The organism is Corynebacterium sp. HMSC064H12 (assembly GCF_001809925.1).
Taxonomy (GTDB): Bacteria; Actinomycetota; Actinomycetes; order Mycobacteriales; family Mycobacteriaceae; genus Corynebacterium; species Corynebacterium jeikeium_D.
On the sequence record NZ_KV799352.1, the window covers coordinates 80,556 to 195,898 of the forward strand.

Here is a 115,343-nt window from a genome sequence, read left to right on the forward strand (position 1 = left end):
GTCCTAGGCCGCTAGACGAACGGGGCTTAGAACTTTTCATCCGCGCGCTGCGGACTTGTTAAACAATACACTAGACGTGGATAGTAACTGCAAATCCGCAGGTTAAGGCATTAAATCCCTAGCGTTTTCGCATTGTTGGCCAGCTCGTTTGCAAGCTCCGCTTCATCCATTTTTCGCAAGGCCGCAACCTCGGCGACAGTTTCCCGCAACGCAGCGACTACCTCTGCAGCGACCGCTTCCACCGCGTCACCGCTTCCAGGCTCGCGCGGAAGGTCTGTCTCCAGCAAGAGCCTATCGACGGGCACCTGCGACACATAGGCCCGTCCGCGCTTTGTCCGCAACATGAGCGGGTTGACGGAGATATAACCACCGGCGCGGATCAGCCGCGTCAGTTCATCGCTAGTGCCACCGAAGCGGTGAAAGATGGGCACGAAGGTCTCGCCTGGTGCGACGCTGGAGCTGGTGTCCAAACGTGGTTCGATTAGGCCAAGCACCACACCAGCACTCCGAACCGTGTGAATGGACAGGATAGGTGACAGGCTCGAGGCTTGGACAGCATCCAGGATGCTGGTAAAGACATGGATTTGAGTCTCGGCAGAAACGTCGTCAAGCCTGCGGGGCGCGAAGTCCAAGCCAATCTCGCCGATGAAGCGAGTGCGAGGGAGGGCCGCGCGAAAAACCTCGAGCTCTCGCTCATAGTTGCCATCGATGTACCACGGGTGATAGCCCACGGCGGCCATGGGCAAGCTTTCACTCTCTAGCTCGACAAAGCCGGAGGGCCGGACCGTCTGCGCGATAATCTCTACACCCTCCCGTGCAAGATCAGCCTTAAAACGCTCGCGCGAATCCTGTGGCAGGAAGTCGTAGTGAAAGTGGGTATCGATGAACCGCATTACTTTTCCGTCGGTGGCTGGCTATCGTCGGCTGGACCGCCGATTCGCGGGGCCAGCGGGGTTTCCTCGAACCCGAGCAGACGGCGAATGACCTTTCCGGCCAGCATCTGCCCCATGATTGGCGGTATGTAGCTCATGGTACCGAGGGTTTCCGCTTTGGTGCCGCTGCCCTTGTCCGCAATGCGCACAGGCTCTTCGGATGAGTACAGCACTTCAAGACCGCGAATGCGTCGGCGGATACACACCTGACGGACGACCTTCGCCAGCGGACAGACCTTTGTCTTATTGATTTTTGAGAAGGTCAGCCGAGATGGGTCGAGCTTATTTCCGCCGCCCATAGCGGAAATGAGGTGGATGCGATTTTCCGCGCACCACTGCGCGATCTCAATTTTCCCGGTGACATCGTCGATAGCGTCGATGATGTAATCCGGACGCGGGAACTTCTCGAAGGTCTCTGACAGGTTTTCGCGTGTGAGAAAAATCTGGCGGGCATAGGTCGTACAATCCGGGTTGATATCGGCAACCATCGCCTCCATAACCTCGGCTTTGACCCGACCAATCGTGGAGACAAATGCCAGCGCCTGACGGTTGAGATTGCTCGGCTCCACGACATCGCCGTCAATCAAGATGAGGTTGCCCACGCCACCTCTCGCGAGAGCTTCGGCACAACTCGACCCCACGCCTCCGAGTCCGACAACCATGACGGTAGATTCAGCCAACGTTTCCAGCCCCTCCTCCCCTAGGAGAAGCTTCAGTCGTGCGAAACGTTCACTGGTCATAGTCACCTCTGGTCATAGCGGCCTCGATTCTTAAAAAACAAAAACTCCCCAGCCAACTGACTGGGGAGTAACTTTGTACCCCGTACGGGATTTGAACCCGTGTTACCGCCGTGAGAGGGCGGCGTCCTAGGCCGCTAGACGAACGGGGCTTAGAACTGAATTCAACTCAACTAATCAAGTTAGTTAAGCAAGCGAATTCCGCTGGCCTACCAGGACTCGAACCTAGAATGACGGTACCAGAAACCGTTGTGTTGCCAATTACACCATAGGCCAATAAAGACTGGCGCTTTCGCGCTGTCTTTGTACCCCGTACGGGATTTGAACCCGTGTTACCGCCGTGAGAGGGCGGCGTCCTAGGCCGCTAGACGAACGGGGCTTAGAACCTTGCAGTTAGTGAATACATTCAACAATGAACTTCTTCACTGCTGGCCTACCAGGACTCGAACCTAGAATGACGGTACCAGAAACCGTTGTGTTGCCAATTACACCATAGGCCATCGCTGCTGAACGCAACGAGGAATAATATAGCCAATTGGCGTGAACAAGAGCAAATCACCTGGTCAAAGGTTCGTTGTCAAAGGTTCGTTTAAATTCGCGAGTTCCCCACAGCCCACCTCAGCAGAGCGCATAACTAATGCATAACCAATGCAGTGCATCTAACTAACGCAATCCCAGATCGAAAGCCCATTCGATCGCAGCTCAAAGTCGATCCGCCCTTCAGGAGACACTTCGTGGTGAAGCGGCTGGCAAACAGCCGCCACACACCACAAACCATCCCTGAAAGGCAAGCATCATGACTTCCCCCACAACAACGGCAACAGCAACCGCCCCCATCACACTCGAGCTGGAGTTCTCCGACATCACGGAGCAAATGAACGGCACCATCGGCCGCGTCATCGGCACTGTCACTATCCGTCAGTTCGCGAAAATCATCTCGGGCCTCAACCTCGATGCCAACCCACGCGTGTCCCGCACCGGCCGCATCACCGATGCCATCATGGAAACCATCGACACCACGCCGGAGCTCTTCGCCTACAAGTCCAAGGGTGTGCTCCTGGCCTCCACTCAGTTCACCAGTGAAGACAATCTCTACCGCTTCACCTTCAGCAACCGTCGCATCGAAGGCATCCTCGACGGCGGCCACAACTCGCTGGCTATTGCGCTGTTCGTCCTGGGCAAGCTCACTCCACCGCCTAGCCGCAAAATCAAGACGTGGTCCGAAATGAAGGAGGTCTGGATGGAGCGCTCCGAGGAAATCGAGGAATTGCTTGCCGACGAAAGCCTCACCGAGCTCGATGCCAAGGTTCCGGTAGAGGTACTCGTTCCCGGTGCTCGGGACGAGGACACTGTGCAGGACTTCTCCGATGCTCTGCTCGATATCTGTGCCGCCCGCAACAACAATGCGGAGCTCAAGGCGGAAGCAAAGCTCAATCGCGCCGGCTACTTTGACGATCTGAAGCATGCTCTGCCGCAGGGAATTAGCGACAACGTGCAGTGGCGCACCAACGATACTGGTCGACTAAAGGTGGGCGATGTCATCGCTATGGCGTGGATTCCACTGTCCTGTATTGACCTGCCGAAGGATGCCGACGGCAAGCAGATTGAAGCACCGACCCCTACCAGCCTCTACTCCGGAAAGGCCAAGCTGCTTGACCGCTTCGAGGATGTCATGAGTTCCCCAGAGGTCACTAAGCCCAGCACTGAAAGTATCAATGAGCGCACCGAAGAGGTCGTTCTCTACAACGAGAAGGTCCGCAGTGCCTTGAACCTCACGCGTGACTTCATCGATATTTTCGAGCGCATCAACGCGGAGCTACCCGATCTCTACAACAAGAGTGGCGGCAAATTCGGCGGCATTGATGCTGTTGACAAGGCCAACAAGAAGAATCCGCGGACTGGCAAAACTCCACAGAAGTACTCGAAGTTCTACCGCCAGCCCATCTGCTACGCGATTCCGGACGGGTTCATCTACCCACTCGTGTACGCCTTTGCCGCACTGCTCAAGCAAAACGAAGACGGCACGGTCTACTGGGGAACCGACTGGCACGAGTTCTTCAATAACCACATGGGGTCGCTGGTCAAGGACTACCGCGAAACCTCCATGAACATGCTGAACCGCGACCCGCAGAAGGTGGGCAAGGAAGCGGGCTCTTACACGAACCTGCTTCGCTCAGCCCAGCTCGCACTCTTTACTGAGCAGCAGTAAAAGGAGTGACCTCGAGAGCCTTGCGCAGTCGGCTCAGGCTGCGGCTGCGGCCAAGCAGCTCCATGGACTCGAACAGCGGCGGCGATACCTGAGCACCAGTTACAGCCACGCGCACCGGGCCGAAGGCCTTGCGTGGCTTCAGCTCCAGGTCCTCGATGAGGGCCTTCTGAAGTGCAGCTTCGAGCTTCTCGGTGATGAAGTCCTCTTCGCTGAGCGGCTCCACAGCTGCAATGGTGGCCTCCAGGACAGCAACAGCGTCTTCCTTGAAGTTACGGCGTGCCGAGCGCTCATCGAAGGTGAACTCGTCCTCTTCCACAACCAGGAACTTCGAGAGGTCCCAGGCGTCGGAAAGCGTCTTCACACGAGTCTGCAGCAGCGTTGCCAGGAAAGCGAACTTATCCGCCGGGTAGTCGGACGGGAAGTCAAAGTGGCTTTCCAAATACGTGCGCAGACGCTGTTCGAAGTCCTTCGGATCGAGCATGCGGATGTGGTCGGCGTTGATAGCGTCGGCCTTCTTCTGGTCGAAGCGGGCCGGGTTGGACAGCACATCGTGGATATCGAAGGCCTTAACCATCTCGTCCATGGTGAAGATGTCCTGATCGCCGTCCATAGACCAACCCAGCAGAGCCAGGTAGTTCAGCAGACCCTCGCGGATGAAACCGTTATCGCGGTGGATGAAGAGGTTGGACTGTGGGTCGCGCTTGGACAGCTTCTTATTGCCCTCGCCCATAACGAACGGCAGGTGACCGAACTCCGGGGTGAACTTGGCGACACCGATACGCTTCAGCGACTCGTAGAGAGCAATCTGGCGCGGGGTCGATGGCAGCAAATCCTCACCACGCAGGACGTGAGTAATCTCCATCAGAGCGTCATCGACCGGGTTAACCAGGGTGTAGAGCGGTTCACCGTTGGAGCGGGCGATGACAAAGTCCGGAACCAGGCCGGCCTTGAACTCAATGCGACCGCGAACGAGGTCCTCGAAGACAATGTCCTCGTCCGGCATGCGCAGGCGGATCACCGGCTTGCGACCCTCTGCACGGAAGGCTTCCTTCTGCTCCTCGGTCAGGTTGCGGTCGTAGTTGTCGTAGCCCAGCTTCGGGTCACGGCCGGCGGCCTTGTGGCGCTCCTCAACCTCTTCAGCGGTGGAAAAGGCCTCGTAAGCTTCACCAGCGTCAATGAGGCGCTGCAACACATCGGCGTAGATGTCCTTGCGCTGCGACTGGCGGTACGGGCCGTGCGGACCACCGACATCGATGCCCTCGTCCCAGTCAATACCGAGCCAATTCAGGGCCTCGATGATTGCCTGATAGGACTCTTCGGAGTCGCGAGCGGCATCGGTATCTTCGATGCGGAAGACCAGCTTGCCACCAGTGTGACGGGCATATGCCCAGTTGAACAGGGCGGTGCGGATGAGGCCAACGTGCGGGGTGCCGGTTGGCGACGGGCAAAAGCGTACGCGAACATCTGACATGCTTTCCCACGATACCCGCCCTCCCACCTGCAGGCATGCATAGGGTTTTACATAGGGTTACAGAGTCCATTCCCCAGTCACTTCACCGGCGTATCCAGCGGCGCGCAGCCGCTCAACCCAGCTGCGCAGTGGCGCCTCACCGGTGCCCGGCACGCCGCGGCCTGGGAAATCGGCAATCTGGACGTGCGCCGGCAGGCTCACTCTTCCGGCCTCCACATCGGTGAGCCAGGCATCCACGTCCACGCCATTGGCCGCAAAGTGGTAGAAGTCGGCGAGCACGCCAGCACCAGTCTGTTGCGCTAACTCCTCGGCCTGCCAAGGATCGGTAATGGGGTAATCGTCCATCCCGGACAGCGGCTCAATCAACGCGCGGACACCGCTGAGCTCCAGCTGGGCAGTGATCTCAGTCAGTCGGTGCACTTGCAGGTCCGCCAGTTCCCCAGACCGCCCCAGCAGCACGTTAGAGCATTTCAGCCCCGTGGCTCGCGCGATCTGGCTCACTGCTTCCAGGTGCCCCGTGGGCAGCCCGTCTGTATCGAGCACTCCTCGCTGCCCCGCTGTCATGTCCCCTCCCCACAGGTTCATGGCATAAAGACCAAGGCTGTCGTCAAAGAGGTCACAAAAGGCGGAAACCTCATCGGGTGCGGGCACTGCGAGGTCAAATGGCCACCAGAATTCCACGGCCGCGTAGCCGTCGTCACGCGCGGCGTTGACAGCATCGTGCGGGGACATGTGTGCGTAGACCGTAGAACAGTTAATAATGGTGCTCATGACCAAAACGGTAGTAGTAACTGGTGGCGGCGCGGGCATTGGTCGCGAAATTGCTCTGGCTTTCGCCGCCGATGGCTGGCACGTGCATATCTGCGGCAGGCGTATCGACGCGCTCGAGACTGTTGCCGCCGAAGCGGACAACATCACCTACTCCAGGTGTGACATCACCGACCCCGAACAGGTCCGTGCGATGTTTGAGAACGCGCAGGTGGCTACGGGAACCATCGATGTTGCAGTGCTCAATGCGGGGCTGCCCGGCACGCCCGCGGAGTTCGGAGAGACCGGCATTGAAGACTTCCGGGCGGTCATCGATACGAATGTGGTCGGCTCGTACCTGTGTGCACGCGAGGCTTTTTCGCGGATGAAGGCGGGGTGCGAGGGGAAGACAGAGCAAGCGGGCGGCCGAATCCTGGTCAATTGTTCTATCGCGGCGCAGGTACCTCGAGCCCATACGGCGGCGTACGCGACGTCGAAAAGCGCGCTTGCCGGAATGACCCATGTGCTTGCCCTCGACGGACGCGAGTATGGCATTACAGCAACGCGCATTGATATTGGCAATGCGCAGACTGACCTGTTGGGGACGTTCACAGGCAGCGAGCCAGTGTTCGATGCCAAGCAGGCTGCGGATACCTTCCTCTACGCCGCGAATCTGCCGGCGAGCGCAGTCATCGATCAGCTGACGATTACCGCTGCGGGTATGCCCTTTTTGGGTAGGGGTTAGCCTGCCCCTTAAACTGAAGCACAACTGGGTTTAGATTGAGGAGGCGGGTTAGGGCTATGTCCATGGAAAACCACCCCTCTCTGGGCGGCGGAAACGAAGAAGAGAAGCAGGAGAATTCTCACCCGTCGAACGAGCCTGCAGCGACTCCGAAGCGTTCGACGCGCTGGGATACGTCCCGCCCGACCACCGCCCCGGACTTTTTGCTCTCCCGGGCACACGGCTCCATCCGCACGCAAGGTATTGAAGAGCAGCTTTCCGACCCCTGGCTCGCGGCCGAGGGACTGCACTCGGGCATTCACAAGATGGTAGTCGGCGCATTGCCCTTCGACTTGGACAAGCCCGCCGCCCTGACCGTTCCCCGGGAAGTCATCCGCTCCTCGCAGCCGCTGGAGCCACCCGCGCACTACCGTTGGAACGCACCGAAGCCCCACGCCAACATCGTCGCTTACGATCCCCCGCTCGACGAGCACGCTGAGCGCATCGCCGCAGCCATCCGCACAATCGAGTACTCGGCGCTGGAAAAGGTCGTGCTCGCGCGCGCCGTGGAACTCGAAATCGATCCCCCGATTGACCCGCTCCTACTCGCATCGCGGCTTATCGACGGATCCCCCAACCGCGATGGCTTTGTCGTGGATCTCTCTCCCGCCGGTTCCGATTATGAGGGCAAGTTGCTCATCGGTTCCTCCCCGGAGATGCTGGTCCGCCGTACGGGTGACATCGTTGAGGCATTTCCCTTGGCCGGGTCGCTGCCGAGATCCCGGAATGAAGAGGTGGACCGGGCGTCGGCTCGTCGTTTAGCGGACTCGCGCAAGAACCTGGATGAACACGCCTTCGTTGTCGATGACATCGCCGACAACCTGGCGCCGCTGTGCAGTTCGCTGGATGTTCCGGACAGCCCCGAGCTGATGAGCACTGCCGAGATGTGGCACTTGGCCACGCATATCCGCGGTCGATTGAAGGATCCGTCGCTGTCCGCGCTGGATTTGGCACTGGTGGTGCACCCAACACCAGCCATTTGTGGCACGCCGACGGAATCCGCCTTCGGCGTCATTCAGGCCGTAGAGACTGACCGCGGCTTCTACTCCGGCGCTGTCGGCTGGTGCGATGAGAATGGCGATGGTGAGTTCGTGGTCTCCATTCGCTGTGCCGAAATCGACACTGAGGGGTCCGTGGCACGACTATGGGCCGGAGGCGGCATTGTGTCGCACTCCGCCCCAGAAGAAGAAGTCACGGAAACCAGCGCCAAAATGGGCACTGTGCTCCGCGCTTTTGGAGTTAAGGGCGCTTAAGCCCCTAGCGGCTTAAGCCCGCTCCACCGGGTTGGCCAGCTTGCCAATACCCGGAATCTCGATTTCGATGCGGTCGCCCGGGAACATCGCAGCGGTACCGGCCGGGGAGCCGGTGCAGATGACGTCACCCGGCAGCAGCGTAATCGAGGCGGTGATGAACTCGATGACCTCCGGGATGGACATAATCATCTGGTTGGAGTTGGAGTCCTGCTTAGTCTCGGTAACACCCTCGTGAGTCAGGTGCGCCTTGATTGGAAGCTCGTTGTAGTCCAGCTCCGTCTGGATCCACGGGCCCAGCGGGCAGAAGGTATCGATGCCCTTTGCGCGCGCCCACTGACCGTCGGCGAACTGCAGGTCACGGGAAGAAACATCATTGACGATGGTGTATCCGAAGATCACATCGTGAGCGTTTTCCTTCTTGACGTTCTTGCACGGCTTACCAATAACCAGTGCCAGCTCGCCCTCAAACTCGACGTTAGTGGCGAAATCCGGAATGCGAATCGGCGCTTCCGGACCAATAACGGCCGTCGGCGGCTTAATGAACATCGTCGGCGGCAGCGATTCTGCCGACTTCTTGAACACCTCGGCGACGTGGTCAGCGTAGTTACGACCAATAGCGATGACCTTCGACGGCAGCATCGGGGCAAGCAGACGTACGTCGGCAAGCGGCCAGGAACGACCAGTCTTATTCAGCTGACCGAAAGGGTGCCCTTCGATCTCGTGCAAAGTAACTTCATTGCCTTCGCCCTCGACGAGCGCGAAGCACATGCCCTCTGGGTGGGCGATTCGAGCAATACGCATAAAAATAGGGTACACGTCACATTGCAATAACTATGCAATGACCCCCACTCTCAAACATGTACGATTTAAACTCCGCGCGATTCCTGCGCAAGCCACACCAACGCACAAGCCAGCGCATCGTTGAACGCATGATGGGCCTTAAAACGGGGAATGCCGTACTTGTCGCACAGTGACCACAACCGCAGCTCATCACGGACCGGCTCGCGGTTGGCTCGCAGAATTGCGTCGTACTCGCGTGTCATCGTGTCCGCCACCGGCACATCAAAGCGCGCATCAAAGTACTTCCGGCACAACGGATCCAGGAAACCAACTTCCATCCGCGCGTAGTGCGCCAGCAGCTTCCGTCCCCGTAGAGCTTCTAACAGCTTGCCGACGGCCACCTCTGCCTCTACCCCGGTTGCGACCATGTCGTCGGTAAGCCCATGCACCGTCGCCGACTCGCCGACGCTCACCTCCTCGCGCTCTGGGCGAATGAGAAGGTGACCCGACTCTTCCAGCACGATGTCGCGGCCTTCGACGGCAACCCAACCGATGGAAAGCAACTGATCTTTGGAGGGATCCAGACCGGTGGTTTCCACATCGACCGCGAGCCAAGCATTGTCGCGGATAGGTGCGTCCAAGAGTTTCTTGCGGGGTTTGAAAAACTTCAACATTGTGCGCTCACACAGCTAACTCACACAGCTAAACTACGACATCGCCCGGATGGGATACTTCGCCCCGAGGCTCTGCTGCAACTTGCGGATAACACCAAACGCATCGCGCAGGTGCTCGCGTTCCAGGCTGGAGAGACGCTTCGGGTAGATGTGGTTATTCGGCTGCTCGCCAGCGTTGAACTGGGCCTGCTGGTGATGAAGCTGCACCGTGCACAGGAACTCGAACGCATCCGCCAGATCCTGCGCACCCTGACGGCTCACGCTTCCGGCACCCGCACTCGCCGCCAAGCGTTCACGCGTGGACAGCTGCGGCAGCCCGGCCGCCACAGTAAATAGGCGCGCCATCTGCACCACAGCAGCAGTTCCCCCCTTCTTGATGTCCAGGGTCTCTGCGTGCTCGCCGCCCTTCTCCAGCACCAGGCCACGGAAGAAGCCGAGCGGCGGCTCCCGCCAGGCCGAGAGCTTGGCCAAGTGCGCGTGCAGGCGCTGCGACCCCTGGGCCAGCGGTAGGTAGGCCGCGCGCAATTCCTCTACCAGTTGCACATCGCCCGCTACCGCTCGCATGTCGAAGAAGGTCTGTGCATGTAACAGCGCCTCCGCCTCCGGTGCGGTAATCCACCCGTGGAACGTGCGCAGCCACTGCGACTTGGTCATCCTCCACGCAGGATTGCTGGCCATCATGTCCCCTGGACAGAGCGAATAACCGACTCGGTCGAGGTTGGTGCAAATCTCGTCGCTAAGCGCGGCGAAATAGTCAGCATGAGCGTCGGCGTCGTAGTCGTCGGCGAGAACAAGCGCATTGTCCTGATCGGACGCGAGCCCCATCTCCCCGCGCCCATGCGAACCCAGTACCGCAAAGGCGTAGCTGACTGGTGGCGGCCCAAGCTTTTCCTCCGCCAGCGCAACCAGGCGTCGGGTGACAGCATCGGCCACGGCAGTCAGCAGCTTGGCGACCTCCTCCCCCGAATCACCTCGGTCAATAAACCGGCCGACAATCCGCCGCGCGTTCTGAGCAATCTCCGCAATCTCCGAGATATCGCTCTTCCGCGCCAGCGTCGCCGTCGCGTACACGGGATCGGTGTGCAGACTGCGCAGCAGGTCACCAATGACAATCATGCCGACCACTCTCGTCCCGTCGTGCACCGGCAGATGATGGTAACCGCGCTCAGCCATCAGCAGCATGGCCTCAAAAACCAGCAGGTCGGGACTGATGGTTTCCGGGTTCCCGGTCATCACTTCGCTTACAAGCGTCGCCGCGGGCTTCGCCTCTGCCAGCACTCGACGACGGAGGTCACGGTCAGTGATGATGCCGACGAGCGGGCTCTGGTTGGCGCCTGCAGACTCCATTACGAGCAAACTGGAGACATTCCGCTCCGTCATAATCTGCGCCGCCTCTTGTACTGTCGCATCAGCACTGCAGGTCACCAGCGATGTTTCCATCAGATCCGCAACCCGTGTGCGCAATGACTCCGATGCCGCAGTACTCCGCAGCTTCGATGCCACTGCGCGAATGCGCGCGTTCTCACCGCCGTAATAGCGCCGGACCTCTACGAACTGCTCATTGAGCTGGTCAAAAACCTCCTTGGAGATCACTAGGAATACGCAGTCCTCCACTGCCGTCATCGTGTATAGCGAAGGGTCACTGCTCAGCAGCGTCGAATAGCCGAAATGATCTCCCACATCTCGCCTGTCCAACAGCGTGCCAGCTGGGTCAAAGAGATCCACCATGCCGGAGCGAATAATGAAACAGCTGTTGTTATCCGCACCCGCCCGGATAATCTCCGTTCCACGACGGGCATAGCGCATGGTCAAAAGCGGTGGGATAGTCGCGCGCTCTTCATCGTTGAGGTCCGAAAAGGGGCGAGTATGGCTGAGGAAGTCTGCGATTTCCGCAAGCTCGACGGTCATGGGGTCAATTATCCCCTATTTTTGCTCCCAATAGGACTGATTTGCGGGAATACTCGACCTTATGACCAATTCCACACACAGCGCTTCAATAAATCCCGAATGGCCGCTCGACGCCCACATCCTCGGCAGGATGGACAAGCTCGCGGCACTCGTCGCCACGCTTGACGACGACACCTTCAACGCAACCCTCCCCATCCCAGCCATTAACTCCCTGGCCGTGCTGTTACGACATGTGACCGGATCCGCGAGGTACTGGCTCGAGCGCGTCTGCCTTGGGCGTGATTATGTCCGTGATCGCGATGGGGAGTTTTCTGCTCATTGCAGTGTTTCGGAAGGGCTGGAGATTTACCACCGTGACCGCGCGGCCATTGAATCCGCGCTGGTGGAGTTGCAAGGCGTGGACCGCGCTGGTGCTCCTGCTGTTATTCCTACCGATAAGGACCGTTGGTGGTGCGGCAGCATCGAAGGCGTGATTGTGCATGTCTTCCACGAGGCGGCTCAGCACCTGGGACATGCGGAGATTACGAGGGATGCGCTAGTGGCAGGACTGGGAGGGGATGATTCCGATAACGGCGCAGGAAGCTCATCCCCATACCCCCTTGACACCATCATCGATGTACTTCGCCAGGTCGGACATGCGTCGGACTTCATCGAGCACACCGCCGACGGTAAGACTCACATCACTACCGTCGATGGCAAAACTGTGATTGCCTAGCCCTCTCCCCCCCCCTATTTTTTACTGCGCTACTTCAAAGCAGCAGCAATGCGGTCGCCAACCTCAGCGGTCTTGATCGGGCCACTACCGCGAGTAGCCATGTCAGCTTCCACAGCAGCCTCGATGCGCTGGGCGTCTTCCTCACGACCCAGGTGGCGCAGCATCATGGCACCCGACAGAATGGCTGCCGTCGGGTCCGCGATCCCCTTGCCAGCAATGTCTGGCGCGGAGCCGTGAACGGGCTCGAACATGGACGGGTTGGCATTGGAGGCGTCAATGTTGCCGGACGCCGCCAGGCCGATACCGCCCGACACTGCACCAGCCTCATCAGTAATGATGTCGCCAAAGAGGTTGTCGGTGACGATGACGTCGAAACGCGAAGGATTAGTGACGAGGTAGATCGTCGCAGCGTCGATATGCGAGTAATCGACATCTACCTCTGGGTATTCCTTAGCGACCTCATCGACCGTGCGCTGCCACATACCGCCACCGTGCACCAACACATTGGTCTTGTGGACAAGGGTCAGCTTCTTACGACGGGTCATAGCCAGCTCGAAGGCATAGCGGACGACGCGCTCAGCACCGAAGCGGGTATTGACGGAGGTCTCGTTGGCAACCTCGTGTGGCGTGCCAACGCGAATTGCACCGCCGTTACCTGTGTAGGCACCTTCGGTTCCCTCGCGGACGACCACGAAATCAATTTCGCCCGGGTTCTTCAGCGGTGACTCGACACCCGGGAAGAGCTTGGAAGGACGCAGGTTGACATGGTGATCCAGCGCGAAGCGCATTTTCAGCAGCAGGCCGCGCTCGAGAACACCCGGAGGTACGTTCGCCGGGTCACCGATGGCACCGAGCAGGATTGCGTCGTGCTCACGCAGGGAGTCAAGGTCAGCGTCGGTAAGCAGTTCGCCATTGCGCAAGTAGCGACGCGAGCCGAGGTCGTACTCGGTAGTGTCGAACTCGCCGATAGCAGCCTTGAGCACCTTCAGCGCCTCTGCCGTAACTTCCGTGCCGATGCCATCACCCGGGATGACGGCGATCTTCAGCTTTCCTACCTCAGTCATTTTTGAGATACCCTTCTCACTATATGGACACAAATGAGTGTAGCAGAACCTAGCGCTCACTCCCCGTCACTGTCTGCGCGATTTTTAACATCTCCATCGTTTTCACAATCCACCCCGCCTACTGCTCTCTCCTTTTCCAAATCCCGCCGCACCTTATCCACTAGGCCGCGGAGACTGTCATGCAATTTGCGACGTTTCTCATTGTGCTCAGCCAGCGCAGCGGTCTTCTTTTCAGTCTGCGAGGCAAAGGTGTAACGACCATGCCCAGTGTGCTCTTTCTCCGACTGCGCAAACGGCCCTTCATCACAAGAGAGGAACGTCCAAGCTTCGATCCCATCATCACCTCGAACAACTCGCCACATACCGGCAGTTTTGAGGTTGTGGTGCCTTCGACAGAGACAATGGAGATTATCTGTGTGCGTGACCCCTTCCTTTTGCCGCTCACCACCGGAAAGGCTGTGATCAAATTCCACAATATGGTCGATATCGCACTTTTCCGCGGGGACATCGCATCCAGGAAAACTACACACACCGTCACGGGCACGCACGAATGCACGCTGAGACTCGGAGGGCCGATACCCCTCAACCGCACTATCCCCCAGCACCCGCAATGTCGATACCCGCTTCAGCCAAGACTCGGCCACCAGCGAAGAAAGCCAACCTGCGCCAGCGAGCCACACTGGAGTGTTTTCCGGTTCGCCATCCTCCCCGGGAGAGAGCACTCGGAAGAGTTCCAGATTCACCTCCACCTCACAAGTACCGCGTAACGCATGCATGAAAGCTGCCGCGCGACTCACTTTCATCTTCTTAGCCACTGCGTCGATAATTGCAAGGGCTTCCACTGCATGATGCCGCTCGAGGACAGTAGTCAGTGTCGTAACTCCAGCGTCACCATGTTCATCAACTGCGATAAACTCCTTAGCCGTCATACGATCGCCGAAGTAGTCGAGAGCCGCAGCTTGAACCTCCCGTACCTCCTCCGACTCCACGGGATTATCCGCCGACTCTCCATCCGCCTCGACCTGGTATGCCGCCGCATCAATTGCAGCATCTACGGTCGCCTCCACATTCCGGGCCAGGACCCTATCAGCCTGCAACCCAGCGACATCCACATCACGTGGCCGCACTTCCGGAGCACACTCACCAATCACTCGCTGCACCCGCGTTGCCATCGCACGCACGCCACGGAGTGCCTCCCCGTCGCGCCTAGGCTTAACGACGTCCACGAGACCCGACTCCACTGCGTCAACCTTGTCATCGGCTACAGGTCGGGTATGTTTACCAAGCATTGCTAAATGCCTCATCGACAAATGCCCGCGCTCCTGACACATTTCCGCTAGTTGCGGCATACGTCCAAGCATGTAGCCAATTTCCATATATTTGTTCACTTCGGCGCGTGAGATTCCAAGCACCACCGACCAATAAGCCAAATGAGCTTCGACATCGCCATCATCTGGTGGTGCGACCCGCTGAGCGATAACCATCTGCAGACGATTAATCTCGCGCATCACTTCAGCGAGCGAATGAGCCCTCACCTCATGGCTGAACCGAAATTCCCCACACGATTCCAACTCTGACATTGCACTGTCCCCTCCCTAACGAGGTCCCCTAACGAACAGTTCTTTATCAATTCGCCCACACCATATCCCCCACCCCGGATTCAAACCGCTGCGCACCCCAAAAATCTCCACATTATTCGAACACTATTTCGAACTAAAGCCGAAAGAAAATCCCGCCCTACGACGCAAACTTCGTCGTAAAGCGGGAACCGCACTAGAAACCTAGTCGACCGGCTTCATGGAACCGTTTTCGAGGAAACGACGGTGGAAGTCATAAGAAGTACCCAGGTCATGCGGAGTATGCAGGTACGGGGTGGCCCTCTCAGCACGCTCAACGTATTCGAGCAGCGCCTCCTTGTACATCGGGTGCGCACACTTCTCAATGACAACACGGGAACGCTGACGCGGCGCCAGCCCACGGAGGTCAGCCAGACCCTGCTCAGTGATGATGACCATCACGTCATGCTCAGTGTGGTCAACGTGAGAGACCATCGGCACGATTGCGGAAATGTCGCCATTCTTAGCCAGCGACGGGGACACGAACGTAGAGATGTAGGCGTTTCGGGTGAAGTCACCGGAACCGCCAATGCCGTTCATCATGCGGGAGCCAGCCACGTGAGTGGAGTTGACGTTGCCGTAGATGTCAGCCTCAATCATGCCGTTGGTGGTAATCAGCCCCATGCGGCGGACCAGACCCGGGTTATTGGAGATGTCCTGCGGCCGCAGAACGATCTTCTCGCGGTAGTCAGCAGCATTCTCGTTCATACGAGCTGCATATTCAGGAGACAGCGAGAATGCAGTACCGGAAGCCACGGTCAGCTTGCCAGCATCCATCAGGTCGACCATGCCGTCCTGGATAACCTCAGTGAAGGAGGTCAGGTTCTCATACTTGGAGTCGAGCAGACCTGCGAGAACGGCGTTCGGAATGTTACCGACACCCGACTGCATCGGCAGCAGGTTCTCCGGCAGACGACCGGCCTTGACCTCGCCATCGAGGAAGTCGAGCAGGTAGCCAGCAATAGCCTTGGAGTCATCGTCCAGCGGCTTGAACGGCGAGTTACGGTCCTCGGCGTTCGTCTCGACGACAGCGACAACCTTATCGACATCGATCTGAACATCCGGAGTGCCGATGCGGTCCCCCGGGTTCACAATCGGAATCTCCTTACGGTTCGGAGGCAGGCCGACACTGTAGATGTCGTGCATACCCTCGAGGTCCTCGGACTGCCAGGAGTTGACCTCAATAATGATCTTCTCTGCAGCATTGAGGTAAGAAATGCTGTTACCAACCGAAGAGGAAAGAATCAGGGAGCCATCGGCCTTAATGCGAACAGCTTCGACCACGGCAACATTGACCGGACCAAAGAAGCCCTGCTCAGTCATCGGGCCAGAGTGCGACAGGTGAATATCACTATAGAAGGCATCGCCTGCATTGATACGGTTACGCATTCCCGGGTCGGACTGGTACGGCATACGCCACTCAACACCATTGGCCTTCGCCAGCGCACCATCAAGTTCCGGAGCGGTAGACGCGCCGGTCAAGACCTTAATCTTGAACTCGTCGCCACGCTCGTGAGCGGCCTCCATGCGCTCAGCGAGAGCCGGCGGGACAACCTTCGGGTAGCCAGCACCGGTAAATCCGGCAAAGCCCACCATGTCTCCGTGGTTGATGAACTGCGCCGCCTCCTGCGCGGTCATCACCTTGGATTTGAGACCAGCATGGGCAATACGATCTGACATGAATTCACCTTTCTATATCCCCCAACGCGACTATCGGGGGTAGCACTTCGAACACCAAAGCACACCCCCAACCCTATCAACGAAGCGGTTAGCGCCTTTCATTCAGATGCCCGAAAGCGCCCCCATTTTAGGCACATTCCATACGCCACTAAAGCCGACTACAACACCGTTTTATGCCCTACGTCACAACCAGTCGACAATCAGCCATGCGACACATTTACAACCCCTCACATAGCCCAATTCATGCACTAGTTATTGATAATCATTTTCAGTACGCTAATCTTGTCGGGTGACTTCTACCGAATTTTCTGATAGCACCACCCAGACCACTCCCGTCACCGTCCTGTCCGGATTCCTGGGCGCCGGCAAGACCACCCTCCTCAACAACCTCCTGGCAAACTCACAGGGGCGCAAAATCGCGGTCATCGTCAACGACTTCTCGGAAGTCAACGTCGATGCCGCCCTCATCGAGCAGGGCACATATCTCGAGCGCGGCGAGGACCGTTTCATCGAAATGTCTAACGGCTGCATCTGCTGCACGCTGCGAGATGACCTCGTGGAAAACGTCGGCAAGCTCGCGCGCAGCGGCAAATTCGAACACATCGTCATCGAATCCACCGGCATCTCCGAGCCCATGCCAGTCGCCGCTACCTTCGAGTGGGAATTCGACGACGGCCGTCGCCTCGCCGACATCGCCCCCATCGACACGATGGTCACGCTCGTCGACGCCTCTACATTCCTCGACAGTCTCCGCCAGGGACGCGCACTGCCTGACGACGAACGCACGGTCGCCGACCTCCTCGTCGACCAGGTGGAATTCGCCGATCTCATCCTCATCACCAAATCCGACCTCGCCGGCGAAAAGCTCACCGGCGGTACCGAGGAAACGATCCGCGCAATGAACCCCCGCGCACGCATCGTCCGCGTGACTAACGGCGAAATCGCCACCTCTGCCATTCTCGACGCATCGCTTTACGACGAAGGTACCGCGGCCACTTTCCACGGATATGCAGAAGAACTTGCGAATCCCCACACGCCGGAGACTGAAGAATACGGCATTTCTTCGGTTGTTTTCCGAGGCAATCGACCCTTCGACCGCGAACGACTAATCAAGGCTCTCCGCGGCACAAAGGGGCTCGTACGATCCAAGGGGCACTGCTGGATTTCCGACCGCCTCGAAGTCGCCCACGTGTGGAGTCAGGCGGGGCCGAACCTGAAAATCACCCCTGCCGTCATGTGGGCGCAGACCGATGTCCCACCATCCAATGAGGTCGTACTCATCGGTGTGAAATTTAACCCAGAGGCCACACTGCAAGCGTTCGAGGATGCCATGCTGACCGACGAAGAAGTGCGGGAATTGCTGTAACAAAGCCCCTGGAAGAGCGCCGATAAACGACCCGCTGAAGCGATCAGAGTGTCATAAATCACTTCTCAACCTGCGGGTGTGGCAACACACTGTTAGCGCATGCTAGGTTAGGCGACAAAACTAAAGTCGAACAGTCTATCTAGGAGATGACATGTCTGATCGCATCGCACATGCCGGTTTGCGCGGCAAGGTAATGACCGCCGACGAGGCTGCACAGTTTATCAATCATGGTGATGCCCTCGGCATCTCTGGCTTCACCGGTGCTGGCTACCCGAAGGCTCTGCCGACTGCGCTGGCAAACCGCGGCAAGGAACTCCACGCCAAGGGTGAAGAGTTCGCTGTCGACATCTACACTGGCGCTTCCACTGCCCCGGACTGTGACGGCGTGATGGCAGAAGCTGACATCATCCGCTACCGCATGCCGTACCAGGGCGATCCGGCACTGCGTAAGTCCATCAACTCGGGCAAGGCGAAGTACCAGGACATCCATCTCTCCCACTCCGCGCTGTACATCGAGCAGGGCTTCCTGCCGATTGACGCCGCAATTGTTGAGGTCACTCGTATTACGGAAGATGGACACCTCGTTCCGTCGTCAAGCGTTGGCAACAACGTCGAGTGGATGGACAACGCTGACAAGATCATCATTGAGGTCAACTCGTGGCAGTCCGAGGAACTCGAGGGCATGCACGACATCTACCGCATTCAGCACCTGCCTAACCGCACGCCGGTGCCGATCAACGCTCCGGGTGACCGCATTGGCACCCCTTACATCGACATCAACCTGGACAAGGTTGTCGCAGTTGTCGAGACCAACGCGCCGGACCGCAACTCCCCGTTCAAGCCGTTGGATGAGACCTCGAAGGCCATTGCCGGCCACTTCCTCGACTTCCTCGAGGGCGAAGTTCGCGCGGGTCGCCTGGCTTACGACCAGTACATCATGCAGTCGGGCGTCGGTAACGTTCCGAACGCCGTGATGGCGGGTCTGTTGGACTCCAAGTTTGAGAACATCAAGGCCTACACCGAGGTTATTCAGGACGGCATGATTGACCTGATTGACGCAGGTAAGATGACCGTCGCTTCGGCTACCTCCTTCTCCCTGTCTCCGGAAGCTGCCGAGCGTATGAACAACGAGGCTGCTCGCTACCGCGAGAACATCATTCTGCGCCCGCAGCAGATTTCTAACCACCCGGAGGTTGTCCGTCGCGTCGGCCTGATCGCCACCAACGGCATGATTGAGGCCGACATCTACGGCAACGTCAACTCCACCCACATCAACGGCTCCCGAATGATGAACGGCATCGGTGGTTCCGGTGACTTCACCCGTAACGCCTTCGTTTCTTCGTTCATCTCGCCGTCGCTGGCGAAGGACGGTGCGATTTCGACTATCGTTCCGTTCGCTTCGCACATTGACCACACCGAGCACGACGCCATGGTCATCATCACCGAGCGTGGATTCGCTGACCTGCGTGGCCTGGCACCACGTGACCGCGTGGCGAAGTTGATTTCCGTTGCACACCCGGAGTACCAGCCACTGCTGGAGGAGTACTACGAGCGCGCGCTGAAGACCGCTCCGGGCATGTCTACCCCGCACGATCTGCGTACTGCTTTCGACTTCCACGTCAACATGATTGAGAAGGGCTCGATGAAGGGCTAGGCAGTAGGGCTACGGCTGCATAGATCAGCTGGGAAACAAAAATCCCCTCCATGCGGAGGGGATTTTTCATGCAGTAGAAGCTGCGCTAGAGACTAGCTCTAAAACGTCTAGGCGCTCAGAACTAGTCCAGCTCAAGCTGCAGAGCGTGGGTAGCGGAGATCTCCTCGGTAATCTTTTCGACGAGCTCCTCCGGAACCTCCTTGGAAACGCGCAGCACCAGGATGGCAGTCTGATCTGCTTCCTGCGGAGACAGAGCAGCAGCCTCGATGTTGATGCCGGACTCACCCAGGGTGGTAGCAACGCAACCCAGAGCGCCCGGAACGTCCTTGTACAGCAGGAAGAGGTTACGGCCCTGAGCACGCATGTCGATGCCGCGGCCATTGATACGGACAATCTTCTCGACGCGGTTCAGGCCAGTGAGAGCACCAACGACGGTAGCGGTGGAGCCATCAGCACCGATGACCTTGACTTCGAGAACGGAGCGGTGGGAGACGGACTCCGGCTCGGTCTCGACAGTGAAGGTCACACCACGCTCTTCTGCGATACGCGGAGCGTTGACGAAAGTGACCGGCTCTTCCACCATGAGGGAGAACAGTCCACGGATTGCTGCCATACCCAGAACGTTAACGTCCTCAGTGTGCAGCTCACCGCGAGCGGTGACCTCAACAGCGGCCGGAGCGCCCTCGAGCAGACCGCCAGCAACCAGCCCCAGCTCACGAGCCAGCTCGAGCCACAGGGCCACCTCTTCACCGACAGCGCCACCGGAAACGTTGACAGCATCCGGGACGAACTCGCCAGCCAGTGCCAGCAGCACGGACTTAGCGACATCGGTACCCGCACGGTCCTGAGCCTCAACGGTGGAGGCACCCAGGTGCGGAGCACAAACAGTTTCCGGCAGACCAAACAGCGGGGAATCCGTGCACGGCTCGGTCGCGTATACGTCGAAGCCAGCACCGCGGATGTTGCCTGCCTTGATCGCGTCGGCAAGCGCCTGCTCGTCGACGAGACCGCCGCGGGCAGCGTTGATGATGATCTGGCCCTTCTTGGCCTTGCCCAGGAGCTCAGCATCGAACATGCCAGCGGTTTCCTTGGTCTTCGGCAGGTGGATGGTCACGAAATCAGCGCGAGCCATCAGGTCTTCCAGCTCAACCAGCTCAACACCGAGCTGAGCAGCACGAGCCGGGTTCGCGTACGGATCGTACGCAATGATGTTGGTCTCGAAAGCAGCGAGACGCTGCGCAAACAGCTGGCCGATGTGACCGAAACCGACGATACCGACGGTCTTGCCGAAGATTTCGACACCCTTGAAGGAAGAGCGCTTCCACTCTCCCTCACGCAGGGACGCGTCCGCAGCCGGCAACTGGCGAGCGGTGGCCAGCAGCAGTGCGATTGCGTGCTCACATGCAGAGTGAATATTAGAGGTCGGAGCGTTGACAACCATGACGCCGCGCTTGGTAGCGGTATCGATGTCGACGTTATCCAGGCCAACGCCGGCGCGACCGACGATCTTCAGATTCGGAGCAGCCTCGAGGACTTCCTGATCCACGGTGGTAGCGGAGCGGACGAGAAGTGCGTCAGCATCACCAACCGCAGCCAGGAGCTCAGCGCGGTTCGGGCCATCTACCCAACGGACCTCAACGGAATCCCCCAATGCGTCCACAGTGGACTGTGCCAGCTTGTCGGCGATGAGGACAACGGGGCGAGCGTTCTGGCTCACAAGCATCTCCTGGTTTGTCTCGAAAAGTTTATGCAGTATGTGCGGTGTCACTTAAGAAAACTACTAAAGCGTGCACGCGCATTACGTCTCATCATAAACTCTGGGGGTGAGACACGGGGGGACTTACCTAAGCAAAACGGCGCTTACTACCCTTTGTTTAGGGAGTAAGCGCCGTTGCCCCCGACATTCAAGTCGGCAAATATTTCGCGTTATATTTTTATTTCTGCTGGTCTATAACCTACTGGTACGTAACCAACCACGGACGCGGCTCGATGTTCATGGTCTCCTCAGGAGTAAACATCGGCTGATCCTCGTCGATGAAGTTCTTCCACGCCTCGAAAATCTCCGGCTGCAAATCCTGCAACATGACGTTCCAGGTCTCAAACTTCTCCTGCGCGGTGCCATGGCCGTCGGCATGCAGAACGAATGCGAGCTCCGGGTGCGACAGATCCAGCGTCTCGCGGTCGCGAATCATCTGTAGCTGGAACTGGTGCAGCATCAGCATCTTCTGCGGAAGGTTGTTCTTACGAGTCAGCTCAGCCAGCCAATCAGCAACGCGGTTGACTTCTTCAGCCTTAACGTGACCAACCTGAGTCGCCGGAACCTGCCCCGGTTCCATCTTCCACTCCGGGTCCAGCGCCAGACCGACGTTTGGCATCTTCAGCAGTTCTTCGTAGAACTTGGCCTGGTCCAGGAAGTCTGCACTACCCGGCTGCAGGTCGATGATGACGTAGCCGCCGGCCTTGGTCATGGCCTCGACGTACGGCTTCAGAGTCTCAACCGGAGCTGGCTCGGAGTAGTCACCGCGTGGACCCGGGTCAGCCTGCGCGACCGAAGCGATAATCTCGAAGGCCGGCAGTACCGGGTCATCAGCGAACTTCTCGTACTGCTTCACGTAGTCCTTCGCACGTGCGACGGCATCCTCCGGATCATCCTCACCCATCACACCCAATGGAGCGACACCAGGGTGACCATACGTTGCAATCAGATGACGACCGGGGAACAGCAGTGTGCCTCCACCTGGCAGCTCCTTGACCTTGTCATCTTTGGCAAGCTCGATGGACTGATCAAACTTGTCCTTATCGCCGAAAACCTTACCCAGAGCAATCAGGGACTCGCCGTCGCGAGCAGCGGAAATCGACTCAGAGGTAGCACGCGCGTCGCCCACCGGCAACCAACTGACCTTCAGGCCAGCGGCGCGGGCCGTAGCAATGGAGGCCAAACCGGTACCCGGTGCGGCCAGTGCCAATGTGTCCTTGACCTCCTTCGGAGATCCCTTCGGCAGGGTGACGCTCTCCTGTCCCTTGTCGTCCTGCCCATCGCTGGCGCGATCCTGAGCCTCTTGGTTGGCTGCCCCATCCTTCGTTGCATCGCCCTCGACGACAGTTGGCTTCTCCGGATCCATCTCAACGACAGCGCGAGTCGGCTTCGACTCCGTCTCCTTGAGAACCTTAAACTCGGTACCGACGAGCTCCTTAAGGCCATCGGTCGTACCCGGATCCGCAATGATCTGACGGCCCTCTTCGCCAGTCAGGTCAACTGCCCCCACAGTAAGGACTGTCTTTGCGCCCAGGCGGTCAATCTCTTTTTCCACATCGGCGATATCGGCGCCAGTATCACGGCCACGAGCATCCTTCTTCGGGCTCTTGGCAGTAGTGTCATCTTCCGCATCTTCGGCAGAACCAGCCACTAGCATCGGCAGACCAGCAGCAACCGCGATGCCTGCCGCCCTACGCTGCTCAGCAGAGCCAGCCGAGGAAACGACAACCGCTTCCGAACTGTCGATCAGACTTTCCGACGCTGCGATGTCGTCGCTAAGCACCGTCGATTCAGCGTCCACCTTCTTCGTGGAAACAGCGCTGTCGGAATTTCCACACGCGACCAAGGCGCTTGACCCCAACGCCAGGCTGACCGTCAGGGCAACGGTTGCCGTCACGCGCCGCGTCATTGCGGATACTCGCACATTTACCTCCGTGAAATGATTTGATTTCAACGATTAGACTATCGAACGTCTTTGTTGAGGGAGACCTTTCACCCCAGATTAGAACCCCGGATAGGACTGGGGCTACACCCGTTTGGCAGTAGTTGCTTTTAGCTCAGACGTTTATTCCACACGTCTACCCCACACGGTTCAGTGAAAGAAAACTAGTAAGAGAGATACGAAAAGGGCCTCATCACGGCGGTGAAGCTCAGTGATGAAGCCCTACTTCGCGAACAAGCGAGGGATTCGCTTAAGCAACAAACTTAGGCAGTCTCAGCGCGAGCGTCGACCTTAACCCAGCTCATCAGGTCGCGCAGCTTGGAGCCGACCTCTTCAATCTGGTGGTTGTTGTAGGAAGCGCGCAGGTCCTCGAGCTCCTTGTTGCCGCCCTCGACGTTGGCAATCAGGCGCTTGGTGAAGGTGCCGTCCTGAATGTCAGACAAAATCTCGCGCATGTGCTGCTTGGTATCAGCGGTAATAACGCGCGGGCCAGACAGGTAGCCACCGAACTCAGCGGTGTCGGAGACCGAGTAGTTCATGTTGGCAATACCGCCCTCGAACATCAGGTCAACAATCAGCTTCAGCTCGTGCAGGCACTCGAAGTATGCCATCTCCGGCTCGTAGCCAGCTTCAACCAGAACCTCGAAACCGACCTTGACCAGTTCCTCGGTGCCACCACAGAGAACAGCCTGCTCACCGAAGAGGTCGGTCACAGTCTCTGCCTCGAAGGTGGTCGGGATAACGCCAGCGCGGGCGCCACCGATAGCTGCAGCGTAGGACAGAGCCAGGTCGCGGCCCTCGCCCTTCGGGTCCTGGTCAACGGCAATCAGGCACGGAACGCCCTTGCCATCGACGAACTGACGACGAACCAGGTGACCCGGGCCCTTCGGAGCAACCATACCGACGGTGATGTTGTCAGCCGGCTTGATGAGGTCGAAGTGGATGTTCAGACCGTGGCCGAAGAACAGCGCGTCGCCGTCCTTCAGGTTCGGCTCGATGTCCTCGCTGTAAACCTTTGCCTGGGTGGTGTCCGGAACCAGCACCATAATGACGTCTGCCCATGCAGCGGCATCTGCGTTGGACTTAACCTCGAAGCCAGCTTCCTGAGCCTTCACAGCGGACTTGGAGCCTTCACGCAGACCGATAACAACCTCGACACCGGACTCGCGCAGGTTCTGAGCGTGAGCGTGGCCCTGGGAACCGTAGCCCAGGATGGCAACCTTACGTCCCTGGATGATGGACAGATCAGCATCGTCGTCGTACAGCAGTTCAATAGCCATTAAAGTTAGCCTCTTTTCGAATCGGATTCGTTAAAAATCTTAGCGTTTAGTTGTTAGCGGGCCTGGAGCATCGGCTTCGGCCCACGTGCCATTGCGACGGTACCGGACTGAATGAGCTCACGGATACCAAACGGCTCGAGGACCTCCAGCAGGGCTACAAGCTTCGAGCGCTCACCCGTCGCCTCAATGATGACAGACTCTTGAGAAACGTCCACCACACGGGCACGGAAGAGATTGGCGGCATCGACTACCTGCGGACGATTGGTGTTGTCGCAGGAAACCTTCACCATCAGCAGTCCGCGCGACACCATGGTCTCTGGGGGCTGGCGGACCACTTTCAGCACGGGCACCAGCTTGTTCAGCTGCTTAGTAATCTGTTCGATCGGCAGCGTCTCCGTCTCAACCACGACGGTGATGCGGTTGACTCCCTCGGTCTCAGTTTCACCCGAGGTAATCGACTGGATGCTGAAACCTCGGCGGGTGAACATGCCCGCAATGCGGACCAGAATACCCGGCTCATCGAGGGTCAACACGGATAGAGTGTGCAGTTCAGCCATTTTGGGACTCACTTCCTGTTGCTTCGGATCCCGATTAGCGGGTCTTCATGGACGGGTGGTTAGCGTCGGGCTGCTTCGCGGCGTCCTCGGAGTTGTCCACAACAGTGCCGTGGATGTCAGCCGGGGCCTCAGCTGCTGAATTCTCATCGTTGAACAGCGGGCGCAGACCGCGGGCGTATTCGACCTCATCATTGGACTTGCCAGCTGCCACCATCGGCCACACCTGAGCATCCTCACCGACAATGAAGTCAATAACCACCGGTCGGTCATTAATCTCGCGTGCCTTCTTAATCGCCGCCGCGACATCTTCCTTCTTGGTCACGCGGATCGCCACGCAGCCAAGCCCCTCGGAGAGCTGGACGAAGTCCGGCAGGTAGGAGTTGTCCTCCGGGCGCAGCTTGGTGTTGGAGTAGCGCTGATCGTAGAACAGCGTCTGCCACTGACGAACCATGCCCAGATTACCGTTGTTAATCAAGGCAACCTTGATGGGAAAACCTTCCATTGCACAGGTGGTCAGCTCTTGATTGGTCATCTGGAAGCAACCATCACCGTCGATGGCCCAGACTTCCTTTTCTGGAGCAGCCGCCTTGGCACCCATCGCAGCCGGGATTGAGTAGCCCATCGTGCCGGCACCACCGGAGTTAAGCCAGGTGCGCGGGTTCTCGTACTGGACGAACTGCGCTGCCCACATCTGGTGCTGGCCGACGCCAGCGGCATAGATGGCCTCTGGACCAACGATGTCGGACAGAGTCTGAATTACAAACTGCGGAGCGATTGCACCATCAGCGGGCTCTTCCCACCCGAGGGGGAACTCGTCGCGGAGACCGTCGAGAAGCTTCAGCCAGTCGGCAATCTGCGGGCGACTAAGACCGAGCTTGGTGTAGGACTCGCTAAGTGCGGCAAGGACCTCGCGGGCATCGCCGACGATGGGAACATCAACTTCGCGGAGCTTGCCAATCTCTGCCGGGTCAATGTCGGCGTGGATTACCTTCGCGTTCGGCGCGAAGGAATTCAGATCACCGGTAACACGGTCGTCGAAACGCGCGCCAATAGTGATGAGCAGGTCGGACTTCTGCAGAGCAGCGACGGCTGACACCTTGCCGTGCATGCCCGGCATACCCATGTGCAGCGGGTGCGAGTCCGGGAATGCGCCGCGAGCCATCAGCGTGGTCACGACCGGAACCCCAGTCTGCTCGGCGAACTCGACCAGCTCCTTGGAAGCATCGGCCTTAATGACGCCACCACCGATGTAGAGCACCGGACGCTTTGCCGCAGCAATCATCTCAGCGGCTTCGTCGATCTGTCGCTGGTGCGGGGTTGTCACCGGACGGTAACCCGGCAGGTTGATCTCCGGTGGCCAGGTGAAGTCGATCATCGTGTTCTGGAGGTCCTTCGGGACATCGACCAGAACCGGACCTGGACGACCAGAAGAAGCCAGGTGGAATGCCTCAGCGAGCGCGCGCGGGATGTCCTCAGCTTCGGTGACCATGAAGTTGTGCTTCGTAATCGGCATGGTCACACCGCGGATGTCAGCCTCCTGGAAAGCGTCAGTACCCAGCAGCGGGCGACCGACCTGACCAGTGATAGCGACAACCGGAACGGAGTCCATCTGAGCATCCGCGAGCGGGGTCACCAGGTTAGTAGCACCCGGGCCGGAAGTCGCGATACAGACACCAACCTTGCCGGAAACCTGCGCGTAACCAGTGGCAGCGTGGCCAGCTCCCTGCTCGTGGCGCACCAGGACGTGACGAAGCTTCTCCGAGTCATAAATCGGATCGTAGAGCGGAAGCACTGCACCACCGGGAATACCGAAGGCTACCTCGACACCAAGCTCTTCAAGGGATCGGACAATGGCTTGTGCACCAGAAATTCGCTCGGGGGCGCTGGTGCGCGCCTTAGCCGCGAATTGGGCGGGCGATGGGGTGTGCTGCTCGTGCGCGTTCACGATTTCGCTCCTGGATCATGGTGGGCAACTACTCAACACACATTCACGCAAAGAAGCTACGAATGTGGCGTTGGCTACAACCCTAACGTCCACATAGTGAGAAGTCAATCCCGTCAATTGGACACGCCATCCGTATCACACCCCGAGCACCCACCCGATTCCAACGAGAACCCCGCCCCAACTTTGGGAATCACTCTACCCAGAAACTCCCCGACCACGACCCCGGGGACACCCAAGCCTGCACACCCAAGCCTGCACACCCGAGCCCTACACGCCCGAGCCCCGCAAGCCCCAAGTCCAAAGCTCGTCTTTATGCATAATTCTTTACCTTTAAACTCAGCGCATATTAAGGCGAACGACCTACGGTGGATGGCATGGAATTCTTGCAATACATGTTGTTACGGACATGGCAATGGGTGGCCAATAACGGCCTTGCCATCGCATGTCTGGCCATTCTGCTAATTCTTGTTCCCCGTATCCGACGTTTCGTTCTGGCAATTGCGGACGGAAACATCTCCTCTTCAGAGGAGCAGTCCAAGGGACGGCGCGCACTGATTGGCGCTGTGGTTTACATCGTCGAAGTCATTGCATACTTCGTCTTAATCATCGCGATTCTGTCGAAATTCGGAATCTCACTGACCGCCGCCGCTATCCCCGCGACGGTCGTTTCCGCCGCTGTTGGTTTTGGCGCACAGGGAGTCATCGCCGACTTCCTTGGCGGACTGTTCATCATTGCCGAGAAGCAGTACGGCATTGGCGACTGGGTTGAGTTCCACGCCCCTTCGGGGACCGTGCAGGGTGACGTGGTCAATATGACATTGCGCGCCACCACCATCCGAACCCTTAACGGCGAGGAAATCATCGTTCCGAACTCCGAGGCACGTATGTGTATCAACTACTCCTCACAGTGGTCCCGTGCTGTCGTTGAAGTTCCCGTACCGATGACCGCCGGTGGCTCCATTAAGGATTTGGAAGAGCGCACTGTCGCCGCCGCCAAGCGTGCAATCACACTGGACTCCGTCAAGGACGCAGTTCTCTCCGAGATCAAGCTGCAGTCCTCCACGGAACTCAACCCGCCAACGGTTATGGGCCTGCCGTGGACCGTCACTATGCGCTTGATTGTCGACTGCAAACCGGGCGACCAATGGCTCATCGAGCGCGCCATCCGCGCCGCAGTCATCGACACTTGGTGGGATGACTACGGCGAGCGCGCCCAACAGACTCCGTTTGCCCCCGCCGAAGAAATCACCGGCCACGTCCGTGATGACACGATGATCGAACAGCTTAGACAGGCCGATGCTAAGCAAGAGAAAAAACAACAGCTTGACGACGGCGACAGTGCTCCAACCGAAATTGTCGAAGCGGTAGCGAACACTACTGTCCAGCCGGATACCGCAGAAACCAAGCTGATGGAAACTCAGACCGTCGACAAGCAAGTCGGGAACGAGCGATCCGACCTGCCACATGCAGGTGCCAACCTCGATGATGCCCGACGCGAGCAGGAAGACAGCGGAAGCAACAATGTCATCCGCAAACTGGCTAGCCACCCTGACTGGAAGACACTCACGACGCGCCAGAAGGTTCGTCGAATCCTCTCCGCAGGTGGACGCGCTCGCGTTTCGACGATTGTGCTCTTGGTAGCCTTACTGATCCTCTTCATTTTGAACCTGATGACAGTCGAAACTGAGGACGGCCCATCTGGATGGTTGGCACCGAGCAGGTGGAGCGATCGGGTAACGACACAGGAAGAGGACCCGGAAGAGTCGTCAGCTCCGCAGTCATCGAACCAGCCGACTAGCACTACACAGAGTGTGCAGCCCACCGAGACTTCGCAGCAGACTCAGACGCCACAGAATCAGCCGTCCGAGACTTCACAGCAGCCTCAGAGCACGCAGAACCGCGCACCTTCGACCGCCACCTCCACCGAGCCGGACTCTGACCAGAGCAACACCGACAACGAGAGCTCTGGCGGATCACAGTCGACAGACTCCACTAACAACGCGGAACCGAACTCCGCTGATACGCAATAACGCGCAACCGCCCACCGTGCATTGGCGAATCCGAACTACCCGCTACAATCAAAGGCCATGACTGACTCGACTCCACAGCCAAAAATTGCGACGCAGCGATTTCGCCCACAGAAGACGCATCTGTTCATCGTTGCGTTCATGCTCGTGCTGTGTGTAATTGCCACCGGTTTTGCCCCGTGGCTGGCCGTTACCTTCCTGGCACCGTTGATTTATACGCTTTGGATTTTCCGAGTACGCACCACTGTGGGACCACGCGGTATCACCGCGGTGTACCTATTGGCCAAGCGCCGCTCGGTGCCCTGGAGCGAATTTGCGGGCATCTTCTTCAACAAGGGCGGTCGCGCCTTTGCAGTGACCAAGTCCGATGAGCGCATCGCCCTGCCGGCCATCTCTTTTAATTCGCTACCGGAGTTGAAGGAAGCCACCGGCGGTCTGATTCCAGATCCGATTGCTTCGGCTCGCATGGCGGAAAATGACAAGGTCGAGGTTTTCGACCGCGATGGCTACTCGGTAATGAAGAAGGTCAGTGAGGTTGAGGCCGATGCCAAGGCTAAAAGCGCTAAAGCCAAAGGTGCCAAGCCTAAAAGTGACACCACTGCCGAGTAACATATAAGCAGTCCACAAAGCCCCTAAATCTCATTATGCGGACACTAGTGACCACGAAATGAGACATTAGGGGCTTTTTGTGATTAATATGGATAATTAATTACCTTGCACCCTATCTAGGAAGGGCAGCCCCCATGATTCCCCTTCGCTCTAAAGTCACCACTGCCGGCCGTAATGCTGCAGGTGCGCGTTCCCTATGGCGCGCAACTGGCATGACCGATAGCGACTTCGGCAAGCCGATTATCGCAATTGCAAACTCTTACACTCAGTTCGTTCCGGGGCACGTGCACCTGAAGGACGTTGGCGACATCGTCGCAGAAGCTGTGACCGCAGCAGGCGGTGTCCCCCGTGAGTTCAACACCATTGCTGTCGATGACGGAATTGCGATGGGGCACGACGGCATGCTCTACTCGCTGCCGTCCCGTGAGATTATTGCTGACTCTGTGGAGTACATGGTCAACGCTCACACCGCTGACGCATTGGTCTGTATTTCCAACTGTGACAAGATCACGCCGGGCATGCTCAATGCGGCTCTGCGTCTGAATATCCCGGTGGTCTTCGTTTCCGGCGGGCCGATGGAATCGGGATCTTCGGTTGTTATCGATGGCGTCGTCAAGCCCGGCTCTGACCTCATCTCGGCTATTTCTGCATCCGCGAACGACAAGGTCGATGACAAGAATCTGCTCGACATCGAGCGCTCGGCGTGCCCGACCTGCGGATCGTGCTCGGGTATGTTCACCGCAAACTCGATGAACTGCCTGACCGAGGCCCTCGGCCTGTCCCTGCCGGGCAACGGTTCTACCTTGGCGACTCAGCAGGCCCGTCGCGATTTGTTCACCCGCGCCGGTGAACTGATTGTGGACTTGGCGAAGAGCTACTACCACGATGGTGACGAGTCCGTGCTGCCGCGCAACATCGCCAACCGCGATGCCTTTGTCAACGCAATGACGCTCGACGTTGCCATGGGCGGTTCCACCAACACCGTGCTGCACATTCTCGCTGCCGCACAGGAGGGCGAGATCGACTTCAATCTCTCTGACATCGACGCCATTTCCCGCCGCGTGCCTTGTCTGTCCAAGGTGGCACCGAACTCGGACTACTACATGGAGGACGTCCACCGCGCCGGCGGTATTCCAGCCATCCTCGGCGAACTGCGCCGCGCGGGCCTGCTGCAAATGAATGTCCGCTCCGTTCACTCCCCATCTCTGGAGGAACACCTGGACAACTGGGATATCCGCGGCGGCAAGGCCACTGACGAGGCGATTGAGCTGTTCCACGCAGCCCCTGGCGGTGTCCGCACCACCGAGCCGTTCTCCACGTCCAACCGCTGGGAGAGCCTAGATACGGACTCCGTAAATGGTTGCATTCGCGACTTCGACCACGCCTACACGAAGGAAGGCGGTCTGTGTGTCCTGCGCGGCAACATCGCCGAAGACGGTGCTGTCCTGAAGACCGCGGGTATCGGCGAGGATCAGTTCCACTTCGAAGGCACCGCTCGTGTCGTAGAGAGCCAGGAAGAGGCTGTCTCGGTCATCTTGAACCGCACCTTGCAGCCGGGCGAAGTTCTCTTTGTCATCTACGAGGGTCCTTCCGGTGGCCCGGGCATGCAGGAGATGCTGCACCCGACCGCATTCATCAAGGGCGCTGGCCTGGGTAAGGTCTGTGCACTGGTCACCGATGGTCGCTTCTCCGGCGGTTCCTCCGGACTGTCTATCGGCCACGTTTCCCCGGAGGCCGCTGCCGGCGGTGCAATCGGTCTCGTCCGCAACGGCGACCCGGTGTACATCGATGTCGCTGAACGACGCCTCGAAATTCAGGTGTCCGACGAGGAGCTGGCCGCTCGCCGCGATGAGGAGCTCAAGCGCGACAAGCCGTTTACTCCGCACAAGCCGCGTCCGCGCAAGGTGTCCAAGGCGCTGCGCGCATACGCCAAGATGGCGTCCAGTGCGGATAAGGGCGCGGTCCGCATTGTCGACTAGCTAGATCAAACCCGCTTAAAGGCCTGTGCTTACCGCACGGGCCTTTGGCGTTTCTAGGGTAGCTTTGCGCCCAGTCTTCCGCGTGGGCTTCACCAAATCCCGGCACTCGACGTCGGCAATCCCCTCAGCGACGTCCTCGGTGTGTGCATTTTTGCCACCCTCGGTAATGGCCGCCATTACATATCCGGGGCCAAAAACAACGGAAGAGTGCCACGAACGCCGGTTGGACCAGCCCATCTTCGCGCCTTCAGAACCGGGCAGGCCGGCAAGACCAAAATTCTGTCGATAGCCATCGGCAGCAATCGGCGACCAGTGTCGCATCGCCTCAAGCACCTCAGAATTAGGATGCTTCAGACGGAGCTGGGAAATAAAAGACACCACATCTTCCGCGGTGGTCCTCGATACTCCCCACTTTTCTCCGCCGGAGGTGTTGAACAGGCCGTACTCGGTCGCAACGGAATCGACCGATTCCGGGTACTTCCGGTAGAAGTCGGCTGCCAAATCGTCGTCGGAACGCGAAATCATCTTTTCGACGCGCTCGGCATCGTCGGCAGTGCCGTGTTCGAGCACATACTGACCGATATACAACTTAATCAGGGATAGCGCCGGCAGCGGGCGTTGCGATGCCTGGCTGCTGTACCCCACGCCCACCGGTTCGTAGCTCACCGCCATTTGCGTGCGTGGGTCAACCTCAATCAACCCTTCGGCGTTGAGGTCCATGCGTGGCAGACTCACCTGATGTGTCGGCCAGACGCTTGCCGACGAGACGGAGGCTGCAACCTCACTGTGCTCGTCGGCAGCAGCTGTCGACGGTGAGTGGATCGACGTTGTCGCGCCTATCGAAGACATGAAAAAGACCACCGCGAGGGTGGTCTTTAGTGCGTGTCTCGACTTTGGCATAGGGGGCATTGTACCCCGCCCCTAACCGAGAACCTAGTTTAGGCCGCTCGACTGTTTGTGTAGCTGCGAACTGCCTTAGCCAACAAACGGCAGCGTGCTGGTCGTCAGCCACCACAGGCCAATTGCTGCAGCGATGGACAGAATTCCGAAGATCCAAGACGATGCCAGTGGGCGACGAGCCCAGCCGCGTCCGAAGTCGATACCGATGCGGCCCGGACCGGTGAACTGCAAGCCAAGTGCCATGGCGGTCATCAACAGTTGTAGCTGAAGGTTGCTGGAATCCTGGCCGACGATATTCACGCCATTGGCAGAGGTAGCCACATCAAACATGCTGAGGTAGGCGGACAATGCCAGCGCCAATGCTGCGGCCAGCGGTGTCGCAAGCCCTAAGATGAGCAGGGCACCCGCGATGAGCTGAACCGTTGGGATGGCAGTGGCCATCACAGGGCCGAGGGCGAAGTTGTTCTGGCTAAACTGTGTCTCCAGCGCAGTGGTGCCACCGGAGTTACCCCAGCCGAGCAGCGTTGTCAGGCCATGGACCAACAACAGCGCACCCAATCCAAGACGCAGCAGCAGAAGGCCGAAATCGGTGGTGCCGCGACGGTGCTCCGGTTCGTTGTCGTCGTAAAAGTCCGTGTCTTCATCGTCGTCAGCAGCGGCGGTAGTCGTAGCAGCAGTTGCCCCGGCGGCCCCTACGCCTGCTCCTGCAACACCAGCGGCACCAGCGGTATCGCGAGAGGCAGCCGGTTCAGCGAAATCCGATTCATCGAAATACTGAGTCTCAGCTGCGGAATTGCGTGCAGAGCCATAGGTTGACTCCGCCTCATCGTCGAATGCTGACTGTGCTTCCGACTTATTTGCGGCAGTTCCCGCTGCGGACGCTGCTGCTGCTTCAGAAGCCGAGAAGGCTTGCGTCGGCTGACTGAAATCCTCATCTGAATCAACGCGCTCGCTACGGGCCGGCTGCTCAAAGATTTCGGTCGCCTCCGACTCCGGGGCTACCTCCGACTCTTTATCGGCCGCGGGTGCCAATTCAGTTTCGGCCTGTTCATCCCGCGGCGAAGGCTTACCGGCAGGGCTAATCACCTGAGGTGCCGTGCGGCCTGCAGCGGCGTAGGCGTCGTAGCGCTTCTTCGGGGCTTCCTGAACTTCAGGCTCCGGCTCGGGGCTCGGCTCAGTCACTGTTTCTGTTTCAGACTCGGTTTCCACCTCGGCTTCAGCACCGCTATCGGTCTCGGCTTCCGGCGGCAGGTTTTCTTGGTCTACCTCCGCCTCCGACTCCTCCTCTACGCGCTTTTCCGGCACACCCGGAAAAATCTGCGTTGCGGTGTTGTCGCTGTCGTCACGGTTTGTTTCTTCGTTCATTGGCTCAGCGAGCTTGCGGTAGGTCGGGACGTCGAGATCGTCATCGAATCCGTCCTCCACATTCTCGAGGGCGCGGTCGTTCGGGTACTTCTCTGAGTCGCTCACATCGTCCACATTAAAACTACTGCCTCACTTTTGGTCGCAGGCGTGGCCGGGAAACGAGGCTGTATTGTGTATGCCTATGGGATTCCACCTCGTCCACACCAGCAGTGCACAGGCTCGCGCTCGCGGGCGGCGTCGTCGTGCTGCGCTCGCCGCTGGTGTCGTCGGGATGGTCTCTCTTTCCGGCTGCATGAGTGCCTCGAGCGCGCTTGAGTCACCGTTTACTGAAGACAAGTCGGAACCGACAGGCATTGCCATGCCGAAGTTTTCCTCCCCTGATTTGCCCTCTACCCCGGTCCCAACCACGGAAAGCAAAGCCAAAGACAAAGGTCCCTGCGACCTCGACGATGTCACTCTCGCGGCCTGCCTACCGCTTACCACCGCGCTAGCCTCAACCGGCCCTGGGGAGGCTCTCGTCGCCACCGACGACGGTGCACTCACCGTTGTCGCACCGGGTAAGACACCGCGTGAGGTCGCACGGCTCGGCGCCCCTGCAAAACAACTGCTGCCCAGTCCCTCGGTTGAAGAGGACCGTCAGGTCTTTGTTTTGCGTAACGACGACACCATTGCGCGCGTCACCCTCGTGGAGGGCAGCACCGCTGATGTGCGCGAACTTCCGGACCTCAGCGAGCCCGGCATTCTCGGAATCTATTTTGACCGAACTTCGGACACCCTGTCCCCGCGCAAATTGCTCGTGGGAGATCCAGGCATTGAGTTTCAGCAGTTCTGCCATGGTCCGGACGGAATGCCGCCGTTGGCAACCGCCATTCTCGACGGCACCCCACAGCTGGTTCAGCTCACCGGCCCTGTGATTAATCCCCTCGGCGGTGTGGACCTGAACGATTCCATCGGTGGATGCGCAGTGATGGGTGACCGCGTGGTCATTGCCATCCCAGACGCGCAGAAGGTCATCTCCATGCCGGTGGGTCCGAAGTCAAGTGGGCCCGACGCGGCGTGGGAGGTCAAGGGTTCCCCTGAAGTGCTTGTCGACGGCGACTTCGGCCACATCTCGTATGTAGCGGCTGTCGCAGCAAATCAGGGTATTGAAGTTTGGGGTGCCACGACCAACAAAACCGCCGGGGCACAACCGTCGGAGTCCGACGAGCGCGTCGTCAGACTGCCGAGCGATGGTGCCGCCGGCGGTTCCCCGGATTAGCTTTCAGGGAGGCTAGCTCAGCTTCTTCGCAATCAGCTGGTTGACCTGAGCCGGGTCTGCCTTGCCGCGGGTGGCCTTCATGACCTGCCCCACGATGGCACCGACGACCTTCTTGTTGCCAGCTCGGTACTTCTCGACGATGTCCGGGTTAGCAGCCAGTGCATCGTCGACGGCCTTCTCAATAGCACCGTCGTCGCGAACGACCTCCAGGCCACGGGCAGCAACGACCTCATCAACATCGCCCTCGCCTGCGAGCACGCCGTCAACGGCCTTACGGGCCAGCTTGTTGGTCAGCTTGCCCTCTTCAATCAGTGCAATCACACGTGCAACCTGTGCCGGGGTAATCGCGAGCTCAGCCAGCTCCACGCCTGCCTCGTTGGCCTTCTGCGCCAGGTAAGCGACCCACCAGGAACGAGCCTCAGCCGGGCCGGCACCAGCCTCAACGGTGTCGACAATCAGGTCGAGAGCGCCGGCGTTAACCAGGTCGCGCATTTCCTCGTCCTTCAGACCCCACTCTTCCTGAATACGGGCACGACGCACCCACGGCAGCTCCGGCAGAGTTGCGCGGATTTCCTCCACCCACTCACGCGGCGCAATCACAGGTGGCAGATCCGGGTCGTTGAAGTAGCGGTAATCCGACTGCGATTCCTTCGGGCGGCCCTTGGAGGTCGTGCCGTCGGTCTCCTGGTAGTGGCGGGTTTCCTGAACGATCTCCTCGCCATTAGTAATCGCAGCAGCCTGGCGCTGCATCTCGTAGCGAACAGCCTGTTCAACCGACTTCAGGGAGTTGATGTTCTTAGTCTCGGTACGAGTGCCGAACTCCTCCTGGCCGATTGGGCGCAGGGAAACGTTGGAGTCCACACGCATCGAGCCCTGGTCCATGCGGGCATCGGAGACACCGAGGGACTTCACCAGGTCACGCAGCGCAGAAACGTACGCACGAGCAACCTCTGGGGCACGCTCCCCTGCACCGAGAATTGGCTTAGTAACGATCTCAATCAGCGGAATACCTGCGCGGTTGCAGTCCACCAGCGAACGCGTGGCGCCGTGAATACGACCATCGGCACCGCCCAAGTGCGTCAGCTTGCCGGTGTCTTCTTCCATGTGAGCGCGCTCGATTTCGACACGGAACTCCGTGCCGTCGTCAAGCTGAACGTCAAGATATCCGTCGTAGGCGATTGGTTCGTCGTACTGCGAAATCTGGTAGTTCTTCGGCTGGTCCGGGTAGAAGTAGTTCTTGCGCGCGAAGCGGGAGGACTCAGCAATCTCGCAGTTCAGCGCCAGGCCAATCTTGATGGCCCACTCAACGCCCTGACGGTTAACCACAGGCAGCGCGCCAGGTAGGCCGAGGCTGCAGGGATCGACGTTGCTATTCGGCTCGGCACCAAAGTGCGCCGAGGAGGAGGAGAACATCTTGGTATTCGTCGAGAGCTCGACGTGAACCTCCATGCCCATTACCGGGTCAAAACGTTCGAGGACCTCATCAAAGTCCATCAAGTCATCAGCGTATGCAGCGGTCATGTTTGTAGAGTCTACTAGCGATGGCCCCGCAGGCGTGCCCTAGGGTATAAGTCGTGCCCGGAGTTAACGAACACCCACCGATTCCACCGACGTCAGCACGCGATACGCCAACGTTCCGCGACGCCGCTGACCGCCACCGCGCAGGCGCTACTTTCGACAACGACCTGCAGGAAAGCGCCGACGGAGCCACGGGCTACCACCGCGTGCGCCCCGGATATCCTCCAACCGTCATCGAAGCGCTTACCCGTCTCGCACCGCACCCACAGGTAGTCGCCGATATCGGCGCCGGCACTGGGAAGCTCACCGCCTCGCTTGCCGACGTCTACCGCGATGCCACCCTGCTGGCACTCGATCCCTCCACCGCGATGCGGCAAGCACTGATGCACAATGTGCCAGCGGCGGAATGCCTGGAAGGCACTGCGGAGCGCACGGGACTGGAGTCCAACAGCGTCGATGTAGCAACATGTGCGCAGACATGGCACTGGGTGGACCCGACAGCTGCAAGTAAAGAACTCACTCGGGTGCTACGCGCGGATAGCGTGGCTATGTTGGTGTGGAACACCTTGGATGTTTCCGTACCGTGGGTGCATCGGCTCAGCCGCATAATGCACGCCGGCGACGTGTTGCGTCCCGGCTTCTACCCCGAGGTTGGCCCGGAGCTGGAGCTAGTCGATGAGGTGCGTCTGGCCTGGGAGCAGACACTGACCATCGAGGACATCGTGCTGCTGGCACGAACCCGTTCCTATTGGCTTCGTTCCAAGCCCGCCACTCGCGCCAAGGTGGAGGCGAACTTGCATTGGTATCTCCACGAACACTTGGGGCACACATACGAAGAAGGCATCGCCCTTCCCTACCGGTGCGATGCCTTCTATTTTCGAGCTGCCTAAATTTTCGAGCTGCCTAGTCGCGCTAGTTACTTTTCTTTCTTCGGCTTAGGGTGAGCCACGCGCTTGAATGCATTCTTAGTCTGTCCGGCAAGCTTCTTCGGCGCAGTGGCTGTGGCCTCGCCTGGGAAGGAGTCCCTCGCGGTCTCGCGAGGATTGTCATCATCGGAGGCTTCCTCGATTTCGGAAAGTTTCTCCAGGCGCTCATTATCCTTTTCTACGATGCGCTCGGCGTCATCCTCGGTGAATTCAACATTATCGTCGCTGACCAGTTCCTCGACGATGTCGTCGCGGACGCTCTCCTGAAGATCGACGTTGGAAATGTTGGAGTTGGCCAAAGCGCGGTCGAGCTTCTTCTGATCGGCGGTGGTGAACTTCTTGTTCGGGTGCATCTTCCGGCGTGCGAGCTTACGGATACGGCCGCGACGCTTCGACTCCTCCATCAGCTTGTTACGTCCAGCCAGGTACGCACCACACAGAATCACGATAAGAGCGATACCGACGTAGCCAAGGGCCGGGTAGATGGAGCCAACCAGGGCCTTGAACCCAAAGAAACTTAGGCCAAAACCAATCAGCACCGTCACGATGAATACCAGGCGGAAACGCTGCGGGGTATTGCGTGTTAGGCGGCGGCCCAGCGCGTAGAACATGCCAATGGCCGTGTTGAAAATCATGGCGTAGATGATGATTGCCATCACGGTACCCAGGACCGGGTGGATGTCATTGACGATTGCCAGGGTCGGCATATCTTCGTGGCCAACATCCTTGACCTTGAAGAAGAGGGCAAAGGTCACCAGCGTCAGCAGACCTGCATAGATGCTCCCGCCCATGAGACCACCGATGCCAGCTTCACGCGGGTTCAGGTAGCTACCGCCGATGACAATCGACATCGATACGGCCACCATCACACAGAAACCGACATAGTTCAGGGCAGAAATAGACCAGTGTGGCAGCGATGTCGACAGTTCATTGGTGTACTGCGCGGCCTCCGACATCGACGTGTCGGTGGTGAACAAAGTGTAGATACCGGCTCCAAGCAGGAACACGATAATGAATGGAGTGATCATGCCAATCACGCGGCTGACCTTGTCGGCATCCAGCATGCCTACACCCAAAGTCAGGGCAACCATGATGACGGCGCCAATCCACACCTCAAGTCCGAACTGCTGGTTCAAGTTCGCACCGGCACCGGCGAACATGACGAAGCCGGTACAGAACAGCGTGATCATCACGGCGATATCCAAAATCTTCGAAACCCAACTGCGGGTGATTACGTCGAAGACCTCGGAGTGCTCATCAGCCTGCAAGTAGCTGGCAATTGACAGCACTGCCAGGCCACTGGCAATCATCACGACGGAGGCAAGTACCACGCCCCACAAGCCGTTAGTGCCAAATGCCACGAAGTACTGCATCATTTCCTGGCCGGATGCGAATCCGGCACCGACAGTTAGGCCGACAAAGGCCATCGCGATTGTTGTGGCTCTTTTCCACATAACGAGAAAATCCTAAATATAAGTCTATTTTTCAAAAACCGGAACCTTACAAAGCATACTGCCCGAGCTGGTGATTGATACACCAGCTCGGGCAGTATGCCTATTTTGTTACGAAGATGTGCCTAAATGTTTAGCAACGCGTGCTTAACCGACGCGTTTAACCAAACAGCGCAGCAGCTGCGCGGTAACGGCCATCCGGCACAACCTTCAACTCAGCAACCGCATCGTCGATGTCGATACGCTCGATGTTCTCACCGTGCAGAGCGACGATCTTGCCGAAGTCCCCCTCGTGTACTGCTCGGGTGGCGTGGACACCGTAGCGGGTAGCAAGCACGCGGTCGTACGCAGTCGGCGTACCGCCACGCTGAATGTGACCCAGCACCGTGGTGCGAACGTCGTACCCGGTGCGCTTCTTAATCTCCGCACCAATAACCTGACCAATGCCGTTGAAGGTTTGGTGGCCGAACTGGTCGACACCGCCCTCTTCGTACTCCATGGTGCCCGGCTTCGGGGTGGCGCCCTCAGCGACGACGATAATGCCGTACTTCTCACCCATCTGGAAACGGCGCTCCATCGACTTCACAATCTCGTTGATGTCGAATGGCTTTTCCGGAATGACAATGTGGTGAGCACCGCCGGCCATACCCGCATGCAAAGCGATCCAGCCCACGTGTCGACCCATGACCTCAACAATCATGACGCGCTGGTGGGATTCCGCAGTGGTGTGCAGACGGTCAACCGCGTCGGTGGCAACAGCCACAGCCGTGTCGAAACCGAAGGTGTAGTCCGTACCGTTGACGTCATTATCAATAGTCTTCGGAACACCGACGACCGGCACCCCATTGTCCGAAAGCCACTTGCCGGCCTTCAGCGTACCTTCGCCACCGATTGGGATCAGGGCATCGATGCCCGCATCAGAGAGATTTTCCTTGATGCGGTCGAGGTTAGACATGAGAATGTCCGGATGCACGCGGCCGGTGCCCAGCATCGTGCCGCCACGCAGCAGCATACGGTCAATCCGCTCATCGTCGTAAAGCTGGACCCTACGGTCTTCCATAAGACCAATCCAACCGTCCTCAAAACCGACGACGGTTGAGCCGTACTCGCTCGAGCTGGTACGGACAATTGCACGGATAACGGCATTCAGACCGGGACAATCTCCACCGGAGGTAAGGGTCGCAATTCGCATGATGCCCACCTTAGTCGCGTTAGTCAGTTCGTGCTTGACGGCCTTGGTCGAAACTACTTCTGCAGGTACTCCTGCCCTGGTAGCTCAGACGGTAGCTCCATCTTCGTCGTCACCTCCGACGCCGGCACAAGACCATATTCCTCGAGCGCCTTGCGCACGTACTCTGCGGCATCGACGTTCAGCGGAGACTCCGTCCACAATGCAATCGGCAGGTTAATAAAGCGGTTCTCCTTGACCGCCTCGAGATCCTTCGTTGCCGGATTCGTGCGCAAAACCTTGATTTTCTCTTCGAAGGTCTGACCTGGGTAGTCCACAAGCGCGATGAAGTCAGGATTCATCTCCGCGACATGCTCCCAGGAGGTCGTAGTCCAAGTGTCCTTAATCGACTCGGTCGCATTGATTGCACCGGCCTTTTCCAGGATGCCCTGCGGTGCGCCAAAGGAACCCGAGGTAATTGGTGCTTCACCGACAGAATCAAAGAGGAAGCCCACTGGCTTCTTATCTCCCTTTGGCGCGGCATCCAGGGCTTGCAGTCGGTTATCAATATCTGCAATAACCTTGTCGCCCTCACCGTCGTGTCCGGTCAAGGTAGCGATATTCTTCAAATCAATTTTGACAGCTTCCCACGGATCCACCAGACCACGAGTATGCCCCGGGTCGCCACTGCCTTCCTTGCCCGCCGAGGCTGCGTCACCAGTACGGCAAGATTCCGTCAGGGTGTAGGCACCGATACCGTGCTCGGAAAGCGATTCCGGGGTAATGCCCTTGTCTTCACTAAAGCCATAGCCCCAGCCCGCCAGCATCACATCCGGTTCGGCCGCAATGACCTGCTCCAGATTCGGGTATTCCTTCGCAACTTCTGGCTTCTGCGCAATTGCATCGCCATAAGCTGCGGTCAACACCGGCAGATGCGAGGCCATAGAGCTCACCGCTGTGATCTCATCCGCAGCACCGACAGCCAGCGCCAGCGAAGCAATATTGCCGTCATTAATCAGCAGCTTTTTAGCTACACCCGGGTAGCTGACTTCTTCACCGCAGTTGGTGAGGGTAAGGCCTGACGACGAGGCCTGCGTTCCCTCATCAGAGCCACAGGCGGCGGCTCCGAATGCCAGAGCAGCCACAGCGATACCAGCTGCTGAGGCACGAAGGGGACGTCGGAAAGCATGTGCGTTATTCAAGGGAGTACTCCTAGTTGATGGTGGCAGCATCCAGCTCGCTATCGATTGCGAGGTGGCGGCGGCCAGCGGGGGAATTGAGCTGACAGGATTCAACCTGAAAGATTTGGGCGACAAAGTCGCGGGTAAGCACTTCTGCGGGAATGCCGTCGGCCGCGATACCGCCGTCCGCGACCACGATGACGCGGTCGAAGTGGTTCATCACCAGGTCCAAGTCGTGGATCGCGGCAATGACACACGCTCCGCTGGAGCGGGCCAGACGGAGGACGGATTGTTGATGGCGCACGTCGAGGTGGTTAGTGGGCTCGTCGAGAAGCATGATTGGCGAGTCCTGGGCGATGGCACGCGCCAGACACACGCGACGACGTTGCCCACCCGAGAGTTGCCCACACAGGCGTTGCGCAACCGCTTCCAACCCCACGAGCTCCAGCGCACGGTCGACGTGGGAATTGTCCTCGGCGGTGTTGCCACCAAAAAGGCGCTGGTAGGGCAAGCGCCCCAGGGAGACAAAGTCGCGCACGCGCATTTCGGCGGGTGGAACCTCGTTTTGCGCGACGAAAGCCAGATCGCGGGCGCGGTGCTTCGAGCTGATTGAGCTCATCGATTTGCCGTTAATCTCGACCTCGCCCGTGGCCGGTTTCGTGATTCCACCGAGCGCACGCAGCAACGTGGATTTACCCGCGCCGTTAACACCAATGATGGCGGTCATGGGTTCTGCACCGAAGTTGAGGTTGACTCCGCTGACAATGGTGCGCCCAGCGATATCACAGCGCATATCTTTAGCGGCGAGTACAGATTTTGGTAGAGCGCTCATTTACTCAGCACCTCCGTAGCTGTAGTGCGAGCGGCTCATGAGGTAGAGGAAAAGTGGTGCGCCAACCAATCCCGTGACTACTCCCAGCGGCATTTCCTGGCTTCCGCCCACTACGCGCGCGATGATGTCCACCCAGATGAGAAACAGTCCACCCATGAGGGCAGCAACCGGTAGGACAACGCGGTGCGTGGCCCCTACCAAGATGCGGGTCAAGTGTGGAATCACCAGGCCGACAAACCCGATGCCGCCAGAGACCGCAACGAGCGTGCCAACGAGGACAGCCTGGAGCACAAATACCTGTGTGCGTAGCCGAGAAACATCAATACCTACGGCCGCTGCGGTGCTCTCACCAGTTGCCAGCGCATCCAGATGACGGGCTTTGACCAGGAAAAACAACAGTACTGCGATGAGGACAATGAGCGGGAAGAGCGTCTTCAGCCATGTCGCACCGGCAACAGAGCCCAGCATCCAAAACATCACAGACTGCGCGGCCCTCGGGTCTGGCCCAGCGAAGACCATGAAGCTACTCAGCGCGGAAAATGCAGCGGAGAGAACAACGCCAGAGAGCACCAAACGCAGCGGAGTCAGCCCACCGCCTGCAGTGGCGAAAGCACCGACCGCGAGGGTGGCCATTACTGCACCGAGGAGTGCACCGAATGTCAGCGGCGCGATGGGGCTACCGGAGAAAGCACCAAAGATAATCACCGCGGTCGCACCGGCACCGGCGCCGGCGGAAATACCTAGCAGATATGGGTCTGCCAACGGGTTACGGACCAATGTTTGCATAGCCACACCGGAGACAGCTAGCCCCGCCCCTACAATCGCTGCGAGAATTCCCCGGGGAGCGCGGAGATTCCAGACGATGGTGTCCGAACTGGCGGGCACAGATTCATCGAGCTCAATGCCGAAGATGTGATGCGAAATGACCTGTGTCGTGGTGGACCAGGTGATATCCGCCGAGCCGAAGACCACCGCAGCGACCAGACTGACGGCAATGGCTATGACAATGACCAGCCCATAGATCCAAGGCATAAACCGCGGTGGGTTTTTAAATCTAACTCTCTCCATGTTTGCGTTCCTGCGTATGTATGAAACTCTCCCCGACACGACAACAACCGCCGCTCTCCCACTTCAGTGAGAAAACGACGGTTGCAGAAAACCGACTAAGGCTTATTGAGCGTCTTTATGCAATCGAGCCGCGAACCTTTTCGTAGGCAGCGCCGACCTTGTACAGACGATCGTCACCGTGGCGCGGAGCCATAATCTGCAGGCCTACCGGCAGGCCGGTGTCTTCAGCCAGGCCCGACGGCACGGACATGCCACACATGCCGGCCAGGTTGAGCGGCAGAGTACACAGGTCGAACATGTACATGCTCAGCGGGTCGTCAACCTTCTCGCCCAACTTAAACGCAGTGGTCGGAGTGGTCGGCGAGATCAGGACATCTACCTGTTCGAAGGCCCGCTCGAAGTCCTGCTGAATCAGGGTACGGACGCGCTGTGCCTGGATGTAGTAGGCATCGTAGTAACCGACCGATAGCGCGTAGGTACCAATGATGATGCGTCGCTTAACCTCATCGCCGAAACCAGCGGCACGGGTCATAGCCATGACCTCATCGGCCGAGTGCGAACCGTCATCACCAACACGCTGGCCGTAACGCATGCCGTCGAAACGAGCCAGGTTGGAGCTGACCTCACACGGCAGAATCAGGTAGTACGCGCTCAGTGCGTGGTCGAAGTTCGGGCAATCGACCTCGACCACCTCTGCGCCAGCTTCCTTAAGCTTGTCGACGGCCTCGTGGAAGCTGTCCAGTACGCCGGCCTGGTAACCCTCGGTGCGGTCGAACTGCTTGACGATGCCGACCTTAACCCCCGTGAGGTCACCGGTAGCACCTTCCTTGGCAGCAGCAACCACATCGGCAATCGGCTGCTCCGTGGAAGTCGAGTCATTCTCGTCGTGACCAGCAATGATTTCGTGCAGCAGCGCGGTGTCCAGAACGGTTCGCGCGGTCGGCCCACCCTGATCCAACGAGGAGGCGCAAGCGACCAGGCCGTAGCGGGATACCGTGCCATAGGTCGGCTTCACGCCGACCGTTGCGGTCAGAGCTGCTGGCTGACGAATCGAGCCACCGGTGTCAGTACCGATAGCCAGCGGAGCCATACCGGAGGCCAGCGCCGCGGAAGAGCCACCACCGGAACCGCCTGCGGTGCGCTCAACATCCCACGGGTTGTGAGTCGGGCCGTAAGCGGAGTTTTCAGTCGACGAGCCCATGGCGAACTCATCCATGTTGGTCTTACCCAGAATTGGGATGCCAGCTGCACGCAGCTTGGCAGTAACCGTTGCGTCGTAAGGGCTCATGTAGCCCTCGAGCATCTTGGAAGCGCAGGTGGTCGGCGCATCGGTGGTAGTGAAGACATCCTTCAGCGCCAGCGGAACACCGGCCAGCGCGGAGGCCGGCTCCTCGCCAGCATCCAGCGACTCATCGACCTTGCGAGCTGCAGCCAGGGCCTCTTCGGCACCGACGTGCAGGAATGCGTGAATGTCCTCATCAATTGCCGCGATACGGTCGAGGAACGCCTGGGTGACCTCTACCGAGGTCAGCTCACGAGCGTGAATCTTCTGTGCGAGCTCAAAAGCGCTCAGCCCCAGAATCGGGTCCTCAGCAACAGCGGCATGCAGGTTCGGGTTAGCTGCAATCATTTCTTCCACGTACTCCTACTCGCCGAGAATCTGGGGAACTTCGAAGCGCTGGCGGTCCTGCGACGGCGCCTGGTCCAGCGCCTGCTCCGCAGTCAGCGTCGGCTTGACGACGTCCTCGCGCATCACACCGGACAGCGAAGAGGGGTGACTCATCGGTTCAACATCATCCGCAGCCACCTTTTGAACGGCCTGGACGTGGTTAATAATGCCGTCGATCTGACCGGCGAACTCGTCGAGTTCCGCGTCAGTCAGAGCCAGACGGGACAATCGCGCTAGGTGGGCGACCTCATCGCGTGAGATAGCTGGCACGCTAGTACCCCTTTCATTTCTTCGTACGAAGCTAGTGCACAGAAGTTTAGTTGAAACTGATTTTGAACCGCGCGAGCGGGCTGTACTTGCCAACAGTAGTCGTTGTCGCCAAGTAGTTGTCCGCAGGGTCTTACATTTCAAAGGTTTACCCTGTAGCCTAAATCACTACTTCTATAGTTACACCGCAAGCATCACTATCAATTATTCGAAAGGTTGTGCACACAGCCATGAGTTACCTCCTTCGCATCCAGCTTCCCGACGAACCAGGCGCACTTGGCTACGTCGCGGCTGCCCTGGGCGAAGTAGAAGGTGATATTCGCAGTGTCGATGTCGTAGATTACGGCGCTAATGGCGTTGTTGTTGACGACATCGTGGTTGACCTGCCCATGGGCCTGCTACCAGACACACTGATTACAGCGGCTCAGTCCATTAGCGGAGTGGAAGTCGATTCAATTAGGCCTTTCTCCGGCTCGGTTGACCGCCGCGGACAGATTGCACTGCTGGCCAAGTTCTCACAGCACACGAAGAACTTGGATCGTGCCCTCGGAGATGTCGTCGACGGCCTGCCTCAGACTATGACTGCCGGCTGGGCTATCGTCCTCGGCGAACAGAGCGATGGCCGCTGGGTACGTCGCGCTTCCTCTACCGCTGCTCCAGAGGATAACGGCCGGACTCTGCCGGAAGCCCCAATTGACTCGCCGCGAAACCTGGATCCGGACGAGGAAACGTGGCTGCCGGAGGACTGGACAGTTATGGACTCCTCCATTGCCGCCACTCCGATGGGCAAGGGCCTCGTTCTCGTTATTGGCCGGCCCGGCGGGCCGGACTTCCTACCAAGTGAGGTTGAGCACTTGGGCCGGATTGGCACGATTGTCGGCGCAATCATCGACTAGCAGCGGCTAATGGGCTGCCCTCTTCTGAGGGCAGCCCCCTTCCGCTCGAAGCTCTTACCCTAAGGCTCCTCCCCTATGGAGCGCAGTGATTCACGCTTAGCGGTAAAGTCTGGAACTGATACCAGTCAATAAGGAGCTTCTTTGATGTCGAACTTGAGTGACCTCGTCGGATCCCACATTCGTGCCGAGTCCGGCCGTGTCCCCCAGTCGTCCACTGAGATGGAATTCTGGTCCGGTCTGTCACGGGTTGTTGTCGATAACCTAGCGGACAACTGGCAGCGCACCACGGAGGCATACGCTGCTACCCGCCAGCAGCACTACTTCTCCGCCGAGTTCCTCATGGGTCGCGCCCTGCTGAATAACCTGCTCAATGCAGGTCTGGTGGATGAGGCCTCTGCTGCCGTGAAAAAGTACGGCAAGAATCTGACAGACGTGCTCGAGGCTGAACACGACGCCGCTCTCGGTAACGGTGGCCTGGGTCGTCTGGCCGCCTGCTTCCTGGATTCCTGTGCCACGCAGAATCTGCCGGTGACCGGTTATGGCATCCTCTACCGCTACGGTCTGTTCAAGCAGACCTTCGAAGATGGCTTCCAGGATGAGCACCCGGACCCGTGGATGGAAGAGGGCTACCCCTTCGTCATTCGTCGCGAGGAACTGTCCAAGATTGTCACCTTTGATGACTTGGTGGTGCGCGCTGTTCCATATGACATGCCAATTACCGGCTACGGCACCGATAACGTCGGCACGCTGCGCCTGTGGCACTCGGAGCCGATGCGTGAGTTCGACTATGACGCCTTCAACTCGCAGCGCTTCACCGACGCCATTGTCGAACGGGAGCGCGTCCATGACCTGTGCCGCGTGCTCTACCCGAATGACTCGACCTATGACGGCAAGGTCCTGCGTGTCCGCCAGCAGTACTTCTTCGTCTCCGCTTCGCTGCAGACGATGATCGATTCTTACATCGAGAATCACGGCGAGGACCTGCGCGATTTCCACAAGTACAACTCCATTCAGCTCAATGACACCCACCCGGTGCTCGCGATCCCAGAGCTGATGCGTCTGCTCCTGGATGAGCACGATATGAGCTGGGACGACGCCTGGAACGTCGTGTCCAACACCTTCGCCTACACCAACCACACCGTTCTGGCAGAAGCGTTGGAGACCTGGGAATACTCCATTTTTGACCGTCTCTTCGGCCGCGTTCTGGAGATCACCCGTGAGATCGACCGCCGCTTCCGCGAAGACCTCGCGGAGCGCGGCTTCGACCAGGGCAAGATTGACTACATGGCGCCGATTTCCCACGGGCGTATCCACATGGCATGGATTGCCTGCTACGCCGCGTACTCCATCAACGGTGTTGCCGCTCTGCACACGGAAATCATTAAGCGCGAAACGTTGAAGGACTGGCACGATATCTGGCCGGAGCGCTTCAACAACAAGACCAACGGAGTCACCCCGCGCCGCTGGCTCAACCAGTGCAACCCGCGCCTGTCGGCACTGCTGACTCGCCTGTCGGGTTCGGACGCCTGGGTCACCGACCTGGACAAGCTCGCTGAGCTCGAAAAGTTTGCTGACGACGAGGCCGTGTTGCGTGAGATTCTCGACATCAAGCACGAGAACAAGAAGGACTTCGCCACCTGGCTGGAACACCGCCAGGGTATTTCGGTGAACCCGGACGCCATCTTCGATACCCAGATTAAGCGTCTGCACGAGTACAAGCGCCAGCTTCTCAACGCGCTCTACATCCTCGATCTCTACTACCGCATCAAGGAAGACCCAGCGCTGGACGTGCCACCGCGCGTGTTCATCTTCGGTGCCAAGGCCGCCCCAGGCTACGTTCGCGCGAAGGCCATCATTAAGTTCATCAACGCTATCGCGGACAAGGTCAATAACGATCCGGACATGGACGGTCGCCTGCAGGTCGCTTTCGTTGAGAATTACAACGTCACCCCGGCAGAGCACATCATCCCGGCCACCGACGTCTCCGAGCAGATTTCCACTGCCGGTAAGGAGGCTTCGGGTACCTCGAACATGAAGTTCATGATGAACGGCGCACTGACGCTGGGCACCATGGACGGCGCAAACGTCGAAATCGTCGACGCCGCCGGCGAAGAGAACGCCTACATCTTCGGTGCGCTGGAAGAGGAGCTGCCGGAGCTGCGTCGCACCTACAGCCCGCGTGGCACTTACGAAACGGTGCCGGGTCTCAAGCGCGCGGTCGATTCGCTTGTCGACGGCACTTTTGCTGACGGTGGCAGCGGAATGTTCCACGACCTGCACTTCTCGCTGCTGGAGTCCAACGGGTACGAGCCAGCCGATGTCTACTACGTCCTCGGCGACTTCGCTGACTACCGCGAGACCCGCGACCGCATGGCCGAGGACTACCGCGACGAGCTGGCGTGGGCCAAGAAGTGCTTCCTGAACATCATCCGTTCGGGCCGCTTCTCCTCCGACCGCACTATCCGCGATTACGCCAATGAGGTCTGGAAGCTGGAAGAGACCAAGATTTAGGCCCGGCTGGGTCAAATCCTGGCTGGGCCAAGCCCCAGCTAGGCCTGACCAGTTTCCAGCAACCGCTTGAACCCATCCTCGTCGAGGATGGGCAAGCCCAGTTCCTCGGCCTTTGTGGCCTTGGAACCGGCGTTTTCGCCAACCACCACGTAGTCGGTCTTCTTCGACACCGACCCTGCGGCCTTACCGCCACGGGAGATAATGGCTTCCTTCGCGCTGTCGCGAGTGAAGTCCTCCAAAGAGCCGGTGACTACCACGGTCAATCCCTCTAGCACCTGATCTGGACGATCGGCGACCTCATCGGCCATACGCACACCGGCAGCTTCCCAGCGCTCGACAACCTCGCGGTGCCAGTCCACCTCGAACCAGTCAGCCACGGAATCGCCGATGATCTCGCCAATGCCATCGATGGCCGAAATCTCCTCGCGGCTCGCAGCGCGCAGCGCCTCCATCGAGCCGAACTTCTGTGCCAAGGTCCGCGCCACTGTTGGACCCACATGACGAATGGACAGGCTGACCAATACGCGCCACAGCTCTTTATCCTTAGCTGCCTCGATGTTGGCCAACAGTTTCTTACCATTGGCGTTCAGGGTTTTCCGCGAAGCCGTAGTGTAGACCTCAGTGCCGAGCAAATCTTCCTCGGTGAGGTCGAAGAGGCGGGACTCGTCGGCAAGCACGCCGCGATGAATCAAATCGGCAGCGCCCCTCTCCCCCAGGTTTTCGATATCGAACCCGGAGCGGGAGGCGAGGAATTCAATTCGACGCCGCAGCTGACCTGGACAGTAGCGGGTATTGGGGCAACGCCAATCGGCATCGCTGTCCTTTGCCGGAGCCAAACGAGTACCGCACTCGGGGCAGAGAGTCGGGTAAATGTACTTTCGCTCGCTACCATCTCGGAGATCGGCTACGGGGCCGAGTACCTCTGGAATCACGTCACCGGCCTTGCGGATGGTCACACGGTCCCCGATGAGCACACCCTTTCGGTGCACCTCGGAAGGGTTGTGTAGCGTCGCCATCTCGACAGTTGACCCGGCCACGAAGACCGGCTTCATCACGGCATATGGCGTCGCACGACCAGTTCGGCCGATGGAGACTCGAATGTCCAGCAGGTCCGTGGTGACCTCTTCTGGCGGATACTTGTAGGCAATCGCCCAGCGCGGCGCCCGCGAGGTCGCGCCCAACGCGCGCTGCTCGGAAAGGGAGTCAACCTTGACCACAAGCCCGTCCATCTCGTGGATGGCGTCGTGGCGGTGCTCGCCCCAGTACTGCATCTGCTTAACGACGTCATCCGCGGAATGAACCTGCTTTGTATACGGCGACACGTGGAAACCCCACTCGTCCAAGGCACGATATGCCTCGTGCTGGGACTGTGGACGCCAGCCCTCGATATGACCAATTCCATGGCAAATCATGGACAACCGGCGCTTGGCCACTTCTGCAACATCCTTCTGTCGCAGGGAACCGGCGGCGGCGTTACGGGGGTTGGCAAACGGCTTCTGACCCGCTTCGACGCGATCGGCGTTGATGCGTTCGAACTCTTCCAACGAGATAAAGACTTCACCACGCACCTCGAGCACGTCGGGGATGTTCTCGCCGCTGATTTCATGCGGAATATCTTCGATAGTGCGCGCATTGGCGGTGACGTTCTCCCCCACGCGGCCGTCTCCGCGGGTGGCCGCCCGGACAAGGCGGCCATTCTCATAGACCAGATCGATAGACAGGCCATCGATTTTCAGCTCGGTCAGATACGTGCTGGCCGGGGTGCGGGCCAGCCAGCCGCGCAACTCCTGCTCATCGAAAACATTGTCCAAGCTGTAAAGGCGTTCGAGGTGCTCAACAGGCTCGAACACTTCCCCGTCGGCAGGCGTGTCGACCTGCGCACCGACCTGCTGCGTGGGGCTGTCCGGCACCACCAGATCGGGCCACTGCTCCTCTAACCGCTGCAGTTGACGGAACATCTCGTCGTATTCAGCATCGGAGATAACCGGCTGCGCGGTGTAGTACAGCGCAGCGTTTTCACGAATGCGAGTTGCTAGATCTTGCCACTTCTCCCGGACGTCCGCCGGCGCTGGCTCGGAGGCGGGGGCGCTGGAAAACGAAGACAAATCGGAGGTTGACAGGTCGGAGTTCTCATCGGTCGAGGAAGTCACGTCGCTCATTCTATGTCATTGCCCGGATGCGCCGGAGGACACGGAAATTCTCTTGACCTTGTTCCTGCCCCTCAGCGAATCCGCACTCTCCGCTACAGTTGAGACATGCATAATTTCGATCCGCGACGCATGCTCGCGTTTGATCTGGAGACTACCGGCACGGATCCTCGCACCTGCAAGATTGTCACTTCCGCACTGGTCCGACTGACTGAGCAGGGCAAAGATTCCACCATCATGCTCGCTAATCCCGGTGTCGAAATTCCACAAGCTGCGTCTGATGTGCATGGCATCACCACTGAAAAAGCTCGCGCGGAGGGGCGCCCGCACGATGAAGTGCTAGCGGATACCATTGCCGGCCTTCGAGCTGCCTGGCGCGATGGTCTGACCGTAGTGGCCTATAACGCGGCTTATGATCTGACGGTACTGCGCTCGCAGGATCCCAGTTTTACTGTTGACGGCCTCGTCGTCGACCCCTTTGTGCTGGATAATTACGTCGACCCAGAACGTCGTGAAAAACGCACTTTGACTGATGTCTCCCGCCATTATCAGGTGCGCCTGGACGGGGCACATGATGCCACCGAAGATGCTCTGGCGGCTGCGCGCATCGCATGGGTGATGGCGCGCCACTACCGGGAGCTAACCGAAAAATCAGGGGAAGAGCTGATGGAGCTGCAGGCCGTCGCGTACTACCAGTACAAGAAGAACCTGCAGCAGTACCTGACCGAAAAGGGTAAGGATACGTCGGACTTCACCTTCGGGTGGCCGATGGACTGAGCAGCGACCCCTTCACCCTCCCCGGCTCTCCCAATATCCAGAGTTTTGTGATTATCCAACGGAAACCGAATATCCAAATTTCGGCGGGATATCCAAGTTATCCAAGTCGATGTGGATTATCCATTGCTATGATTGATGCGTGACCACTCGCAGCGACAAGGCCATCTCCATCCCACGCAATCCTTTCCACCCCACATTCGGCCGATCCCCGGCCATCATCGGTGGGCGCGATGTCGAGCTGGACTCGTTTGAGCTGGCTCTGGCGGAAGGCCCCGGTAATCCCTGGCGAACCGCGCTAATTTCCGGTACCCGCGGAATCGGCAAGACGGTACTTCTCAACGAGTTTGAAGCCGCAGCAAAGCAACTGGGATGGATTGTGCTGCGTGCTCACATCGGCTCTGAAATGATTTCTGAGCTCACCGATGTCACCATTCCGCGCGCTTTCAGTGCCATTGACAGTGCACCGACGGGCAAGGGCCGTCACCTCACCGGCCTGTCCATCGCCGGCATTGGCGGGTTTAAGACGGAAGTCAGCACTTCTCAGCCCGAGCCCGGCAGGAATCTGCTCAGCCAACTTCAGGATCTCTCGGCTCTCCTCATGCCACAGGGATCCGGCATCTTGCTCACTCTCGACGAGGTGCAAAGTGCAGAACCCGCACAGCTCAACGAAATTGCCCATGCAATCCAGGACCTAAATCGCGACGATGCGGAGATTGCCTTTGTCGCAGCCGGGCTGCCCAGCGGTATCGAAGACTTGCTCCAGCTAGAGGGCGCAACATTCTTACGCCGTGCCGAACGCGTGTCTCTGGGCCGATTGGACGTGGAGACCACCAAGGACATCATTCGCAGAACTGCAGAACTCGGCGAACGCGCGATGACCGAGGATGCCGTCGAGCTGGCCGCTGAACTCAGCCACGGCTACCCGTATCTCATACAGACCATTGGCTCAGTCGCTTGGGCGAAGGCCAGGTTGGCCCACTCGGACACCATTACCGCTCAGCATGTCTCGGATGCCGCAGCGGAATCCATCCGCCGCATCGGGCTGCAAGTTCATGCGCCCAGCCTGCGGAAAGTGTCACCTCGCCAGATTGATTTTCTCAAAGCGATGGCGCGCCTCTCCCCCAATGGAAAGCCCGTGGCCACGAGCGTCATCGCAGAGACCATGGGACGCAAACTCTCTGGCATCTCACAGCTTCGCCATGACCTGATTTACCGTGAGCTGATTGTGTCAGCGTCGACGGGATACGTGGAATTCACACTTCCCTACTTCGCGGACTACCTCAATACGCTGGTGGAATAAGGTCGCTATTCGTCGCGAGCCAAGTCACCGGCTGCCCGACGAAGAAGCTCCGTGGCATTGCGGCCTGCGCCGAGTTGCGCCTGTGCTTCTTCATTGGAGCTGGCAGCAAAGCCGCCCATCGGCGCCAGATTCAGGCTCTCAGCAATCTGTAGGCGCGAATAGCCCAGCTCATCCCAGAACAGCGCTGCTTGCTCAGCGAGTGCTCGAGCCGGTGTCGCCACCGGGACGCCCGTGTGCTCTTCTCGCTCCGTGACCGTCACTGGCACAATACCCAGCTCCAGGGACATATCGGCACCGACCACGGCAGCCGCAAAATCCAGTTGCTGCGTGGTGGTCAGTTCTTTGCGAGGTAGCCACACTCCGGCCGCACCGGAATCCGCCAAGGCCTGAACAGCCAGGCCATCGGGGCTCGACAGCGCGATGGTCACTTCGATTTCGTCGTCACGCAGCGGCCCTGTGACTTCGAGGAAGATCTCCGCGATCTCGCGGTGCCCCTGGGCGGGGAGATAACCCGCGTTGCCCATCAGCATGGACGGGGCCTTGATTTTGCCCTGTACGACTGCGCCGAGTGCGGGTTCTGCCAGAAGTACTTCGATGTCGCTGTCGAAACGCCGACGGACATCGGCGATGTGGGAAGCCAATCCCGCGGCCAACGACTGCGCGAAGTACTTCACGGCGCCGCGGTCAACGGCGATGAGATGGCCTGCGGCATTTTCCACCGAAGTCGCCATCGTCCATGGGCCGAGAGCGGTCAGGCGAATTTTCTGCGGGGTGCGTCCCCACGCTTCCTCGCACGCGTCGATGTCTCGGTGGAGATAATCAGTGGCCAAGGCACTCGCGCGACCACGACGGTCGGCGACTTTCCAGGAGCGCGCTCCCCTGTCGACGACGAGGTCAGCCATGAGGGCGGCCGTGCGACCGACGGCATCGGCGCCGAACCCACGGGCGGGCAACGTCGGTAGCGTGAGGTGACCTTCCAGGCATTCGCCAATGACAATCTCTGCCGCCTCGTGTGGATTGCGGCCCGGCATCGGGCCAAGGCCGACAAAGGAGGTCACGACAAGTCCTCTTCACGGGCGGTCGAGACAATCGTGCCGGAGCCCAGCACGTAGTCGCCCGCAGTGTCAGTGTGGTACAAAACAGCGGCCTGACCAGGCGCGACACCACGAAGCGGATCGCTCAGGTGCAGCCGGAAGGCGCCACCGCGTCCGGTGACGTCATCGTCAGGTCCTGCCAGCACTTCAATGCGGCAGTCGATGGGGCGACCGTGCGCACGCACCTGCACCTGCAGCTTGCCGGCCTCCGAGGCAGCGAGTACCTCATCCGGGTTGGCCAGCCAGATGGCACGGTCGGCCTCGAGCACGTTGACATTCAAGTCCGCAGCCGTGCCGATTGTCACCGTGCCGGTCTCTGCATCAATGCCGGTGACATAGCGCGGCTTGCCATCCGGCATCGGCCCCGCCAGGCCAATCCCCTTGCGCTGACCAATGGTGAAACCGTAGACACCGTCGTGCTCAGCGACGGTGTCGCCAGTTTCCTTATCCACAATGGTGCCCGGGCGACGGCCAATCTTCGCGCCCAGGAACGCCTTGGTATTGCCATCCGGGATGAAGCAGATGTCGTAAGAGTCCGGCTTGTTGGCAGTGCCTAGTCCCATCCCGCGGGCTTCTTCACGAATCTCTGGCTTCTCGGTGTTTCCTACCGGGAACATCGAGCGCTGCAGCTGCTCGCGATCCAGCACGCCCAGGACATAGGACTGGTCCTTCTTCGCATCGCGGCCGCGGCGCAACAGGCCGTCGTCGCCAAGCAAAGCGTAGTGCCCCGTGACCACAGCGTCGAAGCCGAGCGCGATGCCGCGCTCTAGTAGAGCGGCGAACTTGATGCGTTCATTGCAGCGCAGGCATGGGTTCGGCGTCTCGCCGCGCTCGTAGGAGTCGTAGAAGTCATCCATGACCTCTTCCTTGAAGCGCTCGGAGAAATCCCAGACGTAGAAAGGAATGCCCAGCTCATCGCAGACGCGGCGGGCATCGCCGGAGTCCTCTAGCGAACAGCAGCCGCGGGATCCAGCGCGAACGGACTGCGGATCTTTCGACAGCGCCAAGTGCACGCCGACGACCTCGTGACCTGCGGCCAATGCACGCGCCGCAGCCACGGAAGAATCCACACCACCGCTCATTGCTGCAAGAACTCGCATTGCGTTGCAACCTTTCCCCTCTAGATTTTGTGCACGTGTCACCGTACCACCACGGGGCAAAAACTAAGCCATGCCCGCACGCCGCGCCCGCTCGACCGTTTCCGGCAGCGCCGAAATGACGGCGTCGACATCCGCCTGCGTCGAGGTGTACCCCAGCGTAAAACGAATCGACGACCGCGCTTCCGGCTCCGAAACGCCCATCGCCATCAGCACGTGCGAGGGACGGTTAACGCCCGCGCTACATGCCGATCCCGTAGAGCAGTCAATTCCCGCCGCATCGAACAGCATGATCAAACTATCGGCCTCCGCGCCCGGGAAGCTAGCGTAGACGTGCCCCGGCAAAGCGAGCTCGCTGGTGTGGATAATCGCACCGTCGATGTGCACGATTGCCCTGATGAGCTGCTGCGTCAGACCGCGGATTCGTTCATTGTCCGTCGCCATCGCGTCCACCGCCGCGCGCAGTCCTGCCGCCATGCCCGCCGCCGACGCCACGTCCTGCGTGCCCGAACGCAGTCCGCGTTCCTGCCCGCCGCCGTTGTTATGCGGGGTAAGTTTCGCTTCACGACGAACAAGCAGCGCCCCAATCCCACGGGGACCGCCGAACTTGTGCGCGGAGATGGCCATTGTAGTGGCGCCACTTGCGTGGAAATCAATTGGCAGATGTCCGGCTGCCTGCACAGCATCGATATGGAAAGGCACGCGAGCCTCCTTCGCCCGCTTGGCAATCTCCTCCACCGGCTGGATGGTGCCGGTCTCATTGTTCGCCCACATGCACGTCACCAGCGCGGTGTTCTGCCGACTAATCTCCGGGAACTGCACCATGTCAACGCGACCATCAGCACCTACAGGAGCCTCAACAATCTTGGCCCAGTGTTCCTTTTCCAGATGGTGACATGTCTTCAACACTGCATCGTGCTCGATTGGTGGAACCACAATGTCCGAGCCAGAGGCCTTGAAGTACAGGCCTGAAATCGCTAGATTGTCGGCCTCAGTTCCACCGGAAGTAAAAACTACCTCGATGGGATCGGCACCGAGCAGCTCTGCAATTTCTTCTCGGGACTCTTCCAGAACCTTTTTCGCAATGCGTGCGGTGGCGTACTGCCCCGAGGGGTTGGCCAGACCTAGGTTCTCGACCATTGCCGTGCGCGCTTCTGGGCGCAATGGTGTAGTCGCGGCATGATCCACAAAGTGACGGGTCTTCGCAGCAGACTTCATTTCACTCTTCTCGTCCGGAGCGGCAACGATGTGGTCATTAAGCATGCAGGCAGTATAACGCTGCGTGCGCCTTATGCTCACTATCCGCCATAGTTAAACCTCACTGTCTGCACGAACAGATGAGTAGGACCAAAAAAATGCTCGGAGCGGGAACAGACAGGAAATCTGTGCCCACCCCGAGCGGGTAGTTGCTAGCCGAGTTGACTCTCGGCCAGCAGCCTTACGCAACTAGCAGCCTTAAGGCAAGTGCGTATTACTTCAGGTTCTCGATAGCCTGCGGGACAACGTCGAACAGGTCACCGACGACACCGAAGTCAGCAATCTCGAACAGCGGAGCCTCTTCGTCCTTGTTGACCACAACGATGGTCTTGGAGGTCTGCATACCTGCCTTGTGCTGGATAGCACCGGAAATACCCAGAGCAACGTAGAGGTCCGGGGAAACGGTCTTACCGGTCTGGCCAACCTGGAACTGACCCGGGTAGTAGCCAGCGTCAACAGCAGCACGGGAAGCACCAACAGCTGCGCCGAGAACGTCTGCCAGCGGCTCAACAACGTTCTTGAAGCCATCCTCGGATGCGACACCGCGGCCACCGGAAACAACCAGCTTAGCCTCGGTCAGCTCCGGACGGTCGCCGCCCTCAGCCGGCGCAAAGGAAACGATCTCGACAGCGTTGTTGCCGATCTCTGGGAATGCAATCTCGGTAACGTCAGCGGAACCGGACTTCTCCTCCGGGTCAACGGAGCCCGGACGCAGAGCGTAGACCGGGGATGCGCCGTAGCCGACACCGTCAACGATGTACTCGCCACCGAAGATGGAGTACTTAACGGAAGCGTCATCGTTGATAGCAACAACGTCGGACAGCAGACCGGAACCGGTCAGCGCAGCGACGCGGCCAGCGATTTCCTTGCCGGTTGCGGAAGCGGAAACCAGCACCGGAACCTCACGCTCGGAGGCCAGGCCGACGAGAACGTCAACCTCAGGGGTGATCAGGTACTTGTCGGCATCGTCGGACTCAGCAGCGAGAATCTCGCCAGCGCCGTAGGAGGCCAGGGTGTCTGCGAAGCCAGCAGCGGTACCCGGGGTACCCACGACAACTGCGGCCGGGGTGCCGAATGCGGAAGCAGCGGTCAGCAGTTCAGCGGTGGTGTTCTTCAGCTCGCCATTTGCGTGCTCGACGAGAACGAGGACGTCGGTCATAGTGATCTTTCTCCTACTTGTATCTCTATTTGTCTTCTATTCGCGTCAAGCGCCTTAGATGAACTTCTGGGCCTTGAGGTACTCGGCCAGCTTGGCGCCGCCGTCTCCCTCATCGTTAATGCGCTCACCAGCGGTCTTAGCCGGCTTCGGAGTGGAGCCAGTGACACCGGTAGCAGCGTTTTCGAGACCAACCTGCTCTGCCTCAGCAGCAACATCGTCCAGAGTCAGCTCGGTGACCGGCTTCTTCTTAGCGGCCATGATGCCCTTGAAGGATGCGAAGCGCGGGCTATTAGCCTTCTCAGTGACGGAGACGACTGCCGGCAGGGATGCCTTGAGCTGGTAGATACCGTCTTCGACCTCACGCTCACCGGTGATGGAGTCACCTTCGATAGCGACAGAGCGCAGGTGAGTCAGAACCGGCAGGTCGCGGTAGACACCGAGGATAGCCGGGACGGAGCCGGTGCCACCGTCAGTGGAGGCATTGCCGGTGACGATGAGGTCAACATCCTCGAGAGTGTCGATGACGTTGGACAGAGCCCATGCGGTCTGAACAGCGTCGGAACCTTCAAGTGCGTCGTCCGAAAGAATGACGGCGTCGTCTGCACCCATGGACAGAGCCTTGCGCAGTGCCTCGATGGCACGATCCGGGCCAACAGTTGCGACGGTAACGTTTCCGCCGTGCTCTTCCTTCAGCTGCAGGGCAGCCTCAACAGCGTTCTCATTAATTTCGTCGAGAACTGCGTCTGCAGACTCACGATCGAGGACAAACTTGTCATCGGTGAGCTTACGCTCGGACCAGGTGTCCGGAACCTGCTTGACCAGAACCACGATGTTCGGCATTTTTCTGTCGTCCTTACTGGTTGATTACTGGTGAACGTTTATCTGACCTTACTTCGCAAGCCGCCTCACAATAAAGTGAACCAGGCCACGCTCTAGGTCGTCTGTGTTGAAGATAACAGAACCTGTCGCCAATGCGAAGGTGATCCAGATAACAATGTCGTTATTTTTTTAAATTTTTTTCTACACCACGAGCACAGCCCGCCCGCCAACATGCTATTTCCGCATGTCAGACGTTAATAGTACGCAATCAACTGCAGCTGTCTCCGCAGTATTCGCCAACAGCAAACACCGATCCCCAACGGGCTACCCCCACCAGTTTTCCGTCGTAAAGCGGTCCTTAACCGATCTCCCGGGGCTGACAGATAAACGCCGTCGCGCTCCTTCCGATGCGCGTGACCACCACCGCCAATGCCCTGGAGCCCTTAAGTTTCCACTGCTTGCGCAACGCGTCGGGGTTGACGTCTACGCCGCGCACGAGAATTTCCACCGATCCGCAATCCAACGCTGCCAGTGCCTTGCGAACCTGCTTCAACCCCACTTGCTCAATAACTTCGAACCCGGCAATCCCCTGCGGCAAAACATCGCCACTGACGTGCGCAATCCGCTCATCGAGCTGCCACAGCCCATGCGCCGCCGCAAAATGCCGCACCAGCCCGGCGCGCACAATCGCCCCATCCGGATCAATGATGTACCGACCGGCAGCGCGCACATCGACGTCGTCAGGCATGGTGTCGTCGTAGGTCTGCACGTCCACCGCCGACAACTCTAACGGCCTGTGCTTATCGACGGTCCGGATAACCATCGCCGATCGCGTTACGGATTGCCCATCGGTAACTCCGGCCAACCCCGGCGTATATAGACATGCCTCCTTGACCGCACCGTCCACCGAAGTGACAGCCACTTCCCCGCTCCACTCGCTGAAGTCGAGGCCCGGCGCACATTTGATAGCTAGTTCTTTGTCGGGCCAGGCGGCTATGAGCGCCGGCAGCGATGGGAGCAAGTCCTCCGGGTTGGTGATCCTGCGACCACCGGAGCGGCGTGCAGGGTCAGCGACAATGACGGGTGCGTCAAAGGTCGGTTGCAAAGCATCGGCCTGCGCGAAAATGTTCTTGCCGACGTTATGCCGCGCCATGGCCAGCCGCGCAAGGTCGAGATCAGACCCGACAACGGTCAGGCCCTCGTGGTCAATTGCTGCCACCTCAGTACCAATGGAGCAGGTCACATCGGCCACTGATTCGACACCGAGATGCGCAAGCCTACGAGCGCGAGCCAGCGCGACGACAAAGGGCGTGGCCTGTTGCGCTGCTTCGGAAGAGAAGATCCAGTCCCCTGGCAGTTTGCTGACCCCAGAACGCCGAGCTGCCGCGACTTCAATGACCGCGCGACCAAACTCGCCACAGTGTTGGCGTAGATGCGCGGAGTCTGCAATCAGAGACTTTTTAGTGAGCGCGAGCTGGTCGGCCTCATCTAGCCACTCCGGGTGAGCAGCAACAGCGGCCACCTCTGCAGCGGACAGGGACACTCGTTATCTCCTTCCAACTAGGGATCAGCCGGTTAACGGGGGTTGAGTAGTCGGCTAACGGTTCATACCTTTGCGCAAATGCCCCATGTGGGTGGCAACGGCAAAGTACTCATCCATAAAAGGTTCCCCGAGGAAGTCACTACTGGTGCGTCGCACCGGAGTGTTTCTGGCCGCCTCGAGAGCCTCCGCCACAGTACTGACACCGTCCAAGCGAGTCAGTTGCGCCCAGGTCGGAGGCATGAGGCCAAGTAGCCCACGGCGCCATCCATCCAAAATCGTAGTCGGTCGGAACCAACCTGAAGATGATGCCTCAGAGGTGTCACCGTCGGCTCTTTGACCGTCGGGAAGCGCGGCGAGGAAGAAATAGGTGTCGTAACGAATGGGGTTGGATTCGGGTGTCACCCAGTTAGCCCAAGGACTGACGAGTTCGGCATCGAGCGCCAGATTTTCATTGCTAAGAAAATCCGTCAATGACAACTCGTGGGCTTCCAACTGTCGTCGCTGACGGTGGAAGCGGTGGGCATCTGCGACAATCTCACCGCCAGCATCGCGAACCAACAGAGTGCCTGTTTCCTCAAAGGTCTCACGCACGGCCGCGCAGGTGAGCGCGTGCGCCCGCACGCGGTCGACGTTAAAAGCCTGCGCGATCCGCGACTCGGGGTCGGCTTCCGACGGCTCGGTCACGGCCATGCCCTCATTCGCGACAGCGGGGAAATCACGCCGGTCTACTCCACCGCCGGGGAACACGGTCATGTTGGCCGCAAAACGCATTGAGGATACGCGTTCTTGAACGTAGACCTCGAGCCCGCAGTGGGTGTCGCGGAGCAGCAACACAGTCGCAGCCAGTTTCGGCGACGCGGGTGTATTCGGGGTTTCAGGTGTCGGAACCGCCATGAGCGTCTACTTCTTCCGGTGCTTTCCAGCAGGCCGTGCCCGGCGCGCAAAGTAGCGATCATCGATGCGATCGACGACGATTTCCTGGTGGAAAGCCTTGGTCAGGTTCTCACTGGTCAGGACGTCGTCAATAAGCCCCTGTGCGATGACATTGCCTTCGTCGAGGAGCATCGCATGGGTGAAGCCGTACGGAATTTCTTCCGGGTGGTGCGTAATCATCACCATCGCCGGCGCATCCGGGTCGAGTGCGAGTTCGCCTAAGTAACCGACGAGGTCCTCGCGACCGCCGAGGTCGAGTCCGGCTCCCGGCTCGTCGAGAAGCAGCAATTCGGGGTTGACCATCATGGCTCGTGCGATGAGTACGCGCTTGCGCTCTCCCTCACTGAGAGTGCCCCAGGTGCGGTCTGCAAGATGCTCAGCACCCATGCGCTCGAGAATCTCGGAGAGCTGTTCGAAATCCATCTCTTCATAGGTCTCACGCCAGCGCCCCAGGACGGAGTAACTGGCGGAAATAACAAGGTCCGCGACCTTTTCGTCATTGGGAATGCGGTGAGCAATCGACGATGATGTCAAACCAATCATGGTGCGCAGATCACGCATGTCGGTGCGCCCAATCTGCTCGCCCATCACATGGGCCACCCCTGAAGACGGGAACTCCTCCGCTGCAGCAATGCGCATCAAAGAAGTTTTGCCTGCACCGTTCGGCCCCATGATGACCCAGCGTTCGTCAAGTTCTACTTGCCAATCGACCGGCCCGACCAGCGTACGGCCACCACGGATGAGGTTTACGTCGCGAAAGTCGAGTAGCAAATCTTCGTTAAAGTCTTCTTCCAATTCAGCCACACATCCATGGTGCCCTAACTTTGCCCAAATGTGCGCTTGGACATTCTCATCTATCCTCGGTAGAGAGCAAATCGAGTTCACTCGAGATGGTTTTGCTTCGATTTTCACCTAGCTCGCCGACAATTAGGAGAACGTCTTTTATGACTGGTCGAATCGGTATTGATGACATCCGTCCTCAAATCAACGGTGGTGCAACTCCATCGAAGGCCGTAGTGGGTGAAGTCGTCCCAACCTTTGCCGTCATTTGGCGAGAAGGCCATGACGCGATGAACGCCACGCTCAACGTCAAGGGGCCGAAGGAATCAGCTTTTGCTTCCCGCTCACAGCGCATTCCAATGCACTTTTCTGACCATGATCCAAATCAGGTCAATGCCACCTTCGTCCCAGACGTTCCGGGGCTGTGGACCATTCGCATTGATGCCTGGTCCGACCCGATGGCAACGTGGCGCAACGCTATCACCAAGAAGTTCGAGGCCGGTCAGAGCGAAGCTGAACTCGCTAATGATCTAGAAATTGGCGCCGCTCTCTTCGACCGCGCCGCCGCTGGTGCCGCTGCTATCCACCGCAACCACCTACGCTCCATCGCCGCAGGTCTGCGCGGCGACGGCGATCTTCGCGCCCGCATTGCAGCCGCGCTTTCCGACGAGACCCGCGCCATTTTGCAGGCGCACCCGGTGCGCGACCTTTTGACCCGCGGAAAGACCCGCAAGATCAAGGTTGACCGCCGCGAAGCCCTGTACTCCTCTTGGTATGAGTTCTTCCCCCGTTCCAACGGTGGTTACGGCGAAAATGGCGAGCTGCTGCACGGCACATTCAAGACTGCGGTTGCACAGCTTGATCGCGCTCAGCGCATGGGCTTCGACACGGTCTATCTGCCCCCGATTCACCCAATCGGTGAAATCAATCGCAAGGGTCGCAACAACACCCTGACCCCGGAACCGGGCGATGTCGGATCTCCGTGGGCTATCGGCTCCGCAGAAGGTGGCCACGACGCCATCCACCCGAGCCTCGGTGACGAAAAGGACTTCAAGGAATTCATCAAGGCTGCTAAGGAGCGCGACCTCGAGGTCGCTATCGACCTAGCGCTCCAGTGTGCACCGGACCACCCCTGGGCTAAGGCTCACCCGGAGTGGTTCACCGTGCTGCCGGACGGCACCATTGCCTACGCCGAGAATCCGCCAAAGAAGTACCAGGACATCTACCCGCTGAATTTCGACAACGATGCCAAGGGCCTGTACGCAGAGGTTCTGCGTGTAGTGAAGTTTTGGGTCAAGCGTGGAGTCAAGGTCTTCCGCGTGGATAACCCCCACACCAAGCCGGGCAACTTCTGGGAATGGCTGATTGAAACCGTTCACGAAACCAACCCGGAGGTCATCTTCCTCGCCGAGGCCTTCACCGCCCCGGCCCGCCTCTACGGCCTGGCCAAGGCTGGCTTCACTCAGTCCTACATCTACTTCCCGTGGAAGACTACGAAGGAAGAGCTGACCGAATTCGGCGAGGAGATTACCCGCCATGCGGACATCGCTCGCCCATCCCTATGGGTCAATACCCCCGATATTCTGCATGACTTCCTGGTCAAGGGCGGCCGTAGCGCCTTCGCCATCCGCGCCGCGCTGGCTTCAACCCTGTCTCCGCTGTGGGGCATGTACTCCGGCTTCGAGCTGTTTGAAAACGTTCCGGTCAAGGAGGGCTCCGAGGAGTACCTCGACAGCGAGAAGTACCAGCTCCGCAGCCGCGATTACGACCAGGCACTGGCCACCGGCAACTCGCTGGAGCCGTTCATTGCCACGCTGAACAAGATTCGTCGGGAGCACCCTGCTCTGCAGCAGCTGCGCAACTTGCACTTCCACGACATCGACAATGACAACCTGCTGGCTTACTCGAAGCTCGATCCGGTCACCGGCGATGCCATCCTCGTTGTTCTCAACCTCGATCCGTGGAATGCCCAGGAAGCTACCGTGCACCTCGACATGGATTGCATCGGGCTCCGCAACCACGACCGCATGGATGTCACTGACCTGATTACCGGCAACCAGTTCAACTGGGGCAAGGACAACTACGTCCGCCTGGCACCGTGGGAAAACGTTGCGCACATCATCAAGCTGCCGGAAATCGATGTCAAGCTCCGCCACAAGTTGGCTTGGCGCGACGTCCCCGACTACGAGGGCTAGAACGCTTGCTGGGAACTTTCGGGGTTAGTGGGCCGCTGACCTGACCACTGTCGCAACGATTCGTCGTTAGGCTGGCGGGTGAGTTAGCAGCCCACTGTCCCCTACCTCCCTCTATTTCTTTAAAACTTAACTCAACAACTTCACATTCACCTACCTAGAAACGCTTCGGAAGGACCTTCCATGGGAGCCCACACAGATCCCCGCCTCGCAATTGATTCCGGCGATATGGATCGCCTGCGCTACTGCACCCATCACGATCCGCACAGCATCTACGGCGCACACGTCGTGGACGGTGACACGGTTATTCGCACGAGGGTCTTCGGCGCTCAGGCAGTTACTGTCGTCAGCACGCGCGGCGAGTTTGAAGCGGAGAACCTGGGCGACGGTTTCTTCACCGCCCTCGTCCCCGGCGGCGATGACTTCGACTACCGTCTGCGCATTACGTGGGACTCCGGCGAGACCGTAGAGCGTGCCGACGGCTACCGTTTCCTCCCCACTATCGGCGCTGGTGACCTACACCTAATCGGCGAGGGACGTCATGAGGAACTGTGGAAGGTTCTCGGTGCTCACCTTCGCAGTTACGACACAGAGCTGGGTACGGTCGAAGGCACCTCGTTTACGGTCTGGGCTCCGAACGCACGCGGCGTCGCCGTGGTCGGTGACTTCTGTATGTGGAACGGCGCGCAGTACCCAATGCGCTCTATGGGTGGCGCAGGTATCTGGGAGCTGTTCATCCCGGGTGTGGGTGAGGGCGAAGTCTACAAGTTCGCCATCACGACACCGGAGGGACAGCGTCGCGATAAGGCCGACCCGATGGCGCGTGCTGCTGAGCTCCCACCGGCTACCGGGTCGATTGTTGCGACCTCCGACTACGCCTGGAGCGACCAAGCGTGGATGGAAAAGCGCGCCAACACAGACTGGACCGAAGAGCCCATCTCTATCTACGAGGTCCACTTGGGTTCCTGGAAGCAGGGCCTGAGCTACGAGGTTATGGCGGAGAAGCTGGTGCGTTACGTGGTCGACATGGGCTACACCCATGTGGAGTTCATGCCAGTATGTGAGCACCCGTTCACCGGTTCCTGGGGTTATCAGGTTTCCGGCTACTACGCTCCGACCAGCCGCTTCGGCACCCCAGATCAGTTCCGCGGTCTAGTTGATGCCTTCCACGCCGCTGGCATCGGTGTCATCATGGACTGGGTTCCGGGGCACTTCCCGAAGGACGAGTTCGCACTTGCCCGCTTCGATGGCACGGCTTGCTACGAGCACCCGGACTGGCGCCGCGGCGAGCAGCGCGACTGGGGCACCTACGTTTTCGACTTCGGCCGCAACGAGGTACGCAACTTCCTCTACGCCAACGCACTGTACTGGGCAGAAGAGTTCCACATCGACGGTCTGCGCGTCGACGCAGTGGCTTCCATGCTGTACCTGGACTACTCCCGCAATGAAGGCGAGTGGCTGCCGAACCAGTACGGTGGCCGTGAAAACCTCGATGCTGTTCAGTTCCTGCAGGAATTCAACGCCACGGTACACAAGCACAACCCGGGCTTCCTCACCGTGGCCGAAGAATCTACTTCTTGGCCGGGTGTGACCGCACCTACCGAGCACGGTGGCTTGGGCTTCTCTATGAAGTGGAACATGGGCTGGATGAATGACACGCTGGAGTACTTCAGCAAGGAGCCGATTTACCGCTCCTACCACCACCATGAGCTCACCTTCGCTATGGTCTACGCCTACTCGGAAGAGTTCATTCTGCCGATTAGCCACGACGAGGTCGTGCACGGCAAGGGCTCGCTGTGGGAGCGCATGCCGGGCGGCGATTGGGATAAGGCCGCAGGCCTACGTACTTTCCTGACCTTCATGTGGGCGCACCCGGGCAAGCAGCTTCTATTCCAGGGTCAGGATCTTGGCCAGAACCACGAGTGGAACCACGATGAGTCCGTGGCTTGGGACAACCTCGAAGGTTGGAGCGGCGAATTCCACCGCGGCATTCAGCTGCTGGTTAAGGACATCAACGCCATCTACAAGGAAAACCCAGCGTTCTACACCCAGGATGACCGCCCAGAGGGCTTCCAGTGGATTAACGCGGATGATTCCACAAACAATGTTGTGTCCTTTGTCCGTTACGGCACCGATGACTCGGTCGTCGCCTGCGTCTATAACCTGTCGGGAACCACGCAGGAAATCTACAAGATTGGCGTACCGCGCGGTGGCCAATGGACGGAGATTCTGAACACAAACGCATCGCGTTACGAGGGCTCCGGCTACGGTGAAAACGGTACTGTGACCGCGGTCGAGCACGGTTGGAACGGCCAGGCTCACTCGATTGATTTGGTGCTGCCGGCCAACACCGCCGTTTGGCTGAAGTGGCAGGGCTAGTCCCGAATCCAGCCAAACAAAAGACAATCACATAGGAATTGCCCGTGCTGCACGGTTTTCAGTGATCTGAGTTTCCTCCTGAAAACCTGACACACGGGCAATTTTGTTTTGGGGAGCGTATCCAGGTTTTATCCTCGGAACGGATTGAACCAGTCAGGTTCCAAAGATTCGTTGTAATTCGCAGAATCTGAATCATCGGTGTACGCGGATCCATCCATGCTGTCGGTTCCGATGCGATCCGGAATGCCGTCGCCATCCTCATCCGCGCTCCACGTCGCAGCCTGCTTGGCAGTCAGTGGCTTGCCATCCTTACCAAGGCGATTGTAATCCGGCAGAAGCGGGGCTATTTGGGAACCCAGCTGGCCGAGCAGGCCGTCGGTAAGCTCATTGAGCGGCACCTCATCAAAGCGCGTCGTAATGGCGTAAGCGATGGGTCCGGCTGCGGTGTACAAAATACCGTGGTCATTAACGCCCTCGGCAGTGTCACCGGTCTTCTGGACTGCGGAGCCGACGTACATCACAAACTTCTGCGAACCACCGTAAGTGAGGTAGGTCAATGCAGTTTGTGCCGTGTCCTTGGTAATGAAGTTGTGCTTTGAGGTGCCATCGGCCACTTCCTGGAGACGTGCCATGAACAGCGCAGCTTGAGAGGGAGTAAACCAGGACCGATCACCGCTGGGATTGGGGATGTTGAACTTGTTGCCCAGGTGGTAGCGCTTGTCATCAACACCGGCTTCCTTGATGGTTTTGTTGACCTCGTCGAAACCAGCGACAGCGTCAATCAACCCATTCGCCGCGGTGTTGTCCGAATACCGCATCACGTACTGCAACAGCCCGTCGAGCGTGTATTGGCCAGGGCCAATCACGCTTCCGCCAACACCATTGTCCCAATCGACCGTCACCGTCTTGTCTAGGTCATCGCCGAATTTCTTCAGCGCAGTAACCACTAACGGAGCCTTGATGGTCGATGCGGAGTACTCCTTCGTATCCTCGCCTACCGACGCCGTGAGCCCTTTGTATGGACCGTCAATGACACGCAAATAGACACCTAAATCAATGCCATAGTTGTCGGAGAAACTCTTAGCCGCAGTATCGAGGACGTCCTGTGCATCAGACCAGGTGACTTCCTCGGAAGCATCCCAACCGTTATCTGGAGCATTAGGTTTTGTGGTAGCAGTGGTGGCCTTGGACCCGGTGGTGCTTGGGACATCGATGGTGCACCCCGCCAACAGAGTCGAGGCCGAAAGCGCAACAATGACCGAGGCGGAAGTAGCGCGAAGGGCTTTGGGGCGAAGTCGCATGCAAAACTCCTGGCTGCAGAAAACTGAAGACCAAAGGCACCTAGCGCAGTATGAACTGTCTGAGGTGAACAGGTGGATGAGATGCAGTGGTAACTGCTGTAAACCACTGAGAACTGTTGGAAGATTACCACCTTCCGAAAAATCTCGTTGCACTGGGGCGCAGCTTTTGTGCAACAATGGATTAAATATAGACATGATTAAAAGAATCAATGTCCAACGGTGCACCCAGGCAGTTGAGCTGCACATTTGATGCTTAATGCTTCAACGATGCCTCGTCCGAGACCGCTGCTAGAAATAGCGCACGGCACCGAAAATCGGAGGAAGTGAATCGCAATGAAGGAAAAGGTACATCGCTTGATGGACCGCATGCAGATTCGCCATGCCCATATGCGCAACACCTGGTATGGGCCGGTACTCTCCCCGGTTCTTCTCGTCGCAGGCTTCGTATTGCTCATTGTTGGCATTATCATTTTGCCAACTCCTGCTCCCGGATGGCTCTGCATCTTTGTTGCACTGGGAATTCTCTCGTTGGTGCATCCGCCGACACGTCGCCTGAACATCTGGTTGGCAGCAAAATTGGACGCCTTTTACGCCTGGTATGCGGAGCGTCATGTGGCAATGAAAGCAACACTTTTCCTGTTGCTAATGGCGTTTATGGCCGCTGTAATGGGCAGCGTCTACTACTTCATGGCTCCGGATGACTGGCCATACACCGACGCTTCAAGCTAGGAGCCTGAGCGCTTTCCAGGCTCCTAGTACAGTGCCCCTAGTCCAGTACTCCTAGTACAGTGCGCTAGCCATCCTCCGGCGTGCATCCAATGCCACTGGATCTGCGGTATCGAATAGCACAAGCAGCTCTAGTAGACGCGACTTGATGGCCTCACGGTCATCGCCAAACACCTGCGGGAGCAACTTCAACAAACGATCGAGCGCCTTCGCTGGATCGTCGACAAGCATCGTGACATCCGCGGCATCGAGGGCGAGCGCGACGTCCTTCGGCGCAGCGTCGGCCTTTGCAATTGGATCTGCGCTGCGATCGATTTTGGCAGCGCGGGCGAAGAAGGACACATTCGCGTGAGCGCGCTTCAGCCCCTGATTTGCGGGCTCGGACTGCAGCATAGCGTCATACAGCTCCAACGCTCCGTCGAAATTGCCCTCCTCGAGCAACTCTTCGGCCTGCTCCAAACGCGGGTCATCGGTGGGTACGGGATTGCCGAAGAAGTCAGTAGGCTCCGGAGCCTCCGGCCCGCTGCCCTCCCCAGCCATACGAGTTCCCGCCGGCAACCCCTTGAGACGCCCCCGAGTGGCCTCCATAACCTGCGCCAGCCACTGCTCCAGCCAATCCCTGGTTTTCTCACCCACAAACATGCCAATGGGACTGCCCATAGCCACAGCCGTGACTGTCGGCACTGCCTGCACACCGAATGCCTGGGCCAGCTGTGGATGCTCCTCAGCATCTGCCCACGCCAGGATCCAGTTCAAATTGGCCTCACGAGCCATGCCTTCTAGCTCAGCCCGAAGACGCAGCGAATCAGCTGCTCCAGCCATGCCGATCAAGACAATTACCGGTACCTGCTCCGAGCGCAGAACGACTTCTGCCTCAAGAGTCTGCGGGGCAATCTCAACTACAGGAGGAAGCCCATTTCCCTGATCACTGGTTGCCCGCTCGATCTCCTCTCGGCGTTTACGTTCGGCTTCGGCGCGCTGGTGGAGCTGCTCCAAATCAACCGTGCCGGGCGGTGGTGGCGGAGTCGAGCACTCGCGGTGACCGTGTGCTCCATGCGAGTGACCATGAGAATGGCCATGGGCGTGACCATGTCCAGCTGGCATCGTAAAAGGGTTCCTCTCCAGTGTCGTCGTAAAGCCTATGTGAAGACCTATGTAGAGCCTACGTGTCCAATCCGAACAAGAGACTAGTCGGTGGCTTTCAGCGCATCCTCGACCGCATCCACTTTCGCACGCAGCTGCCCGGTGTATCCGTTGCGAATGTCCGCTTTGATGACCAGAGAAGTACGCGGACTGACACGGCTGACTGCTTCCGTGGCTCGCTTAATGACATCCATCACCTCATCCCATTCGCCTTCAACAAGGGTGAACATGGCATTGGTCTCGTTGGGCAGGCCAGATTCGCGCACAACACGCACGGCTTCAGCAACGGCCTCAGCCATTCCCTGCTCAGGATCGGAGAAAGTGGGGGCAACAGAAAATGCGACAATCATGGCGCCGATAATAGCGAGTACCCTGGAAACTATGAGTGAGACACAGATTCCCGTTCCCCATAAGTACGTAGTCGCTGTTGATCACGTCGGCGTCGCAGTCCCGGATTTTGATGCCGCTATTGAGTGGTACCGCGCAAACCTTGGTTTCATCAACTACCACGATGAAGTCAATGAAGAGCAGGGTGTCCACGAGGCCATGGTCGGCCCGGCCGACAAGGTTGAAGGTGGCACTCTGGTTCAGATTCTCGCGCCACTGAATGACCAGTCCACGATTGCAAAGTACCTGGACAAGAAGGGTCCAGGAATCCAGCAGTACGCAGTTCGTGTCACTGATCTGGAGGCGCTGATGGCGCACCTGAAGGAGCAGGGCACCCGGGTGCTGTACCCGGAGCCGAAGATCGGTACCGCAGGTTCGCGCATCAACTTCATCCACCCGAAGGATGCCGGCGGCGTCCTGCTGGAGCTCGTTGAGCCGGCTAAGTAAATCTATCCCCAGCGGCGCGTGATAGTGCGGTGAGCTCTATTGCGCCAGCAGTTAGTGTGCCAATGGCGCCGGTCATCGGCGCCTGCACCATAATCCTGCGGCCAAGCTACGATGTGCGAGGTCCCGGGCATGATTTCCTGGTCGCACCCTGGACAGCGATAAACCTTGTTCGACTGTCCAGCGCTGATGTTACGCACCGCAAAGTCCACGTCCTGCCAACCGGCAGGCCCAGATTCAGTGCGGGTGTTTTGGAAAGAACTGCCAAATGTGGGCAGGCTGCCGCGATTCTGGCCGTGGTTATTACGCCCGCCGCGTTGGTTGCCTCGTTGATTACCGCGCCGCTTGTGGTTTCGCCTAGGCATGGCTAGAACAACCGCAATTCATTGGACTCCAGGCCACGCAGGGCGTCGTAATCCACGGTCACACAGCGAATCCCACGATCCTCTGCCAGAGTCTTGGCCTGTGGCTTAATCTCCTGGGCAGCAAAAATCCCTTCCACCGGTGCCAGCAGCTCATCGCGGTTCAGCATCTCCAAGTAACGGGTTAGCTGCTCAACGCCATCGATACCGCCCCGACGCTTAACCTCGACTGCAACGGTGGCGCCGTTTTCATCGCGGCCAAGCAGGTCCACCGGTCCGATCGGGGTTGGGTATTCGCGCCTAATCAGGGTGTAGCCCTCGCCAAACGTTGTGAACTGATCTGCAAGCAGTTCCTGTAGATGCGCTTCTACCCCGTCCTTCTCCAGGCCAGGGTCCTCTCCCAGTTCGTACGTGCTATCAGCCAGCACCTTGCCGATAGTTATACGAAGCTGCTCGCCCTTCTTATTCTCGACGACCCAGAGCTTTTCACCAGTGTCTTCACCCGACTCGTCGAGAATATCCTTCTCCGTCAGCGTGCACGGCGGTGTCATCCAGTTTAGAGGCTTATATGCACGGTCGTCGGCATGCACAGAAACAGACCCATCGGCTTTCACCAACAGCAAGCGCGGGGCATGAGGCAGATGGGCATTCAAGCGACCGACATAGTCAACGGTGCATTCAGCAATCACAAGGCGCATTCCCCTACCCTAACGTGACTGCCGCGCGGGAGAAAACAATACCCACTAGAGCCTTAGCAATAGCCTGTCGTCCGAGGCTAATACTGACTTCCTCGGCCACGGTTATAAGCCGAACGGAAACGGCGCTCAATGTCTGTAGGAAACTCACGAGTCTGGCGTGACGACGGCTTCGACTCCACCCACGCCACCAGCGCAGTGTCCGAGGACGAGTCCACAGCAAACTCCCATTCGGTATTTTTCCCCGTTTTAATCCTGACTCCCCGAAGCCCGGGCGCGAAAAAACCCGCCTCGATGTCAGTCGGATCTCGGCGATCCACAATAGTGACATCGTGACGGGCAAATTCGGCATCACAGCCAGGACGCAGCGAACGTAGCTTGTACATCTTCAACGTCGACTCGGAATAAACAATGACACCATGGCGCCAATGACTGCCATCACCTGCAGGAAGGCGACGAGCAATAACAGGAGTACCTTTTGCATGCAGGCTGGCGAAACGCCACAGGGCAAGGACCCCGCCGACGATCAACATCGCACCGATAATCATGAACATGATTGACATCATGGTTACGCTTGAAAACACTATCTGCCAGCCTCGCATCCGGGTGAATAGACGACGAACCTTGGTTCAAAAGCGCATTAGAGGCTTTTTACAAACCCTACCCGATTGTTGCACTGACATGAAAAATAACTAAGAAAAACGGGGCGGGAAGCTGGCAAGATTTCTCTTGCGAGCTCCCCGCCCCGTTTAAAGAAGCAGGAAGAATACGGTCGTGCGACCGGATGTTCAGGCGAAAAGACTAGTTGGTGGAAGCGCGACGAGCCGCGCGGACCTCCGACTCAGCCTGTGCCTTTACTGCAGGGTCATCCGAAGTCAGGTTGGACTCGGCCTCGGAGAGGTTAACCTCGTCAGCCCAGATTGCCTTATCCGCGAGGATCGAAACCTTCGAGGTAGACACGGAAATGAACCCACCCTGTACCGAAGCGACAAGAACCTTGCCGTCTGCGGTCTTGATGGTCACCGTGCCGTTGTTGACCAGCTGGCCAAGCAACGGCTGGTGTCCGGGCAGCACGCCGATCTCACCCTCGGTGGTCTGGGCAGAGACCAAGGTGGCCTTGCCCTTCCAGAGCGGTCGCTCAACGGCAACCAGTTCAGCGGTGATTTCAGCCATGAGGATGCCCCTTACTTCTTCTGCATTTCAGCGTACTTCTTCTCGACATCGTCGAGGCCACCCAGGCCGTCGAAGGCCATCTCCGGGTAGTTGTCGAAGTCGCCCTTGCAGATGCGGTCGAAGGCAACGATGGTGTCCTTCAGCGGGACGTACGAACCAGGCAGACCCGTGAACTTCTCAGCAACGAAGAAGTTCTGACCCAAGAATCGCTGGATACGACGTGCACGCTGCACGGTCACCTTGTCCTCCTCAGACAGCTCGTCCATACCGAGGATGGCGATGATGTCCTGGAGTTCCTTGTTCTTCTGCAGGATGTTAATAACCTGCTGAGCAACGCGGTAGTGCTCCTCACCGACGATCGACGGCTCGAGGATACGAGAAGTCGAAGTCAGCGGGTTCACTGCCGGGTAAATACCCTTCGATGCAATCGAGCGGTCGAGCTCGGTGGTTGCATCGAGGTGGGCGAAGGTCGTTGCCGGAGCCGGGTCGGTGTAGTCATCGGCAGGCACGTAGACGGCCTGCAGAGAGGTAATCGAACGGCCCTTGGTGGACGTAATGCGCTCCTGCAGAACACCCATCTCGTCAGCCAGGGTCGGCTGGTAACCCACGGCGGAAGGCATACGACCCAGCAGGGTCGAAACCTCAGAACCGGCCTGGGTGAAACGGAAGATGTTGTCAATGAAGAGCAGCACGTCCTGGTGCTGAACATCGCGGAAGTACTCTGCCATGGTCAGACCCGACAGCGCGACGCGCATACGGACTCCCGGAGGCTCGTCCATCTGGCCGAAGACGAGGGCGGTGTCCTGGAGAACGCCCATCTCTTCCATTTCCAGGAAGAGGTCGGTGCCCTCACGGGTACGCTCACCAACACCGGCGAAGACCGAAGTACCGGAGAACTCGCGTGCAATACGAGTAATCATCTCCTGGATCAGAACGGTCTTACCGACACCGGCACCACCGAACAGACCAATCTTGCCGCCCTTAACGTACGGGGTCAGCAGGTCGATGACCTTAATACCGGTTTCCAGAATCTCGGTCTTGCCCTCGAGCTGGTCGAAGGCCGGCGGCTCACGGTGGATGCCCCACTGCTCACCATCGCGACCCAGGCCCGGCTCATCCAGGCAGTCGCCCATTGCGTTAAAGACGTGACCCTTGACGACGTCACCAACCGGAACCGAAATCGGCTTACCGGTGTCCTTGACCTCTGCACCGCGGACCAGGCCGTCGGTCGGAGCCATAGCAATGGTACGAACCATGTTGTCACCGAGGTGCTGTGCAGTCTCGAGGACAATGGTCTTGGCGACCGAAGGAAGGGTAACTTCCACGGTCAGCGCGTTGTAAAGTGCCGGCAGTTCGTTACGCGGGAACTCCACGTCGACGACGGCACCGATGACACGCACAACACGGCCCACAGCCGTGGTGGTGTTCTGCTCACTTAGAGCTGTGCTCATATCTAGTCACTTTCTCCGCTGTCGTCGAGCGCACCGGCGCCACCGACGATTTCTGTGATTTCCTGGGTAATCTGTGCCTGACGTGCCTGGTTAGCAACACGCGAGAGGTCCTTGACCAGCTCGGTAGCGTTGTCCGTCGCGGACTTCATAGCGTTACGACGGGCAGCGGACTCAGAGGCAGCGGCCTCGAGCATCACTGCGAACAGAGTGCGGGACACGTACTGCGGCAGAAGCTCTGCCAACAGGGTGTCTGCATCAGGCTCGAATTCATAGTCCGGCTTGAGGTCATCTGATCCATCGGACAGCATGTCCTCGCCCTGAGCAATCTCGACATCCTCGTACACAGGCTCAATCGGGAGCATCTGGTGTGCACGCGGAATCTGAGAAAGCATGGACACGAATTCCGTGTAGACAACGTGGACCTGGTCGAAGCCCTGAACGGCCTCGCCGTTGGTGCCACGCAGGCCTTCGCGGTACTTGGCAGTGCCCTCGGCCGTAGCGTTGAAACCATCAATGAGGTGACGACGCACGTCGTGGGTTGCGGCGTAGTCCGGATCCTGGGAGAAGCCCTCCCACGTACCGGCGAGCTCGACACCACGGAAGTCGTAGTAGTCGGTGCCCTTACGGCCAGTCACGTAGAGAACGACCTCATGCCCCTGCTCTTCCAGAGCGGTACGCAGTTCTGCAGCCTTCTTCAGGACGTTGTGGTTGTAGCCGCCACACATGCCGCGGTCACTGGTGACAACCAGGACTGCAACACGCTGGTTACCCTCACGCTTTACGAGCATCGGGTGATCCAACGACGAAGCCGATGCGAGACGTCCGATGACCTTCTCGATTTCGTCGGCGTACGGCTGGGAGTCTGCTACGCGACGCTGCGCCTTAGTAATGCGCGAGGTTGCGATAAGCTCCTGGGCCTTGGTGATCTTCTTGGTCGAGTTCACCGACTTGATTCGGGCTCGAAGTTCACGAAGATTCGCCATGTCCTATTCCCTCCCTTCAATTGCGAAAACGGTCATTGAGTAGCTCAACCTGCCTAGTTCTGGGCAGTCTTGCGGGAGACCGTAATCTGCTGCTTCTTGAGCTCGCCCTCGTCGAGTGCCTCGACCGGAGCCTCGGAAGCCAGCGGTGCGCCCTCAGAAGTCTGGAAGGACTTCTTGAAGTTAGCGGTAGCGGACTTCAGAGCAGCCTTGGACTCGTCAGAGAAGGCGACGCCGCCGTCAATCTGCTCGAAGACTGCAGGCTGAGTGTCCTGCAGGTGCTCAAGCAGCTCGGCCTCGAAGCGACGGACGTCCTCAACCGGGACATCGTCGAATTCGCCCTCGCCAGCGAGGTAAATGGAGGTCATCTGGTACTCGACCGGCTGCGGGTGGTTTTCCTTCTGCTTCAGCAGCTCAACCAGACGCTGACCGCGCTCCAGCTGACGCTTGGAGGCATCGTCCAGGTCGGATGCGAACATTGCGAATGCTTCCAGGTCGCGGTAGGACGCGAGGTCCAGACGCAGGTTACCGGAAACCTTCTTCATGCCCTTGGTCTGTGCGGCACCACCAACACGGGAAACCGACACACCGACGTTAATAGCCGGGCGGACACCCTGGTTGAACAGGTCGGACTCGAGGAAGACCTGGCCGTCGGTAATGGAAATGACGTTGGTCGGAATGAAGGCCGACACGTCGTTTGCCTTGGTCTCGATAATCGGCAGTGCGGTCAGCGAGCCTGCACCCATGTCGTCGGAGAGCTTCGCAGCACGCTCCAGCAGACGGGAGTGGAGGTAGAAGACGTCACCCGGGTAAGCTTCGCGTCCCGGCGGGCGACGCAGCAGCAGCGAGATGGCACGGTATGCCTCTGCCTGCTTAGTCAGATCATCGTAAATGACCAGGACGTGCTTGCCCTGGTACATCCAGTGCTGACCCAGTGCGGCGCCTGCGAATGGTGCAAGCCACTTGAAGCCTGCGGCATCCGACGCCGGGGCAGCAACGATAGTGGTGTACTCGAGTGCGCCCTGCTCCTCGAGGGTCTGGCGCACACCAGCAATGGTGGAGCCCTTCTGACCGATAGCAACGTAGATGCATCGCACCTGCTTGCTCGGGTCACCGGACTCCCAGTTAGCCTTCTGGTTCAAGATGGTGTCCAGGCAGACCGCGGTCTTACCGGTCTTACGGTCACCAATGATCAACTGACGCTGACCACGACCAATTGGGGTCATTGCGTCGATGGCCTTAATACCAGTAGCCATCGGCTCTTCAACCGGCTGACGCTGCAGCACGGTCGGTGCCTGCAGCTCGAGGACGCGGTCCTCTTCAGCCTCAATGTCGCCCAGGCCGTCAATCGGCTGGCCCAGGGGGTTAATTACGCGACCGAGGAACTTGTCCCCGACCGGAATCGAAAGGACGTCACCCGTCCGCTTTACCTCGTCACCCTCTTTAAGCGACTCGAAGTTACCCAGCACCACAACGCCGACCTTGTCGGTGTCGAGGTTCTGAGCGACGCCAATAACGCCGCCCGGGAACTCCAGAAGCTCATTCGTCATGACCGACGGCATTCCCGAAACCTGGGCGATACCATCAGCTGCACTGATAACAACGCCAACCTCCTCGCGGGAGGCCTCCGGGGAGTAGCTCGAGGTGTAGTTCGCAATCGCGCTACGGATCTCGTCGGAGGAGATCGTCAGCTCCGCCATGTTCTTCCTGCTCTCGGTAATATTCTTCCAGTGATTAATCGTCTAAACCATCCGTCAGCCGAGGCCGACGCGCAGCTTCTCAAGCTTTGTTGAAAGGCTACCGTCGATGACCTCGTCGCCAACCCGGATGACCAGTCCACCGAGAATCGACTTATCGATCACGGTGTGGATGGACATCGCCTTGCCGTAGACTCGGCCGAGCTTGTCCGCCAGTGCTCGCTCTTGCTCGTCAGAGACGGCCGTGGCACTGGTCACGCGAGCGACGACGTGGTTCCGCAGGCCGGCGGCTAGCCGGGACAGGGAGTCAATGTCGTCCGCGGGGCGCTTGGATGGGCGGCCAACAGCCTGCAGTGCGAGGGTTTCGGTCACGGAAGTGACCTTGCCGTACAGCACAGAGGCGAGGAGCCCACGCTTGGCTTCGGGGGTTGCGGCCTTGTCGGCCAGCAGCTGTTCAAGCTGCGACTGCTCAGCCAGGATGTGTCCCAGTTGGAACAGCTCAGACTCAACAGTCTCAAGCTGTCCCTGGCCTTCGGCAGAGCGAAGGAGGGCTCGACGGCCCAGCTCTACCAAACCCTCACGCATTTCACGCGGGGTGGACCATACCTGCGCGGCAGCATCCACGACGAGGTTAAGAGTCGTCTCAGATACCTTGCCCGCGAACAGGCTCCGGACAAGGCCGGAACGCTGTTCCGCAGTCGCCGAGGTGTCGGCGACAGCGACACGCAGGCCGCGGTCGGAGTCCAGGACCTCGACGATGTCGAAAAGCTCGGAACCAGTCTGAGCAGCCTGAGCAACAGCGACATTGTCGCCACTGATAGCGGCGTCCAGTCGCTGGCTAAGGGCTGCCAGGGATTCGCGGCTTGCTGCGTGCATGTCGCCTACTTTCCGGCCGGGGCCACGGTGTCAAGGTTGGACAAGAAGTTGTCAATCGTCGACGAGTTACGAACGTCGTCGGAAAGCTGCTCGCCCAGAAGGCGCTCAGCGAGATTGATGGAGTTCTGGCCCATTTCCTTGCGCAGCTCTGCGACTACCTGCTCACGCTGGGCAGCGAGCTGCTTCTCACCGGACTCGATGATTCGTGCGCTCTCGTCATTAGCCTTGGTCGTAGCGTCTGCAATGATGCGCTGACCCTGTGCACGGGCTTCGTCGCGAATCTTTGCTGCTTCAGTACGGGCCTCTGCGAGCTGACTGTTGTACTTTTCCAGAGCGGCCTTGGCTTCAGCCTGTGCAGCTTCAGCGCGTTCAATGCCGCCCTCAATCCGGTCCTCCCGCTCGGTCAGGACCTCCTGGAACTTCGGAAGAACGAGCTTCCAGAAGAGAACCAGGATAACTACCAGCGGGACAACGGACCAGACGATGTCATAGGTCTTTGGCAGCAGCGGGTTGATGGACTCTCCCATCGGGAGGTCACCCGCAGCTAGCAAAAAGGTGAAATCTGTCATGGTTTACGTGTTCTCCGCCTGAGGTCCGGACTTAAACAAAAACGAAGCCTGCGACCAGGCCGATTAGGGCGAGAGCCTCAGTGAAGGCAATGCCCAGGAACATGGTGGTACGCAGCTGGCCGGCCATCTCAGGCTGGCGTGCCATACCCTCAACGGTCTTGCCGGCGACGATGCCGATGCCGAGGCCCGGGCCCAGGGTGGACAGACCGTAACCGATGGTCTTCAGGCCAGCGTTGGTGTCGACAGCCTGGACAGCGTCCTGAGCGGAGAGGATGACGTCGTTCATTATGAACCGTTCCCTTTCTTAAAGGATGGCCCCGGATTAAAGATTGTTCTAAGTAGGCCCGGGGCTTTTGTGGGTCAAGTGGGTCTTGCTATTAAATTTGCGAGGCCTTGTTGCCGAAGTTGCGGCCTCATTAGTTATGGGTTAGTGCTCGTCTGCGTGCAGCGACAGTTCGATGTAGACGGCGCTCAGCAGGGCAAAGATGTATGCCTGCAGGAAAATCACCAGCATCTCGAACAGCGTGAATGCTACCGCAGCGACAAGGGTCAACCCGGACAGGGCGGTCCAACCATTCAGCTGCCAGAAGAAGAAGTTCGTGGCACCGAAAAGCAGGACTAGAACCATGTGGCCCGCCAGCATGTTGGCCATCAGACGGATGGTCAGCGTAACTGGGCGGAGAACGAAGTTGGAGAAAATCTCGATCGGCACCACGATGAGGTGGAGTACCGGTGGCAAGTTCGGAATAACGACTGCCGACTTCACAAACTTGAAGAAGCCCATCTTCTTCGAGCCCGCGTAAATGAAGGCAACGTATGCGAACAGGGCCAGAACCAGTGGCATACCGATTCGGGCGTTCGGCGAAATATTGAGGCCAGGAATAATAGCCGCAATATTCATCGAGATAACAAGGAAGAAGATGGTGGCCAGAACCGGAAGGAAACGACGCCCCTCCTTCTTACCCAGAATCTCCTCCGCGATGTGGATGCGGACGAAGTCCAGCATCAACTCCGCAACGTTCTGCAGACCAGTCGGCACGAGCTTCGGACGACGCATTGCGACGACGAAGAACACGGCGACGATCACGGCCATCAAAAGACGAACAATCATCAGGCGGTCCATGGCGTACCAGTCGCCACTGCCACCTAGAATGAAGTCGCCAAATTGTTCACCCGGGAAATACTCCTCCTGCAAGTTGGGTGAGTGAAACTCACCCCGCATCTCGGCAAGTGTTGTAACGCTCAGCGTTCTCTCCCGTGATTGGGCCGCTAGAACTATTGTCAAGCGGTGCGAAGGACGTCATTTAACGTGTCGCGCCGCGGATTCCATTCGCTCATCAGCACGGCGCTCACGGGGACCGTACCTGTGGAAATGATAGTTATTTCGCTACAGGCCGTCTTACCCGAAACTCAGGATAACAGTTCTGACTCATTTTCCCCACCCGGTACACCCCCGCGTTTCCGACCCCGAATCCAACAAAGAGGCCGACCCCCTCTGTGGGTTTCGGCCTCTATTTGTGGCATCTTCTGCACAAACTGGACAATATGCTTATTACCTGCGGTTTTAGAAGCGTATTGCAGCCTCTCAGCAGGTCAACAAGTTATTAACGAGCTATTCGTCCTTCATTGGTTGCACATAAGTGAGGTTAGATTGCGACATTCCCCACACTTCTGCACCGAGTGTCACCATCAGAGTGAGTACAACAGTGACGAAGAAAGTCATGTTGTCATAAAACTCAAGATTTCTAATAACAACCAGGACGCCGATTAGTACGACAATCTTCAACAACCAGCCACCCAATACAACGGCAAGCGTGACGGACGGCGAAGTTCGAGCAGTAAAGAGGATGCCTAGAACGGTAAGCAATACGAAGCTTCCGCTAATGCCCGCACCAAGGAGTACGCCCCAGACACCGGGCATACCGTTTTTGCCACCCCAGACCAGCAGCGAAAGCACGGTAATCACAGCGAGCGCGATTGCGCCCGAGCGAGCAGCAGCCAGCAGCGGTCGCCGCGAATCATCGTATTTAGACTCGGGCTCCGGAGTTGTTTTTTCAGTCACGGTCGAAGATTGTACCTTCTGCGTCCACGTCGACGTCTTATAACCTGCCGGACCCCACTTCCACTTCTGGGACGCGCTCCCGTTGAACGGTCGTCGGCAAGCGCATTGCGACGGCGGAGGGTGAAGACAACCGCGATGATAAGCAGGATCCCGAAGGTGAGAGCGACAAATTCAAAGGGGAAAATAGTCGTGGCAACGGCGGCGTACGCGACGACCGACACCCATAGGTAAAGCACTAGCACCACGCGGCGATGACTGTGTCCCATCGACAGGAGGCGGTGGTGAATATGCATTTTGTCGGGTGAGAAGGGTGACTTGCCCTGACTGACGCGGCGAACAACAGCAAGCAACAAGTCGAGCATTGGCACGCTAATTGCTGCGATGACGACCACAACCGGCGAGATTAGAGCGATGACGTCAGCGGTGCCGTACATGGAGGGCGCGATGCGTCCCGACGCCGACACCGATGCCGCTGCGAGCAGCAAACCGATCATCATGGCGCCGGAATCGCCCATGAAAATGCGTGCGGGTTCGAAGTTGTGTGGCAAGAAACCCAGGCAAGCGCCGAGGAGGCACGCGGAAATCATCGCGGGTGGATAGGCGGAAACGGTGCCACCTTGGTCGTGAAGCATGACCATCGAATAGACAAGGATTGCAGCTGCGGCAATCATGCCGAGTCCAGCTGCGAGACCATCAATGCCGTCAACAAAATTGAAGGCGTTAATCAATGCCACAGTAAATAGGACAGTCAACACTGTGGACATGATTGGATCGAGAATGAGCGTGGCGCCGCCACTAAAAGGGATATAGAGCAGATACCAGTTGACGCCCATAAATGACATCAAAAGTGCCGCCGCGACCTGCCCCACCAGCTTGGTGAGGGCATCTAAGTCAAAGAGGTCATCCCAAATACCGACGATTAGCAAGAGCGACGCGGCCGCTACAACTGCCCTCATATCTGGAGTCATGGGCGGAAAACCACGGTTGAGAGCCGGCATCACCGAGGCAAGGGCGATAGCTGCGACCACCCCGGAGTACATCGCCACGCCTCCGAGCCTGGGCTTCGGAATATCGTGGACATCGCGCGTGCGGGGCGCATCCAACCAGCCCGAGCGGACCAGCACATAACGCACCACTCCAGTGAGCAAATAACTGACAGCAGCGGAAACTAAAACGAGCATGGCGAGCTCGCGAATGGGCACACCTGCCCCACCCGACTGGGCTGCCAATAAGCTCATGTCCGCCACTAGGTACTACTCACCCACACAATCGCTGCAGATACTAAACAGGAAAAGCCTTAGGTAGACAAGACTACTGCCCCAGCAGTCGCTCGGGCGTAGTACTCAAAACCTCGGCAACCGCCGCTGCTGACACAGCGCCTTCGCGCAGAATCCGCGGCACTGGAGTCGAGATATCGACAATCGTCGATGGGGTGCCAATCGTGGCTTCGCCGCCGTCGACGTAGACAGCCGCTTCCCCACCCAACATCTGCTTGGCACGCACGGCATTGGTGGCCGGTGCCTGGCCGGAGATGTTCGCACTGGACACGGCCATCGGACCGGTGCGGCGCAGAATCTCGATAGCAATTGGGTGCAGCGGCATGCGCAGCATGACCGTACCCGCGGTATCACCAAGGTTCCACGGCAAGCTCGGCGCCTGGTTCACAACCAGCGACAGTCCGCCCGGCCAGAAAGCCTCCACCAGCGTGCGAGCAGCTGGCGAGTATTCGCGGACGAGCCCCTCAATCGTGTTCCAGGAACCCACGAGCACCGGTACCGGCATATCCGGGCCGCGGTGCTTGGCACGCAGCAAGGAGGCAACGGCCTGGTTATCAAAGGCATCGCAGCCAAGGCCGTAGACGGTATCGGTAGGCATAACGACCAGCCGTCCTGCCTTCACTGCATCTACTGCTGCTGCAATTGCGCGTTCGCGGTTTTCATCTGTGCTGCAGTCCATAATCCTGCTCATCAGATTTGTGCTCCTGCTTCAAAGTTTGCTTTTAAGATCAATTTTTGCGTCCCACCGTAAAACGGTCACGGCCCGCAAAGTCACGGTGGACCTCTACATCAGCGTAATCCCAGGTGTCCTTTAGCAGTGAACTGACATCGTCTCCTGAAGAGTCATCGTGCTCGATGCCGATGACTCCACCCGGCCGCACCAGCGCACCCACTAGGTTCATCATAGGTCGAATGACATCTAGCCCATCGTCGCCGCCGAAGACCGCAGAGTCCGGATCAGCTCTCACTTCGGGGTCAACTTCGGTGTCTTCGGGCACATATGGAGGGTTGGACACAACAATGTCGGTCTCGCCTACCCATTCTGCGAGCTCAGCGCCATCATCAATCAGCTGAACATCCGTGACATCGCCAGCAATCAGACGCACACGCCCATCGCCGTACGTCTCGATATTCTTCGCAGCCCACGCCCGTGCCCGCTCAGAGAGCTCCACAGCCACCACGTCCGCTTCGGGTACGGCATCGGCGATCGCCAACGCCAACGCACCGGATCCAGTACACAAGTCAACGATTTTCGGCTTGACGACGCCACTTGCGACCAGTTCACGGGCTCGATCGATTGCCCACTGCGCAAGCAGTTCCGTCTCCGGCCGGGGTACAAAAACACCGGGCCCAACCTGTAGTTCCAGGCTCATCATCGGCGCCGTACCGAGGATGTGCTGCAGTGGCTCACGCGCCACTCTGCGGGCCAGTACCTCGGCCAGATACTTGCGACCGTCCTCATCGGTGTACGGTTCGTCTCCGCGGAAGATGATGTCTGCCGGTCCCGCATTGATAGCAGCTGCAATTAGCGCCCGCGCGTCGGCATCCGGAGAAGCCAGCGCCGCGTCGTCAAGCGTGCGACGCGCATAGCGAAACAGCTCGCCGAGGGTACGGACGGAATCCGGTAACGTCGGCGAGCTATTTTCTGCGGGCGTGGGGCTACTCGGCTTCAAGACGCTCAGCGCGCTCCGCGTCGTGGAGGGCCTTGAGCAGGTCATCCATGTCGCCGCCCAGCACCGAGTCCAGGTTGTGAGCCTTGTAACCGATGCGGTGATCGGAAACGCGGTTCTCCGGGAAGTTGTAAGTGCGGATGCGCTCGGAGCGATCCATGTTGCGCACCTGAGACTTACGCTGGTCAGAGGCGGCCTCGGCGATCTCCTCTTCCTTCATCTGCTGCAGTCGAGCAGCAAGGACCTGCATAGCGCGGGCCTTGTTCTGAATCTGCGAGCGTTCCTTCTGACAGGTAACAACGAGACCAGTCGGCAGGTGCGTCAGGCGAACGGCGGAGTCAGTCGTGTTAACACCCTGACCGCCCTTACCGGAGGAGCGGTAGACGTCGACACGCAGATCCTTTTCATCAATCTGGATGTCTTCGACCTCGTCGGGCTCCGGGTAGACCAGCACACCAGCGGCGGACGTCTGAATACGGCCCTGAGATTCGGTAACCGGCACGCGCTGCACGCGGTGAACGCCACCTTCAAACTTGAACACGCTCCACGCACCGTCACGGGACGGAGTCTTAGCTCGGATGGACATAGTCATGTCCTTCACGCCGCCGAGATCAGACTCGGACAGCCCGAGAATCTCGGTGGTAAAGCCGTGCTTTTCTGCATAGCGCTGGTACATACGAGCGAGCTCACCTGCGAAGAGCGCTGCCTCCTCACCGCCGGCACCGGACTTGAGCTCCATAACGATGTCATCGCTGTCGTGCGGATCGCGCGGAGCCAGCAGGTCGGCGAGCTTTTCCTCGAGCTCCTCTGCCTCGACAGCGAGACGCTCAGCCTCAGCTGCGAATTCGGAGTCCTCGTATGCCATCTCGCGAGCTGCCTCCAGGTCATCCTGGACCTCAGTCAACTTCTTGTGAGTCTGAATGACCGGCTGCAACTCATTGAAGCGCTTGCCGACCTTACGGGCAGCCTTCGGGTCGTTGTGCAGCTCGGGGTCTGCCAGCTGCGCCTCAAGGCCGTGGTATTCGGAGAGGATGTCGTCAACTGCGGAAACCTGATTAGCCATTGAATATTCCTTCAGATTGTGATGGGTGAAATGCTAGTAGGTGCTGTGGTTTGCGGCTAACCCCAGCTAAAGCATGTCGTCCACATCAACGTCGGCGGCCATTGGTGCAGAAGAAGCCACCTGCATCAGGAATTCCTTATTGTTCCGGGTCTTCTTCAGCTGCTTAATCAACAGGTCAATAGCAGCCTGCGACTCTAGCGCGGAGAGGATGCGGCGCAGCTTGTGCATAATGCGAGCCTCCTCCGTGCTGAGCAGCAGCTCATCCTTACGAGTACCCGACGGGTTGACATCCACTGCCGGGAACACGCGGCGCTCGGAGATTTTACGGTCGAGCTTCAGCTCGGCGTTACCGGTGCCCTTGAACTCCTCGAAGATGACGGTATCGCCTGCGGAGCCGGTCTCCACCATCGCGGTGGCGATGATGGTGAGGCTGCCGCCTTCCTCGATGTTTCGGGCAGCACCCAAGAAGCGCTTCGGTGGGTACAGAGCGTTGGAGTCCACACCACCGGAGAGGATTCGTCCCGATGCCGGCGAAGAGTTGTTGTACGCACGGCCAAGGCGGGTAATGGAGTCCAGCAGTACGACGACGTCCTGCCCCTGTTCCACCAGACGCTTTGCACGCTCAATAGCCAACTCGGCCACTGCCGTGTGATCTGACGGCGGGCGGTCGAAAGTGGAGGCAATGACCTCGCCACGGACACTGCGCTGCATGTCGGTGACTTCCTCCGGGCGCTCGTCGACAAGCACGACCATCATGTAGCACTCGGGGTTGTTCGTCGCGATAGCGTTCGCGATGTTCTGCAGGATCGTGGTCTTACCGGCCTTCGGCGGCGAAACGATGAGCGCACGCTGACCCTTACCAATCGGCATAATCAGGTCGATGACGCGAGTGGTGAGGATCTTCTGCTCGGTCTCCAGACGCAGGCGACGGTTCGGGTACAGCGGGGTGAGCTTAGCGAAGTTCGGCCGCTGCTTTGCCTGCTCCGGATCGATGCCGTTTACAGTTTCGACCTTGACCAGCGGGTTGTACTTGCGGCGATTACGGCCGTTGCCATGAGTGACCTGGCCCGAGCCATTCTCACGCGGCATGCGGACCTGACCAGTGACGGCGTCGCCCTTGCGCAGACCGTATTTACGAACCATTTGCGCGGACACCAGCACATCGTTAGAGCCCGGCAGGTATCCGGACGTGCGCACGAATGCGGTCTTGTTATCTAGCACATCGACGATGCCAGCCACCGGCTGGAGAACGTCATCCTCGCGGATCTCGTCCTGACCGCCGTGTCCCCCACCGTTGTTATCGCGTCCGCGACGGTCGCGGCGATTGCGACGGTTGCGGCGGTTACGGTTGCCACGACCGTCATCGTCATGGTTATTGCGGTCGTTATTGCGATTGTTGTTGCGACCGCGGCGGTTGTTGCGGTTGCCGCGGCCTTCATCGTCGTTGTCTCGATCGTGGTTGTTGCGATCGTTGCGGTTATTACGGTCGTTGCGATCACCGCGGTCATTACGATCATTACGATCGTTGCGATTGTCGTTGCGATCACCGCGGTCGTTGCCGTTATCGGAATCGTCGCGGCTATCGTTGCTGCGATCGTCCTGATTCTCCTGCTCGCGCTGACGAGCACGGTTACGACGATTTCGACGCTGCTGAGAACGGGACATCTCCTCGCGACCATCCGCGTTGGCGTCGTCTCGCTTGTCGTTGCCCTTGTCGCTCTTGTCGGCGCTCTTACTGGAACCCTTATCCGCGCTTTCCGACGGCGATTCCTTGGCATCCTTCGCCTTGGAGCCGGTATCCGCAGCCCCAGCCGCAGCCTTCTTCGCGCGAGATTTCCGAGCTGGAGCGGAACCAGCAGCCGGGGCACCATTCTTAATGGCCTCAATCAGCTCATGCTTGCGCATGGCGGAGATGCCGCGAATGCCCTTGCTGGAAGCGATTTCACGCAGTTCTGCCATTCGGAGGGCCGCAAGATTCTCTGGGCCGCCTGCCGTGGCAGTGGTGTCCGTATCGGTCACGGATGTCCTTTCATCGACCTTCCCTGCAGTCACTCTCTACAGGGGGCTATGTCATTGACACTTTTTCGCTCTTACTGCCCGCCACCGCGTGTGCTCCGTCGTCGAACCTTTACCACGTGCGGAAAAGTAGCCGCAGCTGACGGGAAACTATCGAAAAAGCCAGGCAAAAGACCTCGACGTTGAAACTAAACCGAGGCATCTTGCCTACATTATTTCCGCATCTCAAACCCGAGCGTCCGGGCTGAAGATGGTTAGGAAATTTTAGGTCCACAGCACCGCAAGACTATGTAGTCGCACTACTGATTTATGTGTTTTCAATGTCACGTTGCGCCATCGCGTTGTGTGAACAACTGCGAAGGTCAACGGCATGCGGAGTACATGAAGAAGTACGTATCTAGCCGCGTATTGAAAACGACCTATTGCCCAAGGATAGTCACCAAATAGTCAGGTAGCAACACTAGTTCTCACCTGCGTTTCGCTAGGTCGCGGGGCTGTGAGTCGGTACTGTAGAGCTCATGCGCAGTACGATGCCTCATATTCCTCTCAATATCGCTCAGATTGTGGAATACGGTCGCACCATTCACGGTCGGACTCCGGTGACCTCCTGGAACAGTGACGGCCCCGAGACCACCACTTTTACCGCCATCGCCGCACGCGCTAGTGCGCTGGCACATGCACTTCGCGATGAGCTCGGCATCGACGGGGATCAGCGCATCGCTACCCTGATGTACAACTGCGCCGAACACTTCGAGGTCTTCCTCGGCGTCGCCTCCATGGGCGCGGTATTCCAGCCGCTGAACAAGCAGCTCATGCCGGATCAGATTGTGCACATTATCAATCACGCCGATGACCAGGTCATCATCGCGGACCCGACCGAGATCGAACTGCTCGCCGAGGTTCTTCCGCACTGCCCGCGCGTCCGCGCCGTTATCATTATCGGTATTGGTGATCTGTCGGATGTGGCTGAGCAACTGCCGGCTGGCATCCCGTGGTACTCCTACGAATCACTCATCGACGGACGCCCCAGCCGCTTCGACTGGCCTGAGCTCGACGAAAACTCCGGTGCAGCCATGTGCTATTCGACGGGCACCGAGGGCGCACCTAAAGGTGTCGTCTACAGCCACCGTTCGCTGTACTTGCACAGCCTGAATATGCGCACCACTGACTCCTTTGCCATTTCGCATGGAAACCCGTGGCTTTGCTGTGTGCCCATTTACCACGTCCTGTCCTGGGGCGTGCCGCTGGCCTCCTTCATGTGCGGGGCATCGCTGATCTTCCCCGGCGCGGACCTGTCCGCACCGCGTCTGGCAGAAATCATCGAAACCTCAATGCCGCGCGTAGCTCAGGGCGTGCCGACGCTGTGGATTAACCTCATGGCGCACTACCTCAGCAATCCTCCGAAGCGCATGAGTCTGCAGGAGATTTTCTCGGGCGGTTCCCCTGTCCCACCTGCACTGATTCGGCTATGGGAAGAGCGCTACGGTGTCGATGTCATCCACTTCTGGGGCATGACCGAGACTTCGCCTATCGGTACCGTGGCACGACCTCCGTACGGCGCCTCCGGTGAGGCCCGCGAACGCTACCGTGTCAGCCAAGGGCGTTTCCCGGACATCATGCAGTTCCGCATTGTTGATGACAACGACCGCGTACTCGACCTGCATGACCGCAACCAGGGTGAGCTGCAGGTGCGCGGCAACACGGTCACCGGAGGCTACTACAGTTCTCCGGAGGCTCAAGATGGAGGCACCGCGCACTTCTTCCGCGGTGCGGAGGTCGACGAGGCTAGCGAACAGTTCACCGAGGACGGGTGGCTCCGCACTGGCGATGTCGGCTCGATTACTCACGACGGCTATCTGACTATTCATGACCGTGCTCGCGATGTCATTCGTTCCGGTGGCGAGTGGATCTACTCTGCTCAGCTGGAGAACTTCGTAATGGAAAGCCCACAGGTACTCGAGTCCGCGATTATCGGCATGCCAGATAAGAAGTGGGGTGAGCGACCGCTCGCCATTACGGTGCTGATGCCGGAAGTTGAACCAAGCAAGGAGACCGCTGAAATGCTCCGCGATGAGCTGCGGCCAAAGCTGCCAAAGTGGATGTTGCCGGAGTACTGGGCCTTCGTGGACTCAATCGATAAGACCTCAGTGGGCAAGTTCGACAAGAAAGACCTGCGCTCGCACTTGAGCGCAGGTCAGTACAGCATCGTGAAACTGAAGGGGCCGGGCGAAAAATAGGTGGCAGGCTAAGCCACTGGCTCGGCACCTGGCCGCAGCGGCGGCTTAGCCGTCGACCACGACCTTAACCGGCTCGCCGATTCCCAGCTCCATGACCTTGATGCCAGCCTCGCGGGCATCGTCCAAGATTTTCTCATCCACTGCAGTAGTTCCCAGAACCATACAGGTCGGGCCAGCACCCGAGAGAAATGCTGCGTAGCCACGGTTGCGCAGGCGGTTGACCCACTCTGCGGTCACCGGCAGCACGTCGGAGCGGTACGGCTGGTGCAGGCGATCTCGCGTTCCCTCCCACAGCAGTTCCGGGTGGGACTGCAGCGCTGCGGTCATAACCGCAGTACGAGAGACATTGAAACGAGCGTCGACATGCGAAACATCGCTCGGCAGCACCTGACGAACTGCATTCGTGGAGGCGTGGAATGCCGGTACAAGTGCGGTCGCCTGAATGGACTCATGCACCGGAATGCTCACTGCTCGGTATTGAGGAGCGGTACGACCATCGACAGGCTTGTCAGTCCAGCTGACCACTGCCCCGCCGAGAACGGATGCGCCAGCGTTATCCGGGTGGCCCTCGAAGACCGAAGATTCTTGGATTACCTGGTCGTCGGTAAGCGGGAAGCCCGCCAGACCGTTAGCGGCAGCGACACCGGCGACGGCGGCGGCTGCGGAAGAGCCCAGACCGCGCGACTGCGGAATGGTGTTGTGGCAAATAACCTTCAGCCCCGGTGCCTCGACACCTGCGGCGCGAAGGCCCGCGCGAATCGCGCGCACAACCAGATTAGATTCGTTGCGCGGCAGGTCAACTTCGCCCTCGCCGTGAATCTCAACGACGACACCGGACTCGATGACCTCGACCTCGACGATGTCGTAGAGCGCAACTGCCAACCCCAGGGTGTCGAAGCCCGGGCCCAAGTTCGCTGACGAACCTGCAACCGTGACGGTGACCTTCTGACCCGGGAAAAGCTCCTGTGCCATTTAGATATCCATTCCTTCGATACGAATGACGTTGTTGACGGCCAAAACCGCGTCGTTGGCGCGCAATTCGTCAACCGTTGCTTCCAAATCCTTCTCCAGTGCCTTGTGGGTCACGATGACCAGGCGAGCGCCGTTGGCGCCCTCTTCCTGGCGGACGGTGCGCAGGGAGATGTTGTGATCAGAGAAGGTACGAGCGACATCGGCAAGCACTCCGACGCGATCGTCGACGTGCAGGTCGATGTGGTAGCGGGTGCGAACGTCACCGAAGTCGAGAATCGGCAGGGTAGCGTAGGTGGAATCTCCCGGTGCGCGACCACCGTGGACAATGTTGCGAGCAGCTGCAACGAGGTCACCGAGCACTGCGGAGGCGGTCGGATTACCACCAGCGCCGTTGCCGTAGAACATCAGGCGACCAGCGGCCTCGGCCTCAATGAAGACAGCGTTGAAAGACTCACGCACAGTTGCCAGCGGGTGACGACGTGGAATCAGCGCTGGGTACACGCGGGCGGAAATGGACTCCTTGCCATTTTCGTCCGTAACCCGCTCACAGGTAGCCAGCAGCTTAATGGTGCAGTCTGCGCTCTTGGCGGCTGCGATGTCGTCAGCGGTGATCTCGGTAATACCCTCGCAGTGAACATCATCAGCAGTCACGCGGGTGTGGAATGCCAGGCTGGCCAGAATAGCTGCCTTGGAAGCGGCATCGTGGCCCTCGACGTCTGCAGTCGGGTCGGCCTCGGCGTAACCCAGGCGGGTGGCCTCTGCCAGCATCTCGTCGTAGTCCGCACCAGTGGAGTCCATCGCATCAAGGATGAAGTTGGTAGTGCCGTTGACAATACCCATGACCTTATTGACAGTGTCACCGGCCAGCGAACGGCGCAGCGGCCCGACGACCGGGATAGCTGCAGCCACAGCTGCCTCGAAGAAAAGGTCGACACCCGAGGAATCGGCAGCCTCAGAGAGCTCCTCGCCGTGAGCGGCGACGAGTGCCTTGTTGGCGGTCACGACCGACTTGCCGGCACGCAGTGCCTCCAGCACAACGCGACGTGGGTAATCAATGCCGCCGATGACCTCGACTACCAGGTCAACGTCATCGCGCTGAACCAGCGAAAAAGCATCGTCGGTAAGAAGATCCTGATCCACATTCGGACGCGGCTTGGTCTTGTCGCTCACAGCAATACCAACGACCTCGACCGGTCCGCCGATGCGGCGCTCGAAGTCCTCAGCCTTCTCGTTGAGCAGGCGGTAAACCTCAGTACCGACTGTGCCAAGACCTAAAATAGCGACACCAACTTTGTGGCCCTCGCCCTTTCCAGGATTATTCGTTGCGGCAGTCATCGTGGCGTTTCACACTCCAGGCTTAGTAAGTCTTGTACGGTTTCTCGTCTTAATATTTGGGTCACTTGACCATCGCATACCGACACTACTGGTGGTCGCGTCAGCATGTTGTAGCGGCTGGCCATTGCGTAACAGTATGCCCCAGTAGCAGCGAGCGCGAACAGATCACCCTCGACAATGTCGTTCGGGTAGTTCGCATCGTTAATCAGAATGTCTCCCGATTCACAGTGCTTTCCGACGACGCGGGTGGGAATCCTGGAACCGGACACCTCGCGATTAACAACGCGACCATCATAGTTCGAGCCGTAAAGCGCCGGACGAATATTGTCGCTCATGCCGCCATCGACCGATACGTAACGACGGGTCATGCCGTCATCGATGGTCACATCCTTCAAAGTGCCCACTTCGTACACCGTGACCATGGACGGGCCGACGATGGCACGACCTGGTTCAACAGCCACTGTCGGAGTCGCAATGCCGATACGCTGCGCAAGCTTGTCTACGGCAGTGAGGATCTCGTCGGCAAGCGGAGCAACGTCGAGGGGCTGCTCGCCTGCGGTGTAGGCGATTCCGAAACCGCCACCGAGGTCGAGGGTGTTGAAGTGTTCCGAGATTTCAGTGCCGTGGCGTTCGACCAGCTTTTCCACCAGTGAGAACACGCGCTCGGCGGCGAGAATGAAACCGTCGGAATCGACAATCTGGGAGCCGATGTGGCAGTGCAGACCAACCAGGCGCAGATTGTCGTCCTCTTCTACGAGGTTGGCAGCTTCCAGCGCCGAACCGGACGCGAGGGAAAAGCCGAACTTCTGATCTTCATGCGCAGTAGCAATGAACTCGTGGGTGTGCGCTTCCACACCGGGCTTCACGCGAACGAGCACGTCCTGCACCACGCCTGCTTCAGCCGCCACCTGGGACAGGCGACGCAGCTCCGAACGGGAGTCAAGCACAATCTTGCCCACGCCAGCGGAGGTAGCATCACGCAGCTCAGCGGTGGACTTGTTGTTGCCGTGGAAGGTCATGTCCTTGGCTGGGAAACCCGCCGCCAGAGCGATAGCCATCTCGTTGCCCGAGGCGACATCGAGATGCAGCCCCTCCTCCATTACCCAGCGGGCAATGGTCTTCGACAGGAAAGCCTTGGATGCGTAGTGGACATTCTCCGCGCCGCGGAAGGCCTTGGCCATCGAGCGGCAGCGAGAGCGGAAGTCCTGCTCATCGACGACAAAAACCGGAGTGCCAAACTCCTTGGCAATGTCGACCAGGCTCACGCCACCAATTTCCACCGAGCCGGGATTCTCTTCGTCAGCGCCCCGACGACGGGCGGTAGTTGGCCAGACATGCGCTGGTAGTTCATTAAATTGGGTGGAGTCGGGTCGGGTGTAGCCACCCAGTTCGAAACCATTGCCGTCGATAGGCACGAAACAGCTCTCTTTCTCCGTTACCCGGGCGGAGCAACGGGGTGTAGTTTTACGGGCGCGTTCGACTACATGCGCTCAGGTGCAGTAACACCGAGCAGCTGCAGAGCATTGGCCAGCGTCTGGCGGGTAGCCTCAGCCAGGCCGAGACGAGCACGGTGTAGCTCGGATACCTCTTCGTCTGCCTTTGGCAGGATCTGGCAGGTGTCGTAGAAGCGGTGGAAGACACCGGCAAGCTGCTCAGCGTAACGGGCAATGCGGTGTGGTTCCCGCAGGTCAGCAGCAGACTTGATGATGGCCGGGAACTCACCGATAGTGCGGATGAGCTCACCTTCGCGGTCCTCTACCAGCAGGGAGAAGTCAGCGCCTTCGCTGGTCACACCGGCCTTTTCGGCACGGCGACCGATTGAGCACAGACGAGCGTGACCGTACTGGACGTAGTAGACCGGGTTGTCGCTGGACTGCGAAGCCCACAGCCCCAGGTCGATATCCAGGCTGGAGTCCACGGAGGAACGGATTAGCGAGTAGCGAGCAGCATCGACGCCGATTGCCTCAACCAGGTCGTCCAAGGTGACCACTGTGCCCGCACGCTTGGACATCCGGACAGCCTTGCCGTCGCGAAGCAAGTTGACCATCTGACCGATGAGCACCTCGACGCCATCGGCGTTGTAGCCGAGCGCTGCAGCGGCCGCGCGCAGACGTGCGATGTAGCCGTGGTGATCGGCACCCAGCATGTAGATGCACAGGTTGTGGCCGCGGTCGAACTTGTTCTTAACGTAGGCGATGTCACCTGCGATGTAGGCTGCGTCGCCGTCGGACTTGATGACCACGCGGTCCTTGTCGTCACCGTAATCGGTGGACTTCAGCCACCATGCGCCGTCAGCTTCGTAGAGCTTGCCGTTTTCCTTCAGGGAATTGACAGCTGCTTCCACCTGACCGGACTCGAACAGCGAGTTTTCGTGGAAGTAAACGTCGAAATCGGTGCCGAACTCGTGCAGAGACTTCTTGATGTGCTCGAACATCATGTCCACGCCGATGGCGCGGAAGTGCTCCTGGACCTCTTCCTCAGAGCCCTCGAGTGCCTGCGGGTTCTTCTCCAGCACAGCAGCGGCGATGTCCTGGATGTACTCTCCGCCGTAGCCATCTTCCGGAGTCGGCTCGTTGCGAGCGGCTGCAACCAAGGAGTCGGAGAAGCGGTCAATCTGGCGACCGTGGTCATTGAAGTAGTACTCGCGGGTGACCTTGGCACCGGTGGCAGACAGGACACGACCGAGAGCGTCACCGACTGCTGCCCAGCGAGTACCACCCAGGTGAATCGGCCCGGTCGGATTTGCGGAGACAAACTCCAGGTTCACGTCGAGGTTGGAGTTGAAGTCGGCATGGCCCCACTTCTCCCCCGCTGCCAGGACGTCCTCGACGATCTTGCCCTGGGCATCGGAGGCCAGGCGGATGTTAATAAAGCCCGGGCCTGCGATGGTTGCTTCATCGATGCCCTCAGAAGCGCCGAGCGCTGTGGCAATTTCAGTTGCCAAGTCACGCGGCACCATGCCGACGCGCTTGCCCAGCTGCATGGCGATATTGGTTGCGTAGTCGCCGTGCTCAGGGTTACGCGGACGCTCGACGGTCGGGTTTTCCGGCACGATAGAGACATCGGCATCGTGGGCAGTCAAAACCTCGACGGTGACTTTTCGGACTAGTACAGCAAGATCAGCAGGATTCACGATTGCCTATCCTATTAGGTCAATCGCAGTCGTGGAAACATCAGCCACCAAAAGATTGATTTGAGGGGTATCTGCAGGCCACCGCCTCCGGCTGTCCTGCGCCCCTTTCACGATCCAGCCGAATTCAGGTTGAGAACAGATTTAATCCGGGGCTAGGCGTAGCATTCAGGTAGGAAATTATTGCCTTACCCCTCAACCCTTTTTGGAGCGACCGTGAAAGTAGCACTTTTCGCGACCTGCATCGGGGACATGATGTTTCCAGATGCAGTGAGTGCGACCGCCAGAGTTCTCACGCGCCTAGGATGCGATGTGGTCTTTCCACCACAACAAACCTGCTGCGGCCAAATGCACGTCAACACCGGGTACCAGAAGGAAGTCCTTCCTCAGCTGGACACCTACGCTGATGCTTTTGCAGATTCCTCGATTGATTACGTTGTCGCCCCGTCCGGTTCCTGCGCCGGCGCCGTTCACCACCAGCATCCGATGATTGCGGGCCGCTACGGTACCCGTGCCCAAGTCCACGCGGCACAGGCCTGCGCGAACAAGACGCTGGATCTCTCCGAGTTCATCACCGATGTCGCTGGTGTGACTGACGTCGGTGCTTACTTCCACCACTCAGTGACCTACCACTCCACCTGCCACAGCTTGCGGGTACTCAAGGTGGGTGACCGTCCGTGGCGGCTGCTCAGCGCGGTCGATGGAATCGATCTGCGCGAGCTGCCTGGCGCGGCGGAGTGCTGCGGTTTTGGCGGCACCTTCTCGGTGAAGAATGCGGAGACCTCCGCTGCAATGGTTGCCGACAAGACAGCCAATATTCGCGCTACGGAAGCGGAGTTCGTCACCGCTGGCGATGCTTCCTGCTTGCTCAATATCGGTGGCGCGTTGCGTCGCCAGGACTCTGGCGTGCACGCCATCCATATGGCCGAGATTCTGGCCTCCACCAAGGAGACCCCGTTTGATGTGCACAACCGCCAAGAGGCTTCCCTGCGAGGTGAACAGTAATGGTCGCAATTAACGTCGGCATGCCAGCCCTTCCTCCCCGCGCGCCGCACAACGTCGGGCATCTGCGCGGTACGCGCGGGTTCACGGCCGCAGCGCACGAGGAGCTCAAGAACACTCGCATGCGCGAAAATGTCGGTCATGCCACGCGTTCGATTCGTCAGAAGCGCGCGCATGTCGTAGCCGAGAAGAATGACTGGGAGCAGCTGCGGCTCGCGGGCAGCCACATCAAGCGCGATGTTATGGCGCGTCTGCCGGAACTGCTGGAGCGGTTTGAAGAGTCAGTTACGAATGCCGGCGGTCACGTCCACTGGGCGCGCGATGCCGCCGAGGCAAACCGCATCATCACGGACTTGGTGAAAGAGACCGGTGAAGAAAAGGTCGTCAAGATTAAGTCGATGGCCACACAGGAAATCGGCTTGAACGAAGCACTTGCCGACGCCGGCATCACCGCCCGCGAAACCGACCTGGCGGAACTCATCGTTCAGCTTGCCGACGACATGCCGAGCCACATCCTGGTTCCTGCTATCCACCGCAATCGCGAAGATATCCGCGAGATCTTCCTCAATGGAATCCCCGGAGTCGACCCGGACCTGAAAGCCAATCCGGCCGATCTGGCCGAGGCATCCCGTAAGTTCCTGCGCGAGCAGTTTATGGAGGCCAAGGTTGCGATTTCTGGCGCCAACTTCGGTGTAGCCGAAACCGGCACGGTAGCCGTCGTCGAATCTGAGGGCAACGGCCGTATGTGCCTCACACTGCCGGAAACACTGATTTCGGTGATGGGTATTGAGAAGCTGCTTCCCACCTTCCAGGATCTGGAAGTCTTCTTGCAGCTACTGCCACGGTCGTCGACAGGCGAGCGTATGAATCCCTACACCTCTCTGTGGACGGGAACGACCGACGGCGACGGCCCGAAGAATTTCCACATTGTGTTGCTGGACAATGGGCGCTCGGCCACTCTTGCAGATCCGATTGGGCGTGAAGCGCTGAAGTGCATTCGCTGCTCGGCATGCCTGAATATCTGCCCTGTTTATGAGCACGTGGGCGGTCACGCTTACGGTTCGGTCTACCCGGGCCCGATTGGTGCGATTTTGTCCCCGCAGCTCACTGGCATGGATTCCTACGATGATCCGAATGCTTCGCTGCCCTATGCGTCTTCGCTGTGCGGGGCTTGCTTTGAGGTCTGCCCGGTGCGAATTGACATCCCTGCGGCACTGCTGGAGCTGCGCCACCGTAAGGTCACGGAACACCGCCCGCCGGTGGAGGGCAAGCTGTTTGCCACGCTCGGGTTCATCATGGGCAATCAGAAGCTCTGGAATATGAGCGCAAAGATGGCCTCCCTCGCCCGCGTACTCGGTTTGAAGGACGGCGAGATTCACGCCCTGCCGCTCTTCCTCAGCGGGTGGTCGGATGCGCGTGATACCCCGGTTCCGCCGAAGAAGCCGTTCCGCTCACTGTGGGGTTCGAAGGATTTCTCGGCGCAGCTGACCCGCGAATCGACCAATCAGGTTCCGACGAAGATTAATGGGCTGTCGAGTTCTGATCAATCTGACTCGTCCGACACATCCGGCAAGGAGGCCTAGCGATGTCCCACTCCTCAGCATCCGCAAACATTGCCAAGAGCGAAATCCTCGAGCGTATCCGCAATGCTCAGAAAATCGCCTTCGAAGGCCGTGACTTGGCCTCTGACGTGGGCATCATCCCTGGCGAGCCCGGCGCGCATTTCGACATCCCCCGCGACTACGAGCGCTCCTCCGACCTGACGGCCAAAGAGATCATTTCGCTTGCCGACGAGCGCATCGCCGATTACAAGGCCGACGTGCGCCACTGTGGCAGCTCGGCAACCGACATCAATGAGGCTGTGAAGAAGGCAATTGCTGATGTCGGGGCCTCGTTGATTGGTATTCCCGAAGGTCTAGACCGCGAGTGGGTTGCGGGGTTGGAGTCTGGTGGAGGTAAGGCCACCACCGAGATTCGCGTCGATACCGGTTTCACCGCCGAAGAGCTGGACGAGCTCGATGCGATTGTCACCAGCTCTGCTGTCACCTGCGCCGAGACCGGCACCATTTTCCTGGACGGTTCGGCCACTTCTGGCCGCCGCGCGCTGACCTTGGTGCCGGATATTCACATCTGCGTTGTGCCCGCTTCCACGGTCGTCTACGGCATTCCGGAGGCATTTTCCCGTCTACGCGAGAGTGATCCCACTGCTCCAATCACTATGATTTCGGGGCCTTCTGCGACCTCGGACATCGAGCTCACCCGAGTCGAAGGTGTCCACGGGCCGCGCACGCTGATTGTGATTATTGCTGAGTAGAGACAGTCGGGTCGGTTCTTGGCTAGCATTTTGATTGACACGCCAACATTTTGTTGTGGATGATGAATTTAGCTAGCCAAAGGAGCCTGTCATGAGCGCAATCATTCAAAAATTCTCCGTAGCCGATAATCCGCAGCTTCCAGGTATGGACCCATTCCTGTTTGCCGTCCACCACTATGACCTATATCCACAGGCCAAGGGCCAAACTATGGCTCCCGATGCCTCTCTGCTCGGCCGTAATATCGGCATGGACTTTTCCGGCAAGGACGGCTGGTCCATGTACCACGGCACAACCGTCCCCGGCTTCCCCTCCCACCCACACCGCGGCTTTGAAACCATCTCGATCGTCGAGGAAGGCTTTGTTGACCACACCGACGCCGAGGGCGCACAGGCTCGTTACGGCGAGGGCGACACGCAGTGGCTGACCACCGGCGCAGGCACTGCGCATGCTGAAATGTTCCCGCTTCTGCATAACGACGGCCCCAATCCTCACCACATGTTTCAGATTTGGCTGAACCTGCCGCCCGAAGGCAAGGGGGCAAAGCCGCACTTCCAGATGTTCTGGGCAGAAGACACTCCGCATGTCACCGGCACTGATGACAATGGCCACGGCTACGACATAAAGGTCATCGCGGGCGCATTCGGCGATACTCAGCCGCTTGCTCCACCACCGGAATCCTGGGCCGCTGCACCAGATTCCGATGTAGCCGTGTGGGTGCTGCGTTTGCAGCCGAACGCACAGCTAACGTTGCCACCAACCAATTATGCCGAGACAATTCGGACTCTCTACTCTCTACGCGGCAGCCTCACTATCGAGGGCGAAACGCTGGTGCAAGAGGGCGCAGTGCTGCGCTCAACCGAGGCACTGGACATTTCTGCAGGTGACGAGGGGGCCTTCGCGCTCATCCTCCAAGGCCGACCGATTGGCGCTCCCGTGTATCAGCATGGCCCGTTTGTCGCGAATAGCCGCGAAGAGCTCGTTGAAGCATTCGATGCCTACCAGCGTGGCGAGTTCGGCGCATGGCGGTTTGATTCCAACGATCCGGTTGCACCCTTTGAAGAGGGGCGCTTTGCCCGCTATCCGGACGGTACGGTTCGTCGCCCGGTCAACTAACCGGGATCCCCCGGCGGGCTGCACATGTGAAACTGTGTGAGTTTATGACACTTTCAGGCCATTTTTTGGGTCATTTTTGTCATAAACGCAGTCAGTAACTCGGATTGGCCCGCTTCCGCCAGGTACACCCGAAACAAAAATCCCTCAAGCAACCAGGCGAATCTAATCGAACCTAACCGCTTAAGGGATAAGACGTGCCCCCGAGAGGAGTCGAACCTCCGACCTTCGGTACCGGAAACCGGCGCTCTATCCACTGAGCTACGGGGGCGTGTGGCACAAGCACAACAAGTGCAACGAGAAAAGATGTTACCACTTGGCTGGGGCGATTAGCGAAATGCCCCGCACCCCAGCCAAATCCGCACTATGCGGCCTCAGAAACCTGGTCTTCCTCAATAGGACACACCACAGGAACGCCTCCATCATTAAGCACGCGGGCTCGAATTCCATAGACGCGGGCCAAAAGATCCGGTGTGAGAACGTCAGCAGGACTCCCCTGGGCAACCACGTGGCCGTCGTGAAGCATGACAAGCTCATCGCAGTAGCGGGCTGCGAGATTGAGATCGTGGATTGCGACGAGCGCCAAGGAGCTCCGTGAGGAGACTTCCGCGCGGACGAGTTTTAGGAGTTCCACCTGGTGGCGCAGGTCGAGGGCGGAGGTGGGTTCGTCGAGAAGCATGACCTCGGGATCGCGGACAAACATCTGCGCGACGGCGACGAGCTGACGCTGACCGCCGGAGAGCTCGCCGACGAAGCGGTCGGCAAGGTGCTCAATACCAACCTTCCGGAGAACCTCCGCCGTGTGCTCAATCTCGGAGCCGCGCACGCGCAGACGCCCGGCGCGCCGACCAGAGACCAGTACCGATTCGAATGCGGTCAGCGAGGCGCTAGCCGGCAGATCCTGCGGCACGTAGCCCACCACATCGCGCAGTTCGGAGCCGATGACCCGCTCATTGTCACGGGTCAGTGCAATCTCCCCGGACATGGGCTTTCGAATCCCCGCCAGAGTGGTCATCAGTGTGGATTTGCCCGCAGCGTTTGGCCCGAGCAAACCCGTCACCGTACCGGGCTTCAGCGTGCGTACTGAGGCCCCGCGCAGCACCTTCCGCTTGCCATAGCCTGCAGCTACTTCGTTGACATCGAGAAATACGCCCATTAGTTCCACACCGTCCTCTTACGCAGGAAAACCAAGCCAACAAAAAATGGGACACCGACGATTGCGGTAATGATGCCAATCGGCACTGCCACACCCGGCACCACCGTGATGGATACCGCATGAGCTGCCGCCAGCAGCGCCGCGCCTGCCGCCATCGATGCCGGGGCAAAGAAGCGCTGTTCTTCACCGACCAGCATGCGCGCAATGTGTGGACCGACCAGTCCGATGAAGCCGATGATGCCGGCAAAGGCCACTGCGGTTGCCGCCAGCAGCGAGGCTACAATCAGCGTCGCAATGCGCAGCCTATCCACATTGATGCCCACGGCTTTTGCGCGGGCATCGCCAAGTCGCAGCACCGTCAGCGCCCACGCATAGCGAATGGTGAACGGAATGGCGATCAGCAGTGCCGCCGCAATAATGCCGTTGGCCACCCAGTTCGCGCGCTGGAGCGAGCCCATCGTCCAGAACACAATCTGCTGGAGCGCCTCGGTAGTCGCGCGGTATTGCAACAGCGACAACAGCGCTTGGAATAGAAACACCAGACCAATACCCAGCAGAATCATCGATTCCTTACCCGAGCCGCGCCATACCGACGCCGCCGCCACAATCGCCACCGCGATGACGGATGATACCCAGGCCACGGCCGCCAGGTTGAACTGCGCATGCGGAATGATCACCCAGCCCAGCACAATCGATGCCGCCCCACCGAACGCCGCTGCAGCCGAAATACCGAGGGTAAACGGCTCCGCCAGTGGGTTGTCGAGGATTGTCTGCATCTGTGCACCGGCAAGCGACAGCGCTGCACCAATCAGCACTGCCATCACTGATGCAGGCAGGCGCAGCTTCCACAGCACCGTACGAGTGGTTTCGTCAACATCATTCGGGCTCACGATGCCCCGGACGACATCCCCCACACTCAGTGACATCGGCCCCACGATCGTCGCTACTACAAACGCGCACACGGCCAGCCCCACCAGCACCGCAATAACGGCAATCTTCCGGGCGGAGCGTCGTCGGTACTGTCGCGCAGAGTCGTAGGTCGTGCTTGACGACGGACACTCGTGCTGTTCGGTGGCGGGCTGCGACTCTTGACCGCCACTGTCGTTGGTGGAGGTGGGCTCGCGGGGTTCGTCGTCAAGCCCTGACGCGGGAGCGTGCAGATTGGTGTAAGTCATCGGATTCCTTCTTCGATGGTGGAAGATGGGTTACTTGGTCGGCTCCAGCGCGGTGAAGAAGGTGCCGCTGAGTTCGAAGGGCAGGTAGTCCTTGTGGAACTTGGCGAAGTCAGCGACCGGGTCGAGGTCAGCGAACTCCTCTGGGTGAATCCACTTGGCGAATTGCTCGAGCGCGAAGACGTTGTACGGCGAGTCGTAGAACTGGTGGAAGGCGGCGTACAGATCACCCTTCTTCGGCGCGGTCAGGGTGTCAAAACCCGGAGTCTTCAGCAGGCCTTCCAGAGTGCGCTGTGCGGTCTCTGGGGTGGCGGTGTAGCCGAGTTCGACGTGTGGCAGCACTTCCGGCTTCTTCGGATCGAGCGCCCAAGAACCACCGGTGGCGATGATCTTCTCCGGCTGGACGGACAGGACCTTCTCTGCGGTCACGTCGCCCGATTCGGTGTCGAGGAGGCTGTCTCCGAGGTTCTCACCGCCGGCTGCTGTGACAAGGTCACCGAGGTTGGACTTGTTGACGGTCGAGCAGCAATCCTTGAGACCGGCTGCTCGCCAGACGAAGGTCTTTGGCTTGTCTTCGAGCTTGGCGGCACGTTCGGTGATCTCGTTGACGCGCTTTGTGTAGAAGTCGGTGAACTTCTTGGCATTGTCCTGCTCATCGACGATCTGGCCGAGGAGCTCGACGGACTTGGCGGTATTCTCCAGGGGCTTTTGCCGGAAGTCGGTGAATACGTACTTCAGACCTGCCTGATCGAGCTTGGTGAGGAAACCGGACTGCTCCGCGGCCTTCTTGTGGTCAAGGGTCATGACGACCACGTCTGGGTCGTGGGAGATGAGGTTTTCAACTGTGACATCGCCCTTGGCGATATTGCCGATGGTCGGCATGTCTTTCAGCTCGGGGTTCGTCTCGAAAAGCTTGGTTTCAAACGACGGTGCGCCCGAATGCAAATCGCTGCCCATGGCGACAACGTGGTCACCCGGGTTTTCTTGGTCAAGCATCGCGGTGACAAACATGGCGCGGCCTTCACCGAGCACGACTCGTTCTGGCTGCTTGTCGAAGGTCACAGTGCGACCTGCGACATCAGTGACAGTGAGTTCTCCTTTGTTGTCGGCAGCCTCGTTCGACTCTGCGTCCGCACCGCATGCTGTAGCGACGAAGCTCAGCGCTGCACACCCGATTGCGGCCAGAGTTTTGGTCTTTGGCGCGGTTTTAGCCTTGGCGAAAATATTGACTCTCATGCGTTTCAGTTTCTGCCTTGTTTATTTCTGCGTAATTTTTGGTACTTAGGGTGCACAAAGAGAAGTGAACAGTCACCCCTTTGCTTTAGGCACGCCTTACCTTACAGCTTGAAACGTAGAGAAAAAAGCGCCCTGCTAGTGGTTGTTTTACTAGCAGGGCGTGGAAGTCTTACTTCCTTTCGAGAACCGACTGGAAGCACCTCAGCATCACTTCGCGGTCTTCATTAGCAAGTGGTGAAATAACTTCCTGGCGAACAGTGTCTACATAATCCGGCGCCGCCTCGGCAAACACGTGCCGACCAACGCCTGTTAAGACGACGACATAATCCGAGTCCGGGTCTTCGCCGTGGTCTTCGGTGTGAATAAATCCGCGCTTTTCCAACCTGTTGGTATGCAGCAGCGCGCGGGGATGGTTCCACTTCAGTCGATCACAAATCTTGTCAACATGCAGAATCCCATCCTCCACCTCATGCAAAGCGATGAGCAGGGTAAAGTCAGCGAACGTCAGCCCGGTGCGAGTGCGTAGGCTCCGCTCAATATTGCGCTCTACCTCGCGAAAAGCAGCTACCATCGACTGCCAAAAGAGCTGTTCATCATCACTCAGCCATTCAAATGAGTTCATACTGCTCTAGGCTAATGGTGAGAGCCTCGAAGCGGAGACAAATGAGAAAACACTCACAGAAAAACTTTTGACTACTCTGCTTTTCCGTCGACGGAATCGGTGACCGCAGCATTGGCGGTCGCTGCAATCTTATCGAGCACAGCGGAAATCCCCTGATAGTCGATATTTTCACCGAGCACGTCAAACACAACATGACGTACAAGCTTCACATGGTTCGGCGCCGCCTTCTCAATCACAGTTCGACCGTGTTCAGTAAGCGTGACATCGATACCACGGTTATCGCAGGCGCAGCGTTCCTTAGTTACTAGCCCGCGTCGCTCCATACGAGTAATTTGGTGCGACATTCGGCTGCGGTCCCATTCCAGGGATTCACACAGGGTGCGCATGCGCACTACATTGTCTTCAGCCTCGGAGAGAACAACCAGAACCGAAAAATCTGCAGTGGAAATATCGAGAGAATCTTGCAGCTGAAGATCGATTGACCTGTCAACGGCCCGTTTAGCGTTCAGAATTGAGCGCCATAACCGCTGCTCTTCATCACTTAACCACGGAACATCTTGCATATGTACAGAGCCTACTATCTTGAAACCAAATCCTGAATTTTCATAAACTCCGCTCCTGTCACACGATCAAAGCGGGCTTCATCGCACGTCAGGACTAATACCTGCATATCGCGCCCCGCTTTGGCAAGAGCATTATTCATCCGCCGCAAACGGTGTCCATCTGAATAACCTAATGCATCATCAATAATCACCGGAGCGCCTTGCCCGCCCTCCATGACACCGGCAGCGGCCAAGCGCAGTAGAATGTCCAGCTGCTCCTGCGCTCCACCAGATAGCTCATCGACATCGAACTTGCCATCGGCATTGGACCGTGACTCAACCTGCAAGTCCTCATTCATCGTGAACTGAGTTCCCGCACCGAAAACACCGCCACCGTACTCTTCGAGCTTGCGGAGCAAGGGGTCAGCCAGCGCATTCCGCGATGCCGCGCGTGCCTGTGTCATTACCTCTATGAGAGTCTTGGCGGCAGCTGCACGTCGACGCATTGAATTCCGATCTCGCTGTGTTCGCTCCACTACTCCCTCAGCAGCTGCCAGTTTCTCATTCGCGCTGTCGAAATAGTCCAAGTGCACCCGAATCTCTTGCCGACGCTTTTCCAGCTCAGCCAGGCGATTCTCAACTGCATCCCGTCGCTGCTTAGCGCCCGCGAGCGATGCTTCCACGTCGTCGGCATCCCGCTGCGCTAGTTCCTTCTGGGCCGCAGCCAGTTGCTCTTCTGCCGCCTCATAGTCCTTGCCTCGGTTTTCCACCGCAGCAAAGATCTCGGCATCCGAGGCTTTTTCTCGCGTCGCCGTGAGCGAATCTTCGCGGACCTTCAGGACGGACCGAGCCCCTTCAAGCTCGCTGCTGGCCTTCGTATAGTTGGCGTGTGCAGGACGCTTCTCCAGCTTCGACAAGCGCATATCAGCACTGTCGCGCTCCGACTCGGCATCCCTACGCCCCACTGCAGCTTCTTCCAGCCGGGACTTTGCCGATACCAGGTCAATCTCCGTCGGCGCTTCCTCGCCCGCAAGTTCCCGATACCGCTCGCCGTGTACTCGTGCTTCTTCCTTCGCATCGTCCAACTCTGCTGTGAGCTGGTGATACTCCACACCGTCGGACACCGCAGTTATGGATGTCTCCACCTGGAATTTTGCTTTTTCCGCTTCACGACGTCGTGTGTGTGCCTTTTGTGCTTCCGCGACAGAATCAGCGCCTGCCGCCTCAAGCTGTTCTTTGAGCGATGTCTCTGCTTTTTCTAGCTTGCGCTGCTGCGAATCTGAGCCGTCTCCGGGCTGGATAGCAACCGTGACGTCGCCGACTTCGATGGCCAATGGCTTAGTAACCGCACGTTGAACTGTCTCAGCCTCCGGAGCTAGCCCCACTTTCTCGCCGTCGACCGTGACCTCCTGCGCACTGCTAGCCGAGAGCTGCATACTCGGGCTCGATGCCTCCAGCACAGCGGTGGCTGTTGCAACTTCGCGTTCGCAGGTCAACAGTTTTTCCATTACCTCTTCGGTAACGGAATTCCGAGTAATTATCTCCTTGTGCTCTGCCAATTGCGCGCGGAGCGCATCGAGTTTCTCCACTCGCTTCGACAGGGCTTCAACCAAACCGCGCTTCTCTCCCAATGCAACTTCAGCTGCGGCCAGTTCTTCTGCCTTTCGAGCTTCGCGGTACGTGTTTACAACCGCATCGCGATCTTCCTGCGCCTTCTTTAAAGCTGCGACCTCCTTATCGAACGCTTCCTTAAATTCAGCAACTTTCTTCTCTGCGGCAGAATGCTGATCGTTGGCTTCTTGTGCCTGCTGAATGAAAGCTTCGCGCTCTTGCTGAGCCTGTTTAGCTAAGTCCAGCTGCTGCTTCGCCGCTGCAGAGACCTCCTGTGCCTGGGAGACGGCAACCCTGAATTTTTCGAGTTCTTCTAGTGCCTGGCCCCAGTGCTCGACTTCGTTTTGGGCTTCTGGCAACGATGCCCGCTGCGTTTGCTGGCTTTCTTCATTACGAGCAGCTTCCTCATTGAGCGCTTCGAATTCCCGGACCTTTTTCGCCGCTTCGTCGCGCACCTGCTGGGCTTCGGCCAGCTCCTTGTCTACGTCGGTAAGCTGCTTGCGCTCTTTGCCATTTTTTTGGAAATAGTTGCCGTATTCGGCTTCAACGGCTTCAAAAAGGCCTACCTCTTCTGCGGTTTCCGCGCGCTGCCCCGATGCCGACTGCAGTGCGCTAGTGACCTGTGCATAACCGCCCAAGGAGAGGGTCTTTTGTGCTTGCCCCTGTTCAGCAACGAAAACCTGCCACAGGTTCTTGGTATCTGCATTGTGCATTCGGGCGGCCAGCCACTCCTCCGCCTGGTCATCTTTGAGAACCTCGGCTGTCGGAGAGTGGACGGTGACGATTGTGCCGGTGTCCTTGGTGCTACCAAAGATCTTGTCCAGCGTAAATTCGTAGCCGTCAAGCTCCAGCCGGAGCTTAACCTGCGGCTTTTCCTGGCTGGAGTGACTGTTCAGACTAAGCGCTTCGCTTGACTTGGACTTCCATTTTGTCGTCAGTGCAACGTGAATAGCTTTGGCGATTGTCGTCTTACCCGACTCGTTTTCACCGGAAATCACTACCACGCCACGCTCGGCGAGCCCTGTGATTGAGAGTGAATCAATCGCACGTACATTGTGTAATTCGATGTCGTGAAAACGCATGATCTATTCCTTCTCTCCGGCTAGGCGGGCCAGCAAGCGAAGCGCATCAGCTGCTGCGGTGGTTTCAGATTCTGATAGGGGGCTACCACTCTCGGTTCGCCCTTTACTCAAGACCGTTAGTTTTTCTGCAGCTATGAGCGGATAACCGGTGAGATTGAGATTAGAGATATCCCCTTCGGACGGAACCACCGTTAAATCGGAGCCACTTTCCCGGCGATAAAGTGCAGCGAAAAGCTGTTGGTACTGCTCAAGTCGGTTTTCAAAGGTAGTCGACTCTGACAGTGTCACGGTTCCTCGCAATGAATACTTCACCGCTGTGTCTGTCTTCGTCTCTATACCGTCCAGTTCAGCAAAGAACTCATCGAGGTCTTCCGCGCCAGTGATATCCATGTCGATGGCATGAAAAGCCCACTGCCCCACTCGGTGGGAGGCCACGGTGACTGAGCCTTTTTCGGGGTCGTCCTCTGCGATGTCGACGACTAGCGCATTGCCGGAATCCCGTTCTTTGTCGTCATACGCTGTGGTTTCGTGTGCGCCGGAGAAATAAACTCTGCCAGCATGGTCAAGTTGGCTCGTGGAGTGGGAATCCCCCAGCGCCACATAGTGCAACGCCCCACGGTCAATAGCCTGTTCCAAGCTGGTCAAATCAATGGTGGCTCCCGCATCAGCACCAAAGCCTTCTACTTGGCCGTGTGCGACCATCACTCGGATTCCATCGGCCGGCTCAAGCTCCGTGGCTATTTCCGCCACGATGTCGTCTGCCGAATACTTGCCGCGTACTGGCACACCGATGAGTTCCACCCCGTCACGGATGGAAATGGGCTGGCTGTCGCGAATTACGTAAACTCCTCGGTCTTCCAAAGATTCGAAAGCGCTACGTCGATAAATGGAAGAAGCATCAAGCGCATCATGGTTGCCGGGCAGGAGATACACCGGCACGGGTAGCTTGGCTATTCGCTCAAGAGCCCGCAAGAACACCTTGTCCGGCAATGTGTTGGAATCGAACACGTCTCCAGCGACGACGATGAACTCAGCGCCCTCGCTGGTCGCCAACTCACCGATGCGGTCGATGGCGTTGAGGCGACTTTCGTGGAACCTAGCTTGGGCTTCACCGCCATCGAGCTCTAGGAACCACCGAGTCATTCCCAGTTGCCAATCTGAGGTGTGAATGAATTTCATGACTAGTGCTCCTTTTGTCCCAGGCTCAGCGATTCCTGCAGATGTTGCCAACAATCTTCCAAATCGGCGACTGCACGAATGGTCTCTCTCGAAATTACGCAGGTTGGCTGCAATGCTTCATGCAGCAAACTACGGTCGGTAACTGTTAGTGGGTCAATAACCTCGAGCGAAGGAACACTGACTCGTTCCAAATCATTGCCCCAGTAGTCGGCTTCGACTGCGAAAAGCTCAGCAACCTTTTTCTGCTCGTTGTCACCGCCATCTTTTCCACCAGCGCCATCCGAGTTCTGGGCGGTTTTATTGGGATCTTCCCGAACCGCACCGCCAAGTCCGAGGCGCTTTGGCGCAGTCCGGTTTCGCAGCTGTGTTAGTTCCTGAAGCCGGCGTTGCAATTCGCGCTGCGGATAATCGCGCAGCTGCAGTAGCGACAGCGGATCGCGGTCGATATCAGCGACAAGTTGAGCGGCAACTGCAACTGTGTGCTTACACACAGGTGCCGGGTCCGGGCAGGTGCATTCGCTATAAGTGTGCTCTTCACCATCGCACAACAGCATTTCCATCTGCTCATACGGCAACTCGCCGTGCTCAAACTCTGTGAAGGCCGACGGATTGTTCACCAACCACCGCAGTACATCGTCAGTTTGTTTCTGCTCCCGCCGTGGGAACCGAATAAAGACTGAGAATGGTTCCGGCTGGCTGCCCTGCACTTCCCCGATGATGTAACCATCCGCGATTCGAAGCCCGAGCACATTGCCGTCGAACCTGTACTTCTCGCCTCTGTGAACACGACCCGAATCGGCGCCACGGATGATGAACTCCCACACCCACCGGGCAAAAGTAGTACGGGGCTCGACCGCCACACGCGCTGAGGTTCCACGTCGCTGCTGCCCGGTAAATGCACCAGCCCAGTCCTGGGTGGCCAGGAGCTTTTCAATCGTCGAGCTGGTTGCTGGCGCGCTTCGCGCCGTAGTCCTTTTACGACCGCGCTTTCCAGAGGGGCCCTTGCCAAACTCGGCAAAGATGACATTGTCGCCCCATGTCACGTCTCCGTCACCGGCCATTAGTACCACCTCTTCTGGACTCTAAACGGTGTCACATTGTTGGGAATCGAATCGTCATCCGAGGTTGCGGAATCCGATGCCGTGGCCTCTGGGTTCACCCCATCGGTCACCGTCCCACCGGACTTTGACTCCGCTGCGTCCATCGATTCACGCAGTGACTGAATCTTGTCCTTGTCCAATTGCCACAGAGACCGCAAACGGTGAAAATCCATCTCCGTCAGCTTGGTTTCGCCAGCACGCACAACTGCATCGGCCAATTCTGCTTTTTCAAAAATCAGCTCGTCGATGCGTTCTTCAAGCGTTCCAACACTGACCAGCTTGTGCACGTGCACGTCTTTACGCTGACCGATGCGGTAGGAACGGTCCGTGGCCTGGTTTTCAACCGCTGGATTCCACCACCTGTCAATGTGAATGACGTGGTTGGCAGCAACCAGGTTGATGCCGACACCCGCTGCGAGAGTCGATAGCAAAATGATTGGCGGACCGTCCGGGGCATTAAACTCTGCCACTACTTTCTCGCGCTGTCCCGGAGTCATTGCCCCCTGAATAAACGGAATGTCCACGCCCAAGCGCTTGCTGAAATGAGGGGCAAGCATCTTGCCAAACTCCACGAACTGCGTGAACACAAGCGCGCGTTCACCGTTTTGCACAATCTCATCGACGAGCTCTTCCAACCGTGCGACCTTGCCCGAGCGATGCTGCCCATGATTAAGCAGCCCCGAGCCGTCGTGCTGGTAGTGCGCTGGGTGGTTGCAAATCTGCTTCAACTTCATGATGCCGCCGAGGATGATGCTCTTTCGCCCGAAGCTGCCAGAACGATTCCGCTTCGAGCGCTTAAGCTTGTCCTCGATATCCTTCACGGCCTCCTGATACAAGAAAGCCTGCTCCGTCGTGAGAGGAACCATCTCCACCTGCTCATTCTTCTTGGGCAGGTCCGGCGCGATAGCTGGATCCGACTTGAGTCGGCGCAGGATAAAAGGTGCTGTAATCGACTGTAATTGCAGCAGCATTTCCGCATTCCCATCACGCTCGATGGGAATCGCAAACTTGTTGCGAAATGCATTCGCCGAGCCCAGCATGCCTGGATTACAGAAATCCATGATGGTGCGCAGTTCGCCCAAGTCATTTTCCACCGGAGTACCAGTCATGGCGATGTTGTGTCGCGAGCCCAGGCTCCGCAGCGCTCTGGATACCTGTGCGTTGGGGTTCTTAATTGCCTGTGCTTCGTCAGCAATCACATGATCCCACTGCACTTGGGCGAGTTCGTTCACATCGCGGGTAGCAACACCATAGGTCGTCACAACAACATCGTGTTTTCCGATAAATTCTTGTAGTTCCCCACCATGAGGGCGGTTTGAACCATGCAGCAGCCCAACCTTAAGCTCTGGAGTGAACTTTGCCGCTTCTGCTGCCCAATTGCGCAGCACACCTGTCGGAACGACCAGAAGCGAAGCCTTGTGCTCTTGATCCTTCGCATCCGCTTGACGACGGCAGCGCTCATACTCCAACAGCGCCAGAATTTGCACAGTCTTACCAAGCCCCATGTCGTCAGCGAGAATGACACCAAAGCCGCGGTTGGACATATCCGCCAGCCACTCCACACCGCGCTGTTGATACTCCCGCAGCTCACCGACAAAACTCGGTGGCACCTCGACCGACTCTGCGAGGGCCGTGGAACCGTCTGAGTACTTCGACACCAACGCCTTGAGCCAAGAGGGATCCCTGGGGGCGACTGGCACTGCTGCTGGAGCTTGAGACTCCAAGCCACCGTCGAAGACCAGCTCTTTCAGGGTGGCTTGCCCCTTACCGGTCTCCTCCCCGGCCTTGGTCTGCTCCACCAAAAACTTCAGGGCTTCTCTAGCTACCTCTGGGTTCGCGTGCACCCAGTGGTCTCGCAGATGCACTAGCCCCGTACTCGATGCAGCGAGCTCACGCATTTCCGCTTCCGTCAGTACGGCATCCCCCACGGCCAGCTTCCACTCGTAATCCACCAGTTGGTCAAATCCGAGTTTCGGTTCCGAACGGCGCCCAGCAGGCCCCGTCGGATCTAACTGGACGACTTCAGTGTGCAACTGCAGGGTGGTCTCCACTGACTTCCAGTTCGGCGGCAGCATCACATCGATATCAACCTTTGCCAGCTGCGAGATGCCATCAGTCATAAGCTCTATCAGCTGCTCTGAGGTCAGCAGCAGATCCAAGCCCGGGTGTCCCGCTGCTTTCGCATATTTGAGCGTTGGGAATGCCTCCTGTGCCGCCAATAGCTGCGGGCGAAGCAGCGACAGCACGGACCGGCGACACATTTCTGGATTCAGGCGCTCCGGAGCTGCGACGCCGATGCGGTAGTACATCCGCAATGGCCATAGAGTCTCATGTTCCACCGCAGCTGAACGAGGATTGAAGCGAGTTACTGAGCCGCCTTCTTCATCCGCTCGATTCCGCAACTCCAACAGCTGCGGAAGATCCACATCCGGCAAGTCTTCCAGCTGGCCTTCAAAACCAACAGGTTCCTGCACCATTAGCTGCAGACGAACATCCTCACCATCGGCCGACAGCCTCCACTTTGCCAGTGACTGCGCCACCCCCGGCGTCGCACGCCCCAGGGACTGAGACTGCAACAACGACCGCACGAAACTCTGCCGCTGTTCTGCCGGTTCATCCAGATCGGCCAGAAGCGCGTTGGTGACCCAATGAAACATCCGATTGATGAAATCCTCAGCCACCGTGGCGCCTCCGTTATCAATCAATACCGGTGGTGTACGAGAAATGACCTGACTCTGCCAAGCAATCTCACTCAGCCCCTCCGACATCCGCCACGTCGGCCACCACTCATTGTCTTCCCACGTCAGCGCCACCAATGCCCGCCCAGAGCGTGCGAAAGCATCCAATCCCTGTACAACATCCACAAAGAACCGAAGATCCGGTGCCATCGCCGCCGAGGAAACTTCCTCCTGCAATTGCACCAGTGCCGTCACCGCAGCCCATGGCGGGAACACCCATGTGGGTACCGCTTTCTCTACTGCCCGCCCCTTCGGTGTGCGCAGTTTTAGCGTCAGTTGCGCTCGACTCCCCTGGTCCAGCACTGCAAAAAGCCGACGCTGATGCGCCGGGACTTCCAGCAAATCCACGTCCGCAATAATCCGGTGCCCCTCTGGCCGCTCCACCCATAGGTGAAGACCCGAATCATCTTTCCAGACCGCGTGCAGCAGCAACGGCACCGCTGACTTAGCAACTTGGTCCATTACTTCCTCCCCACTGCTTGCTCAGTCATCACCGTCTAATCACCCGGCGACTTCGCCACCAGATATTTGTTCAATGAAGATTCTGCCACGCACCCCGGATCAGCTTTTCCACCACACCACAACATTAGCACGCATGTTCGAATTATGTATCTTGCAAAAATTACTCCTCCTCTACCCAAATACCCCTTTTCCCAGGTAATTTGTCGCACTTAACCGATTTTTAAAAGCTTTTTCAACGCTTCTTATCTTGCAATGCAGCGCATCACATGAAAACGTCGTATAGGCCACAAGAATTAAAAATGTGTGACTCGTGCAATAGTTCTGCCATGGTTCGCATGTGCCAGTAGGCTCCGCTGACTGTCGAAGATAGTCCGGAAGCTGAAGCTGTGCTGAATCGCGAACCGCAGGTTCCACCGTGGACGTCGGCCACTTTTTGGCTCGATGCTGCCGCGGCGCTGTGAACGTCGTCAAGCAGACTTGATTAAGCGAAACTGAGTTGTGCGCCGAAAATGCTTTTTGGTGCGCTAGGTAGTGCGCGAGTCCGACTGTACGACTAATAAATAATGAGGAGTTGCCCTGTGGACCAACACACATGGTTCATCATCGCACTAGTCATTTATCTGCTGTTGATGGTCTACATCGGTTGGACCGGATGGAAAAAGACTGCAGAGTATGACGAATACATGATTGGCGGCCGCGGCCTACATCCGTTCGTCGCGGCACTGTCAGCGGGTGCATCGGACATGTCCGGCTGGCTGCTGATGGGTCTGCCCGGCGCGATTTACCTTTCGGGTCTGAACCAGACCTGGATTGCAATCGGCCTGGTCGCAGGCGCATGGCTGAACTGGAAGTTCACCGCACCACGCCTGCGTAGTTACACCAAGATTGCTCGTAACTCGATTACCGTGCCGTCGTTCCTGGAGAATCGTCTGCACGATACGTCGAAGGTGCTGCGCGTTGCCGCAGGCCTGATTATTTTGCTGTTCTTCACCTTCTACGTCTCCTCGGGCATGGTGGCAGGTGGCCGTTACTGGGAGTCGACGTTCGGTGGCAACTACCTCGTCGGCATGCTGTTGGTAGCGGCTATCACTGTCGCGTACACCCTGTTCGGTGGCTTCCTGGCGGTGTCTTACACAGACACGGTGCAGGGCATCATTATGTTCATCGCACTGCTGGCGGTTCCGACTGTCGGCATCATCTACCTAATCAACAATGGCAACTCCGCCTCGGACATCTTCAGCTTTGCTGCTAACAACCCCTACCCGGGCAGCGAGGGACAGCCGGTTGAGGCCTTCTTCGATCCGTTCGCTGGCATTCCGCTAATCACGATTATCGGTCTGCTCGGCTGGGGTCTGGGCTACTTCGGCCAGCCGCACATTATCGTTCGCTTCATGGCTCTGCGTAGTGCAAAGGACGCAACCGAGGGCCGCCGCTGGGGCGTTGGCTGGCAGGCACTGTGCATGCTCGGCTCCGTCCTCGTGGCGCTGACCGCAACTGTTTTCTTCGCTACGAACCCAGATGCTTCGGTCACTGATGCGTCTTCCTACGAGACCATCTTCCTGGACATGACCCGCATCCTGTTCCACCCGCTGATTGCAGGCCTGATTCTGACTGCAGTACTGGCAGCAATCATGTCCACCATTTCCTCGCAGCTGCTGGTGTCTTCCTCCGCGCTAATCGAGGACCTGTTCAAGGCAACGGTCAACAAGTCCCTGCGTCCGAAGACCTACATGGCTCTCTCCCGCGTCGCCGTCGCGCTGATCGCCATCATCGCCGCAATCATCGCTGCTAACCCGAACAGCTCCATTCTGGATCTGGTTGGCTTCGCGTGGGCTGGCTTCGGCTCGGCATTCGGCCCGGTGCTGCTGGCCGCCCTCTACTGGTCGCGCCTGAACACGCCAGGTGCTGCTGCCGGCATGATCACCGGTGCGGTTGTCTCCTTCGCATGGGGCATGAGCTCGCTCAGCGACACTCTCTACGAGATCGTCCCGGGCTTCGCCGCTGCAACTGTCGTGATGATCATTGTCACGCTGCTTACCAAGGAGCCGAACGAGAAAATCAAGGAAGAGTTCGACCACGCAGCAAAGCAGGCTCTGGTCTAACGCTTTGATCTAGGCTTGGCCTCCGCTAGCCCCGCAGGCTAGCCCCGGCGCATACCTACAAGGGAACCGAAAAAGTATTTTTCGCGCCCAACTAGGTATGCGCCCTTTTTTATTTGCCATCCTGGCCGCCTCCCTGACTGCCGCCTTTGTCTCATCCTTTGCGCTTACGCGAGTTCTCGTCACCTCCTCCCCCGCGGGCTCGGAGACGGAAGCCGTCGTCAAGCAACTGCGCACCGTACGCGTCGTCGCCGACCGCCCCACCGTCACCGGATACAAGCGCGAGCGCTTCGACGTCTGGGCAGGTTCTGCCGATTGCAATACACGCCATAAAGTGTTGGCGGCGTGGTTCGGGGGCTCTGCGTGTTCGCTTGACGACGGCTCCCCGCGCGAAATCCCTGACCCTTACACGGGTGACCCGGTTGGTGCGCATGAGGTCGATATCGACCACATTTATCCGTTGGCAGCGGCGTGGGATTTCGGAGCCTACGCCTGGGATCCCGAGAGGCGTCGGCAATTTGCCAACGATATCGAGACCAACCTCGTGCCCACACGAAGCGCGGTCAACCGGGATAAAGGAGATGCCAGCCCGGCCGAATGGCTTCCCGAGGATGCAAAGGCGTGTGACTACTCGCATCGTTACTTAGCGGTGGCCATTAAATGGGACCTGCCCGTATCCTCGGCAGACTGGAAGGCGATGGCAGCTGCGTGTGGAATCCGCGCGAGGAAAGGCACGAAATAGAGAAAATAGTGCGAGCACGTTAAGTTAAGGACTGGTCTTAATAAAGAAATATCCAGGCCACTCCTCGCTTGAACGCGAGGCCTACATTCAGTCGTGGAAAGGTAATACGTGCAAAACGTAGTTCTTATGGTTCACGTCCTGGCGGCAATCCTGCTGCTTGGACCGGTGACTGTCGCAATTTCGATGTTCCCGAAGCTCGCGCTTGCAGCCCGCGGCGGAGAGGCTGGAACGGTCGGCGCCGCGCGCACCATGCACGCCATTTCGCGCACCTACGGCATGTGGTCGCTGCTCGTGCCGCTGCTCGGCTTCGGTGTCATGTTCACCGATGTGTCGACCTACATGAAGTCCGGGGCAATGCACGCCGCAATCCTGCTGGCTATCATCGCCTGGGCACTGTTGTTCTTCCTGGTCATTCCGCGTCAGCGTCTGATGATGGCCGGCCTCGGCATCGCTGACGAAGACGAGGATGCTGACGATCCGGAGTTCATCGAGCGTCGCAAGAAGGCTGAAGAGCTCGACTGGGACAAGCAGAAGGGCCAGCTGGCTATGTTCTCCGGCATCTTCTCCCTGCTGTGGGTTGTCGCCGGCATCCTGATGTTCTTCATCTAGAGCTCACGCTCAGACACAATAAAACTGCCGGTGCGCCTGTACGTTTCGGCCCGACTTTTAGGGCTTGGAAGTACATGCGCACCGGCAGTTTTTTTATTTTCTAGGTCAGCGCCAAGGGCGGTCGTCGGTTGTCGCCTGACGACGCTCCCCCCCCAGCTCACCTCACCTAGCAGGTTTAGCGGCGTCCGCCTCGGTAACCACCGCGACGGTCATCACGGTCACCACGGTAGCCACCGCGACCGCGACCGCCACCACGACGGTCATCGCGACCGCGACCACGGCCACCGAAATCGTCACCGTCATCGAAGTTTCCACGGTAGCCGCCACGGCCACGGCCACCACCACGGCGGTCGTCGCGACCGCGACCACCACGGTATCCTCCGCGACCGCGGCCGCCATCACGACGATCGCCACGGTAGCCACCACGGCCACCGCGGTAGTCATCGCTGTCGTCGACCGAGGTGCCGTCGTCAAGCTTCAGCCCAATGAGCTGGCCGGAGATGCGAGTATCGGAGAGGTTGTTGATGACTTCTTGCGGCAGGTTGGCCGGCAGTTCGACCAGTGTGTGGTCGCCACGGATGTCGATGTGTCCGAAGTCCTTGGAGGACAGGCCACCCTCGTTGGCGATGGCGCCGACGATGGCACCCGGGCGGACGTGCTGGCGACGACCGACGCTGATGCGGTAGGTTGCGGTGCCTTCGCGGTCGAATTCGACCAGGTCAGCGCGCTTGCCCTGACCGCGCTCACCGCGGGAGCGACCATCGCGGCCACGGTTGCGGTCGCGATCGAAACGATCACGGTCACGGTCGTTACGACGGCCACGCGGCGGCT

Annotated in this window: 94 protein-coding genes and 5 tRNA genes (1 of these 99 only partly in view); 27 read left to right on the forward strand and 72 right to left on the reverse strand. The window is 58.6% G+C overall.

Features of this window, described 5'->3' with window-relative positions; genetic code table 11:
• Positions 1-110: 110 nt before the first annotated feature.
• From HMPREF2681_RS08055 to HMPREF2681_RS08080, 6 genes are all read right to left on the reverse strand, one after another.
• Positions 111-893 (reverse strand): TatD family hydrolase, encoded by a 783-nt coding sequence (locus HMPREF2681_RS08055; RefSeq protein WP_070546716.1) that lies wholly within the window; start codon positions 891-893, stop codon positions 111-113.
• The gene (locus HMPREF2681_RS08060) at positions 893-1,672 is read right to left on the reverse strand and encodes a tRNA threonylcarbamoyladenosine dehydratase (protein ID WP_049171606.1); all 780 of its coding nucleotides are present in this window, start codon (positions 1,670-1,672) and stop codon (positions 893-895) included. The genes HMPREF2681_RS08055 and HMPREF2681_RS08060 overlap by 1 nt, the downstream gene beginning before the upstream one ends.
• A gap of 76 nt (positions 1,673-1,748) precedes the next feature.
• Positions 1,749-1,821 (reverse strand) — tRNA-Glu (locus HMPREF2681_RS08065).
• Positions 1,822-1,873: 52 nt separating this feature from the next.
• A tRNA-Gln gene (locus HMPREF2681_RS08070) sits at positions 1,874-1,945 on the reverse strand.
• A 30-nt stretch (positions 1,946-1,975) separates the two neighbouring features.
• A tRNA-Glu gene (locus HMPREF2681_RS08075) sits at positions 1,976-2,048 on the reverse strand.
• 49 nt (positions 2,049-2,097) lie between these two features.
• Positions 2,098-2,169 (reverse strand) — tRNA-Gln (locus HMPREF2681_RS08080).
• 296 nt (positions 2,170-2,465) lie between these two features.
• On the opposite strand from HMPREF2681_RS08080, the gene HMPREF2681_RS08085 reads away from it, so the two are divergent.
• A complete protein-coding gene (locus HMPREF2681_RS08085; protein WP_246822714.1) occupies positions 2,466-3,878 on the forward strand; it encodes a hypothetical protein in 1,413 nt (470 codons plus the stop codon).
• Here the strand turns inward: HMPREF2681_RS08085 and gltX are convergent.
• Entirely contained in the window at positions 3,862-5,349 is a 1,488-nt protein-coding gene (gene gltX / locus HMPREF2681_RS08090; protein ID WP_070546718.1) for a glutamate--tRNA ligase, read from the reverse strand. The genes HMPREF2681_RS08085 and gltX overlap by 17 nt on opposite strands.
• Positions 5,350-5,406: 57 nt before the next feature.
• On the reverse strand, positions 5,407-6,120 hold the full coding sequence (locus HMPREF2681_RS08095) for a TIM barrel protein (protein ID WP_246815975.1): 714 nt from the start codon (positions 6,118-6,120) through the stop codon (positions 5,407-5,409).
• On the opposite strand from HMPREF2681_RS08095, the gene HMPREF2681_RS08100 reads away from it, so the two are divergent.
• Positions 6,119-6,841 (forward strand): SDR family oxidoreductase, encoded by a 723-nt coding sequence (locus tag HMPREF2681_RS08100; RefSeq protein ID WP_070546844.1) that lies wholly within the window; start codon positions 6,119-6,121, stop codon positions 6,839-6,841. The genes HMPREF2681_RS08095 and HMPREF2681_RS08100 overlap by 2 nt on opposite strands.
• A gap of 56 nt (positions 6,842-6,897) precedes the next feature.
• On the forward strand, positions 6,898-8,130 hold the full coding sequence (locus tag HMPREF2681_RS08105; RefSeq protein WP_070546722.1) for an isochorismate synthase: 1,233 nt from the start codon (positions 6,898-6,900) through the stop codon (positions 8,128-8,130).
• 12 nt (positions 8,131-8,142) lie between these two features.
• On the opposite strand, the gene HMPREF2681_RS08110 is transcribed toward HMPREF2681_RS08105, so the two are convergent.
• The 3 genes from HMPREF2681_RS08110 to HMPREF2681_RS08120 form a co-directional block, all read right to left on the reverse strand.
• On the reverse strand, positions 8,143-8,931 hold the full coding sequence (locus tag HMPREF2681_RS08110) for a fumarylacetoacetate hydrolase family protein (protein ID WP_048735367.1): 789 nt from the start codon (positions 8,929-8,931) through the stop codon (positions 8,143-8,145).
• A gap of 65 nt (positions 8,932-8,996) precedes the next feature.
• Complete coding sequence (locus HMPREF2681_RS08115; RefSeq protein ID WP_048735364.1) at positions 8,997-9,584, reverse strand: 3'-5' exonuclease; 588 nt, start codon at positions 9,582-9,584, stop codon at positions 8,997-8,999.
• Between the two features lie 33 nt (positions 9,585-9,617).
• Positions 9,618-11,492: a DUF294 nucleotidyltransferase-like domain-containing protein gene (locus HMPREF2681_RS08120; protein ID WP_070546724.1), complete on the reverse strand. Its 1,875-nt coding sequence runs from the start codon at positions 11,490-11,492 to the stop codon at positions 9,618-9,620.
• Positions 11,493-11,553: 61 nt separating this feature from the next.
• Here HMPREF2681_RS08120 and HMPREF2681_RS08125 point away from each other — a divergent pair, with 61 nt between their 5' ends.
• Positions 11,554-12,207, forward strand: coding sequence for a mycothiol transferase (locus tag HMPREF2681_RS08125; RefSeq protein WP_049172112.1), 654 nt, complete (start codon positions 11,554-11,556; stop codon positions 12,205-12,207).
• A gap of 29 nt (positions 12,208-12,236) precedes the next feature.
• Here HMPREF2681_RS08125 and HMPREF2681_RS08130 read toward each other — a convergent pair whose 3' ends face one another.
• The 3 genes from HMPREF2681_RS08130 to HMPREF2681_RS08140 form a co-directional block, all read right to left on the reverse strand.
• A complete protein-coding gene (locus tag HMPREF2681_RS08130) occupies positions 12,237-13,253 on the reverse strand; it encodes a 3-isopropylmalate dehydrogenase (protein WP_141744336.1) in 1,017 nt (338 codons plus the stop codon).
• 74 nt (positions 13,254-13,327) lie between these two features.
• On the reverse strand, positions 13,328-14,851 hold the full coding sequence (locus tag HMPREF2681_RS08135) for an HNH endonuclease signature motif containing protein (protein WP_070546727.1): 1,524 nt from the start codon (positions 14,849-14,851) through the stop codon (positions 13,328-13,330).
• Positions 14,852-15,052: 201 nt separating this feature from the next.
• Positions 15,053-16,567 (reverse strand): acetyl-CoA hydrolase/transferase family protein, encoded by a 1,515-nt coding sequence (locus tag HMPREF2681_RS08140; protein ID WP_070429316.1) that lies wholly within the window; start codon positions 16,565-16,567, stop codon positions 15,053-15,055.
• A gap of 289 nt (positions 16,568-16,856) precedes the next feature.
• On the opposite strand from HMPREF2681_RS08140, the gene HMPREF2681_RS08145 reads away from it, so the two are divergent.
• Together HMPREF2681_RS08145 and HMPREF2681_RS08150 are read left to right on the forward strand one after the other, a co-directional pair.
• The gene (locus tag HMPREF2681_RS08145) at positions 16,857-17,933 is read left to right on the forward strand and encodes a GTP-binding protein (protein ID WP_049190124.1); all 1,077 of its coding nucleotides are present in this window, start codon (positions 16,857-16,859) and stop codon (positions 17,931-17,933) included.
• A gap of 151 nt (positions 17,934-18,084) precedes the next feature.
• On the forward strand, positions 18,085-19,587 hold the full coding sequence (locus HMPREF2681_RS08150) for an acetyl-CoA hydrolase/transferase family protein (protein WP_049172105.1): 1,503 nt from the start codon (positions 18,085-18,087) through the stop codon (positions 19,585-19,587).
• Positions 19,588-19,708: 121 nt separating this feature from the next.
• Here HMPREF2681_RS08150 and serA read toward each other — a convergent pair whose 3' ends face one another.
• The 5 genes from serA to HMPREF2681_RS08175 form a co-directional block, all read right to left on the reverse strand.
• Complete coding sequence (serA, locus tag HMPREF2681_RS08155; protein WP_049194134.1) at positions 19,709-21,304, reverse strand: phosphoglycerate dehydrogenase; 1,596 nt, start codon at positions 21,302-21,304, stop codon at positions 19,709-19,711.
• Between the two features lie 238 nt (positions 21,305-21,542).
• On the reverse strand, positions 21,543-23,267 hold the full coding sequence (locus tag HMPREF2681_RS08160; protein WP_049172104.1) for a hypothetical protein: 1,725 nt from the start codon (positions 23,265-23,267) through the stop codon (positions 21,543-21,545).
• A 281-nt stretch (positions 23,268-23,548) separates the two neighbouring features.
• On the reverse strand, positions 23,549-24,565 hold the full coding sequence (gene ilvC / locus HMPREF2681_RS08165; RefSeq protein ID WP_038628558.1) for a ketol-acid reductoisomerase: 1,017 nt from the start codon (positions 24,563-24,565) through the stop codon (positions 23,549-23,551).
• A gap of 53 nt (positions 24,566-24,618) precedes the next feature.
• Entirely contained in the window at positions 24,619-25,122 is a 504-nt protein-coding gene (ilvN, locus tag HMPREF2681_RS08170) for an acetolactate synthase small subunit (RefSeq protein WP_048735338.1), read from the reverse strand.
• Positions 25,123-25,156: 34 nt separating this feature from the next.
• Positions 25,157-27,067 (reverse strand): acetolactate synthase large subunit, encoded by a 1,911-nt coding sequence (locus HMPREF2681_RS08175; protein WP_049172103.1) that lies wholly within the window; start codon positions 27,065-27,067, stop codon positions 25,157-25,159.
• A gap of 374 nt (positions 27,068-27,441) precedes the next feature.
• Between HMPREF2681_RS08175 and HMPREF2681_RS08180 the strand changes: the two genes are divergently transcribed.
• The 3 genes from HMPREF2681_RS08180 (at position 27,442) to ilvD (ending at position 31,682) form a co-directional block, all read left to right on the forward strand.
• Positions 27,442-29,097: a mechanosensitive ion channel family protein gene (locus tag HMPREF2681_RS08180; protein ID WP_070546847.1), complete on the forward strand. Its 1,656-nt coding sequence runs from the start codon at positions 27,442-27,444 to the stop codon at positions 29,095-29,097.
• A 57-nt stretch (positions 29,098-29,154) separates the two neighbouring features.
• The gene (locus HMPREF2681_RS08185; RefSeq protein WP_070437865.1) at positions 29,155-29,703 is read left to right on the forward strand and encodes a PH domain-containing protein; all 549 of its coding nucleotides are present in this window, start codon (positions 29,155-29,157) and stop codon (positions 29,701-29,703) included.
• 134 nt (positions 29,704-29,837) lie between these two features.
• Positions 29,838-31,682, forward strand: coding sequence for a dihydroxy-acid dehydratase (ilvD, locus tag HMPREF2681_RS08190; RefSeq protein WP_070546729.1), 1,845 nt, complete (start codon positions 29,838-29,840; stop codon positions 31,680-31,682).
• Positions 31,683-31,697: 15 nt separating this feature from the next.
• On the opposite strand, the gene HMPREF2681_RS08195 is transcribed toward ilvD, so the two are convergent.
• Both HMPREF2681_RS08195 and HMPREF2681_RS08200 read right to left on the reverse strand, forming a co-directional pair.
• Positions 31,698-32,582, reverse strand: coding sequence for a hypothetical protein (locus HMPREF2681_RS08195; RefSeq protein WP_239271932.1), 885 nt, complete (start codon positions 32,580-32,582; stop codon positions 31,698-31,700).
• Positions 32,583-32,657: 75 nt separating this feature from the next.
• Positions 32,658-34,052, reverse strand: a complete 1,395-nt coding sequence (locus HMPREF2681_RS08200) for a DoxX family membrane protein (RefSeq protein ID WP_239271930.1) — start codon at positions 34,050-34,052, stop codon at positions 32,658-32,660.
• Positions 34,053-34,128: 76 nt separating this feature from the next.
• Here HMPREF2681_RS08200 and HMPREF2681_RS08205 point away from each other — a divergent pair, with 76 nt between their 5' ends.
• Complete coding sequence (locus HMPREF2681_RS08205) at positions 34,129-35,205, forward strand: glucose dehydrogenase (protein ID WP_224783716.1); 1,077 nt, start codon at positions 34,129-34,131, stop codon at positions 35,203-35,205.
• A 12-nt stretch (positions 35,206-35,217) separates the two neighbouring features.
• Here the strand turns inward: HMPREF2681_RS08205 and gatB are convergent, their stop codons facing one another.
• Positions 35,218-36,726, reverse strand: coding sequence for an Asp-tRNA(Asn)/Glu-tRNA(Gln) amidotransferase subunit GatB (gene gatB / locus HMPREF2681_RS08210; RefSeq protein ID WP_016422487.1), 1,509 nt, complete (start codon positions 36,724-36,726; stop codon positions 35,218-35,220).
• Between the two features lie 53 nt (positions 36,727-36,779).
• Between gatB and HMPREF2681_RS08215 the strand changes: the two genes are divergently transcribed.
• Positions 36,780-37,613, forward strand: a complete 834-nt coding sequence (locus HMPREF2681_RS08215; protein ID WP_049194081.1) for a class I SAM-dependent methyltransferase — start codon at positions 36,780-36,782, stop codon at positions 37,611-37,613.
• Positions 37,614-37,639: 26 nt separating this feature from the next.
• On the opposite strand, the gene HMPREF2681_RS08220 is transcribed toward HMPREF2681_RS08215, so the two are convergent.
• The 7 genes from HMPREF2681_RS08220 to gatC form a co-directional block, all read right to left on the reverse strand.
• Positions 37,640-39,103 (reverse strand): membrane protein, encoded by a 1,464-nt coding sequence (locus HMPREF2681_RS08220; protein ID WP_049172094.1) that lies wholly within the window; start codon positions 39,101-39,103, stop codon positions 37,640-37,642.
• A gap of 157 nt (positions 39,104-39,260) precedes the next feature.
• On the reverse strand, positions 39,261-40,292 hold the full coding sequence (locus HMPREF2681_RS08225; RefSeq protein WP_038628534.1) for an ATP-dependent 6-phosphofructokinase: 1,032 nt from the start codon (positions 40,290-40,292) through the stop codon (positions 39,261-39,263).
• A 53-nt stretch (positions 40,293-40,345) separates the two neighbouring features.
• A complete protein-coding gene (locus HMPREF2681_RS08230; protein ID WP_049172092.1) occupies positions 40,346-41,470 on the reverse strand; it encodes an ABC transporter substrate-binding protein in 1,125 nt (374 codons plus the stop codon).
• Between the two features lie 10 nt (positions 41,471-41,480).
• Positions 41,481-42,281: an ABC transporter ATP-binding protein gene (locus HMPREF2681_RS08235; RefSeq protein WP_049172090.1), complete on the reverse strand. Its 801-nt coding sequence runs from the start codon at positions 42,279-42,281 to the stop codon at positions 41,481-41,483.
• Positions 42,282-43,349, reverse strand: coding sequence for a FecCD family ABC transporter permease (locus HMPREF2681_RS08240; protein WP_370449368.1), 1,068 nt, complete (start codon positions 43,347-43,349; stop codon positions 42,282-42,284).
• A gap of 115 nt (positions 43,350-43,464) precedes the next feature.
• Positions 43,465-44,979 carry an Asp-tRNA(Asn)/Glu-tRNA(Gln) amidotransferase subunit GatA gene (gene gatA, locus HMPREF2681_RS08245; RefSeq protein WP_049172086.1) on the reverse strand — a complete coding sequence of 505 codons (1,515 nt, stop codon included), beginning with the start codon at positions 44,977-44,979 and terminating at the stop codon, positions 43,465-43,467.
• 15 nt (positions 44,980-44,994) lie between these two features.
• Positions 44,995-45,288 (reverse strand): Asp-tRNA(Asn)/Glu-tRNA(Gln) amidotransferase subunit GatC, encoded by a 294-nt coding sequence (gatC, locus tag HMPREF2681_RS08250; protein WP_005509328.1) that lies wholly within the window; start codon positions 45,286-45,288, stop codon positions 44,995-44,997.
• Between the two features lie 227 nt (positions 45,289-45,515).
• Between gatC and HMPREF2681_RS08255 the strand changes: the two genes are divergently transcribed.
• Positions 45,516-46,181 (forward strand): ACT domain-containing protein, encoded by a 666-nt coding sequence (locus tag HMPREF2681_RS08255; protein WP_048735304.1) that lies wholly within the window; start codon positions 45,516-45,518, stop codon positions 46,179-46,181.
• A gap of 144 nt (positions 46,182-46,325) precedes the next feature.
• The gene (locus tag HMPREF2681_RS08260) at positions 46,326-48,692 is read left to right on the forward strand and encodes a glycogen/starch/alpha-glucan phosphorylase (RefSeq protein ID WP_070546736.1); all 2,367 of its coding nucleotides are present in this window, start codon (positions 46,326-46,328) and stop codon (positions 48,690-48,692) included.
• Between the two features lie 38 nt (positions 48,693-48,730).
• Here the strand turns inward: HMPREF2681_RS08260 and ligA are convergent, their stop codons facing one another.
• On the reverse strand, positions 48,731-50,851 hold the full coding sequence (ligA, locus tag HMPREF2681_RS08265) for an NAD-dependent DNA ligase LigA (RefSeq protein WP_141744765.1): 2,121 nt from the start codon (positions 50,849-50,851) through the stop codon (positions 48,731-48,733).
• Positions 50,852-50,947: 96 nt separating this feature from the next.
• Here ligA and HMPREF2681_RS08270 point away from each other — a divergent pair, with 96 nt between their 5' ends.
• The gene (locus HMPREF2681_RS08270; RefSeq protein WP_069358819.1) at positions 50,948-51,616 is read left to right on the forward strand and encodes a 3'-5' exonuclease; all 669 of its coding nucleotides are present in this window, start codon (positions 50,948-50,950) and stop codon (positions 51,614-51,616) included.
• 139 nt (positions 51,617-51,755) lie between these two features.
• Positions 51,756-52,916: an ATP-binding protein gene (locus HMPREF2681_RS08275; protein ID WP_048735292.1), complete on the forward strand. Its 1,161-nt coding sequence runs from the start codon at positions 51,756-51,758 to the stop codon at positions 52,914-52,916.
• 5 nt (positions 52,917-52,921) lie between these two features.
• On the opposite strand, the gene HMPREF2681_RS08280 is transcribed toward HMPREF2681_RS08275, so the two are convergent.
• The 8 genes from HMPREF2681_RS08280 to HMPREF2681_RS08315 form a co-directional block, all read right to left on the reverse strand.
• Positions 52,922-53,974 carry a uroporphyrinogen decarboxylase/cobalamine-independent methonine synthase family protein gene (locus tag HMPREF2681_RS08280; protein ID WP_048735289.1) on the reverse strand — a complete coding sequence of 351 codons (1,053 nt, stop codon included), beginning with the start codon at positions 53,972-53,974 and terminating at the stop codon, positions 52,922-52,924.
• Positions 53,971-55,110: a tRNA 2-thiouridine(34) synthase MnmA gene (gene mnmA / locus HMPREF2681_RS08285; RefSeq protein ID WP_048735286.1), complete on the reverse strand. Its 1,140-nt coding sequence runs from the start codon at positions 55,108-55,110 to the stop codon at positions 53,971-53,973. Before mnmA ends, HMPREF2681_RS08280 begins: the two co-directional genes overlap by 4 nt.
• A gap of 63 nt (positions 55,111-55,173) precedes the next feature.
• On the reverse strand, positions 55,174-56,325 hold the full coding sequence (locus HMPREF2681_RS08290) for a cysteine desulfurase family protein (protein WP_048735387.1): 1,152 nt from the start codon (positions 56,323-56,325) through the stop codon (positions 55,174-55,176).
• Positions 56,326-56,578: 253 nt separating this feature from the next.
• Complete coding sequence (locus tag HMPREF2681_RS08295) at positions 56,579-57,523, reverse strand: electron transfer flavoprotein subunit alpha/FixB family protein (RefSeq protein WP_016422471.1); 945 nt, start codon at positions 57,521-57,523, stop codon at positions 56,579-56,581.
• A 54-nt stretch (positions 57,524-57,577) separates the two neighbouring features.
• Complete coding sequence (locus tag HMPREF2681_RS08300) at positions 57,578-58,363, reverse strand: electron transfer flavoprotein subunit beta/FixA family protein (RefSeq protein ID WP_048735284.1); 786 nt, start codon at positions 58,361-58,363, stop codon at positions 57,578-57,580.
• 337 nt (positions 58,364-58,700) lie between these two features.
• Positions 58,701-59,885 carry a THUMP-like domain-containing protein gene (locus HMPREF2681_RS08305; protein WP_070546739.1) on the reverse strand — a complete coding sequence of 395 codons (1,185 nt, stop codon included), beginning with the start codon at positions 59,883-59,885 and terminating at the stop codon, positions 58,701-58,703.
• Positions 59,886-59,939: 54 nt separating this feature from the next.
• Positions 59,940-60,779, reverse strand: coding sequence for an NUDIX hydrolase (locus HMPREF2681_RS08310; RefSeq protein WP_070546741.1), 840 nt, complete (start codon positions 60,777-60,779; stop codon positions 59,940-59,942).
• Between the two features lie 6 nt (positions 60,780-60,785).
• The gene (locus HMPREF2681_RS08315; protein WP_048735276.1) at positions 60,786-61,622 is read right to left on the reverse strand and encodes an ABC transporter ATP-binding protein; all 837 of its coding nucleotides are present in this window, start codon (positions 61,620-61,622) and stop codon (positions 60,786-60,788) included.
• 140 nt (positions 61,623-61,762) lie between these two features.
• Between HMPREF2681_RS08315 and HMPREF2681_RS08320 the strand changes: the two genes are divergently transcribed.
• Together HMPREF2681_RS08320 and glgB are read left to right on the forward strand one after the other, a co-directional pair.
• Complete coding sequence (locus HMPREF2681_RS08320) at positions 61,763-63,793, forward strand: alpha-1,4-glucan--maltose-1-phosphate maltosyltransferase (RefSeq protein ID WP_070546745.1); 2,031 nt, start codon at positions 61,763-61,765, stop codon at positions 63,791-63,793.
• 180 nt (positions 63,794-63,973) lie between these two features.
• Positions 63,974-66,169, forward strand: a complete 2,196-nt coding sequence (gene glgB, locus HMPREF2681_RS08325; RefSeq protein ID WP_049172061.1) for a 1,4-alpha-glucan branching protein GlgB — start codon at positions 63,974-63,976, stop codon at positions 66,167-66,169.
• Positions 66,170-66,297: 128 nt separating this feature from the next.
• Here glgB and HMPREF2681_RS08330 read toward each other — a convergent pair whose 3' ends face one another.
• Positions 66,298-67,470: a serine hydrolase gene (locus HMPREF2681_RS08330; protein WP_049172060.1), complete on the reverse strand. Its 1,173-nt coding sequence runs from the start codon at positions 67,468-67,470 to the stop codon at positions 66,298-66,300.
• Between the two features lie 333 nt (positions 67,471-67,803).
• Between HMPREF2681_RS08330 and HMPREF2681_RS08335 the strand changes: the two genes are divergently transcribed.
• Complete coding sequence (locus HMPREF2681_RS08335; RefSeq protein WP_016422463.1) at positions 67,804-68,199, forward strand: TIGR02611 family protein; 396 nt, start codon at positions 67,804-67,806, stop codon at positions 68,197-68,199.
• 51 nt (positions 68,200-68,250) lie between these two features.
• Here the strand turns inward: HMPREF2681_RS08335 and HMPREF2681_RS08340 are convergent, their stop codons facing one another.
• Both HMPREF2681_RS08340 and HMPREF2681_RS08345 read right to left on the reverse strand, forming a co-directional pair.
• Positions 68,251-69,300, reverse strand: a complete 1,050-nt coding sequence (locus HMPREF2681_RS08340; RefSeq protein WP_070546753.1) for a co-chaperone YbbN — start codon at positions 69,298-69,300, stop codon at positions 68,251-68,253.
• An 83-nt stretch (positions 69,301-69,383) separates the two neighbouring features.
• Positions 69,384-69,689 (reverse strand): thiamine-binding protein, encoded by a 306-nt coding sequence (locus tag HMPREF2681_RS08345; RefSeq protein ID WP_049172056.1) that lies wholly within the window; start codon positions 69,687-69,689, stop codon positions 69,384-69,386.
• 31 nt (positions 69,690-69,720) lie between these two features.
• Between HMPREF2681_RS08345 and mce the strand changes: the two genes are divergently transcribed.
• The gene (mce, locus tag HMPREF2681_RS08350) at positions 69,721-70,173 is read left to right on the forward strand and encodes a methylmalonyl-CoA epimerase (RefSeq protein ID WP_005509354.1); all 453 of its coding nucleotides are present in this window, start codon (positions 69,721-69,723) and stop codon (positions 70,171-70,173) included.
• Between the two features lie 364 nt (positions 70,174-70,537).
• On the opposite strand, the gene nucS is transcribed toward mce, so the two are convergent.
• The 16 genes from nucS to rho form a co-directional block, all read right to left on the reverse strand.
• Positions 70,538-71,230: an endonuclease NucS gene (nucS, locus tag HMPREF2681_RS08355; RefSeq protein ID WP_005509457.1), complete on the reverse strand. Its 693-nt coding sequence runs from the start codon at positions 71,228-71,230 to the stop codon at positions 70,538-70,540.
• A gap of 77 nt (positions 71,231-71,307) precedes the next feature.
• Positions 71,308-71,811, reverse strand: coding sequence for a DUF2550 domain-containing protein (locus HMPREF2681_RS08360; RefSeq protein ID WP_070546756.1), 504 nt, complete (start codon positions 71,809-71,811; stop codon positions 71,308-71,310).
• A 217-nt stretch (positions 71,812-72,028) separates the two neighbouring features.
• Positions 72,029-72,400, reverse strand: coding sequence for a F0F1 ATP synthase subunit epsilon (locus tag HMPREF2681_RS08365; protein WP_016422459.1), 372 nt, complete (start codon positions 72,398-72,400; stop codon positions 72,029-72,031).
• 11 nt (positions 72,401-72,411) lie between these two features.
• Entirely contained in the window at positions 72,412-73,851 is a 1,440-nt protein-coding gene (atpD, locus tag HMPREF2681_RS08370; protein WP_005509621.1) for a F0F1 ATP synthase subunit beta, read from the reverse strand.
• 2 nt (positions 73,852-73,853) lie between these two features.
• A complete protein-coding gene (locus HMPREF2681_RS08375) occupies positions 73,854-74,834 on the reverse strand; it encodes a F0F1 ATP synthase subunit gamma (protein WP_005509705.1) in 981 nt (326 codons plus the stop codon).
• 53 nt (positions 74,835-74,887) lie between these two features.
• On the reverse strand, positions 74,888-76,531 hold the full coding sequence (gene atpA / locus HMPREF2681_RS08380) for a F0F1 ATP synthase subunit alpha (protein WP_005509387.1): 1,644 nt from the start codon (positions 76,529-76,531) through the stop codon (positions 74,888-74,890).
• Between the two features lie 54 nt (positions 76,532-76,585).
• Positions 76,586-77,404, reverse strand: a complete 819-nt coding sequence (locus HMPREF2681_RS08385; RefSeq protein WP_070429330.1) for a F0F1 ATP synthase subunit delta — start codon at positions 77,402-77,404, stop codon at positions 76,586-76,588.
• Positions 77,405-77,409: 5 nt separating this feature from the next.
• Entirely contained in the window at positions 77,410-77,973 is a 564-nt protein-coding gene (locus tag HMPREF2681_RS08390) for a F0F1 ATP synthase subunit B (protein ID WP_005509352.1), read from the reverse strand.
• Between the two features lie 31 nt (positions 77,974-78,004).
• Entirely contained in the window at positions 78,005-78,259 is a 255-nt protein-coding gene (locus HMPREF2681_RS08395; protein WP_005509463.1) for an ATP synthase F0 subunit C, read from the reverse strand.
• A gap of 141 nt (positions 78,260-78,400) precedes the next feature.
• Complete coding sequence (atpB, locus tag HMPREF2681_RS08400; RefSeq protein ID WP_016422455.1) at positions 78,401-79,195, reverse strand: F0F1 ATP synthase subunit A; 795 nt, start codon at positions 79,193-79,195, stop codon at positions 78,401-78,403.
• A gap of 390 nt (positions 79,196-79,585) precedes the next feature.
• Positions 79,586-80,035, reverse strand: coding sequence for a Cg1360 family ATP-synthase-associated protein (locus HMPREF2681_RS08405; RefSeq protein ID WP_005509564.1), 450 nt, complete (start codon positions 80,033-80,035; stop codon positions 79,586-79,588).
• On the reverse strand, positions 80,032-81,264 hold the full coding sequence (locus HMPREF2681_RS08410; protein WP_224783720.1) for a glycosyltransferase family 4 protein: 1,233 nt from the start codon (positions 81,262-81,264) through the stop codon (positions 80,032-80,034). The genes HMPREF2681_RS08405 and HMPREF2681_RS08410 overlap by 4 nt, the downstream gene beginning before the upstream one ends.
• A gap of 82 nt (positions 81,265-81,346) precedes the next feature.
• Positions 81,347-82,003, reverse strand: coding sequence for an L-threonylcarbamoyladenylate synthase (locus HMPREF2681_RS08415; RefSeq protein ID WP_005509411.1), 657 nt, complete (start codon positions 82,001-82,003; stop codon positions 81,347-81,349).
• Between the two features lie 37 nt (positions 82,004-82,040).
• On the reverse strand, positions 82,041-82,985 hold the full coding sequence (gene prmC, locus HMPREF2681_RS08420; RefSeq protein ID WP_070546759.1) for a peptide chain release factor N(5)-glutamine methyltransferase: 945 nt from the start codon (positions 82,983-82,985) through the stop codon (positions 82,041-82,043).
• Positions 82,972-84,045: a peptide chain release factor 1 gene (prfA, locus tag HMPREF2681_RS08425; RefSeq protein ID WP_016422451.1), complete on the reverse strand. Its 1,074-nt coding sequence runs from the start codon at positions 84,043-84,045 to the stop codon at positions 82,972-82,974. The genes prmC and prfA overlap by 14 nt, the downstream gene beginning before the upstream one ends.
• A gap of 66 nt (positions 84,046-84,111) precedes the next feature.
• Entirely contained in the window at positions 84,112-86,064 is a 1,953-nt protein-coding gene (gene rho, locus HMPREF2681_RS08430) for a transcription termination factor Rho (protein ID WP_049172046.1), read from the reverse strand.
• Between the two features lie 515 nt (positions 86,065-86,579).
• Between rho and HMPREF2681_RS08435 the strand changes: the two genes are divergently transcribed.
• Positions 86,580-88,298 carry a long-chain fatty-acid--CoA ligase gene (locus HMPREF2681_RS08435; RefSeq protein WP_070546761.1) on the forward strand — a complete coding sequence of 573 codons (1,719 nt, stop codon included), beginning with the start codon at positions 86,580-86,582 and terminating at the stop codon, positions 88,296-88,298.
• 45 nt (positions 88,299-88,343) lie between these two features.
• On the opposite strand, the gene thrB is transcribed toward HMPREF2681_RS08435, so the two are convergent.
• From thrB to argS, 4 genes are all read right to left on the reverse strand, one after another.
• Positions 88,344-89,270 (reverse strand): homoserine kinase, encoded by a 927-nt coding sequence (gene thrB, locus HMPREF2681_RS08440; RefSeq protein ID WP_005509404.1) that lies wholly within the window; start codon positions 89,268-89,270, stop codon positions 88,344-88,346.
• Positions 89,271-90,605, reverse strand: a complete 1,335-nt coding sequence (locus HMPREF2681_RS08445) for a homoserine dehydrogenase (protein WP_070546764.1) — start codon at positions 90,603-90,605, stop codon at positions 89,271-89,273.
• Entirely contained in the window at positions 90,602-92,020 is a 1,419-nt protein-coding gene (lysA, locus tag HMPREF2681_RS08450) for a diaminopimelate decarboxylase (protein ID WP_070546766.1), read from the reverse strand. The genes HMPREF2681_RS08445 and lysA overlap by 4 nt, the downstream gene beginning before the upstream one ends.
• 65 nt (positions 92,021-92,085) lie before the next feature.
• A complete protein-coding gene (gene argS, locus HMPREF2681_RS08455; RefSeq protein WP_070546769.1) occupies positions 92,086-93,738 on the reverse strand; it encodes an arginine--tRNA ligase in 1,653 nt (550 codons plus the stop codon).
• A 213-nt stretch (positions 93,739-93,951) separates the two neighbouring features.
• On the opposite strand from argS, the gene HMPREF2681_RS08460 reads away from it, so the two are divergent.
• The 4 genes from HMPREF2681_RS08460 to HMPREF2681_RS08475 all read left to right on the forward strand — a co-directional run bounded on the left by HMPREF2681_RS08460 (position 93,952) and on the right by HMPREF2681_RS08475 (position 98,165).
• Positions 93,952-94,740, forward strand: a complete 789-nt coding sequence (locus tag HMPREF2681_RS08460; protein WP_070546772.1) for a (Fe-S)-binding protein — start codon at positions 93,952-93,954, stop codon at positions 94,738-94,740.
• Positions 94,740-96,320 carry a LutB/LldF family L-lactate oxidation iron-sulfur protein gene (locus tag HMPREF2681_RS08465; protein WP_070546775.1) on the forward strand — a complete coding sequence of 527 codons (1,581 nt, stop codon included), beginning with the start codon at positions 94,740-94,742 and terminating at the stop codon, positions 96,318-96,320. Before HMPREF2681_RS08460 ends, HMPREF2681_RS08465 begins: the two co-directional genes overlap by 1 nt.
• Before the next feature lie 2 nt (positions 96,321-96,322).
• Complete coding sequence (locus HMPREF2681_RS08470; protein ID WP_083301607.1) at positions 96,323-97,051, forward strand: LutC/YkgG family protein; 729 nt, start codon at positions 96,323-96,325, stop codon at positions 97,049-97,051.
• A gap of 91 nt (positions 97,052-97,142) precedes the next feature.
• The gene (locus HMPREF2681_RS08475; protein WP_070546777.1) at positions 97,143-98,165 is read left to right on the forward strand and encodes a pirin family protein; all 1,023 of its coding nucleotides are present in this window, start codon (positions 97,143-97,145) and stop codon (positions 98,163-98,165) included.
• Between the two features lie 195 nt (positions 98,166-98,360).
• On the opposite strand, the gene HMPREF2681_RS08480 is transcribed toward HMPREF2681_RS08475, so the two are convergent.
• From HMPREF2681_RS08480 to HMPREF2681_RS08525, 10 genes are all read right to left on the reverse strand, one after another.
• Positions 98,361-98,433: transfer RNA gene (locus HMPREF2681_RS08480), tRNA-Arg, on the reverse strand.
• 93 nt (positions 98,434-98,526) lie between these two features.
• A complete protein-coding gene (locus tag HMPREF2681_RS08485; protein ID WP_070546779.1) occupies positions 98,527-99,318 on the reverse strand; it encodes an ABC transporter ATP-binding protein in 792 nt (263 codons plus the stop codon).
• A complete protein-coding gene (locus HMPREF2681_RS08490; RefSeq protein ID WP_070546782.1) occupies positions 99,318-100,493 on the reverse strand; it encodes a FecCD family ABC transporter permease in 1,176 nt (391 codons plus the stop codon). Before HMPREF2681_RS08490 ends, HMPREF2681_RS08485 begins: the two co-directional genes overlap by 1 nt.
• A gap of 30 nt (positions 100,494-100,523) precedes the next feature.
• The gene (locus HMPREF2681_RS08495; protein ID WP_070429338.1) at positions 100,524-101,726 is read right to left on the reverse strand and encodes an ABC transporter substrate-binding protein; all 1,203 of its coding nucleotides are present in this window, start codon (positions 101,724-101,726) and stop codon (positions 100,524-100,526) included.
• A gap of 169 nt (positions 101,727-101,895) precedes the next feature.
• Entirely contained in the window at positions 101,896-102,348 is a 453-nt protein-coding gene (locus tag HMPREF2681_RS08500) for a MarR family winged helix-turn-helix transcriptional regulator (RefSeq protein ID WP_070437896.1), read from the reverse strand.
• A gap of 71 nt (positions 102,349-102,419) precedes the next feature.
• Positions 102,420-102,911, reverse strand: coding sequence for a MarR family winged helix-turn-helix transcriptional regulator (locus tag HMPREF2681_RS08505; protein WP_070546785.1), 492 nt, complete (start codon positions 102,909-102,911; stop codon positions 102,420-102,422).
• A 14-nt stretch (positions 102,912-102,925) separates the two neighbouring features.
• The gene (locus HMPREF2681_RS08510; protein ID WP_070546788.1) at positions 102,926-105,583 is read right to left on the reverse strand and encodes an ATP-binding protein; all 2,658 of its coding nucleotides are present in this window, start codon (positions 105,581-105,583) and stop codon (positions 102,926-102,928) included.
• A gap of 3 nt (positions 105,584-105,586) precedes the next feature.
• Positions 105,587-106,762 (reverse strand): metallophosphoesterase family protein, encoded by a 1,176-nt coding sequence (locus tag HMPREF2681_RS08515; protein ID WP_070546791.1) that lies wholly within the window; start codon positions 106,760-106,762, stop codon positions 105,587-105,589.
• Positions 106,763-106,764: 2 nt separating this feature from the next.
• Entirely contained in the window at positions 106,765-107,823 is a 1,059-nt protein-coding gene (locus tag HMPREF2681_RS08520) for a hypothetical protein (protein WP_070546793.1), read from the reverse strand.
• The gene (locus tag HMPREF2681_RS08525) at positions 107,823-111,062 is read right to left on the reverse strand and encodes a DEAD/DEAH box helicase (protein ID WP_070546796.1); all 3,240 of its coding nucleotides are present in this window, start codon (positions 111,060-111,062) and stop codon (positions 107,823-107,825) included. The genes HMPREF2681_RS08520 and HMPREF2681_RS08525 overlap by 1 nt, the downstream gene beginning before the upstream one ends.
• 578 nt (positions 111,063-111,640) lie before the next feature.
• On the opposite strand from HMPREF2681_RS08525, the gene putP reads away from it, so the two are divergent.
• The 3 genes from putP (at position 111,641) to HMPREF2681_RS08540 (ending at position 114,512) form a co-directional block, all read left to right on the forward strand.
• Complete coding sequence (putP, locus tag HMPREF2681_RS08530; RefSeq protein ID WP_070546799.1) at positions 111,641-113,164, forward strand: sodium/proline symporter PutP; 1,524 nt, start codon at positions 111,641-111,643, stop codon at positions 113,162-113,164.
• Between the two features lie 97 nt (positions 113,165-113,261).
• Positions 113,262-113,903, forward strand: a complete 642-nt coding sequence (locus HMPREF2681_RS08535; protein WP_070546802.1) for an HNH endonuclease family protein — start codon at positions 113,262-113,264, stop codon at positions 113,901-113,903.
• Between the two features lie 108 nt (positions 113,904-114,011).
• Positions 114,012-114,512 (forward strand): hypothetical protein, encoded by a 501-nt coding sequence (locus HMPREF2681_RS08540; protein ID WP_049172012.1) that lies wholly within the window; start codon positions 114,012-114,014, stop codon positions 114,510-114,512.
• 175 nt (positions 114,513-114,687) lie between these two features.
• Here the strand turns inward: HMPREF2681_RS08540 and HMPREF2681_RS08545 are convergent, their stop codons facing one another.
• Positions 114,688-115,343, reverse strand: partial view of a DEAD/DEAH box helicase gene (locus HMPREF2681_RS08545; RefSeq protein WP_070546805.1) — the final stretch only. It continues 1,513 nt past the right edge of the window; 656 of the gene's 2,169 nt are visible here — the last part of the coding sequence; the start codon falls outside the window, past its right edge; the stop codon is at positions 114,688-114,690.

Bases quoted from the DNA above. Each gene is read 5' to 3' on its own strand.
- HMPREF2681_RS08205 (WP_224783716.1), top strand. From the start codon at position 34,129: ATGGGATTCCACCTCGTCCACACCAGCAGTGCACAGGCTCGCGCTCGC.
- HMPREF2681_RS08415 (WP_005509411.1), bottom strand. From the start codon at position 82,003: ATGAGCAGGATTATGGACTGCAGCACAGATGAAAACCGCGAACGCGCA.
- HMPREF2681_RS08260 (WP_070546736.1), top strand. From the start codon at position 46,326: ATGTCGAACTTGAGTGACCTCGTCGGATCCCACATTCGTGCCGAGTCC.
- HMPREF2681_RS08390 (WP_005509352.1), bottom strand. From the start codon at position 77,973: ATGACAGATTTCACCTTTTTGCTAGCTGCGGGTGACCTCCCGATGGGA.
- HMPREF2681_RS08150 (WP_049172105.1), top strand. From the start codon at position 18,085: ATGTCTGATCGCATCGCACATGCCGGTTTGCGCGGCAAGGTAATGACC.
- HMPREF2681_RS08180 (WP_070546847.1), top strand. From the start codon at position 27,442: ATGGAATTCTTGCAATACATGTTGTTACGGACATGGCAATGGGTGGCC.
- HMPREF2681_RS08375 (WP_005509705.1), bottom strand. From the start codon at position 74,834: ATGGCGAATCTTCGTGAACTTCGAGCCCGAATCAAGTCGGTGAACTCG.
- ilvD (WP_070546729.1), top strand. From the start codon at position 29,838: ATGATTCCCCTTCGCTCTAAAGTCACCACTGCCGGCCGTAATGCTGCA.
- HMPREF2681_RS08340 (WP_070546753.1), bottom strand. From the start codon at position 69,300: ATGCCAGCTGGACATGGTCACGCCCATGGCCATTCTCATGGTCACTCG.
- HMPREF2681_RS08195 (WP_239271932.1), bottom strand. From the start codon at position 32,582: ATGCCAAAGTCGAGACACGCACTAAAGACCACCCTCGCGGTGGTCTTT.
- thrB (WP_005509404.1), bottom strand. From the start codon at position 89,270: ATGGCACAGGAGCTTTTCCCGGGTCAGAAGGTCACCGTCACGGTTGCA.
- HMPREF2681_RS08055 (WP_070546716.1), bottom strand. From the start codon at position 893: ATGCGGTTCATCGATACCCACTTTCACTACGACTTCCTGCCACAGGAT.
- HMPREF2681_RS08085 (WP_246822714.1), top strand. From the start codon at position 2,466: ATGACTTCCCCCACAACAACGGCAACAGCAACCGCCCCCATCACACTC.
- ilvC (WP_038628558.1), bottom strand. From the start codon at position 24,565: ATGGCTATTGAACTGCTGTACGACGACGATGCTGATCTGTCCATCATC.
- HMPREF2681_RS08110 (WP_048735367.1), bottom strand. From the start codon at position 8,931: ATGCGTATTGCTCGAATCGCCCACCCAGAGGGCATGTGCTTCGCGCTC.
- HMPREF2681_RS08475 (WP_070546777.1), top strand. From the start codon at position 97,143: ATGAGCGCAATCATTCAAAAATTCTCCGTAGCCGATAATCCGCAGCTT.
- HMPREF2681_RS08095 (WP_246815975.1), bottom strand. From the start codon at position 6,120: ATGAGCACCATTATTAACTGTTCTACGGTCTACGCACACATGTCCCCG.
- HMPREF2681_RS08510 (WP_070546788.1), bottom strand. From the start codon at position 105,583: ATGCGTTTTCACGACATCGAATTACACAATGTACGTGCGATTGATTCA.
- gltX (WP_070546718.1), bottom strand. From the start codon at position 5,349: ATGTCAGATGTTCGCGTACGCTTTTGCCCGTCGCCAACCGGCACCCCG.
- HMPREF2681_RS08135 (WP_070546727.1), bottom strand. From the start codon at position 14,851: ATGTCAGAGTTGGAATCGTGTGGGGAATTTCGGTTCAGCCATGAGGTG.
- prfA (WP_016422451.1), bottom strand. From the start codon at position 84,045: ATGGCTAATCAGGTTTCCGCAGTTGACGACATCCTCTCCGAATACCAC.
- mce (WP_005509354.1), top strand. From the start codon at position 69,721: ATGAGTGAGACACAGATTCCCGTTCCCCATAAGTACGTAGTCGCTGTT.
- HMPREF2681_RS08220 (WP_049172094.1), bottom strand. From the start codon at position 39,103: ATGTGGAAAAGAGCCACAACAATCGCGATGGCCTTTGTCGGCCTAACT.
- HMPREF2681_RS08140 (WP_070429316.1), bottom strand. From the start codon at position 16,567: ATGTCAGATCGTATTGCCCATGCTGGTCTCAAATCCAAGGTGATGACC.
- ilvN (WP_048735338.1), bottom strand. From the start codon at position 25,122: ATGGCTGAACTGCACACTCTATCCGTGTTGACCCTCGATGAGCCGGGT.
- HMPREF2681_RS08300 (WP_048735284.1), bottom strand. From the start codon at position 58,363: ATGCCGAACATCGTGGTTCTGGTCAAGCAGGTTCCGGACACCTGGTCC.
- HMPREF2681_RS08335 (WP_016422463.1), top strand. From the start codon at position 67,804: ATGAAGGAAAAGGTACATCGCTTGATGGACCGCATGCAGATTCGCCAT.
- HMPREF2681_RS08270 (WP_069358819.1), top strand. From the start codon at position 50,948: ATGCATAATTTCGATCCGCGACGCATGCTCGCGTTTGATCTGGAGACT.
- HMPREF2681_RS08505 (WP_070546785.1), bottom strand. From the start codon at position 102,911: ATGCAAGATGTTCCGTGGTTAAGTGATGAAGAGCAGCGGTTATGGCGC.
- nucS (WP_005509457.1), bottom strand. From the start codon at position 71,230: ATGCGCCTTGTGATTGCTGAATGCACCGTTGACTATGTCGGTCGCTTG.
- HMPREF2681_RS08235 (WP_049172090.1), bottom strand. From the start codon at position 42,281: ATGAGCGCTCTACCAAAATCTGTACTCGCCGCTAAAGATATGCGCTGT.
- HMPREF2681_RS08060 (WP_049171606.1), bottom strand. From the start codon at position 1,672: ATGACCAGTGAACGTTTCGCACGACTGAAGCTTCTCCTAGGGGAGGAG.
- HMPREF2681_RS08105 (WP_070546722.1), top strand. From the start codon at position 6,898: ATGTCCATGGAAAACCACCCCTCTCTGGGCGGCGGAAACGAAGAAGAG.
- HMPREF2681_RS08515 (WP_070546791.1), bottom strand. From the start codon at position 106,762: ATGAAATTCATTCACACCTCAGATTGGCAACTGGGAATGACTCGGTGG.
- HMPREF2681_RS08470 (WP_083301607.1), top strand. From the start codon at position 96,323: ATGTCCCACTCCTCAGCATCCGCAAACATTGCCAAGAGCGAAATCCTC.
- gatA (WP_049172086.1), bottom strand. From the start codon at position 44,979: ATGATTGCAGCTAACCCGAACCTGCATGCCGCTGTTGCTGAGGACCCG.
- HMPREF2681_RS08115 (WP_048735364.1), bottom strand. From the start codon at position 9,584: ATGTTGAAGTTTTTCAAACCCCGCAAGAAACTCTTGGACGCACCTATC.
- HMPREF2681_RS08365 (WP_016422459.1), bottom strand. From the start codon at position 72,400: ATGGCTGAAATCACCGCTGAACTGGTTGCCGTTGAGCGACCGCTCTGG.
- HMPREF2681_RS08290 (WP_048735387.1), bottom strand. From the start codon at position 56,325: ATGAAGTCTGCTGCGAAGACCCGTCACTTTGTGGATCATGCCGCGACT.
- HMPREF2681_RS08310 (WP_070546741.1), bottom strand. From the start codon at position 60,779: ATGGCGGTTCCGACACCTGAAACCCCGAATACACCCGCGTCGCCGAAA.
- HMPREF2681_RS08395 (WP_005509463.1), bottom strand. From the start codon at position 78,259: ATGAACGACGTCATCCTCTCCGCTCAGGACGCTGTCCAGGCTGTCGAC.
- HMPREF2681_RS08500 (WP_070437896.1), bottom strand. From the start codon at position 102,348: ATGAACTCATTTGAATGGCTGAGTGATGATGAACAGCTCTTTTGGCAG.
- HMPREF2681_RS08255 (WP_048735304.1), top strand. From the start codon at position 45,516: ATGAGTTACCTCCTTCGCATCCAGCTTCCCGACGAACCAGGCGCACTT.
- HMPREF2681_RS08465 (WP_070546775.1), top strand. From the start codon at position 94,740: ATGGTCGCAATTAACGTCGGCATGCCAGCCCTTCCTCCCCGCGCGCCG.
- HMPREF2681_RS08490 (WP_070546782.1), bottom strand. From the start codon at position 100,493: ATGACTTACACCAATCTGCACGCTCCCGCGTCAGGGCTTGACGACGAA.
- ligA (WP_141744765.1), bottom strand. From the start codon at position 50,851: ATGAGCGACGTGACTTCCTCGACCGATGAGAACTCCGACCTGTCAACC.
- HMPREF2681_RS08100 (WP_070546844.1), top strand. From the start codon at position 6,119: ATGACCAAAACGGTAGTAGTAACTGGTGGCGGCGCGGGCATTGGTCGC.
- HMPREF2681_RS08385 (WP_070429330.1), bottom strand. From the start codon at position 77,404: ATGCACGCAGCAAGCCGCGAATCCCTGGCAGCCCTTAGCCAGCGACTG.
- HMPREF2681_RS08485 (WP_070546779.1), bottom strand. From the start codon at position 99,318: ATGGGCGTATTTCTCGATGTCAACGAAGTAGCTGCAGGCTATGGCAAG.
- HMPREF2681_RS08345 (WP_049172056.1), bottom strand. From the start codon at position 69,689: ATGATTGTCGCATTTTCTGTTGCCCCCACTTTCTCCGATCCTGAGCAG.
- HMPREF2681_RS08120 (WP_070546724.1), bottom strand. From the start codon at position 11,492: ATGACCGTCGAGCTTGCGGAAATCGCAGACTTCCTCAGCCATACTCGC.
- gatB (WP_016422487.1), bottom strand. From the start codon at position 36,726: ATGACCGCTGCATACGCTGATGACTTGATGGACTTTGATGAGGTCCTC.
- HMPREF2681_RS08295 (WP_016422471.1), bottom strand. From the start codon at position 57,523: ATGACCGACGTCCTCGTTCTCGTCGAGCACGCAAATGGCGAGCTGAAG.
- HMPREF2681_RS08240 (WP_370449368.1), bottom strand. From the start codon at position 43,349: ATGGAGAGAGTTAGATTTAAAAACCCACCGCGGTTTATGCCTTGGATC.
- HMPREF2681_RS08435 (WP_070546761.1), top strand. From the start codon at position 86,580: ATGCGCAGTACGATGCCTCATATTCCTCTCAATATCGCTCAGATTGTG.
- mnmA (WP_048735286.1), bottom strand. From the start codon at position 55,110: ATGCGAGTTCTTGCAGCAATGAGCGGTGGTGTGGATTCTTCCGTGGCT.
- atpD (WP_005509621.1), bottom strand. From the start codon at position 73,851: ATGAGCACAGCTCTAAGTGAGCAGAACACCACCACGGCTGTGGGCCGT.
- glgB (WP_049172061.1), top strand. From the start codon at position 63,974: ATGGGAGCCCACACAGATCCCCGCCTCGCAATTGATTCCGGCGATATG.
- atpB (WP_016422455.1), bottom strand. From the start codon at position 79,195: ATGCGGGGTGAGTTTCACTCACCCAACTTGCAGGAGGAGTATTTCCCG.
- HMPREF2681_RS08125 (WP_049172112.1), top strand. From the start codon at position 11,554: ATGACCAATTCCACACACAGCGCTTCAATAAATCCCGAATGGCCGCTC.
- HMPREF2681_RS08225 (WP_038628534.1), bottom strand. From the start codon at position 40,292: ATGCGAATTGCGACCCTTACCTCCGGTGGAGATTGTCCCGGTCTGAAT.
- HMPREF2681_RS08320 (WP_070546745.1), top strand. From the start codon at position 61,763: ATGACTGGTCGAATCGGTATTGATGACATCCGTCCTCAAATCAACGGT.
- HMPREF2681_RS08445 (WP_070546764.1), bottom strand. From the start codon at position 90,605: ATGACTGCCGCAACGAATAATCCTGGAAAGGGCGAGGGCCACAAAGTT.
- HMPREF2681_RS08495 (WP_070429338.1), bottom strand. From the start codon at position 101,726: ATGAGAGTCAATATTTTCGCCAAGGCTAAAACCGCGCCAAAGACCAAA.
- HMPREF2681_RS08185 (WP_070437865.1), top strand. From the start codon at position 29,155: ATGACTGACTCGACTCCACAGCCAAAAATTGCGACGCAGCGATTTCGC.
- HMPREF2681_RS08535 (WP_070546802.1), top strand. From the start codon at position 113,262: ATGCGCCCTTTTTTATTTGCCATCCTGGCCGCCTCCCTGACTGCCGCC.
- HMPREF2681_RS08525 (WP_070546796.1), bottom strand. From the start codon at position 111,062: ATGGACCAAGTTGCTAAGTCAGCGGTGCCGTTGCTGCTGCACGCGGTC.
- atpA (WP_005509387.1), bottom strand. From the start codon at position 76,531: ATGGCGGAGCTGACGATCTCCTCCGACGAGATCCGTAGCGCGATTGCG.
- HMPREF2681_RS08520 (WP_070546793.1), bottom strand. From the start codon at position 107,823: ATGGCCGGTGACGGAGACGTGACATGGGGCGACAATGTCATCTTTGCC.
- HMPREF2681_RS08330 (WP_049172060.1), bottom strand. From the start codon at position 67,470: ATGCGACTTCGCCCCAAAGCCCTTCGCGCTACTTCCGCCTCGGTCATT.